This window comes from Leifsonia aquatica H1aii (assembly GCF_000633535.1).
GTDB classification, from domain to species: domain Bacteria; phylum Actinomycetota; class Actinomycetes; order Actinomycetales; family Microbacteriaceae; genus Leifsonia; species Leifsonia aquatica_A.
Window position 1 is genome coordinate 281,291 of the sequence record NZ_AYMR01000009.1, and the last position, 111,051, is coordinate 392,341.

Here is a 111,051-nt window from a genome sequence, read left to right on the forward strand (position 1 = left end):
CGTCGAGCTTGGCCTGCTCCTTGGTGACGTCGATCTGAGCCTGCTGGGCGGCGGCGTAGCTGTCGGTGACCGCCTGGGGAGCGCGAATCTCCTGCAGCGAGATGCTGTCGACCGTGACGCCGGCCTTGGCCCAGCGGGTCTCGAGCGCGTTCTTGATCTTGGCCTCGACGTCGGCACGCTTGGTGAGCAGGTCGATCGTGGAGAAGGCGTTCGGCACCTCGCGGACGACGGCGCGGATGTCCTGCTCGATGAACGACTTCTTGAAGTTGTCCTCGGTCTTGAACTGCTTGTAGATGTCCGTGACGGCGGAGGCGACGACCGAGTAGCGGACGGCCACGTCGATGTTGGAGGTCACGCCGTCCTGGTCCTGGACGGTGATCTGGGGGCCGGCCGCCTGGCCGCCGTTGTTGTCGTTCTGGTTGCCGCTGGCGCCGGCGAAGACGATCTGCTGGGTGCCGGTGCTGAACGAGATGGTGTCGACCCACGGCGCCTTGGTGTGGAGGCCGGATTCGGTGGTGGAGCCGACGAGGTTGCCGGTCCAGTCCTTGAGCTGCACCGACTCGCGCGTCTCCTGCGTGTAGAAGAGCTGCGGGACGCTGGCGCCGAGCCCGCCGATGATGGCTGCGACGGTCAGGCCGAGGGCGACCCACTTGGCGACGGCGCTGGGGCCGTACTGGATGTAGTAGCGCTCCTCCGCCTTCTTCTGCCTGTGGATCGCCAGGGCCTTCTTGTAGGCGCGGGTGAGGGCGATGGTGACGACGATGCCGACCAGGCCCAGGATGAGCAAGATGAGTCCGAAAACGAACACGTATCCTCCAGGTGATTTAGCGGGCTATTTGCCCTCTGGAATCCCACTATGGGGCAAGTGCGGCACTAGTTCAAGAAATTTAGCGGGCAATTTTCGGCGGTCCCCGCGGGGAGCTGGAAGGAGTGGCCGGCGAGGGGTTTCGTCGAAGCGGTGCAACTGGGGCAATCGCACCGCTCGGGCGCCGGCGAGGCGCACACCCGCCCCCGGCCTTTCGCGCGCGTCCCCCTGTCTTAAAATCTGAGGGCTTTCAGGTGGTTCCCAGGTTCGCGTTCGCGGAAAAAAAGATTCGCTGTTTCTGGAGCGTGATCTATACCCCCCTCTGTGCGCGCGCGTGTGTGTTCTCTTTTCGATCATGGGGTGCATCAATCGTAAGTTGTTTCTTGATTCGGCTAGTGGTGTGTTAGTGTCTCTCTTGTCAGCGCGAAAGGCCCCCGGGCCGGAGGTGCTAGCGATCGAATCTTGAGAATTGAATATCGACCTAGCGGGGGAGCGATCCCCATACGCAATAGCTACAGGCGCTAACCAGAATCCGGCATGCGGGGATATGAAAGGGCAATGCGAGCAATCGCAGAGCTGCAAAGAATGCGCTTGAGAATCAGCAGACTGGACAGAGCACGCCCCCGGGCCGCTACTCACGTACTTGCATACTTAGTCGCCACGCTGAATCACTAGCTAAAGTGCAAAACAGATAGCGACCTGCTAGAGTCGGTATCACGCCGAACGGGGCAAACCGGGAAACCGGTCACACCCCGCGAGACGCATCAAGATACGCAAACGCGAAACCAGCAACGTGCGGGCTGCAACCCAATCCGACCTGGTTGAGCACCCGTCCTGGGCCACGGGCCTAGCCGAGACAGGGATTCACGTAGAGCGCCATGCGCACGGTTGTCCGTGCTCAGTCCGGTGGGCTTGACCCACACGGCCATGCTGCTCCACGCCCGAAATAGGCAGGGATGCGGAATCGCAACTTGGGAATTCAATAGTGGACTCTTAGCGCGCTAATGCCATAGCGCTCGCCCCTCGACACTGGGCGGCCTAGGCGCGTAGAGCATCATCCGATCGGCCATAGTGCCGCGCATCGGATCGCGCTTGGTAAGCGCGTGTCGTACTAGCTCGACCTGTGCGAGCAAGTAGCCGAACAACCTCTCAGCTACAGAGGCACCAGTACGAGTGTGCCTAGGCGGAATTGCAGCCCGTCACCCCACAGTGGAACCGACCGAACGCCCTCTCCTGGGCGTGCACACCAGCGGGTCGGGAACCGTGACAGGACCACGGAACGAATTGAGTACCAAGATTTGCACCACCCCTAGCGCTGTCAGCCCGGGTATCCATCCCCGGCATGCGAACCACGCCGCAGGGTCACGCGGCAGCCCCGTGCTCCCACTACAGGTGGGCGCGGTCAGACCGGGCACGGGGCACGCATCATCCACCATCCGCACACACCAGACAGGGGACCACCATGTCCAAATCCGCCACCCTCGACCGGCCCACCATCACCCACGCGATCGACACGGCGGGGCGCGACCTGGGTCCCGTGTCCAAGCGCACGGCCGAGTACCTGTACCTCGCCGACGGATCGCGCATCGCCCTCCACCGTGTGCAGAAGCTCGCGGCCACCCCCATGCCCACCCAGCAGAAGACCGTCCAGCCGGGCGTCACCCTGCACCAGTTCCCGGACGGCCAGTACCACGTGTCCACCACGGACCAGTGGCTCGCCGCCTGGGGTGAGGAGCTGTAGAACCATGCCCAACCGCGACCACAAGCGCACCCCCGAATCCAAGGCCCGCACCCGCCAGCGTCAGCAGGCCCGCGCCCTCAAGTACGGCAAGACCCGCAAGCTGCGCTAGATTAGCCAGCAATTCATCAACCGGAGGCATTCGTGACCGCACCCATCCTCAGCACCAAAGGCACGCCCATCACGTCCCGCGACGCTCTCGCCCAGTCGGCAGAGCGCGCCCGCCGCAGGCTCGCGGCCCACTCCCACGCCCCCGCCGGCGTCCTGTGGGACAGGCTCGCCGACCGCACCGACCTCGACCGAAAGCACGCCAAGAGCGTCGTGCTCTCGCCCGCGTACCACCTCGGCATCGCCCGTGCCTTCAACCGGGTCTCCCGCCACGCAGCGCTGCGCGGCACTCCCGGCGCGACCATCGGCAAGATCCTGCGCCCCTACGGCGAAGACGCCCGCGCCATCAGCCAGCTAATCCCGCAGGCGTACCGCGCCCCGCGCCCTCTGGAGGCCCGCGCATGAGCTGGCTCGACATCATCCGCGCCCTGCTCAACCGCGGCGCCTGCTGGTACGGCCAGCACACCACCCACTCGACGCGCTGCACCCTCAACTGAGAGGCACACCCATGCGCTACTTCGGAGTCCTCAACGGCTCGGCCCTCGCCCCGTCGGGCATCCATGACCGTGAGGCCGTGGTCGTGCTCGATTCGATCCGCCACGCAGAGGACCACCTCTCGTTCGCCCATGTTGGCGCGAACCTCGCCCTGCGCAGCCACGGCGGCAAGACGCTCGACGGCGAGTACCCCGGCGACATTCCCGGCGGAGTGGGAGACGGGTCTCGCATCACGCTCTTTCAGGTGCCCCGCAGCTCTGTCTACGAGACGGACGACATGGACGCGGGGGAGCTGTATGACCTGCTGCTCCGCTGCTACGGCCCGGACCTCCACCCGGACTACGAACTGACCGTCGGCCCCCGTGGGGGCGTCAAGATCGAGAGGCTCTGACCATGAGCACCCACGACAAGAACTGCGCCATGAGCGGGGCCGAACTCCGCCATGCCACCGACTCTGCACTGGAGACCCTCGCCTGGTCCGAGCACACAGGCTGCGACGCCCGCTCCACCTCGCTCGGCGGCGGCTTCATCTGCTACCAGTGTGGCTACCACTGCGAGTGCATCGTCTGCCGCGGTGGCAGCGACGACCGCGAACCCCTGCCCGAGTTCCTCGACGGCCTGGACTTCGACCAGTGGGCACCCGACGCGATCGAGAAGATGAGCGCCGAACTGTCGGACTTCATCGAGTCCAACTCCGCCGACCTCGACGGGCTCGACTACGGGCAGATCGCCCACGACTTCATCCTCACCCGCAACGCCTCCGGCATCGGCTTCTGGGACCGCGGCTTGGGGGAGCGTGGCACCCGCCTCACTGCCGCCACCAAGCCCTACGGCGAGATTCACGCCTGGGCCAACCACGAGACCCGCACCCTCGACTTCGAGTAGGAGACCACCGTGACCACCGAAGACACCACCCCCGACGACGGCCGCAGCGTCGTCGCCTACGACAACCTCGACCGTGCGCTCACCATCTGGGGAGCCACGTTCTACGACCAGACCTGGACCGCCCAGGAGAAGCGTTACCTGCTCGATGAGGCCGAGGCTGGCTTCGACGCCACGAACGAAGACCCCGACGGCTTCCGAGTCTGGGTCTCCACCTTCGGCCTCTACAACGCCGGGAGTCTCGCGGGCTACTGGGTCGCCGCCGAGCACGCCCCGACCACCGTGCCCGAGTTCATCGCTGGCATGGTCATCCGCAACCACAGCGTCGGCAAGAGCTTCCTGCAGAACGTGGGGGAGGAGCTGAACTGCTTCGACATCGAGAACAGCCCCGTCGACGCCGAGATGCACCCGAGCGCCGCGAAGGCATGGGCAGAGGCCATCAACGCGACCATCGCTGACCAGGGCGATCAGGTCACCACCTCGCTCATTGTCACCTTCATCCGCGACCACACCGGGGGCATCTGGCCCGACGACCTCACCAGCACCTTCGACGACCGCTTCCACGGCTTCTGGGAAGACGGCATCGCCTCCTGGTGGGTTGAGAACGTCTGGGAGACCTGGGTCGCCGAGTACAAGCAGCTCGCCGAGCACTCCTACCCGCGAGTCACGCTCCCCGACTGGCTGGAGTACGCCGCATGGGGGATCGCCAAGAGCCAGGCCGAGGACTACCGCCTCTCCGGGTGGGCCGAGATTCACACCAACGACGGTGTGGCGGTGTTCAGCGAGTGACCATCCCCATCACCGCCGATCACCTCCGCCAAGCCGCACTCCGCTCGATCAAGTCCCCGCCCAACCCGCAGAGCGGCAAGCGAGAGGGCGACCCGCTGCCCATCCTCGTCAACGCCAACAACGCGCCGAGCCTCTACGGCATGGTCGAGAGCATCACGGGGGAGCTTCCCCCCGACGCCCCGAGCTACCAGCCCGAACCTCTCGCCGCCTACCTGCGCTCGATGCTGCGCCGGTGGGCCATGAAGCACGAACAGGAGAACCCGTGACCACCATCCCCACCTTCCCCGAGCACGCCATGACCGCGGGGGAGCGCAGGGCTCTGCGCACCCAGGCCGACCTCGAGCGCCAGGCCAACCTCGTCACCCGCATCAGCGCCGCCACGCTCGGCATCACCACCGAGCCCACCCGCAAGCGCAAGCCCGCCGGCGAGTACCGCAAGCGCATCCGCCGGCGCCGCGTGCACGCCGCCCTCTACCTCACCAAGCAGCTCGTCATCGGCTGCATCCAGGGCTTCATCGCCGCCATGTTCGCCATCGGCCTCGCCACCACCGTCGTCGCCATCCTCACCCACTAGGAGACCCCATGACCAACCGCATCGATGACACGGCCACCGCCGAATACACCGTCACCGTCCCCACCACCGTCAGCCGAGCCACCCTGGAGGAAATCCTCGACGGCCTCGGCTTCGACTGGTACTGGGCCTACGAGGTCACCCACCACGACGACCTGACCGACGTCGAGCGCACCGAGGGCCTCGCCTTCAAGGTCGGCTACTGGGACGACGGCGAGCAGTGGCAGCCCAGCAACGCACCCCGCGACGGCGCGATCTTCACCCACAAGTACGGCATCGTCGAGTACCACGAGGTCAAGGTCACCTGGCAGCAGCTCGCAGACGGCCTCGCCCTCATCGCCTCTGGCAAGCTCGCCAACGTCGAGCTGACCAAGGCCGCGTCCACCTACCTCCACGCCCCCAACGAGGCCGACGGCGACTTCTGGCTCGCCGACGTCGTGGTGCAGGCCGCCGCCTTCGGAAAGCTGGTGTTCGGATGACCCTCACCGCACCCGCCGCCACGGCACACCACCCGTCGACCCTCCACAAGGTCCACGCGGCAGGCGACGCCAGCCGCAACCGCGTCGTCATCCGCGACGACGAGACCCACGAGGAGAAGCTCCAGCTCACCCCCTCGGCAGCCGAGAAGCTCATCCGCGACCTGCAAGGCGCGCTCGCCCTGCTCGACGTCTTCGCCCGCGCTCGATCGCAGCACGCCGGAGACCTCTACGAGGCCATGCGCGACGCCAACGAGCACGACCCGGAGCACGACCCGAACGTCCCCTGACTCGAATCTGGGAGGGGTTCGCAGACACCCGTCGCGGACCCCTCCCCGCATTTACCAGCTATCTCACTATGTAGCTAATATATTCATATAGTTAGTTGTATTAAGAGCATAGAGATAGTGTCACTACAACTCCCTGGTCAGGCCCCATTTCGCCCGCCCCGGAAAATCAACAACAACGGTCACATAGCGGGCTAATTCGCACTACATCGTGGACATACGCTATAAAGAAGCTGCACGCATCTTCATCAGGGTGCATAGCGGATCGATATAGCGCATGTCGGCGATATAGCGGGAAATCCGCAGCAATGTGACCGGTATAGCCGATCCTGAACTTAGCTGGCTATTCGAACATCAACCCCTCACGAACACTCGAACATTCATTCGATTGGAGCATCATGACGAACACCGCGGAGAGAGAGACGCACGCCGATGCGAGCGCACCTGTGACCCTTCCGGCGCGGAAGTTCTTCGCGCTCGGCACCGAGGACCTGCTGGGCGGCGAGCACATCGGCCGGGTCATCTACCTCGAGCACTTCATGCGGATCGACCGGTTCGGCAGCCGCAACAGCAAGGAGCTGCGCGTCCGCAGCAAGACCCACATCGGGACCGTCGCGGCGGTCGTCGAGCACCGCGGCACCCGTGAGTACGGCGACATCGAGAGCCTGCGCCAGGCCGACAACTCGGACTTCCCCGACTACCACGTCGAGGTCATCTTCGCCGACGGCACCCACATCTTCATCCACGAGCGGGACACCGCGAACGTCACGGTGGTCGAGGCGTGAGCGTCCTCGAAGTCGGCGACGGCAACCGCGCCGACACCGTGCGCATCGCCGACACCCGATGGGACAGCAACGGCACGCAGTTCGTGACGGTCAGGGAGATGATCGGCGGCTACAACTCCTGGACGGGTGGCCGCAAGGTCGCCCTCCGAGCGATGCGAGCCACCGCCCGTCGCGCCATCCACTACCCGGAGAAGACCCGCAGCGCACGCCTGGTGCGCGAGCACCACGACGGCGCTCAGGTCTACGCCACCTTCGCCGTCAGCCGCCTGGAGCCGACCCGATGAGCGCCGAACCGAAGAGCGCCGACCAGATCGCGAAGGAGCTGGGCGACCAGCGATTCGTCAGCGACGGCACGACGATGTACGGCGGCCTCACCGACAACACCCGCCGCATCGTGCGGGTCGCCGCCCGGTCGGCAGCACGCCGGGCGCTTGAGTCCGCCGCGCTCCTCGCCGAGCAGCGGGGCATGACCGAGTACGGCCTCCCCGAGGCGATCCGTGCGCTCAAGCAGCCCACCGAGGGCGCGGTCGTCGAGGTCTGGTCCGCCCACACGTACGGCGGCTACTCGTGCGCCGTCGTCAGCGGGGACTGGGATACGGCAGAGAAGGCAGCGCGGTCATTCGCGGAGGCTCGCCTCGGCGCACCTGTGACCGTTGAGCGAAGCCACATCGGCCTTTCCGAGGGAATCGCCATCCACTACTTCACGATCAAGGAGACCGCCGGAGCATGACCCAGCACACCATCACCATCGACCGAGACCGAGCCATCGAGCTGATGGAGAGGGCCGTCGCCGAGAAGGGCGCGGACTACGTCTACGACCTCTCCGACGAGTACGGCACCGGCATCGCATGCTTCTACGTCCGCGGCGGCAAGCCCTCGTGCATCGTCGGCCACGCTCTGCACTACGCCGGTGTGGACATCGAGACCCTCGTCGAGCTGGACAGCCCTGCCGGCTACTCGTCCACCAGCATCGAGTCGATCATCGAGAACGACCGAGTGCCCGGCCTCTCCTTCACGGCCGAAGCGCGCGCCGCCCTCCGCACGGCCCAGTCAGCTCAGGATCTCCGAGAGACCTGGGGCCACTCGCTCGACCTGGCGAAGGAGGCGTCGCAGTGAACCCCGACCCGATCGCCATGGACATCTGGGAGTCCATCCACCGCAAGGAGCGGGAGCGCAAGGAGCGCCACCGCCGCGAGCTGCACCAGCGCGCCGTCGCCCGACGCCGCATCGAGAAGAAGAACAGGAGGCACCACCGATGACCACCACTGCAACCGAGCTGCTCGACCACATCCGCTCCGCCGCCAACGGCCTGCTGGAGAACGACAACGACGAGACCTGGGGCGGCTTCACCTGTGGCGAGCTGGACCCGCTGCTCGACCTGCTCCGCTTCGCCGGGATGGAGGGCGAGGCTGCCGCCATCGAGCAGATGCACGCCGCTGGAGACGACGACCCGTGCGACCGGCACCACGGTCTCTACCTGGCGATCACGCAGCAGGGCTGGGGCTGGTACGGCGTCGGCGACTTCGAGGAGCGCCCCGAGCTGCTCGCCGAGATGCGCAAGATCATCGACGACTGGGACCCGGACGCCGACCAGACGACCGACCCCGAGCCGTGGCTCTACACCGCGCCGAACTACCCCGAGGGGCACCGCCTCCACGGCCGCCGCGTCCCCACCCCCACCACCCACGTCGGCCCGCGCTATCACGCCCCGGAGTGGAAGCCCCGCACCGAGGACGAGCTGCGCGCCGAGGGGGTGCTTGCCTGATGGCTACGACTGACGACGCCTACTTCGACCTCCGCCTCCAGGTGCAGGTCACGCTCGACGAGGGCGAGCCCGCCGACCGCGAGAAGCTCTACGAAGCAGTCAAGGAGCTGGTCGTGGACGCGAACCCGCTCAGCCTGGAGACGTACGACCCCGAGGGCGAGGGCTGCGAGTACAGCATCGACGTCTGGGAACTCGAAGAGCGGAAGGTCCCCGAGGAGCAGCTCCGTGAGCTGGCCGATCTGGCCGAGGCCCACGCGAACGCTCTCGACGAGAACTGGGAGCACGGCGACCTCGCCGGGGCCGTCCGCGACGCCATCGGGGACCTCCGGGTGATCGCCGCCACGCTGCGCGGGGAGGACGCATGACCGGCTACACCAGCGGCAAGACGACGCACGACCCGTTCCCCTGGGTCGGAGAGCCGGGCCACGCGAACACCCCCAACCGCTACGGATTCCGCGAGACGGGCGAGGGCGCACCGTTCTGGGATGACGTGCGTTTCGACCCTCGCCCCGAGTACGACAACCACAACCCGATCCTCGTCGCCTTCCGCGAGTACGCCGCGCTCGACAACTTCGGCCACGTCAGCCACCTCATCGTTCATCAGGTGCGCGAGCACCTCATCGTCGGCGTGGCGCGGGCCGGCTTCTACGAGGGATTCCTCGCCGTCGAGCGCGCTCGCCAGAACAGTAGCGCAGAGCAGCTCGAACACGCCCGCCGCGTCATCGACCCGCTCTGGCGGTTCACCTACCCGGACGACGGCTACGAGGAGCCCGCCCCCGAGGAGAACTTCTGGGACGACCGCACCACGCCGCTCGCCTACAGCGAGGGCGACAGCAAGCGGGACACCCTGGCGCGCCGCAAGGACATCGCCGGGCAGCTCCTTCCAGAGCGCTACCGCTTCCACTGGGACACCTGGAACGACGAGCTTGATCTGGTCTGCATCGAGCACGGCAACGTGCGCCACCTCAACACCGGCGGCGAGGAGGACTCCCTGCGGGCGGTCGTCGAGAGCGCGCTCGAGCACGAAGTGCAGGCCCACTGGTGACCGGCTTCACGAGCGGGAAGGGCTCCAAGGACCCCGAGCCGTACGTCGGAATCCCCACCCCCGGCGGCGAGGGCATCCGGCTCGAACGGCCGCCGGTCACCGAGGGCTGGGAGGTCTTCCTGGACCCTCGCCCCGAGTACGACAACCACAACCCGGTGCTCGTCGAGCTGCGCTGGGACATCAGCGTGATCGGCGACCCGCGCTGGGCCGTCAAGAACCAGCTCGACGCACTGGCCTGGGGTGAGTGGAACACGCAGGCCACCTGGGAGCAACGCCAGCACGCCCGCCGCGTGCTGGAGAAGCTCGAAGCCTTCTACGCCGAGACCAAGGAGCAGACGACATGGTGAACGACACCGACACCGACACCGAGCCCGAGACCCCGCTCGACGAGCTGTGGGCGGACATCGAAGACCTCCGCAACATGATCGGCGACAACGAGCACCCTGACGACTACGTGTCGGAGCGCGAGGACCTCGCCGAGCTGGAGAAGGAGTGGGAGCGCCGCACGACTCCCTCCCAGCGCGCCGCCATGGAGGGGGAGGGCGGCATGTTCGTGCCACGCATCGAGGACGGCCACGTTCTCTTCCGCGACGAGGACGGCAACGAAATCGCCATCGAAATCAGCGCCGGATGGTCGAGCCTCACGCCCGGCCTGCCCATCGTCCAGATCGACACCACGACCGACCTCGGGCCGAACGAGCCGGAGGTTCGCATCTTCCTCAACGACAGCACCATCCACCAGCCCAAGGAGAACGCATGAGCGACATGTGGACCAGCATCAACCTCGACGACTTTGAGGTCCGCCCGATCGCCGAGTGGCCCGCGCAGGACGCCCTCAGCATCTTCGACCGCGGGGCGGCGCAGGAGTTCCTCGACGACGGGGACGAGCTGCGCGACTACATCGTGCGGGCCATGTCCGACACGCTGGAGGCCGACGTCGTGTTCTTCGAGTTCAACGACAACGGCGACAATCTGTACGCGGCCGGCGGCAGCAACTACGAGACCGACAGCGGGAAGACGCTCGCCTGCGAGCTGACCGAGGTCACCACTGGGACTGCCCGCATCCGTGAGGAGTGGACGGGCATGGACCCGAACACCACCGAAACCGTCTACCGCGACGGCAAGGAGGTCGAGGAGGAGGGGGTCACGAGCGTCGAAGTGCCGAAGAACCTCCCGGAGCTGGTCGCCGCCGGACGCAAGGCCCTGGCCGACAAGGTGCTCGTGGTCAACGAGACCGGCAAGCCCCACGTCTACCCCGTCAGCGACGCGCTCCAGGCCCTCGTCGACGCGCTCGACCCGCAGGGAGCCCAGTGAAGCTCACCTGCCACCACATCACTCACCGCACCACCCCGCAGGACTAGGAGGTCTGCACCATGACGAACGACAGCCCGACCGTGAAGGCGGTCATCCACCTCGAGCACAACGACCCGCACGACCGCGCGCCGTGGCCCATCGGCATCGACGAGAACAAGCGCGTCACCAGCGGGCTCGGCCCCGACGACGGCGCGAGCCTGATCGGCTTCGGGCCGGCCGGGTCGTACGACGTCACGGTGTTCGCCGAGGCGGCTCTCGCCAACCCCGAGTCCGTCGTCGGCCTCGTCGCGACCTTCGGCAACGGCGGCATGTTCTCCTGGAACGTGCCCGTCGCCCGGCTGGAGGTCCGTTGACATGGCCGGGGAGTCGGTCATGCTGATGGGCCGCGCAGACGTGACCCCCGAGTTCATGCCCCAGTGGGGCGTGCGCTTCGAAGACCCGATCGCCGAGCAGCTCCTGGAGCGCGGAGATGCGACGCCCGTCGCTCCGGTCTGCGTCCACGTCTACCGTCAGACGGACGGCGCCATCGTCGTCCAGATCGACCACGAGCCGCTCGACAACGCCGACGCCCGCATCCGCGTCAACGTCAACGACGGCACCATCTTCGACCAGAACATCGAGACGGGTGAGTACTACGGCACCGACCCTGAATAGCCCGCAGACCGAGCGCATCACCGTCTACTCGTACCGGCCGATCCCCGGCCTCGCCACCATCGGGGGGTTCGAGTTTGCCCGGGAGGGCACGCTTGAAGAGGCCGGGGTCATCACCCAGTACGGGCTTGACACCGACGTCTGGCATCACGACTGGGTGCAGACGCACGACCGCCGACTCCTCAGCATCGACGCACCCGCCGGCATGACCGACGACGCCGTGCGCAGCTACATCCACCACCGCCACCTCGACGACATCGAGGCCGGTGTCCACGACGACACCGACGACTGCATCGGCCACCAGCTCCACACGGCCGCCATCACGGAAGGACACCGCCCATGAGCCTCGACGGCTACTGGAAGAAGTACGACGAGACCCTCGCCCGCGTCAAGGACGAGAAGCCCGACACGTTCGACAAGCTCAAGGTCATCCTGGACGACTTCGAGCCGCCGTCGAGCGGCGAGGCGTTCTTCCCGGGCGGCGCCGACGAGAACCTCGGCGAGGCCCTCGGGGAGTCCGGCTGGGACGTGCGGTGGATCGAGGGCGACTACCTCTGGACCGCGCTGCACCCCGAGACCAAGGAGGAGCTGCACTACGTCGAGGGTGACCTCTATCGCGGGCGCTGGCTGCCCGTCCGATGAGCTACGCCACCAAGGCCCACCCCAAGCTGGTCACACTCGACGAGGAGGTGCGTCGCCGCCACCGCGAGATGGATGGCGACCACTTCCCCGACCGCCCCGCCTACGGCCGCCCCGGCGGCACGAGCGTCGCCAAGTGGGCGTGCGGCAACGAGGAGTGCGACTACTGGACCGGGTACGCGACCCGTGCCAAGGCGAACCGCATGATCCTGCAGCACTGCGACGCCAAGAACACCTCACCGCGAATTTAGCCAGCAAAATCGTGTACGCTGTTCCCATTCCAACACTCAAGGAGACCCCGTGAGGAAGCTCACACCCGAAGCCGAGGCCGCCGTCGAGCTGGCCGGCAAGAAGTGGCTCAAGCACAAGACCGCCCGCGAGACGCTCGAGGCGACGATCGCCAAGCGCGTCAAGACGGAGCTGGAGAGCGAAATGCTGGCTATCCGGCTGGAGTTCGCGACCGCCGCCCAGGCGGCGCTCGACGCCGGCGCGACCAAGATGGCTCTGCGCCGCGTCAGCAGCAAGAACCCCGGCACGCTCGAGGACTACCTCCTGCTGCTCGCCCCAGCCGAGACGCCCGAGACCGAAGCCGAAGCACAGGCCGCCGCGGTCGACGTCCAGATCGAGTGGATCGCTGGTGACCTGCTCATCAAGCTCGACCCGCAGCAGATCGCCGAGACCGACATCGACCGGCTCGATCCCGAGCTGTGGAGCGGCCTCTACGAGACGTTCCACCGAGTCGAAGACGACTCCTGGTTCATCGACCCGACGCCGATGGTCCCCGCCATCCACGGAGTCACCCAGTGGCTCTTCGCGGACACCGCCAACCACGACCGCGTGGTCGCCTGGGTGAAGGCGAACCCGAAGCCGTGAGCATCTTCGAGAGCGAGCACGCCTACAAGAAGCCCGGCCTGACCCTCGCCGAGTCGCTCGGGCTGGACATCCCCGACAACGCACCCGGCGGGCAGCCCCTCCGATCGCCGAATGGCACGGGGCTCAACCGGCTCTCGGAGCGCGCCCGCCGCGCCTCCGCGATCATGGAGAGCGGCTTCTACGACCTGGACGCCTACCAGAGGAGCGCGTAGTGACGGCCGCTCAAGACCGCTGGAGGCTCAAACCCTGGTACTGCGGAATCTGCTGCGTGAAGAGCACGCAGGGCCACCGCAAGCGCCACGAGGCTTCCGCCTCCCACCGCCGACTCGCCGCTCTCGACTACGGCGCGCCGGTGCCCCCGGCGGTGAAGCAGTCGGATCAGGACTTCGCCGACTTCATCGCCCTCTTCCGCCCGCAGCGGCTCACCGGCTACGAGCTGGAGCTGTACCTGCGAGCCAAGACCCCTGACCACTTCGAGATGGAGGCCGCGTAGATGGACTTCGATGACATCGACGACAGCGCGTACGACGCCTGGCTGGACGAGCAGGCTGACAAGTACGGACTCGACCCCGAGCCCGAATACGACCGCAGCGCCGAGATGGCCTGGCGCGAATAGCCCGCAAACGAGAGGGGGATCGCCGTGACGATGGCGACAGTAGAATCTGTCCTCATGGACAAGGAACAGGCGATCGACGAGGCCGGCCGAGTGTGGCGCAACAGCGTGGCGGAGCTGCCGGCCCTCAAGAAGCGCATCCGCGCCGAAGCCGAGGCGCGCATCGCCGAGGAGACCGAGGCCCGCCGCAAGGAGGCCGCCATCGCCATCCAGTTCGCTCTCGACGCTGGGGCCTCCAAGGCCGCACTGCGCCGGGTCACCACCAAGGACTACCGCGACTTCGAGGGCTACGTCGAGCTGGCCCAGCAGGTCACCGCTGAGGGGGCCGTCAGTGAGTGACCCGAAGGGCATGTCCCAGCAGGAGCTGGACGACTACCTCGATGAGCTGGTGAAGCACGGCAAGGAAGACACGCCTGAGTTCGCTCGGGCCTACAACGAATGGGAGAGGCGAGATGCCTGACCTCCTGGAGCGCGCCGACGAGGACACGCGCACCATCGACACCGAGGGCGGCGACCACGACCGCTTCGCGCACTACTACCGCAAGACCGACATCGAGCGGGCCTTCTTCGAGGGCGCGACGATCCAGGCGGCGTGCGGCAAGTGGGACTGCCCGACACGCGACTTCCAGAAGTACCCGGTCTGCCCGGAGTGCAAGGAGCTGTTCGACGCCGCGCCGGACGAGAACCCGGAGGCGTAGGTGGCGAGAGCGAAGAAGCCCACCCCGGTCCCGCGTCGCCTCGAGCCGCGCGAGGACCAGGCGTGGAAGATCGAGCGAGTTCTCAACGAGCCCACACAGGCCGCCCTCATCGCCGACGACATGGGCAAGGGCAAGACGCTCATGGGCACGGAAATCGTGCTGCGCTCGGACTGGAAGCGCACCCTCATCGTCGGCATCCGCGACACCGGCAAGCAGTGGGCCGAGTCCTTCTTCAACCAGTCCGGCGGCGCCGTCGAGGTCAAGCTGATGAACTCGAAGACCGTCGACGGCGAGAAGAACTGGGACGACTTCATGGCCGGGAAGCCGGGCGTGTACTTCGCGGGCATCCAGTGGCTCGTCAGCAAGGACTGGGAGGTCGTCACCGAGCTGGACGAACACGACCAGCCGATCAAGGTGCAGGACAAGAAGACGGGGGAGTGGAAGGACAAGACGTTCTCCCAGCACACCGAGTTCATCGGCCGCCGCCTCAACACGAAGGGCCGCCACATCGACGCGGTGATCTTCGACGAGGTGCACAAGATGCAGAACCGGAAGTCGCAGACCTCACGCACCATCTACTCGATCAAGTCCGACTGGCGCATCGGCCTGTCCGGCACGTTCGCCGGCAACAGCTTCACCGGCGCGTGGCGCGTCTGCAAGTGGCTGTGGCCCAAGCTGATCGACGGCTCCTTCGTGCGCTGGAAGGGCGTGTGGTGCAAGACCGAGCCGATCACTCGCAAGGATGGCTCGATCATCAAGAGCGACAACCCCTACGCCGACAACGAGAAGGTCGTGGGGGAGAAGCAGGAGGGCGCGTTCGTGAAGACGCTGCCCTGCTACATCCGCGACGAGCCGGACCCCGTGCCGGCTCCGCGCATCCTCACGGTCCAGCTCACCGAGCGGCAGCGCGAGCAGTACGAATCGCTGCAGGAGACGTCAATGGCGTGGCTGGACGCCCACACGCCGTTCGGGAAGGAGCCGCTGATCGCGGACCTGCCGATCACTCAGCGGCAGCGCCTCCGCACGGCGACGCTCGGCGAGATGCGCTTCCTCGAGGACGGGCGGATCGGCTTCGATCCGATGTGCGAGAGCGCCAAGCTCAACGTCACCAAGCACATCGTCGACAACATCTGGGCCAACATGCCCATCGTCATCGGCGCGGTCTCGATCGAGTTCGTGATGATGGCCGCCGAGCGCTTCCGCAAGTTCGGGTACGGCGCGGTCGAGTGGCACGGCAAGAAGTCGTCGAACGAGCGCGCGAAGGTCAAGGAGGCGTTCATCGCCCGCGATCCCGCCGCCCGCTACCTCTTCTGCACGATCCCCTCGATCGGCACTGGAACCGACGGCCTGCAGCGGGCCTGCTCCAAGATGATCTGGCTCGAGGAGAGCGAGAACAACCTCGAGAATGCGCAGTTCGTGAAGCGCTGCGCCCGGCCCGGGATGACGCTCGACTATGGGCCGTTCGAACACGTCAAGCTCCTCGCCGACGGCACCATCGACTTCGGCATCATGTACCGCCACGACGCCAACCAGGCGTCGATCAACGCCTCAATGCGCCGGGCTGCTTAGCCCGCTATCTGGAAGGAGAACCATGAGCAGCGCCACCGCAACGCTCACCCCGGTCGTCGCGCCGTCGACCGCCACTGCGTCCCCGACGCCGATCACCCTGGCCCCTGAGCCGACCACGCCGCCGGCGACCCGCCGCGCGGCCAAGAAGAAGCCCGCCCCCGGCCGGACGGCACTCGAGCGAGCCGAGCGCGCCGTGCGCCTCGAGCAGCTCCGACGCGAGCAGGTCGACGAGTCCAAGAAGTTCCGCCGCTTCTCGGCCCAGCACATCTTCGTGCTCGTCACGCTCCTCGTGCTCGCCGCGTTCATGGCGGCCGCGTCGTTCCTCACCAGCTTCACCGGTCTCTACGGTGCCGCCTCGTGGGCGATCGGCGACGAGAACCCTTGGCTCAAGGCCGCCGCGCCGCTGATGTACGACGGCGCGATCATCGCCTTCACCGTGAAGCTCTTCATGGACAAGGAGGAGGGTGAGAAGGTGCTCTGGACCTGGGTCTGGATCGCCGTGCTCGCCTCGATCAGCTCGGTCGTGAACATCTTCCACACGGTCGGCGTCTCGACGGCCACCAACTTCCCTCAGCTCATCGTCGGATGCGTCATCTCGGGCTCCGCGCCGTTCCTGCTCGCGCTCGTCGTCGACGTCGCCGCCAGCAAGGTGTTTCGGAAGCCCGAGGCGAGAACGTGAGCGCCACCGCGCGCCGCGCCCGCCGCCTCGACAAGCGCCTCCTGCGCAGCATCGACCATCGCCTCGCGACGGCGCGAACCAACAAGCTTCGCCACATCGACATGGGGCACTCGCGGTTGAGCGAGAAGGAGCAGACGCGAATCGCCCAGCTCGAGGCCGAGCGTCGAGCCGTGCTGGAGCGACTAAATCCACCGAGAGTGCCGGATTCCACGGCCGACTGGGCGGGGTGAAGTCATCCGCCTGAGACTGTCCTTCGAGCTGCGCATCGAGCGCAGCCCGACCGCAACACCGGAGGAGGCCCCCGACCCACAGGGGGCCGAGTCTGTGACTGAGCGGGCACCGAGCCCGCGATACGTCGGTTTCCAGATTGAAGAGGAAGGCTACCCACTTGACCGACGATGAAGCCATCGACCTGATCGAGGGCTACGAGGACTGGCGGAAGAAGCGCGCCAGCTCCGAGCCTGACCTGTCCGCCCGCGCCTACCTCGAGGAGCGGCAGGCAGGCAGGCGGCTCGAGCGCATCGAGTCGCTCGAGACCACCGTACGATCCGCCGCCGGCTACACCTCGAAGATCGTCGAGGGGTACGCCGACGTGGTTCCGCTGCACCTGGTGCAGACGGTCCACGACGTCCTGACCCGGGAGCCCTGATGGGTGCCGGTACGGGGGTCGCGAGGCGAAAGGCCCGCGACTACGTGAGGAACGAGGCAGACCGGGAGTTCCAGCAGGCACACGAGGAGAGCGTCGACTTGAAGTGCCGGAAGCCCGGAGCTTGGAGGTACTACATCGGCTTCAAGCCGAGCCAGCGGCCCACCGCGGAGGGCGCGAAGCGCCTCTGCGCTGGTGTGGCCGGCGTCTCCGAGTCCTGCCCGCTGCTCGAAGCGTGTCGGGCCTTCGCCCACAATCTGCCGCCCGGAGTGGCGGACGGAGTGTGGGGCGGCCAGGTCTGGATCGACGGCGTTCTGCAGGCTGAATGAAATTAGTGGGCAATTGCCCCTTGCGTTAGCCCGCTAAACGGCATACCTTGATAGTCACAGGCAGTCACACAATGACCGCCCCGACCGGAGAGGAGGACCCGTGTTCTGGCAAAACTCGCGTAGGAGGTGAGTTGCTCCCCAGTGAACCCAATCGAACTGAGGAGCGACCACCATCAGAAGGCGCAGAAGGAATCGGCCGGGCGAGGCAGCTCTCCCTACGAGCTGCCTCCCCGGCCCCACCCATTAGAACAGGAGTTTCACCGCGTGTCACACGACGACATGACCGAAGACGAGATGAGGGACCTGATGGTCCTGGCGCTCAACCCGACCACCGAGCGCGACCTCCAGATCGAGGTCGGCGCATCCAACCTGTCCAACCCGTGCGAGCGGTGCCAGGCATTCGAGCTGGTCGGCGTCGACCGCAGCGACCCGATCCTCGACAACGCCTGGGGCGGCCGAGTGATCGGCACCGCCATCCACAAGCACGCCCAGGGCAACCTCGACAAGGCGGCCGAGACCGCCAACCAGTTCGGCGACGACCTGGCGAAGCTCGGCTGGATGTACCCGGGCATGGCACCCGAGAAGCCGGTGTGCCTCGGTGAGCTTCTGCCCGGCCGCACCATCACCTCGACTACCGACCTCTGGCTCCCCAGCCGTCGCACCGTCGCCGACATCAAGAACACCGACCTGCGCCACCTCGCCTACTTCCGCGACGCGCTCTCGATCATGCGCGGCGATGGCCCCATCTTCGGGCGCGACCACGAGTTCGTCGTGGTCTACGAGCTGACCACCGTCAAGTCCGGCCCGAGCAAGGGTCAGGAGGTCTACCGCAAGGCCAGCAAGGGCGTCTCCGAGCGCGCCTACGCCGAAGGCATCGCCATGGCGCAGTACAAGATCACCCAGTACCTCCGCCAGCTCCACCTCTACGGGTACGCCCTCGAGCTGGGCGGCGAGACGGTCAAGCTGCTCTTCATCAACTTCGTGGCCCGCGACTCCGCCATGACCGTCGACAACATCGGAACAGCCCGCTATTTCGAGGTCAACGCGCCCCGCGGCATCTCCGCCCACCGCTTCGTCTACAGCCGCGACTACGCCGCAGGCATCTGGAAGGAGGCGCAGGCCAAGGCCAAGGCGCTCGACGACGGCAGCAAGGAGCCGCTCGACTACATGGCACACCCGCTGTGCCTCGTCTGCTCCAGCGAGGAGACCCGCCTCTCCCGCGCGTCGGTCACGGTCGAGGCCCCGACCATCACCGCGGTCGATGAGTGGGCTGTCCCGGCGGTGGCCGCGTGATCGAACTCAGGACAATCATCGGGACGGGCTTCGTCACGACTCCGACGTTCGAGGCGATGCGCTTCCCGGCAGGGGAGTCGCACGTCAAGATCGCTAACGAGAACGCCGGCAAGGGGTCGCTCACCGAGGTGGCGCGGCTCTACGGTCACGACCCGGCCGACCTGTTCACCTTGGCGATGTGGGCGGACGCCGTGCACCAGCGTGGTTCTCGCGCCGTCGCCCAGATTCCCTACCTGCCGGGCGCCCGCGCCGACCGCGGGCTCCCGTTCGGAGCCAAGGTCTACGCGAAGTTCCTCAACGAGCTGCAGCTCGACAAGGTGGTCGCCGTCGACGTGCATTCGCCCGTCATGGAGAACCTCGTCGAGCGGCTCGCCGTCGTCGACTCTGCCCCCATCATCCGCCGGCAGGTCGTCGGACGCCCCGACCGCGACGAGCACGCCCAGCGCCACACCGGCATCATCGCCCCCGACAAGGGAGCGCGCCGCCGTGCCGAAGCGGTCGCCGCCATCTGTGGGCTCCCGGTCTATCAAGCCGAGAAGCACCGCGACGAGGCCACCGGCAAGCTCTCCGGCTTCTCATGCGAGCCTCTTCCCGAGGACGGCAAGTTCCTCGTCGTCGACGACATTTGCGACGGCGGCGGGACCTTCATGGGGCTCGCTGCCGCCACCGGGGTGCCCAGAGAGCGACTCGACCTCTGGGTGACGCATGGCGTCTTCACCGGCGCCGCACCCGCCCTGCGCCACCGCTTCGGCCACCTCTGGACCACCGACTCGTTCTCGAGCCCGCTGCTCAAGGAGGACTGGCTGCCGGTCCCCGCCAACTTCCTCACCCGCATCTCCCTCGCCCCCTACATGAACGGAGCCCTTCTGTGAGCGCCATTGCGCCCCTCCTCGAGACCGACGCCTACAAGCTCGACCACCGGCGGCAGTACCCCGCCGGGACCAGCAGGGTGTACTCGAACTTCACCAACCGCGGCAGCCGCATCCCCGGTGTGACGCACGTCGTCCACTTCGGCCTGCAGGCGTTCCTGCAGCGCTACCTCATGGACGGCTTCAAGGCGTTCTTCGCCGCCGACGAGGACGCTGTGGCCCTGGCCTACGAGCGCGCCGTCGCGTCGATCCTCGGCCCGAACGACGTCGGCTCCGACCATATCCGCGCACTCCACCAGCTCGGTCACATCCCGCTCCGCTTCGCCGCGGTGCCCGAGGGCACGCCTGTCCCGCTGCGCGTCCCGTCGTTCACCGTCGAGAACACCCACCCGGACTTCTTCTGGCTCACCAACTACATCGAGACCGTGCTCAGCGCGTCCGTGTGGGGGCCGTCGACGAGCGCCACGATCGCCCGCGAGTACCGCAAGGTGCTCGACGACGCGGCCGAGCGCACGGGTGGCAGCAAGGAGGCGGTGGACTTCCAGCTCCACGACTTCTCCTACCGCGGGATGCCCGGCACCGAGGCGGCAGCCGCATCCGGCGCCGGCCACCTCCTGAGCTTCAAGGGCAGCGACTCCCTCGCCTCCCTCGAGTGGATCGACACCTACTACGGCGACAACCCGTGGCGCACGGACCTCTACCCGTCGCACACCGGCCTGCCGAACGGCCTCATCCTCGGCAGCGTGCCGGCCACTGAGCACAGCGTGATGTGCGCTGGCGGACAGGACGACGAGGAAGAGACGTACGAGCGCCTGCTCGAGCTGTACCCCAGCGGCATCGTCTCGATCGTCTCCGACACCTGGGACCTCTGGCACGTCGTCATGAGTATCCTCCCGCGGCTCCGCCACGACATCATGCAGCGCGACGGCAAGGTTGTGATCCGCCCCGACTCCGGCGATCCCGCGGACATCATCTGCGGCACGCGGCGCACGAAGCGCGGCTACAACGACGCGGCGGGCACCCCAGAAGAGGCCGGCCTGATCGAGCTGCTGTGGGAGATTTTCGGCGGTACGACGGTCAAGGGCCTCAAGGTGCTGGACCCGCACATCGGTGCGATCTACGGCGACAGCATCACCATCGACCGGGCGCGCGACATCATCGAGCGTCTCGAGGCGAAGGGATTCGCGCCGAGCAACATTGTCTTCGGTGTCGGCTCGTACACCTACCAGTACGTCACCCGCGACACCTTCGGGTCCGCGATCAAGGCGACGTACGTCGTGGTGGATGGCGAGGGTCGCAACATCCAGAAGGCGCCCAAGACCGACAACGGCCTCAAGAAGAGCGCCACGGGCCGCCTGGCGGTGGTGCGCTCCAACGGCGAGCTGACGCTTATCCAGGAGGCTTCGCCGGCCCTGGAGGCCGTCTCGGAGCTGCAGCCGGTCTGGGAGGACGGGCAGTTCATCACCTACCAGTCCTTCGCCGACGTGCGGCGCCAGCTCGCGCTCTCGACGGATGGCTAGGAAGCACTACACCGGCGACTGCCCCCGCTGCGGCCAGTCGACCAAGGACCGGACGTGCCCTGTGTGCACAGATTGCCGGCAAACCATGAGCGCACTCGAGTTGGACGCCTGGCGATGACCACTCGAGACGCCCTGCCCCAGCCGGGGGACCCGGAGTACGGATTCCGGTGCCCCCGGGTGTCGGGCAGCCTGCACCATGCCCAACACGCAAGTCATCGAGTGCATCAGTCCCTACTGCGACTGGATCGGCGGCTCGCCCTGAGCTTGACCACAACATCTTGTGGTGCTGTATGGTCGCCAGCAGACCAACTTGAAATTGCTGGCTAAATCGCTATCGTCAAAGACCTGGAGGAAATGTGACTGACACCATGACGACCACCGCCCCCGCCCCGGCTCCCGAGGCTCCCGCCCCGGCCGCCCCGGAGCCCACGCCCGCCGCCGAGGCGCCCGCCGCAGTCATGCAGCGCTCGCTCGGAGACCTGGCCGACCTGATCGGTCTCGAGGTCGAGGACTCGGTGGAGCTGGGCCTGCCCTCCTGCATCGCCATCATCGCCGACGCCGGCGCGGGCAAGACCACGCTCGCCGGCGGCATCATCAAGGTCCCGCTCTTCCGCAACGCGAAGATCGCCTACATCGACGTCGAGAAGGGCACGAGCGTCTGGGCTCAGGACCCGCAGATCATGCACGCCGTGCAGAGCGGACAGATCACGCGGTTCTCGATCGACAAGACAGACCCGATCAAGGCGAAGGGGCAGCTCGACAAGCTCCTCGGCTACAAGGACGACAACGGCCAGAAGCACGTCGGCGCGCTCTTCTCCCCGGCCTTCGGCGTCGACGTCATCATCATCGACACGTTCGACACCCTGCAGGAAATCGGCAAGGACTTCTTCATGGCGACGACCCGCACCCAGGACGGCCGCCAGGACACCCAGGGCGCCTACGGCAAGCTCGCGCCGTGGACCACGGACATCCTGTGGGAGCTGCAGCACGGCAAGCCGTTCGGCCTCGTCCTCTCGCACGGCATGGAGAAGAAGGACAAGAAGACCGGCATCGACAAGCTCTCGATGAAGCTCGCGGGCTCGGCCAAGGAGTCGGTCGCCTCGATCCCGGACCTCGTGGCGTACATGACCTGGCAGGAGAAGGAGGACGAGGAGCCGCGCCAGACCCACCTCGTCGCTCACATGAGCCAGTCGGCCGAGGTCACGGTGAAGAACCGGTACGGCTTCGACGGCCCGATGTGGGACTTCTCGCTCCCCGTGCTCTTCGCCGCGATCGACCAGAAGATCGCCGCCAGCCAGGGCGTCATCGACGCCTTCACCCAGGCCAACACCCCGGCCGTCGCCTAACCACCAACAGCGAAAGAGAGAACACCACCATGGCACTGTCCCAGGCAGTTATGGACGCCTTCAACAAGGGCGGCAACGGAGGAGGGCGTCAGCCGGCGCTCCCCGACAACAGCAGGGTCAACGTCACCATCGTCCCGAGCAAGAAGGACATCGGCTACATCGAGCGCGAGCCGATGACCGAGAAGGACTCCCCGAACGCCCGCATCCGCGTCCTCCGCATGCGCTTCGTGATCCCGGAAGGCGAGCAGCACGCCAACCGGAACTTCTTCGCGAACATCCCCGAGGAGTTCGAGGTCTGGTCGGACAAGAACGGCGGCCTCGTCCCGTCGTACCTGACCATCGGCCTGATGAAGGCCCTCGGCTACTCCCTCGAGCAGCTCGACGACGACACCGTGAAGAAGATCACCGACCGGGAGCTGCTGAACAAGCGCCTGCAGCTCGTGCTCGGCGTCGAGGCGGACACCCGCTTCGACGCGGCGGACGCCGACGAGGCCGCGAAGGCCGCCCAGAACCCGCTCTACGCGATGCGCAACACGGTGAAGTTCATCAACGCGCCGTCCGCGTCGTCGAGCGCGCCGCGGGCGAGCGCTCCGGCCGCCGGTGGCATCCAGGGCGGCGTGCCGCGCGCCACCGCCCCCGCCGCTGGCGCCCCGCAGGCCGCGGTCGACCCGTGGGCCGCCGCCGGCGCGCCGGGTGCCGCCACCGACCCCTGGGCCGCCGCCACCCAGACGGTCTAGCAGTAGCCAGCTAAATCGGGCCGCTGCGCACCGATCATCACTCCCCATGTGGGTAAAGACGATCCGGTCGAGATGCGCAGCGGTCCCATCGTCCTCGTAGCTCAGCAGGCAGAGCACTGAGTCGCCGGCGCCGGCGCGAACGAGACAGAGGCCGCGGGTTCGAACCCCGCCGAGGACGCTCACCAAGCCGCCACACCCCTGCCTGACCCGAACGGGTGGGGGTGTGGCCTCATCGAGAGGAACCCCCAGTAGTGCAGAGGAAGAGCCTCGCGATCGTCGACTATGCAGCCCTGGCAGCAGAGTCGGGGCTCAAGGTCGTACCGCTCACCCCGGTCGGCAAGATTCCCTGGGTCCAGAACTGGACCGAGGCCGCATCCACCGACGTCGACCAGGTGTACGCCTGGTTCCAGCAGAAGCCCCAGTCCAACTACGGCATCTGCACGGGCTACGACGGCCTCTTCGTCATCGACCTCGACGGACCAGAGGCGATCGCCTGGTGGCGCGAGCAAGGCTTCCAGCCCGGCGTCGAAGTGATGACGCCCAACGGCGGCATGCACGTCTACTACCGCGCCCCCGAGGGCTTCGAGGTGCAGACGAACCAGAAGAAGCTCCACCACAAGGTCGACGTGCGCGGCGTCGGCGGACAGGCCGCCGGCCCGGGCTCCGTGCTCGGCACCGGGACGTACCGCGGCGACGTCGAGGCGATCGCCGAGGCCCCCGAGGCTCCGCCAGAACTCATGGCGATCATCCCGGAAAAGCAGAGCTACACGCAGGTCGCCCCGACCCGTGAGGAGAAGGTCGAGGAGGCGCACGAGCGAGAGCGCGCAGGCGTCGCCTACATCATCCAGAAGCTCCAGAGCCTCCCCTCCGTCTGGGCCAGCGGCGCCGGATGGCACGACACCGTGCGCGACCAGGCGATGTGGCTCTCCCGCATGGTCAACTCCAACGACTACGCCATGACCGAGGACGCCGCCCTCACGATCCTGCTCACCCACACGCCGACCTACCCGAGCTGGGGCGAGGACAAGGTCATCCTCTACTGGGAGGACGCCAAGAAGCGCACCATCGGCCAGTTCGCGCCGCCGCCCGGCGAGGAAGACGACATCCCCGGCCTGCTGCCGCTCTTCAAGGCGCAGGAAGGAGTGCCGACGACCGATTCCCGTGGGCGCGACTTCATGGACCTCGTGTGGACGCCGCCGGCAAGCGACACGGACGGCGCCTTCTGGGATCGACGCAGACAGATCATGCTCGAGTCGCTGCGCGCCGGCCTCGACATCCAGCAGGCGTTCTCCCTGACCGCAGGCTCGGTCGCCGCCGAGATGCTGATGCGCGAGCACGATGGTCGCCTCACGCTGTGGAAGGAAGCCAAGAAGCACATCCGCGACTTCCAGAACGAGCAGGTCACGGGGCTCCCGACTCAGGAGCCCGACACGCTCGACGTGCCCGTCGAGCTGGGAGATGTCGACCGCCTCGAACTGCTCACCCGACTCGAGCGCGAGGCGATGTTCGCCGACCCCGACAAGTACCGGTGGATCGGCACCCGCTACCTCGAGTGGGTACGCGACTCCGTGAAGCTCGCCAACATGCCCTACCACCGCCTGCACGTCTGGATGAACCTGTCCGTCGTCTTCGGCATGCTCGCGTACATCCCACGCGAGGGCAAGAAGCTCGGCGTCAACCTCTGGGGCTTCATCATCGGCGACTCGTCGACCGGAAAGACCGAGGCTCTCGAGAAGGCCGAGAGCGTGATCGACGCCTACTTCAAAGACGACGACGTGAACCTCGGCGCAGACGCCACCACAGAGGCCCTGCACGACGCCCTGATCGGCCGCGACGGCAAGCCGAGCTACCAGGTCATCGACGAGGCTCACGGCCTCCTGGGCGACCTCAGCGGCTCCAAGGGATTCCGCGGCGACCTCATCACCCGATGGACCGAGTTCTACGAGGGCAAGGTCCGCGCCTCGCTGCGCAGCACGAAGAAGGAAATCAGCGGCAAGGCCGCCACCACCTCCTTCTCGCTCCTCATGCAGGGCACCTCGGAGAAGATGCGGAAGGCCATGAACACCTCGCTGTGGGAGTCCGGCTTCCTGGTGCGCGCGCTCTTCGTCATCGGCGAGAACATCGAGCCCTCCGAAGAGGACCTCGACGTCCGCCTGATCGAGGGCGACGCCGACGCGGCGTACAACGCCATGCCGCGTCAGTTCGCCGCCGAATGGCAGAACACCCGCAGAAGGCTCCAGGGCCGCTATGGCGACGACCCGATCAAGATGGAGTTCGAGGCGGACGCCCTCGCCCGGCTCAACGCCGCGATGAGGCGCATGCGCGCGGACCTCAAGACCAGGCCGAACCAGGTGGCCCTCAAGCCGTACGCGGCCCGATTCCCGAACCAGGTACTCAAGATGGCGGCGCTCGTAGCGCTCTCCGAAGCCCGTGTCACCGTGAGCGAGAGAGACGTTCTCATCGCCCTGCACGCGAGCGAGGAGTTCCTCACCGCCGCGATCATCATGGCGAAGCTCACCACCGACACCGACTTCGCGCAGAAGGTCGACGCCGTGGAGAAGCTCGTCGCCGAGCGCGGCGGAAAGCTCGAGCTGAACAAGGTCTACAGGCACTTCTCGGAGCCCGTCTTCGAGGTCAACAAGTGGATCGACCAGCTCGTCGCCGAGAGGCGCGTCACCAAGACCAGGCCGATCACCGGCGACTTCACCATCAACCTCATCAGAGACACGGAAAGGATGGCGGCATGACCGCGAAGTACAAGGTCGACGAGGCGGTGCGCCGCACGAGGCTCCGCGCGCTGGAGACCGCGCTGCAGCACGTCCGCGCCGACTACACGGAGCGGGGCGACAAGATCACGGCCGCCGAGGAGCTGCTCGGCTATCGGGTGTTCACCACCGCGCAGGTCGCAGGCTGGCTGGGACTCACAACCTACGCGCTCGAGGGGCGTGCGCAGGAGTTCGAGGACGCCGGCCGCGCCGAAGGCTGGGGATGCCGCCAGCTCGAGGTCGACCAGCTCCCGACGGCAATCCAGCTCGCCAAGGCCGGACTCTCCGAGTCCAAGCCGAAGACGCTGATCTTCGACGCCCACACCAAGCACGGGATGACGTTCGACATGATCGGCGGCCTGCTCTGCCAGCACAAGAACACCGTCCGCCGCATCGTCAGAAGGATCGAAGGCGAGCCCTGGACGTGAGCGCGATGGGCGCCCACCCCGCCGGCGCCGACCTCGTGACCAGGCTCAGCCGAAGATGCCGCGAATACGAAGAGACGATCGCCGATTTGCGAGAGCGGATCGACGAACTCGAGAACAGATAGGAGGCCCCATGTCGAATGCCGTACCCGTCCTCCCGCTCGCCTGCCACCCGTACCCAGTGCCGCCCATCGTCGTCCAGGCGATCAAGGAGGCGAAGGAGTACCTCTGCGCGCGAGACGGGCTCCAGTTCAAGGTCCAGATCAGCGAAGGAGTGCAGGCCAACCCCACGCGAGTCCTCGCACTCAACGGGCCGCCGCCGTTCCTCTGCGACGCGGCGAAGGTGCGCAACTGGCGCGACAAGGAGGAGCTGGCGTTCTGGATCGAGTGGGTGCTCGACGAGGCCCGACCGGTCGAGGAGGGCTTCACACAAGTCGAGTGGCTCGGCCAGTACCTCCCCGGCATCCGGGACATCACCGACGAGGTAAACGGATGGGACCTCATGGTCCAGACCGAGACGTTCCTCGAGAAGGAGAGGGAGAGGGAGCGCCGTGGCGTGGGATTCCGCTGATGAGGTCAATGACCTCGAGCCCATCTTCGACGTTGCCGTCCTCGAAGAGGAAGACGACGAGGAGCCGATCGCCAGGACCGAGCCCGCCGAGGTCCCCGAGAAGCTCCCGCAGTCCCCGAACTGGATGGTCAACGCCGCCCGCTCAATGAGCTGGGACGTGCGGATCGACGCCTACATGCTCTACATCCCGGCCGTCCTGTTCAAGCACGCCAACGACAACCACGCGGCCGGCGACGTCCGCTACGCAGCGAAGGAGCACCTCGTCCTCGAAATCGGGGCTCGCCTGCCTGACCGGCGCGCGCGGCTCGGCTTCAAGGCCGTCTACTACGACGGAAAGTACCAGTGGAGCGAGGTCGCCGATCCCGTCGGCATCTTCCGCGAGCTGCGGTACGACTACACCCCGAGCGCGAACGAGTTGAAGCGCGTGAAGGACGAGCCCGAGTGGGCATGGAAGGCGCGCGTGAAGCGCATGGAAATCATCGCGGGCCAGCAGGAATACGACTACAACGACGGCGCAGAGCAGAGGCTCCATCGAGCAGAGATGAAGAACGCCACCGAACTCAAGACGTGGATGAACCAATGGGTTGCGCAGCTCGCGAAGCCCGTGGAGAAGCCCAAGCGCACCACCAAGAAGAAGGAGAACGAAGCAGCATGATCCAGGCCATCAACATCGAGGCCGCCGACCTCGACGGCGCCGACGACAGAAGGTATCAGGACATCCTCACGAAGGTCGCCTTGCACGACGGCCGCGTGTGGACCCTGATGCTCGAACCCGAGCGCATCGACCGGACCAACGAGCAGCTCCGCGCCCTCAAGTCGTCGCTCGAGCGGCAGCTCGGATACGCGAAGCGATTCCAGAAGGGCGGCGTCCCCGAGTGGCGTAAGAAGGTCACCAACCTGCTCGCGCACGTCGAGACCTACCTGGCCGACATCTCCGGCGAGATGAAGCGGCTGGACCGTGAGGAGCTGCAGGAGTCCGCGGTCGGCGAGCTGGAGGAGTGGAAGGGAATCGCCGAGAAGCTCGCTGAGCTCCTGGTCGACGACCCGATGCTCGAGACCATCCGCCTGCCCCGCGGCCGCATGACCGTGGCCGAGTGGGTCGAGCTGCGCGCAGAGCGGCGGGCGGCATGAGCGAGCGGATGACCACCGTGCGTCTGCGCACCGACCACCCCGCGTCCGGCGCGGGGCTGATGGACTACGGCCGCAAGACACGCGCCGAAATGATCGCCGCCCTTCGCAAGGGCGCTGAGCGCGACAAGGCGCGAGCGGACGCGATCCTCGCCGCCTCGGACGAGGAGTTCGTCGTCGAGACCCACACGGGCGTCCTCGTCCGCCGCAACGTGCAGGAGGTGGTCGACTGATGGCCTGGTGGAGAAGGCGCGCGCTGAACCGCGCCGAGATGGACCTGTACGCCAAGCTGCAGCGCGTGGCGGCCACCGATAGCCCGCTGATCGAGACGGGCGGCCGAGGCGACAAGACCCTGCGCGTCGGCCGCTCCCTCGCCAAGCGACGGCTCGCCCTCGTCGACGGCCACGTGATCCGGCCGACGCCGGCAGCAATCGAGTTCCGCCGCCTTATCGCGGCCCGACAGAAGATGGGAGTGGCCTGATGCCCTACATCGCCTACCAGGACTACAACCCGAAGCCCGAGACGGCAGCGCTGATCCGATGGGCCGACGCGGTGGCGCGCGACTACAAGAGTCGCGGGCTCGACCTCACGCTGCGACAGCTCTACTACCAGGGCGTGTCGCAGAACCTCTTCCCGAACAGCGAACGGTCCTACAAGAACCTCGGCAATGCGATCACCATGGGGCGACTCGGGGGCCGATTCGACTGGGACCTGCTGGAGGACCGTACCCGCAACGCGGGCAACACAGCCTGGTTCGGTCGCGAGATTCCGACGATCCAGTCCCTCATCGAGAAGACCCGCTGGCAGCGGACCCTCGACCCGTGGGCCGGACAGGAACGCCGCATCGAGGTCTGGGTCGAGAAGCAGGCGCTCGAGCAGGTCGCTCAACGCGCCGCGCAGGAGTGGCGCGTCCCCTACCTCGCATGCAAGGGGTATATGAGCGCGTCCGAGATGTGGGACGCGGGCTACAACCGTCTCGGCGACTACATCGCCGAGGGGCACAGCCCGCTCATTCTCCACATCGGCGACCACGACCCGTCCGGCATCGACATGACCCGAGATATCGAGGAGCGCCTCAGCCTCTTCGCGGGCGGCAGCGTCGAGGTGCGTCGCCTCGCGCTGAACTGGGACCAGATCGAGGCTTACAACCCGCCGCCGAACCCCGCGAAGCTCAGCGACTCGCGCGCCAAGGGCTACATCCAGGAGTACGGCAGCAGTTCTTGGGAGCTGGACGCTCTCCGGCCGGAGCTGCTCATTCAGATCCTCCAGGACGAGATTCGGGGCGAGGTCGATCAGGAGATGTGGGACGCGAGGATGGCCGAGGAGGACGCTGCAATCGCCGAGATGAAGCACGTCGCCGATCGCTGGGATGACATCGCCGAGTTCCTCGCCGGAGGTGCCGAATGAAGGACATGAGAGGTGCGGACGTGGAGGTCGGCGACAAGCTCGTCGTTGCGATGCGCGAGGGCAACCTCGCACACCTCCGCATTGCGCGGGTGACGGGCTTCGGTTCGCGCGGATCGTACGGCACGCCGGACCCGACGGTGCTCGTCGACTGGCTGGAGGTCGACGGCTGGCGGCCGGCCGGTGGCAGCGGCTACATTTTCGCGAAGCGCATGGGCTCCGTGCTCATCCTCGAGAAGGGAGGGGCGGTATGAGCCTCGTCGACCGCACCAATGAGACCATCGCGCTCAGCTTGCATCGGCCGATGCTCGATGACTTCCCGCCCTACGCTCCCGTACATCCGGCGTCCCTCGACGTGGACGCCGACAGCGACTCCAGCTTCGACCCGAGTCACTGGGTGCATGTCGCATTGACGGACGAGGATCACGACAGCGACCGGATCAAGCTCACCTACGAGGAGGCCGGCCTGCTTCACGACCGCCTCGGGCTGATCCTTGGGCGGGAGGCCGTATCGTGAGCGCTTGGCACTACGGCCGCTCCTTCGAGGGTCACTGGATGGAGGACGACTGCCCGTGCCCGCAAGAGCCGTGTGGACTCGTCTCGAAGCCCGTGGAGGAGTGCGACCAGCACCCGCTCGGTCGATTCAAGACGATCCGCCAGTCTCACCCCGCGGAGCGCTGCCCCGCGCGCTTCGACGGCGCGATCGAGTCCTTCGTCAGGTCCGTGCTCGAGAACGAGTACGCGCAGATCGAAGCAGACTTGCTCGCGATCCCCGGCGTGCACCGTGAGATGACCCAGGCCGAGGCGCTCGAGTTGGGGCTCGAGGTCTGCTTCCAGCGCTCCAGGGAGCCGTTCCGCTCCGAGTACCGAGGCATCCGCCGGCGCGGCGAGTGGGTCGTCGACCATCACCCCGAGTGGGGGCCGGTGCGCGGATGAGCGGCAGGCTTGAGACCTTCCTCGTGCTCGACCCTGGCGGGACGACGGGCTGGTCCACCTGGCTCCTGCCGGCGGACGGCCCGCTCGAGCCGATCGACCACGGAATGATCCCCGGCGGCCTGCACGGGTTCATCCGGTGGTGGCGAGACATCCACGACTCGGACCCCGGGTTCGACTTCGTGGTGTCGGAGTCGTTCATCCTCGACGGCCGCACAGCGAAGCCGGACATCACCCCGCTGCACATCGAAGGAGCGCTGGCCGTGTTCTGCTCGGAGCTGGGGCTGCCGCTCTACTACCAGCGTAACGTCTACAAGGCCCACGCGCCGGACGAGCTGCTCCGACGGCTCGGTTACTACTGGCCGGGCGCCGGTCATGACCGCGACAGCGCCCGCCACGCCATCGCGTACGCCCTGACCCAGCGGCACATGCCGACCCTCATGGCGATCCACCCGCCGCCTGCGCGATAGCTGGCAAACGAGAAGCCCCCGGCATTGTGCCGGGGGCTTCTTCGTGTTGGTCGGGCGGTCAGGCGGACAGGTGCCTCTTGGCGATGAAGCTGCTGATCGCCAGCAGCAGGGACGCGACGGACGCGACGTACAGCGCCGGCTGGCCGTCGAGGAAGCCGGCGGCGGTCGCGCCGACCGTGCCCACGGCGCCGAGCCACTTGCCGGTCTCGTAGATCGCGGCGCGGGCCTTCGCGGGGAGCTTCGACTCCACGACGTCGGCCACCGCATCGACGGTGCCGTTCTCGCTGGCGCCCTCCACGATGTCCTTGAGCTTGTCGATGCCGTCAGGGGTGATTTCGTGCTTGCCCACGCGCTCTCTTTCTACTGGCAGGAATCGCACTGCAGTGCGTCCATCGGGTCGGTCGGGACGAAGTAACCGCCCGCGGTCTCGTTGCTGTTCTCGTTCATGGCCTCGTAATTCTCTCGCGGTTCTGCCCGCTAATCCAGAAATTCAGCGCTCGCGCGGAACTGCTGGCCCTGGTGGATCGTGAAGCCGTCGATGATCTGCGGCAGCTCGAAGTGGAACTCGCCCGACTCCTTGAAGCGGATCACGGCGACGCCCTGCTGCCAGTTCTCGAAGACCTCGGCCGAGCGCCCGTCGGCACCGATCGCACCGTTGACGCTGGGGACCGCGCCGTCGACACGGCAGAGGCAGCCGGGGTTGATCGCCACCGAGCGAATCGGGCCGAGACGGTCGTAGGTCGTCTTGGACTGCGCCTCGAGGCGGTGAGTGTGGCCGAACGCACGCGAGAAGTGCGGCGTCTCGTTCGTGTACTTCTCGGCCGTCGACCCGGAACTGCGGACCTTCGTGCCGTGCTCACAGCGGAGCTGGTCGTTGACCCACCAGTGCGACGTCGGGTAGGCGTCCTTGTAGATGACGTCGAACTCATCCAGGCGCAGCAGGTTCGGCAGACTCATCACCGGCCAGGACTCCGGCATGTTGCCCTTGCGGAGGCCGAACGCGGAGACGGCGTTGGTTTCGACGAAGTTCTGCATCCGCTTGTCGTGGTTGCCCTCGATCCAGACGACCTTGCCGGGGGTGGCGGAGCGCAGTTCGGCGGCAAGGAGGGTGGTGCGGTCGATGGCCGGCTGCGTGGTGAGAGCGAATCCGGCCTCCTGTGCCCAGCGTGACTGCGAGGCAAGGTCGATGATGTCGCCCATGACGACAGTCTGTGCCGGCCGCTCGGCAGCGACGATCTGCAGGAAGATGTCGATGGCCGCCTCGTCGTGGAACGGCTCCAGGGAGCCGTCGTCGAGCCGACGGAAGCCGATCTGCGTGTCGGCCGCGAGCACCGCGGTCTTCCACTGTCCCCCGAGCGCCGTCGACCGCGGCTTGGGTGCCTTCACCTTGAGCGCAGGACCGCGGTCGATCGGCTGCCAGGCAGGGCCTGCCGTGGCCTCCGGCTTGCGGGTGGCCGAGAAGCGATTGGCGTACAGCGTCTTGGTCACCTGGTTCTTGGTGTGCTGATTCCACACCGAGTGCCCGAACGAGTAGGTGAACTGCTCCGGGTCGTGGCCGTCCTTGCGGAGCTTGTCGAGCCACCAGCTCAGCGGCAGGATGCGGTTGTAGACGACCTCGTAGGTGAGGTTGCCCTTCTCGTCCTGCCCGAACACGTCGCGCACCGGCTGGTCGTCGGCAGCTTCGGCGGCCTCCGCTTCCTGCGCCCGGAGCCGGTTGCGGTACTTCGAGATGGTGGCCTGGGCCACGTCCCACTTGAGTGCGAGGGCGGCCTGGGGGGCGTCTCCGCGCAGGTCGTCCAGGAACTCCTGGTTGTTGAGCAGGTCGATGGCCCTGGGGTCGTGCAAGCTGGTCCTCCTGAGTTAGCCGGCTACTTGGCGATCGCGGATGCGAGCTGCGACAGCGTGACGAACAGGCCGACGCCGGTTCCGCACGCGGCGAGGATCGCGGCGATGCCGCCTACGACGACGTACCAGGGAGCGCGTGGGCGCTCCCTGGACTCGATGACGGTGAGGCGCGTCTTCACGCCCTCGATTTCGGTGCGGTTGGTGACGTTCTCGGCGCGCACGTCGTCGACGGCCTTGACCTGCTCGGCCTTGAAGTCGGTGAACGCCTGCAAGATGTTGCGCTGCCCTTCCTGAACCACGCCGATTGCGACGGCGAGGCCGGTGAAGTCCTTGGGAGTCTCGTCGCCCACGTCAGAGACCGAGGGCCTTCCAGGTCTTGTCGCCCACGATCCCGTCGACGTAGAGGCCGGCGCGACGCTGGAACTCCCGCACCGCGGCGTCCGTGTTCGAGCCGAAGTCACCGTCGAGCACGAGGTTGCCAGCGTAGAGCGGGTAGACGGTCTTGAGTCGGGTCTGCAGGTCCTTGACGTCCTGACCCTTCGAGCCCTTCTTGATCTGCGGGCGACCAGAGGCGGTGGGCGCGGGGTTCGCGACCGCCGGTGCACCGCCGAGGGCGGCCTCGGACTTCGGGCCAAAGAGGCCGTCGACCGTGAGGCCGTTCTTGCTCTGGAAGTCGCGTAGGGCGGCAACCGTGGTGGCGCCGATCTTGTCGTCGACGGCGAGCTTGTAGCCCTTGGCGTTGAGCTTGGTCTGCACCCCGGCGCCGTAGCCGGGCGTGATGGTGGAGCCAACGATGACCGTGCGGACCCAGTGCCAGCTCTCGCCGGACGACTTGCCCTGCACGTTGTCGAAGCCGAAGCGGGCGGCGTTCTTGTCGAGCCACGCTTTGACGCCGGCGCCCATGTAGACGTCGACGGCGCAGCCGAGGCCGTGGTTGGAGAAGCCGGGGGTCGCGGCGACGGGGCCGCCCGCCTTCGCGCGACGGTCGGCCTCCCGCTGTCCGGCGAGGTCGCGGTAGCAGGACGGTACGCCGTCGTCTGCCGCGGGGCGGAGCGTGATGCCGTCCGAGGCTGCAGCCGCCACCATCGCGGCCCACTGGGCAGCCGTCTGCCGCTCGAGCACCTGCCCGGGTGCGCCGTTAGCCGCCTGCACCAGTTCGGATGCGGGAATCTGTCCGTTCGCGTACGTCACGAGTATCCTTCCGTCACCAGGGAGTCTACAGCGCACTCCCAGGAAACGCCCAGAATCAGAGCTTGACGATGTACGAGACGGTCGCGTAGGGCGGCATGTTGTTGTGTGCCTTGCCGCCGCCGGCCGCATCCGTGGAGATGCCCTGTGGGTAGGCACTGGAGCCGCCGTCGCTCGAGTAGTCCCGCCGGATGCCGGGGGAGCCGTTGTTGGCGGACACGTTCTGCTTGTGTGCGTGGGAGGGCATCTCGTCGACAGTGAGGACGTGACTCTCCTCGCCGCCCGTGAGCCCGGGCTTGTTGTAGGTGAGGTTGTTGACGTCGATGCCGAGCGGGAAGCGCTTGACGAGGTTCGGTACCCGGAAGGAGGCGCCGGAGCCGCCGTGCGCGTATCCGATCGCGGCGAAAAGCTTCGGGTAGTCGGCGGTGGCGTACTGCTTCCCGTCGCAGAGGAGGTAGCCGACAGGCGCGGTCGCGCCACCGTACGCCAGGACGGAGCCGGAGGGGACGGCGGCCGAATCGATGGCGGCCTGGACAGACTGCGCGAAGACCGAGAAGAGGTCCTTGAGCTTGCCGATGCGACCGGAGGTGGGTACTGCGATGCCCATTTAGCGGGCTCCTTTCGTGGCGTTGATTACTGTTCGGCTGCGTACACGCCGCCGTCGAGGGAGAACCACACGCCTGCTGCGGCGTTGCGGCTAATGACATTGCCGTCAGGGCCGACATCGACGCGCGCGATCGTCCCATTCGAGAATCGCGGGAGAATGGGGCCGCCGGCGCCTCCAGACAGGGCACCCTTGGGCCGATTGCCGACCTTCGCGGTGTAGAGCGCCGTGGCGGCTGTGCCGACCTTGAGCAGGCCGCGCGTGTGCACTCGGCCGTTGACGTTGACGTACGCGCCCTGAGTGAAGAGCGTGCCGTAGTTGGATGCGCCATTGAGGAATGCCACCGTGTTCCACGGGAGCGAGTCAGTCGCGGCCGTCGCGACGACGAGCCCGCCCAGTGAGTAGACGATTCCAGCGGCGCGGCCACCGATCGACGTGATCTTCCAGTTGAGCTGGTTGTTCGACGCCGGCGCGATGCCCCACCCCGCGATACCGCCACCAGAGCTGGTAGCGAGGTGGTGGATTTGCAAGCTCGGCTTCAATGGGGCGGAGCCAAGGTCGATTACTGGAGTGTTGTCGGCGGAGACGGCAGGACCCACGACGGCGCCGCGCCACCAGGCGAAGCCGTACGGGTCGATCCAGTACGCGGCGGTGGCATCCTGTCCCTCGGTGCCCGCATTCGACGGGTTACTCCACCCGGTCATGAACTTGGCGCCAGTGCCGGTCGATCCCGCGGGGAGAATTTCTGTCCAGGTGGCGACACCGGCGGCGGGAAACGCGATTCCGCTGAGGCTGACGTATTGACCAGCGGTGATACTTCCCGAGCTGATCCACCACACCTCGCCGTTCGGGTAGACCTTGATCCGACCTAGCGCGTCGTTCCATGCAATAGGAGCGGTAAGGGTGAAGTCCGGCCGGAAGCCGTCTGGCAGCGTGAAAATGCGGTAGTCGCCGGCGGTGCTCGTGGCAAAACCAACCAACCCCTCGAGGATTACGATGCCGTCGGGGGTCTTGGTGAAGCACGCCTCCTTCCATGTGTTGCCGTAAGAGCCGAACTGGCTGCTGAGAAGACCCATCGCAGACAGCGTGATCTGCGTGGAGGTTGACTGGATGAGCATGCCTTGAATGAGAAGGTCACCGCCGCTGGTGCGTGCAACGACCACGCGGTCGCCGGGCTGTGGCGAGTAGGGGAACATCCAGGGGATGCCGTAGCTGGTGAAGGTACTGGTGCCATCGAACTTCACGCGCGGCAGTCCGGCAGTGTAAAAGGGGTCGATGGTGGCGAACCGGAGGTCGGCGAAGTCGTGCACGCTCACCTCGTCGAGCACCTTCTTGCCGTCGTTCTGGAACATCTGTCCCTTGACGTCGACCATGCCCTGCTCGCGGTACTTGCCGATGCCGAGGCCGAGGGAGGCGTCCCAGTGCATGAAGATGGCCCCGGTGGCGACGGTCGACGAGAGCGCCGTCGTGGCGAAGATGTCGATGACCTCGATCAGCACGTCCCACGAGTGGGTGATGTCGTACGTGCCGACGATCTTCGTGACGGCGAGGGCGATACCCGTGCCGGAGCCGGATGCGACCTGAGTCCAGACGCTCGTCCCGTGCTGCCGGGTCGAGAGTCGGTAGGTGACGGAGTTCTTCTCCGTGCTCGAAGGCTTGAGCGATGTGGCGCTCGCCTTGAGGATGGCCTTGATGTACGTGCCGTCATCGTTTGGGGTGCCGTCGACCAAGACCCGGGTGAGGCTGAGCGCGGTTGTGTCGATGGAGGGAGGGGCGTATGGCAGCACCGTGACGGTCGTCGAGGTGCTGCCGGTGCGACCGCGGGAGTCGGTGACGGTTGCGATGACGGTGACGGTGCCTGAGCTGTTGATGATGCCGGTGGTGCCGGTGGCGGCGTTGATGGTCTGTCCATCGACGGTGATCTTGTAGGCGGTGATCGTCGATCCGTATGCGCCGGCCGCCCCCTGGATGCCCAGGTTGAGCCTGGAGGCGCCCTGAACGTATCCGCCGACCGCGTTTGCTACGGCCGCGACCGCTTCTGAGGCGCTCACTGACCCGATCGTGGGTGCGACAGTGGCGGGAGCAGTGAGGGTGAAGTTGATCGCCGTGGTGCCGATCAAGGTGCCGCCGTTGTAGGTGTAGGTGGTGATGGTGCCGACACCGCTGGTGGCGTTGGGGATGGCGGTCAAGAGGTCGAGCGGGGGAGTCCAGGACACCGACGCACCCACCCCACCGGCGATGGTGCCCGACTTGCTGCCGAAGGCGTAGTTGATCGTGTGGGTGAAGGAGGCGCTGGCCCGGTTGGTGTTGATCGTGACCGCGGAGCCCGCCGCGATCGGATTCGCCGAGAGCGTTGAGTTCGAGGCGCGCGGGATCGTGGGGATGCCGAGCCCCTGTGAGATATCGACCGGGCCGCCGTAGGTGCTGGTGCCGGTCGCATTGGTGTGCGCGCTCACGTTCAGGGTCCCGTAGGACCCGTCCGCGTTGTGGTAGACGTTGAGCGTCTGGTTCAGGATGTCGATGCTCGTCCCGTTGAACGAGAACGAGCCGGAGCCGTAGGTGCTGACAGAGAAGCCGATGCCGGAGGCGTTGCCGCTCCAGCCGCTGTCCGAGTAGGCGTACAGGTGCACGTTGACGGTCGAGAAGTTGCCCGAGACGTTCTGCGAGATGAGCGAGACGTCGAGCTGGTATGTCGCGTGCGCGGTCTTGATGATCGCCATTAGAGGGCCTTCACCACCGTTCCAGTGCCGTATCGCTCAAGCTTGTGGTTGCCCAGGATGACCTCCTCGCCGACGAACGACCGCACGAACATCTGCCCGGAGTTCCAGTACGAGACGGCGGAGCCGTTCTCGAGCATCTCGATGCGGTCGTTGCGGAGCGCGAGCTGGAAGCGGGAGTTGGGATTGCTGATGACGGCGCCCTGGGGGCCGAAGGCGTAGACCGTCTGCATGTCTGCGAGCGTGCCGGCGGTGGCGTTCGCGTCGTCGGCGACGTCCTGCACGCGGCCGGCGATGATGGTCACGGTGTCGTTTGCGGAGATGTCGAGGTCGTTGCCGATGGTCGGCGACAGCTCGTTGACGGTGATAGTGCCCGCGATGAGCTGGTCGGCTCCGAGAGTGTGGGCCGTGATGAGGCCGCCGTCGAGAGTTCCGACCGTCGCCTTGCCGAGGTCGATCGACGCGATGACCTCATGGGAGACGGTCTGCGGAACCCATGTGGCGCCGTCCCACTGCCACTGTCCGATGATCGCCAGGGTCGAGTCGCGCTGGAACCAGAGGTCGCCCTCGTTCGTGCCATCTCGGTCGGGGGAGGTGATGGCGGTGGTCAGATGGTTCCCGCCCAGCGTGATGACGTCGGGCGCCAGGTCGGCGGCGGTGACGCCCATGACCGTGACGATGCCCGGCGCGCTCGGTGCCGTCTCGGTTCCGAGGCTGTCGACGGCGATGAAGCGGACCTCATAGTCCTCGCCGACGGTGAGGCCGCCGATCTGGATGCTGCCGCCCCCGCGCATGAGCACGCCGCCCATGCGCGTCCAGTCGTCGGCGCCGCGGGGCGAGACCTCGGCGTAGATGTAGCGGAACTGCGAGGGGGGCAGCACACCGTTGAATGAGCCGTACCATCCTGCGACCACGACGCCGGCCGCCGAACTCAGCACGGGGCCGGGCGGAGTCGCCATGTCCTCGAGGGTGGCCGGAATTGTGACGCGCCAGTCCGTGCTCAGCGCGCTCGAGACGCCGTAGGCCGAGATGGAGGCGACCTTGACCTGGTAGTCGACACCCGGCTGCAGGCCGTTGACCTGAATCTGTCCGTTCGGAGAGTTCCCCAGCATGAGGTACGACGGGCCGGGGTCGACCGTGGTGCCGTCGCCGGGGTCCACGACGTCCTGGTGGTACACGCGCACCCACGCCTGGTAGTTCGTCGGGATGAGCGGGTTGCCGTCGACGTCGAGGTCGTTCGGCATGATCGAGACGTCGAGGCGACCGTGGGGCGCGCCCTGCTGGTCGAAGTACGTCGACGGGGCGGCGACGAAGCTGTCATGGTCGATCGCCAGCGGGATGCGGTTCTTCTCGTACTCCGCGGCGAGCTGCGCTGCCGCCGAGTTGGCGGCGGCGGTGATGGCGTTTCCCGACGAGCGGAGCGCGGTCTGCGAGTTGTTCGCGAGCTGCTGCCGGTACGTGTCCTCGTCGCGCATGAAGCGCTCGACCCTGCGCACCCACGGCTGCGCGGAAACCGGCAGGCCGTTGTCTGTGAGCACCTCGGAGGACATGCTCAACATTCTGTCAGGGAATTCCCAGAAACCTAATGGGTACGCAGCGGCGAGGAGGCGAACTGCACGTCGGTGCGCGCCTCCCACACAGCATCGAAGGCTTCGAATGTGAGGTCTTGCCACACGGCGTCGAAGTCGTCCATGGTCGTGTCGCCGGTTGCCGTGACCTGGACGCCACCCTGCGAGCTGGCTGCGCTGGTGATCCGGTAGAAGGCGTCGCCGTGTCGGAATCGGGCACCGGCGAGTTCGCCGATGGGCAGGCCGGGGTCGGCGAAGTTCCCGCTGAGGGTGACGACCGGCTCGGCGATGGTGGGGATCGTCTCGCTGGCGACACGATCGGCAGTTGCGCGACTCTGGACGTGCTTCGAGTCGATCGAGACCGTCTCATTGGGGGCGTCACCCTCCGCGAGCCCGGTGTCGTAGGTCAGCTTCGACGGGTGATCGATGATGCCGCTCGCGCGGATGCGCAGGCTTGAGTAGAAGGTGTTGTCGCCAGACTGCATCGAGATGGCGAACGGGGCGAGGCTCTTCTCGTTCTGGCCGGAGGTGATGGTGATGATGAGTGTGTCGGCGTTCTCGCCGATCGCCACCGTCACCGAGCCGCCGAGGCGTTCCCAGGCTGCGGGGTCAAGGGTCTCGACGCTGCCCGTGTTCTGCGTGGTGGTGGTGTCGTTCGTCCCCTGCCCGACGACGGTGTAGACCGAGCCGTTCGCGCCGTCGCGCGGGCCAACCTCCTTCATGCACTTGGGCTGCTCGACAGACGTGAGGGAGCCGAGGATGGGGACCTCGATCTTGGTGATGGCGTTGGCGTCGACCGTCAGAATCGGAGCATCCTCGTTCCATCCGGCAGGGGTGAGAATGTCGAGCGTGTCGTCGTACGAGGCGGGAGGGTAGACGAGCGCGTTGGTCTCGTGAGTGGAGCCGTAGTTGCGGACCTCGAGGGTCTCGGCGAGCTGAGACTCGTCGCTGGTGATGCTGGGGCGCTCCAGGTTGTCGCTGTCGATGAAGCGCTCGCGCGGCGGCCGAAGGAACACTGCGTCGCCTCGATCGCTCATCTCGACGCCCTGGACGGCGAGGAACTCCTTGAGCACGGTGAGCAGGTTGTCCTTGAAGCCGTGGACGAGGACGGGTCGCTCGGCGATCGAGAGGTCGACATTCAGTGGCCGGGACACTCCAACGGCGGCGAAGAGCATGGCGACGAAGCCGTCGAGGCTTCCGGTGAAGGGGTCGACGCGGCGCACTACGTTCAGTCGGGCAGCGACCGAGTAGCTCGTGATCGAGACGGTGGTGCCGTCGCTCGAGGGGCTGTCGATGCGTCCCTGGACAACCGGAGCACCCGCGTCGAACACGGTCAGCTCTCCGCCGCCGAGCAGCATGGATTCGTCGAATTCGGCCACGCCGACCTGGACCGTGGTCGCGCCACCCGAGGTGTCGTTGGGGGTGAGTGGGGTCACGTTCTCCGTGATGGCGTAGGTGGTGAGGTTCTCCACCGTGTAGTACGGGCCGGGCTCGTTCGTGAGCGTGCGATTGGTGCGGATGGAGCGGGAGGCGTTCGTGGCACCCTCCCAGTAGTAGAACGCGCCCTCGGTCGCGGCTGAGGGGCTGTCTCCGTAGAACGGTGGCATCCCTGCGCCCATGATCGAGCCGAGCTTGACGTCGATCTTGTCGTCGACGGCACCTCCGTCAACGCGGAGCAGGAGGCCGTAGTTCGGCGCCGCGCCGATCGTCAGGGTGGAGACGCGCTCGACCCAGCCGCCGCTCGCCGTCGCGAACGAGGCGCCGGTGGGATTGTCGGCCGCGAGTTGGCTGGTGCCCTTGCGGAGGCCAAGCGTGCAGCCGGCCTGCGGGGCACTGGTACGCACCCAGAGGCGGATGTCGAAGGTCCCAGCGGGGAGGTCAACTCCCGTGAGGTTCACACCGATGAGGGCGGGGCCGGCGGCTGCCCGGATGAAGCGCAGGTAACGCTCTTCTTCGTCTTGCGCGAGCGACGGCGCGCCGAGTGTGGAGCTGAGTGTCACCCAGAGTCCTGCTCGGTCGGTGGCGTGAGGTGTGGGGAGGTAGTTGAGGGCAAGGGGCGCGCTAAGTGCGTAGAGCGGCAGGGGCGGCTGCTGAATGCCGAGAGTGACGGTCATGTCCAGAATTCTCCCATGAAACTCACAGCTTCAACCAGGCGCCGACCTCGACCAGCTTGGCGGCGACGGACACCTCGGCGCGCTCGTTCACGCTGGAGAGCGCGGTGACCGTGGGTTCGTCTGCGAACGCGCAGCCAGAGTGTCCGCGCCCAGAGATGTACTCGCCGCCCTGGGGGGCGCGGTCGCTCCGGACGATCTGGAGGATCAGGGCCGACAGGGTGAGAGTGTCGCCCGGGGAGCCGTCGAGCTGGATGTCGACGCCGGTGGCGCCCTGGAACGACTCCTTGACGCGCTGCCCCGTGAGCCCGAGGGGCGTGAGGTATCGACCGGCGCTGCCGACGGGGGAGACCTTCACTCCGGCGTCGCCCGTAGCGCTCCCGTGGAATCCGGCCCAGAGGGTGTGCCCGGGCGGGATCGGCAGGTAGAAGGAGCGGGGGACCGACGTGTCCGTCAGCGTGTAGCGAGCCGAGAACGTGGGGTAACGCATGGTGTTCGCCGACGTTCGCACGGCTTCGGGCCGCGGTGCTGCGACCCCTGAGCGGACGTCGTTCAGGAGGGAGGGGGCGTCGCTGCAGGCGAGCACCGGGTTGCCCCAGTTGATCGGAGCGAGGTTGAGGTCCATCTCCATCGGGTCGATGAAGTAGACGAGGTTCTCGGGGACGACGAACTTCGCCAGGGGGTCGTTGTCGTAGATGCCGGCGGCGAAGTCCAGCACCGGTCGCATCTCGAGTCGGCCGGCGACGGGCCAGCTCATGTTGTACTCGGCGTGCGACGTGCGCGATCCGAGCACGGCGGAGCCGCCGTTCACGAAGCTGAGCTGGGTGGGCAGCTTCTTCCGAGAGAAGTCGGCGCTGCTCGCCGGTGCCTTCACCCACGTCTCATTGCCGCGGGTGCCCATCCACATCACCTGTGCCACTACCTGACTCCTGCCTTGACGAGACGGGCGTTCGCGCCGGACGCTGCGGTCGCGAGCACGCCGTCGTTGATGGTGAGCGAGTCCGCGAATTCCTGGAAGAGTCCGCGGAGGAACATGCGGTCGGCGGCCGACCACTGCGAGACGGTCGCCTGGGCACCGAGGTTCGGCATGGATCGGCCGACGGGACCGCCCGAGGCGTAGCCGCGGAGCGCGCGCTGGTGCATGTACGCGAGGTTCTCGACGCCGTAGTAGCGCACCGCTTCCTTCGGGAAGACGTACTCGTCGCGGTGGACGTATCCCGCGATGTCGTACTTCGCGCCGGACCCGGTGTAGCCACCGACGTCGTAGAAGTTCATGCCGCCCGAGGAATAGGTGATGCCGCCGGGGCCGGAGACCTTCGCAGTGATCGGGTGGCCGTTGAAGTAGCCCACGATGCCTGAGCGCATGCCGGCGGCCATCATGGCACCGATGCTCGTCACCTGGCCGTAGCTGTAGGTGGCGTTGACGTTCACTGCGGCGCTCGAGGCGTTGATCGTCTGCAGCACGCTGGTGAGGGTCGATCGCGCCGGATAGTCCTGGCCGCCGATGGTGACGTTCTGCTTGCCCTGGGCGATGGCCGCCAGGGTGGCGCTGAGCACCTGCTGGGCGGGGATGTTCTGGCCGCCGATGGTCACCGTCGCGTTCGACGTGTTGACGTCCTCGAGGATGGTGCGCAGCGCGTTGCCCGCGGGGACGTTGTTGCCGTTGACTTCGACGTAGCCGACCGACTTGTTGATCGAGTTCACGATCTGGTCGAGGGCGGTCTGCGCCTTGACCTGGTGGCCGTTGATTTCGACGTAGGCGGCGCCCTTGTTGATGTCGTCGAGGACGTTCTGCAGCGCCGTGTACGCCGGCATGTCTTCGCCGTAGATGTTCACGGTCGGAGTCGAGTTGTCGATGAGCTGGAAGAGGCTCTCGAGCGCGTCGCCGACGGGCTTCGTGTCGCCCTGGAAGTGGATGGTCTTGGTGGTGCTGTCGGAGCCTGCGTCGTCGCCGAGCAGCCCGTCGAGCAGGCTGTCCCAGTCGAGGCCGCCGCCACCTCCGCCGCCGCCGCCGCCACCTCCGCCGCCCGAGGAGTTCGCGGCATCGAGCTTCGCCTGGAACTCGGCCAGGGCGATGTTGGCGGCGTCGAGGCCGTCGACCGAGATGGTGATGTTGCGGGGGATGCGACTGATCGCAAGGCCCATGTCGTCGAAGGAGCTGGCGTAGCCCATGATGGCGTCGCTGGAGTAGCCGGCCTGGGTTGCCTGCTGGATGAACTCGGCCTTGAGCTGCGCAGTCTTGGCGCGAAGCTGGTCGGCGGGCATGCCGCTCGAGGCGAGGGCCGTGATGTAGTCCTGGTACTTCGACACGAGGTCGGTGAGCGCCTTGCGGTTCTCGATCGCCGCCGAGCTGTTCCCGACGAGGGTCTTCGAGGCGGAATCCTGCGCGTCGTTGAGGTCCTTCTGCGCGTCGGCGGCGTCCTTGTTGGCCTCGTTGAGGTCACCCTGGGCGTCGGCGGTGTCGGCCGCGTTCTTGGCGAGTTCCGCCTGAATCTTCTTGACGCGCTCGGCATCGCCGTACATCTGAGCGACGCGGAGCCAATACTCCAGGTTGCTCTTGTCGGCCGCCAGCTCCATCAGGGTCGCGTTGGCGTCCTTCGCCTTCTGATTGGCGTCGTCGATCGCCTTGGCGGCGTCCTCGATCTTGCCCTGAGCATCGTCGGCCTTCTGGGCGATGTCGTTCCACGCCGAGGAGATGTTGTCGAGCGCGGTCTGTGGGCCGAACTTGATGTCGGCGATCCGCTTGAAAACGCCGGAGAGGTCGTTGCCGTAGTCCACGAGAGTGCGAACCTGCTTGGCTGCGCCGCCGGCAGCGCCGCCGAGTCCGCCTCCGCCGCCACCGACGCTCTTGGCGGCGCTGGCCGCACCGTTCTTGAGCTTGGCGAGCATGGTCGTGACGGCGTTGCCGGTCTTGTTCGTGGTGACTGCGGCGCCGGTGAGCGAGCTGAGCACGCCAAGGAGCGGGGTGAGCTGGGCGACCGAGGCGTAGCCACCGGCGACGAGCGCCGAGAACAGCACCGACATCGCGCCGGCCGCCTGAGGACCGCTGCTCGAGCTGGCAGCGATGTCGTTGAGCACTGCGGACATGGCCGATCCGCTGAGTGCCGCGGTGGCGCCGTTGGTCTGGAACGCGCCGCCGAGGGTGTTCAGGTCGCCCGCGAGGCGCTCGGCGTTGAGGCCGCCGGCGAGGGCCTGGTTGAGGCCCTGGGTGAGCGAGTCGGCGAAGGTGATGGTGCTGTCGCCGGCGCCGTCTGCGGCGTCCCCGAGGGCGGCCACGCCGTCGGCGGCGCCCGCGGCCGAGGTGCCGAGCGCGGAGTTCGCGGAGGAGGCTGCTGCGGCCTGCTGAGCGCTCTTGCTGACGGCGGTGGAGCTGGCGTCAATCGCCGCGTTCACCTTGTCGTAGATCGGTGCAATCTCGTTGAGTACGCGCGCCTGCTCCGCGGTGGTCTGCGTGAAGCCCTGGGCGGCGAGCTGGGACTGCAGCATCTTGCTGGAGTCGATGCCCTTGGCCTTGTTGCCCGAGATGAGGTCCATGGCGTGCTCGAGCTGGTTCGTCGAGATTCCGATTCCAGTGGCGACGTTCTCGGCGAGCTGCTTGCCGTACTCGCGGCCACCGTTCACGGGGTCGCCGAGGATGGCCTTGGCGAGGTCGTTCTGGTTGAAGCCGAAGCCCTGGAGCTTCTGGAGGCCCGCGCTGTCCTTGAAAAGGCTCTGGAATGACTTGCTGTTGGCGAGTGCGGTCGCGAGGGCCTGCTTGGCGTTCTCGCCGTATGCCACGGTCTGCTTCTTGATCGAGTCGGTGGCCGTGGTCGTGTCGTTGCTGAGCTTGACCTGGGCGCCCGTGGCCGTCTCGAGCGAGGAGACCCAGGAGTCAGCCGAGCGGCTGTTGTCTTGGATGTTCGTCGAGATGGTGTTGATCGCGTCACCGGTCTGCTTGTAGGTCGCGGTGTCCTTCTGCATGGCCGCGGAGAGGTCCGCACCCTGGTCGCCGAAGAAGTTCTTGGCTCGCGTGGAGGCGGACGCCTGCGCGTCGTTGTACTCCATGAGGGCGGCGACGATCGATCCGATAGCGACGGCGGCGATCCCAAGGCCAGTGGAGGCGAGTGCGATCTTCCACAGGCGGGCACCGCGGGCGGCCGTGGCCTCGGCGGCGGCGACCGCCTCGACGCCGCCAGCGTAGGTCGCTGCTGCCGCGCGGGCCTCGATGAGCATGGTCTTGGTGGCGAGCAGCGAACCGGTGAAGCGTGCGCCGGCCGCGGTCGCGAGAGCAATGGCCCCGGTGACCGCCACGACGCCGAGCGTGATGGCAATGAACGCCTGGCCGGTATCGGTGCTGGCGACGTCGGTGAGGGTCTGGACGAAGTCGGTTAGCCCGCTAACGATGTCTCGGATGGGGCCGCTGGCGGCGTCCCCCATCGAGGCGAAGAGCGCGGCGGTCGAGTTGCCGAGGACCTGGAGCTTGGCGGCGAGGGTCTCGCTGGTGATGCCGTACTGGGCGCTCAGCTCGGACGCCTGGCTCATGCCGGTCGAGGCGTTGGCGAAGGAGTCGCCGAGCAGCTCGGTGTTCTGGGAGAGCTTGAGCAGCGAGGGGATGTCGCGGACGCTCTGCAGGCCAAGTGCCTGCAGGGTGGCGATGGCGTTGTCGCCCTGGGCGTGGACCCCCTCGAAGAGGTCGACGAGGGTGGACGCGGCGTCGGCCTTGAAGGCGGCGCGGAACTGGTCGCCGGTCTCGCCCGCCAGGGCTCCGAACTTGGCGAGCGCGTCGCTGTCGCCGTTGATGGCCTGCTGGATGAGCGTGAACAGGCGCGTCACCGAGGCTCGGGCGGCCTCCGGGGCGATGCCGATGGAGGCGAGCGCCCCAGAGAGGCCGACCACCTGGTCGGAGGTGAGCCCGACGGTGGAGGCGATGCCGGCGATGTTCTGGGAGATGGCGATGATCTGCGACTCGGTGGCGACCGAGTTGACGCCGACCTTGAGGATCGACGAAGCGAGTCCCTCGTAGTTGCCCTGGACGTCGGGGAGCAGCTCGTTGAGACGGCCGAGCGCCGTGCCGGACGCCTCGATGCCGACGTTGGTGGTGGCCGAGAACTCGGCGGTGACGCGGGTGAAGTCCGTGAGGTCGGTCGCTGCGATGTTGAGCTGACCACCGAGGGCACCGATGTCGGAGAGGTCCTGGAAAGAGACGGGGATCGACGTGGAGAGGTCTACGAAGCTCTGCTTGAGGTTGGCTGCCGCCTGACCGGTGACGTCGGCGGTGCGCTCGACCTGCGCGAAGCTGCTCTCGAACGACATGGATGCACCCGCGGCAGCGCCGAAGGCGGCGACGAATCCTGCGCCCATGGTCGCTGCTGCGAGCGAGACGTCGAAGAGCGCGTACCGGACGCGGGGGAGGTGGCTCTCGGTGATCCCGAGGAAGGTCTTGTCGTTGCTGGCGCTGGCTGCGCTGGCAGCAGCCTGCTTCTGGGCGGACGCGAGCTGTTGTGAGGCGGCGCGGTCCTTCTCCTTGGCGTCCGCGACCTTGCTGAGCGCTGCAGCCTGGGCCGAAAGGTCGGCGGGCGCCGTGGACACGACCGCCTGCAGGTTGCGCTCGGCGGCGGCGAGAGCTGTGGCAGCGCTGCGCGCACGGTCCTGGGCGGCGGCGACCGCGCCGACCTTCGCGACCTGCGCGTCGTAGGCGTTCGCGTCATCGACCTTGGTGATGCGCCCCTTGGCGCCGGTGATGGCGGACGCGATGCGAGCCTGGTTCGCTGCAGCGCGAGCGGCCTCCGCATCCGCCTGCGCCTGCGCCTGGGCGAGCGCCTTGACTGCCGCCTTCTGCTCGTCGTACGCGGCGGCGAGGTTCTGGCGGGCGCGCGCCTGAGCCGGGAGGGAGGCGTCCTGGTTGACGAGCCTGGTGTTCGCGCCCTTCGCGACCGTGAGCGCCTTGGTGGCGGCGGCGAGGCGCATCTCGGCGGCGGCGACGCCTCCGATCTTGGCGACCTGGGCCTCGTAGTCGGCGCTCTTGAGCGAGGCGTTGATGCGAGCCTGGGCGGCCTCGATCTGTGCGGCGGCGCCCTTGATTTCGGCGGCGTAGCTCGCCTCTCGCGCGGCGATCGTGCGGAGCTGGTCGTACTGGCCCGAGCCGCTGGCCTGCGCGCCGTTAAGCGGGTCGGCGGTGGCCTTCTCGCCCTCGGTGCCGGTCAGTTCGTTCTTGCGGAACGCGGCGTAGGCGCGCTGGGCCTCGTTGATGGCAGTGACGCGCTCCTGCCAAGCGGTCGACCCCCGCGAAACGACGTTGCTCTCGTCGCCGAGCGCGGTGGCGGCGTCCGAGATGGCAGAGCGAAGCTGCTCGTGCGCGCCCTGGACGTCGAGAAGCGCGCGGGCGTGCTTCTCGGTGGAGCCCTGGAGGACGTGGAACTTCTCCTCGAGCGCGGCGAGTCCGGTGACCGTGCCGTCGATCTTCTTCTCAGCGCCGTCGAGTGCCTTGAGGGCGTCGGACAGGCCGCTGATGATGAAGTCGAGCCGCGCTTCAAGGCTGAAATCCTCGGCCACCGGCCACCGTCCTCTCTCGTTTGGGGTTTACAGGAAGCGTACAGGTTACATTCAGGAAACCCTCAGAGACTCGAGAACCTCGCGTCGGCGCACGTCCTCGGAGACGTAGTAGCTGTCCCGATAGCTGGCAAAGTCGCTGCCATCAGTGGTGTAGGGCACGGGCCGCAGTGCAACGCCATGGGGCTTCTTCCAGTTCTCGCCGGCGCGCTTCTGCTCGCGCTCTTCGAAGATGTCGACAGCCTTCTGCGCCTCGCACTCGTCCTCTTCGACGCGGAAGCGAATGCGGGGGTCGTCGGAGTGGCAGATGTAGACGGGCAGGCCGCAGCGGCAGCGCTCAGCCTCGAGGGACTGCACCGCCTCCACCAGGAGGTAGTCCCACTCGGACCATGCGGCCTTGTGCGGGTGCTTCTTGCGGAAGAGGAACGCCGTGGGCGCCACGTTCACCGACGCAGCAGCCTTGATGACTGAGACGTACCTGGCCCCGGCGCCGGAGGCCAGGTAGCCGGCTAGAAATCCGCCTGTGCGATCGCCGACTCGGAGACGGCGTTGCGGAACTGCAGGTCGTTCACCGTGGTGAACAGCTTGCTCATCTGGCTGATGGGGAGGAAGTCACGCAGCGCTTCCAGCTCCTCGACCGAGAGCTTGACGCCCTCCTCGCCGGTGGAGTTGTCGCGGTAGCGCACCACCTGGTCATAGGCCAGCTCGAGCAGGTTGCGCTCCTGGAACGCCTCCTCCTGATCCGCGGGGATGCCCTTCTCGGTGATGCCGAGCGCCTTGCGCGCGCGCCGGGATGCGCCGCGAGCGATGGCGAAGGGGAGCGCTCGCAACTCGATCGAGAGGCTGTTGGACCGAACCTCGTCGCGAATCGCGGCGGCGGCTGCATCCAGCTCCGCGAGCTTCGCCTCCTGCGGCTTGATGAACTCGAGCAGCTCCTTGCGCTGACTGATCTGCTCCTCAACTTCCGCGATGTCGACCTCGAGGGCGGCGGCGTCGTCGCCCTCCGCCTTCTTGAGGTCGCGCTTGAGCTTGGCGCGGAGCTTTGTCAGCTCGTCGATTCCGGCAGCGTTGAGCTTGGCGCTCTCGATGGCGTTACGAAGGCGTGCGAGCGCCTGCTCAGCTACGGCCAGGCGCTCGCTGTTCACCTCGTCGTACCCGAGGTCGAGCTTCGCCGTTCTCATGTCGCGGTTCTTGATCCGGTCGATGAGCGAGAAGCCGGACTTGGCCTCCTCGACGATTTCGGTCACGTCGGCGATGTCGGTTTCCAGGGCGTCGGTCACGCTGCTCCTCCAGGCTGATATTCGGCTGCCTCCCAGCCAAGACTCAGGTTAGCGCGATTCGTTTAGCGAGCAAAAGAAAAGCCCCGCCGCGAGTGCGACGGGGCTCTTCTTGGTCTGTTAGGCCGTGACGGTGATCGCCGTCTCGTCCGACGGGAGGGCGCCGGGGAAGGAGGCGGTGATCTTCGCCTCGCCGATCTTGAGGCGCTCGACGATGCCGTGCTCGGTGACGGTGGCGATCGACGGGTCGCTCGTGCTCCACTTCGCGCCGATGGTGACGATCTTGCCCTGGTAGACCGCCTTGAGCCGCGTGACCGACCCGACCTTCCCGCTCGCGTCGCCCGCGGCGACCGTGACGGCGACCTTGACCGGCGCGGCGGGCGCGATGATGCCACGCACGCCCATGTCGGACTGCGGGAGCAGCGCGTCCGCCCACGAGTACGAGGTGTCGCCGCGGACGTCCTTCGGAGCGTCGGACAGCACGTGCCAGGCGTTGTACTCGTCGCCGGCAACGAGCGGCTTGGAGGCCGCCTCCACCGGGCGCGCGAGGAGGATGACGTCCGAGCCATACGGCTTGAGCATCGTCTCGGCGATGAAGTAGCTCGAGGCGGTGTCGTCGGGCTGGGCCTTGAAGCCGGAGAAGTTGCCTCCGAAGTCGCCGTTGCCGGCGCTCTTGGCGCCCGCGGCGTCCGCGAAGGAGCGGTCGTCGCTGGACTGGCTCGACTTGGTGTTGAAGTCGGTGCCGTCGAACTTCACCGCGTCGGTGATGTTCTTGAGCGTCGCCGCCTCGGTCTCGGTGATGGCCGTGACGTCGGCGACCGCGGAGGCCGGACCCACGAACCAGGCGTAGTGCTTGTTGGTGAGGATGCGCTTGTTGGTCACTGTTGCTCGTCCTTACACGAGAGTCGCGTCGACCACGGACACGGACTTCGTGACCCAGGTGACGTCGATGGTCTGGTTGGCGCCGTCGCCGTAGGCGTCGACGGGGTGGTCGTTCTCCACGTAGAACGCGCTGTACTTCTGGCCGGCGACGCCGAGTGCGTCGTGAGCGAGACCGATGCGGCGGACGGCGATGAACTTGGCGCCGCGCGCGCGAACCTGGTCGTTCGCCACGTTGTAGGTCGAGTCCACCGCGGCGCTGTTCGCATCCCGGAAGATCGTCGCCTTCGCGTCGTAGTTCTCGGAGGTCGGGACCACCGAGTTCCCCGACGCATTCACGGGCTTGTCGCTGTCGGTCTCGGAGTCGCTCGCCTCGAGCTTCGAGTCGTCCTTGACGGCCTCGGTGATGTTGGCGCCGGCGCCCGAGTAGCCGGCGGCGGCGCGCGTCGTGAGGGCCGCGTACTCGTTGTAGAGGTCGGCGCTGATGGCGCTGATCGGGTCCTTGCCGGCGACCCCGATTCCGTACGGCTCGCCGAGAACCTCGGTCGCGGGGATGAGTACCCACGCCTCGGTGTCGGCGGAGAGAACCTTGTCGGCCATTAGGCGGCCACCTTCTTCCTGTTCGAGGCGGCGTGCTTGCCGCCGTTCGGTTCCGTCTCGGTGGCGTTGGGCTCGGGGGTCTCCTCCGCGATCGGCTCGGCGGCCGGTGCGTCGATCGGCTCCAGCTCCGGGAACAGCGCTGCCACGGCGTCGCTGAACTCGCCCACCTTGCCGGTGATGCTGTGCTTGTAGGTCTTGGTCTGACTCACACAGCTCAGTGTAAGGAAACTCCCAGCTTACTTCCAGAAACGGGGATTCTACAGGTTGATGGTGGTCTTCATTGCGGCGATCTTCGAGAAGAGCGCGGGCCGGGTCTTCGTCTGCTGGGAAGAGCCGTTGTAGGCGTACGGGATGCTGACCGGAGTGTCGTTGCCGGGCACGGGGGTCCAGTCAACCATCAGCTCGACGACCGCCTTCCAGAGCGCATTGAGGGAGTTGCGGTCACCGGCGTAGCAGCCGACGACGAAGGTCAGGGTGTACGCGATGTCGGCCTCGCCGTCTGACATCGCTCGACCGGCGGAGGGGTTGGCGAACGGTACGCCCATGGACAGGACGATGTAGGGCATGGCCTTGCCCTGGCCGTCCGGGTACACCGGCACCATCGTGTCGTCGGGTTCCATGTCCATGATCCGGCCGCCGGCGAGGGTGCCGAGTCGCTCTCGGATCGCCGTCTCTTCTGCGCCTCCGTCGAAGCTCATCCCTTGCTTCCCACCCATGCCTTTAGCTGGCTCTTGAACTCGCTCTTGGCTACCTCGGAGGCGTCAAGGAGTGCGTGGACGCCGGCCACTGGAACGACCTGCGAGCCGTTCTCCTGGACCTCGTAGTAGATGGGCGTGCCATCGTCGCCGATCCAGCCGAAGCGACCCTGCATTCGGTTCTCATCGAGCTGGTACGAGTCGTGCTGGAAGTCGTCGCGGAAGTCACCAGTGACGATGCGACCGGGGTGGCCGCCGTTGTCGCGCGCGCGGCGGTCGCCGGTCGGCGTGGTGCTCATCTCGATCTTCTGGTGGGCGACGTCCTCGCCCTTCGTGAGGGACTCATCCATGGCGGCGGCGGCCACGGCGTTCGCCTCGTCGCGGAGGCCAAGGAGCTGCTGGCGGACCCCGGCGATGAATGCGGTGCCGACACCGGCAAGCGCGGTGCTCACGGCATGCTCCAGGGATCGAGCAGAGCGCCGTTGGTGCGACAGCGCACCTTGGTCAGCGCTGCGATCGACCCATTCTCGACGCCGAGGACCTGGAACCCGAAACGCGCGAGGGCGGGGTTGTCGCCACCGGGGAGCGCGCGGATGACCATGCCCTGCTGCAACACGGGGTCGCCGGGCTCAGGGATGAACTGGATGCGAAAGTCCACGATCCCCTGCAGCAGGCCCGCCTCGGTGAGGGCGGCAGCCTGGAGGGCCTTGAAGTAGGCGGGCCGGGGGCCGAGCACGAGCGTGGCTGCGCTCAGCCCCCCGGTGTCGGCATGAGGGTCGTAGTCGTCCGTCGGTGTCCTGGTGTTCGGGTCCAAGACGACGAGCTGGTCCTTGAGCATGCCTGCATCCAACAGCGCATCGCGAATCGCGCCGATGAAGTCGGTGGAGGCAGGGGCAAGGGCCATGCCTTCCAGGGTAGCGTTTGCTGGCTAAATTCCAGCAGGAATGTGCTGGTGGCAATACCAGCCGTTCGGCCACTCGTACGGCGTCGTCCACTTCTGGCGCGGGCATCGCTCGCCAGTCGCAGTTGTTCCGCAGCACTGGTGCTTCCAGATCGTCGACTCGGAGGGCCAGTCGTAAGTCACGAGTGCTCCTCAAGGTAGCGGCGGCCGGCGTCGGTGATCTTGAATAGCGCCTGGTTCACCGAGTTGGAGCGGTGGTGAACAAGGCCGAGGCGTGACAGCTCCCAGGCGACACGCGCCCCCTTCATGGGCATGGTGCCGCCCATGGCTCCGGGATCGTTCGTGCCATGCTTGCGCGTGCGCTTCTCCCAGGCGGGGGAGTCGGGCCAGAGCTTCGCAGCGATCGCGCGCCCGGGGGTGCCGAGAGACCCCTCGTAATCGTCATCGTTGAGGTCTCGGATCGCGGCCAGAGCCCGGAGCTTGGCCGGAGTGAGGTCGGCCATCAGTAGCAGAACCACCCTTCGCAACTGCTGCAGCGAATACCGCCGCCATGTCCCGCGACGATCTTGTGCTTGCAGCCTACTGCCGCGCCCCACAGGATCGTTCGACCCTCTTCGCTTACCCAGGTTTCGCGTAGCGTTCCGGTCGGGCTGTTGGTCTTGCTCATGCCGCCGCCTTCGTGTCCATCTCCTGCTTCGCCAACCAGGCGTCGACGGTGGACTGGCGCCAGCGGAGTCGGTTGCCGATCTTGATGGGCTCGGGCAGGTCGTCGCCGTCGCTCCTCTTGCGGTAGATGGTCTGCTTTGCGAGCCCGAGTTGCTCGCCCAGGTCGTCGACGGTCAAGAGCCGGTCGCCCATGTTTCCTCCAGGTTCCAGTGGTTGCCATTTAGCGAGCTAAAGCTATCTCATTTTGCCAGCTAATGCTATTCTTCTTCCTATTCATACCGAACAGGAGGTCTGGTGGCCCGGTCACGTACACCCGTCGGCGCGCACGGCGACATCAATCTCAAGCAGATCGCCCCGGGCAAATGGCGGGCGCGCACGCTCTACCGCTTCGAGGATGGCACCCGTCGTCAGGTCGAGCGCGCCGGCAGCACGAAGGGCAAGGCCCAGAACGCGCTCCTCGAGGCACTCACCACGATCGGCGTGCCGGACTCCCGCACGGGAAAGATGAAGGCGACCATGACCGTTGCCGACCTGGCCGAGGTCTACCTTGAGACGAAGCGCAAGGAGAAGCTCGCGCCCAACAGCATCCGCACCTACACCCAGTGGGCACGCTCGAACATCGTGCCGCAGCTCGGCGCTCTGCGCGCCACCGAGGTGCGCCCGATGGTCGTGCAAGAGTTCTGTGACCGGGTGACCGACGAGAACGGCGCCGGAACGGCCTACAACTGCCGGAAGGTGCTGCGAGGCATGTTCGCCCTTGCGCTTCTGAATGACGTCGTGAAGGTGAATCCGGTTGTCGGCGTGAAGGTGTTCGGAGTGGGTGACGTCGGCAAGGCGGCGAAGGCCCTTCCGCTCGATGGCGTCGACAGCTTCCTCGACGTCGTGCGCAACGACCCCGCGATGCGCTCCGCCGGCATCCCGGATATCTGGGAGTTCATGGCCTTCACGGGCTGTCGCATCGGCGAGGCGCTCGCGCTTCGGTGGTCCCACGTCGACTTCGAGGCGGGCGCCATCACGCTCGGTCCTTCCATCGCAGAGTACGAGGGGCCGGTGCGCATCTGGGAGCCCGCGAAGACGGACAAGTCCTTGCGCACCATCATCGTGCCAGCGCGGACGATGGCCCTGTTGCGGGGCATCAAGGAGCGGGTGCCGCATACCGACGAGGGCCTCGTCTTCCCGCACCCGACGGGCAAGATTTACCGGCCGACACGCCTCGAGCAAATCTGGGAGCGCAACCGGGAACGGCTCGGCTACCCCGAGTTCACCTCGCACGGCTTCCGAAAGACCGTCGCGACTATGCTGGATGCGGCGGGGCTCACCGCTCGAGAGATTGCGGAATACCTCGGACACAAGCGCCCCTCCTTCACCCAGGACGTCTACATGTCGCGCGAGGTGGGAAGCAACAAGGTGGCGAAGTTCTTCGACTCAAAGTTCGGGGAAAGTTCGGGATCGGAGGGGGAGCGGGATGCGAAATCCGCGTAATCACGGGGGAGACGGGTGCTAGGTCAGTTTCTCGGACTGAAGCTCCGGCTGATGGCCAACGCCTTCCGGCGCAGCCCCTGGCAGGTGTTCGGACTGGTGCTCGGCGTCGTCTACGGCGGTGTCATCACCGTGCTGGCCGTTGCGGCGCTGGTCGCTGCGCGGCTGGTGCCGGACGTCGGCGCCGTCCACGACGTGCTCGTGGTGCTGGGTGCGATCGTGGTGGTCGGCTTCCTCGTGCTCCCGCTGATGTTCGGCGTCGACGACTCGCTCGACCCGCGCAAGTTCGCCCTCTTCGGCATCCCGAACCGCGTTCTCTCGACGGGGCTGCTGCTGGCCGGGTTGATCGGCATCCCTTCGTTCGTCCTCATCGCCTGCAGCGCGGCCACGGTCGTGACCTGGTCGCGGGACGCGGGCACGGCGCTCCTCGCGGTGGTCTGCGCGGTGCTCGTCGTGCTGACCTGCGTGCTCGCGTCGCGGGTGTCGACCGCGCTGGCCTCGTACCTGCTCGGGACGCGGCGGTCGCGCGAGGCCGGCGGTGTGATCGCCGCCTTGCTGCTCGTGCTGCTGGCGCCGGCGATCCTGCTCCTCGTCACGGTGGACTGGGGGCGCGACGGTCTGGCCGCCCTCTCCGGCACCGCGTCGTGGCTCGCCTGGACGCCGCTCGGCGCCGTCTGGAGCGCACCGGGCGCCGCCGCGGCGGGCGACTGGTCGACCGCGCTGCTGCAACTGCTCGTTGCCGCGGTCACCGTGGCCGTCCTCTGGCTGGTCTGGGACGTCCTCGTCCGTACGGTCCTGGTGAGTGCACCGCGTGAGTCGCGCGCGAAGTCGTACCACGGCATCGGCTGGTTCGGCCGCCTGCACGGCGGTCCGACCGCGGCGATCGCCGCACGGTCGATGACCTACTGGGGCCGCGATCCGCGCTATTGGGTGTCGCTGGTGATGATCCCGGTCATCCCGGTCTTCGTGCTCGTCGCCCTCCTGCTGGCGGGTCTTCCCGCCCACTACGTCTCGCTCGTCCCGCTGCCGCTGGTGTGCCTCTTCCTCGGCTGGAGCGTGCACAACGACATCGCGTTCGACGGCACGGCCATCTGGTTGCACGTGGTGTCGGGCACCCGCGGCATCGCCGACCGGGTCGGGCGGATGTTCCCGCCGATCGTGGTGGGGATCCCGGTGATCGTCGTCGGTTCGCTCGCGACCACGATCGCGTACGGCGACTGGGCGATCCTGCCGACGGTCGCGGCACTGAGCGGTGCCATCCTGGTGATCGGCCTCGGCCTCTCCTCGATCTCGTCCGTGCTCTTCCCGTATCCGGCGACGAAGCCGGGGGACAGCGCCTTCACACAGCCGCAGACCTCGGGGGCGTCGGCCGCTCTGGTGCAGTCGCTCAGCTTCTTCGCCATCCTGCTGCTCGCGTCCCCGGTCATCGTCTTCCTCGTCCTCGGGCTGACGATCAGCCCGTTCTGGCTGGGCGTCGCCCCGGTGGTCGCCGTGGTGATCGGATTCGCATCCCTCTTCGGCGGCCTCTGGGCCGGTGCGCGCCTGTTCGACCGTCGCGGCCCCGAGCTGATGGCGTTCGCCACGCGCAACGGCTGAGCGCCGCGTCTACACTGGAGGGATGAACGAGGCGAGCATCTCCGAACCGGGCGGCATGCCCTCCGGTGGCGGCGCGACGACGCTGGACCGCGAGCTCGAGGAGCTCCTGCAGAACGTCGAGCCGGGGGACCACGAGCGGTTCTCGCACTACGTCAAGAAGGAGCAGATCCTCGAGTCGGCGATCACCGGCAAGCCGGTGAAGGCGCTCTGCGGCAAGATGTGGACCCCGGGTCGCGATCCGGAGAAGTTCCCGGTGTGCCCGTCGTGCAAGGAGATCTACGAGAAGCTCCGCGACGAGTAGGCGCCGGCCTTTTCAGGCGAAGATCGTCGGCAGCACCGGGTCGCCACGGCCCACGCGGAAGGCGTGCTCGGGCAGTTCCCGCATCGCCAGAGCGTGGTGCTCCCGCGCACGGAGGGTGCCCTCGGGGCCCAGATGCTCGCGGTGCACCTCCCCGTCGGTGACCAGCGGCACCAGCAGATCGCGTCCGGTGTCGTCCGGGCGGTCGCCGTCCTCCACGATGTGCACCACCTCGGCCACGGCGATGCCGCGGTGGTCGACCCGGCGGACGGGGTGCTTGCGTCCGCCGACGCTGGCCTTGCCCTCCGACTTCTTGGCGACGGGGACCCAGTCGCCGGTTCCGTCGGCGGTGCGGTGCGCGACGAGCTTGTAGACCATCCCGGACGCGGGGGAGCCCGACCCGGTCACGACGGAGGTGCCGACCCCGTACGAGTCGACGGGGGAGGCCGCGAGGGCGGCGATGGTGAACTCGTCGAGGTCGTTCGTGACGGTGATCCGCGTCTTCGTCGCCCCCAGCCGGTCCAGCTTCTCGCGCACGCGGCGGACGAGCGTCGGCAGGTCGCCGGAGTCGAGCCGCACCGCGCCGAGCCCGGGCCCGGCGACCCGGACGGCGGTCTCGATCGCGCGGTCGACGTCGTAGGTGTCGATGAGCAGTGTGGTGCCGGGGCCGAGAGCGTCCACCTGTGCTCGGAAGGCGTCCTCCTCGCTGTCGTGCAGCAGCGTGAACGCGTGTGCGGCCGTGCCCATCGTCGGGACGCCCCAGGTGCGTCCGGCTTCCAGGTTCGAGGTGGCGCCGAAGCCCGCGATGTACGCTGCGCGGGCGGCCGCGACGGCGCTGCGCTCGTTGGCGCGCCGGGAGCCCATCTCGGCCAGAGGCCGGCCCGCTGCGGCGGAGACCATGCGTGCCGCGGCGGAGGCCACGGCCGAGTCGTAGTTGAATACGCTGAGGATGAGCGTCTCGAGCACCACTCCCTCGGCGAACGGAGCATCCACGATCAGGAAGGGTGAGCCGGGGAAGAAGAGCTCACCCTCGCGGTATCCACGGATCGACCCGGAGAACCGGAATCCCGCGAGCCAATCGAGGGTCTGCGGGCGCACGACGGCGTTCTCTCGAAGGTACTCGAGCTCCTCGTCGTGGAACCGGAATCGCTGCAGCAGCTCCAGCAGGCGCCCCGTCCCGGCCAGGACGCCGTACCTCCGCCCTTCCGGAAGCCGGCGCGTGAACGCCTCGAACACGCATTCGCGATCGTGCGTGCCCCGCAGGAGCGCGGCATCGATCATGGTGAGCTCGTAGCGGTCGGTCAGGAGCGCGGATGACTCGGTCACGCGATCAGCCTAGCGGCGAGGCCACGGCTGCGGCGGGGTAGGCTGGTCCGCTGTGACGGATGCGCCGATTGGGATCTTCGACTCGGGGGTCGGCGGGTTGACGGTCGCGCGCGCCATCCGCGACCAGCTGCCCAACGAATCGGTCCTCTACATCGGTGACACGGCGCATTCGCCGTACGGCCCGAAGCCCATCGCCGATGTGCGCCGCTACTCGCTGGAGGTCCTCGACCTGCTCGTCGAGCAGGGCGTGAAGCTGCTCGTCATCGCCTGCAACACCGCGTCGTCCGCGATGCTCCGGGACGCCAGGGAGCGCTACTCGGTGCCGGTGATCGAGGTCATCCAGCCGGCCGTGCGCCGTGCCGTCGCCGCGACCCGGACCGGCCGCGTCGGCGTGATCGGCACGGTCGGCACCATCGCCTCCCGCGCGTACGAGGACGCCTTCGCCGCGGCGCCGACCCTCGAGCTGTTCACCCAGGCCTGCCCCCGATTCGTCGAGTTCGTCGAGGCGGGCATCACCAGCGGCGCCGAGGTGCTGCAGGTCACCGCGGAGTACCTGGAGCCGCTGCGCGCGGCCGAGGTGGACACGCTCGTCCTCGGCTGCACCCATTACCCGTTCCTGAAGGGGGCCATCTCCTACGTCATGGGGGAGGGCGTCTCCCTCGTCTCCAGCGACACCGAGACCGCCACGGACGTCTACCGCACGCTGGTCGGGAGCGGGCTCGAACGCCGTTCGCCCGAGCCGCCGACCGTCCACTACGAGGCCACCGGGCTCGACGCCGACACCTTCCTGCGCCTGGCGCACCGTTTCATCGGCCCGGAGGTATCCCGCGTCGACCTGGTGCAGACCGGCGTGATCGACCTTCCGCTCTGATCCACCACCATCACCACACGAGGAGAGCCACGTGACCGACATCATCCGCGCCGACGGGCGCACCGCCGACCAGCTCCGCCCGGTCACGATCGAGCGCGGCTGGAGCAAGCAGGCGGAGGGATCGGCCCTGATCTCGTTCGGCGAGACGCGCGTGCTCTGCACCGCGTCGTTCACGAACGGCGTCCCGCGCTGGATGGCGGGCAAGGGCCGCGGCTGGGTCACCGCCGAGTACGCGATGCTCCCGCGCTCCACCAACGACCGGATGGACCGGGAGGCCGTCAAGGGCAAGATCGGCGGACGCACCCATGAGATCAGCCGGCTGATCGGCCGCAGCCTCCGCGCCGTCGTCGACATGAAGGCGCTGGGCGAGAACACGATCGTTCTCGACTGCGACGTGCTGCAGGCCGACGGCGGCACCCGCACGGCGGCGATCACCGGCGCCTACGTCGCGCTCGCCGACGCGCTCGAGTGGGGGCGAGAGCACCGTTTCATCGGGCAGCGCGCGACTCCGCTGATCGATTCGGTGTCGGCCGTCTCCGTCGGCATCATCGACGGCGCCCCGATGCTCGATCTCGCGTACGTCGAGGACGTGCGGGCCGAGACCGACATGAACGTCGTCGTCACCGGTCGCGGCCTGTTCGTCGAGGTGCAGGGCACGGCGGAGGGGGCCCCGTTCGACCGGAACGAACTGAACTCGCTGCTCGACCTCGCCCTGCTCGGCACCACAGAGCTCGCCGGCGTCCAGTCCGCGTCGCTCACCGCGGGAGCGTGACCGGATGGTCCGCGTCGTCCTCGCCACCCACAACGTCCACAAGGCGCTGGAGTTCCAGCAGATCCTGGGCGACGCCGTCCCCGGTCTCGAGATCGTCCGCTACGACGGGCCCGAGCCCGTCGAGGACGGCTCGACCTTCGCCGAGAACGCCCTGATCAAAGCGCGAGCGGCGGCGGCGCACACCGGGCTGCCGGCTCTCGCCGACGACTCGGGCATCTGTGTCGACGTGATGGGTGGCTCGCCGGGGATCTTCTCGGCGCGCTGGGCCGGCCACCACGGCGATGCGCAGGCGAACCTGCAGCTGCTGCTCGACCAGCTCTCGGATGTGCCGGAGCACTCCCGGGCGGCGCACTTCACCGCGACACTGGCGCTCGTCGTGCCGGGGGAGGAATCGACCCTGGTCGAGGGCGTCTGGCCGGGACGCATCGCCCGGCACGCGGCGGGAGGGCACGGGCACGGCTACGACCCGATCTTCCTCCCCGAGGGTCACGACGCCACGGCGGCCGAGCTCGGCCCGGACGTGAAGAACCGGGAGAGTCATCGAGCGCGGGCGTTCGCGGCGATCGTGCCCGCGCTGCGGGCGCTCGCCGCGCGCTGACGGCGCCTGCTGAGAACGGCACTCATTCCTATCTAGCGCGATCGCTGGCGGTTCGGCCTGTGCCGTGTCTACCGTAGAAGCGATGAGTCACGACCACGGGCATTCAGCCAACCGCAACCGCCTCCTGATCGCGATCGGCATCGTCTCGGCGGTGCTGGTCGTGGAGATCGTCGGCGCCTGGCTGAGCGGGTCGCTCGCGCTGCTGGCGGACGCCGGGCACATGCTGAGCGACCTGACGGGCCTCATCGTGGCCCTGGTGGCGACGATCATCGCCGCCCGTCCCGCGACCGACCGGCAGACCTTCGGCTATCGTCGGGCCGAGGTGTTCGGGGCCCTGATCAACGGCCTGATCCTGGTGGTCGTCGCCGTCGGCGTGGCGATCGGGGCGATCGGCCGCCTGGTGACGGGCGAATCGGAGGTCCAGAGCGGGCCGATGCTCGTCGTCGCCGTCATCGGCCTGGTGGCCAACGTCGTCGCGCTACTGCTCCTGCGCCCGGCCGCCGGTCACTCGATCAACATGCGTGGCGCCTACCTGGAGGTCTTCGGAGACCTGGTCGGCTCGATCACGGTCATCGTCGCGGCCGTCGTGATCATGGTCACCGGTTGGGGCCCGGCCGACGCCGTCGCATCGCTGCTCATCGCCGTGTTCATCGTGCCGCGCGCGTACCTGTTGCTGCGCGACGTCGTGCACGTGCTGAGCGAGGCGGCGCCCGCCGACACGGACGTGGCGCAGATCCGAGACCACATCGTCCGGGCGAAGGGCGTGGTCGCAGTGCACGACGTGCACGTCTGGGCGATCACGTCGGGTGCGCCGGTCTTCACCGCGCACGTCGTGGTCGAGCAGGAGGTGTTCCGTTCAGGACGCACCGGGGACCTGCTGGACGAGCTCTCCGGGTGCCTGGCCGAGCACTTCGACGTCGAGCACTCGACCTTCCAGCTGGAGCCGGCCGAGCACGCCGAGCACGAGGACGAGTTCCACCGGTAGGCGGACGGCGTCCGGTCGTCAGACCTCCGGGGTCGGCGCCGGGTGCGCGGCGGCGTCCGCTTCGGCGGCGAGGCGCTTCTTCTTCGCCTTGCGCAGCGACTGGAAGTAGTGGAACAGCGTCGGGATCAGTGTGATCACCACGGCGCTGATGAGGATGATGTCGATGTAGCTCGACACGAAGTGCGCGACCGGCGGGATGTAGCCGATGAGGTAGCCGAACAGCGTGAGCCCCGCACCCCAGATCAGGGCGCCGATGGCGTTGTAGAGCGAGTACTTCTTGTAGTTCATGTGGCCGACGCCGGCGGCGACCGGGGCGAAGGTGCGCACGATCGGCACGAAGCGCGCCAGGATGATCGCCAGCGCACCGAAGCGGTCGAAGAACGCGTTGGTGCGCCGCACGTTCTCCATGCTGAAGAGGCCGCTCTCCTTGCGTTCGAACACCCTCGGACCTGCTTTGTGCCCGATCAGATAGCCGACCTCGCCACCGAGGAAGGCGGCGAACGCGATCGCCAGGCACACCCACCAGATGTCCACGCCGAACACGAGCGACGTGTGGGTCAGGAGCCCCGAGATGACGAGCAGTGTGTCGCCCGGCAGCAGGAATCCGACGAGGAGTCCGGTCTCGGCGAACACGATTCCGCACACGACGACGAGCGCCCACGGCCCGGCGGCCGTGATGATGGTGTTCGGGTCGAGCCAAGGGATGAGACCGGCGTGATGGATCAAGGGGCTCCAGACGGGTTCGGGGTACGGAGCCGAGTTTAGTGGCCGGAAGCTGCACGGAACGTGCGAATTGTCACGATGGCGGCGAAGATCATCCTGTGGTCTGACTATGCCCCCTCTGTGTCGTACGAGGGGGCCGCCGGGCCGGACGAGGGATCAGCGCGAGACCAGTGCCGAAGTGCGGGAGAAGGGACTCGAACCCTCACGCCGTGAAGCACAGGAACCTAAATCCTGCGTGTCTGCCAGTTTCACCACTCCCGCGGCGCGCGCTAGGCGCGGCTACGACAATAGCTCATGCACGCGCGGCGCGACCTCGGTGCCGTACAGCTCGATCGCGCGCATCAGGTGGTCGTGGCCGAGCGTCCCGTTGCTGATCTTGAGGTCGAACCGCTCGATCCCGAGTCCACGCGCGGTGTAGGCGATCTTCTGCGCGACGGTCTCCGGCGAGCCGACGACGAGGGCGCCGTCCTCGCCGGCCTCGTGCTCGAATCGTGCGCGCGAGGCCGGCGGCCAGCCCCGCTCACGGCCGATCCGGTTGGTCATCGCCTCGTAGTGCGGCCAGAGGATCTCCTTCGCCTCGTCGTCGGTCGCGGCGACGAAGCCGGGGGAGTGCACCCCGATCGGGAGGGTGGTGTCCTGGTCGAACTGGTCGAGGGCCTTGCGGTAGAGCTCGGCGAGCGGCTGGAAGCGCATCGGGCCGCCGCCGATGATCGCGAGCATCAGCGGGAGGCCGTAGTGCGCGGCGCGGACGACCGACTCGGGGCTGCCTCCGACGCCGATCCATGTCTTCAGCGGGCCGTTCTCCAGGTGCGGGTACACCGACTGGCCGGTCAGAGCCGGGCGGAGGGAGCCCTCCCAGGTCACCGGCTGCTGCTTCCGCAGCTCGGCGAACAGGTCCAGCTTCTCCTCGAAGAGCTCTTCGTACTGCCCGAGGTCGAGCCCGAAGAGGGGGAACGATTCGATGAAGGAGCCGCGGCCGAGGATGACCTCCGCGCGGCCGCCGGACACACCGTCGAGGGTCGCGAACCGCTGGAACACGCGCACCGGGTCGTCCGAGCTCAGCACGGTGACGGCCGACCCGAGATGGATGCGCTCGGTGCGCCCCGCGATCGCCGCCAGCACCACCTCGGGGGCGGAGACCGCGAAGTCCTCGCGGTGGTGCTCGCCGATGCCGATGAAGTCGAGGCCGACCTGATCGGCCAGCACCCCCTCCTCGACGACGTTGCGCAGGACCTGCGCGTGGGTCAGCGGTGCGCCGTCGGCGTCGCGGGTGACGTCTCCGAAGGTGTCGATGCCGAGTTCGAGTCTCGTCGCCATGTCAGTCCTCACATTCATGCGTTTGCATGAAGCCGAACGGCCTCCGGGTCGAGCCTATTCCCGGGTCGGGCGCGGAGGTCAGGCGGCCCGTGTCGTGCGGGGGACGTAGCGCGGGATGTAGCGGCCGAGCATCGCGGCCCCCAGCAGCCCGAGGACGCCCATCACGCCCCCGGCGAACGAGATCGAGACGACCGCGGTCAGCAGGGAGACGACCAGCGGGGCGACGGCCTGCCCGGCGTCGCTCGAGAACCGCCAGGCGCCGAGGAACGCCGCCGGGGCGTCGCGGGGCGCGAGGTCGGCGCCCAGTGTCATCACGATTCCGGAGCCGATGCCGTTGGCGACGGACAGGAAGAGCGAGACGCCGATGTACCAGGCGACGCGCGCATCCAGCTCGTGCGTGAACGAGAGGGCGAGGAAGCCGGCGCCGAGGCCGATCATCGACGGGATGGCGCTCCACATCCGCCCGAACCGGTCCATGATCTGGCCGCTCGCGTAGAAGAGGGCGAAGTCCACCGCTCCCGCCAGGCCGATGATCAGAGCCGTGTTCGCCTCGCTGAGCCCGATCGAGACCGCCCAGAGCGGCATCAGGACGGTGCGGGCGGAGCGCACCGCGCTGACGAGCGCCACACCGGACCCCATGCGCACCAGCACGGCGCGGAAGGCCCAGATCGTGCGGAACAGGCCGTGCGTGCGCTCCTCGGCCTCCTCCTCGCCGGCCGTCACCCGCTCACCGGCCGCATCGGTCGTGCGCGCACTCGGGCCGAACATCTTCTCCGGGTCGGGCAGCGCGACCAGCACCACGACGGCTCCCACGCAGCCGACGACGAAGATCCAGAACACCGACTGCGTCGAGCCGGTCAGGGCGATGACGGCGGAGGCGATCAGCGGCCCGACGAACCAACCGCAACGGAAGATACCCCCGAGGGTGGAGAGCGCTCGCGCCCGGTAGCGCTGCGGGACGTAGGTGGTCATGAACGCGTGCCGTGCGAGCGCGAACACCGCCGTGGCCAGACCGACCACGAAGATCCCGACCATCAGCACCCAGTAGTTCGGAGCGAGCAGGCAGACCGCGATCCCGGCGATCGCGACCACGGCCGCGGCGATCATCGATCGGCGCTCGCCGAACCGGGAGACCACCCACCCGCTCGGGATGTCGCCTGCCAGTTCGCCGAGCATCACCATCGACGCGATGAACCCGGCCATCGCCAGCGACGCCCCCAGGTTGCCGGCTGCGATGGGGATGATCGGGATGATCGCGCCCTCGCCGATGGAGAACAGCAGCGTTGGAAGGAAGGCTGCGAGTGCGACGGAGCGGAATCGGAAGGGGCGCTCGTCGGAAGTCATCTCGTTAACACCGTACAACTTCTCCGCGCCGCCCCCGCGCGGGCGACCGGCCGGTAGGCTGGACGCCGACATGATTGAACTGGACCTCACCCCGCAGATCGCCGAGTTGCGCTCGACCCTGGGCGACATCACCGCCGTCGTCAACCCGGACAAGCTCCGTGCCGACATCGCCGCTCTCAGCGAGCAGGCCGGTGCCCCCGACCTCTGGGACGACACGGCGAACGCGCAGAAGGTGACCAGCGCCCTCAGTCACCGCCAGGCGGAGCTCGGCCGGATCACCGCGATCGAGCAGCGCCTCGACGACCTCGAGGTGCTCGTCGAGCTCGCCGTCGAGGGCGACGACGAGGAGTCGGCCGCCGAGGCCCGCGCCGAGCTCGACTCGCTGCAGAAGGCACTCGGCTCCCTCGAGGTGCAGACCCTCCTGAACGGCGAGTACGACGAGCGCGCCGCGATCGTGACCATCCGCTCCGGCGCCGGCGGCGACGACGCCACCGACTTCGCTGAGATGCTGCTGCGCATGTACCTGCGCTGGGCCGAGCGCCACAAGTACCCGGTCAAGGTGATGGACACCTCGTACGCCGAGGGAGCGGGTATCAAGTCCGCGACCTTCGAGGTCGACGTGCCCTACGCCTTCGGCACGCTTTCCGTGGAGGCGGGCACCCACCGCCTCGCGCGCATCAGCCCGTTCGGATCCGCCGACAAGCGCCAGACCTCGTTCGCCGCCGTCGAGGTGATCCCGCTCATGGAGGAGGCCGTGCAGGTCGACATCCCCGAGGGCGACATCCGCATCGACGTCTTCCGGTCGTCCGGTCCCGGGGGCCAGTCGGTCAACACGACCGACTCCGCGGTGCGGATCACCCACCTCCCGACCGGCATCGTCGTCTCGATGCAGAACGAGAAGTCGCAGATCCAGAACCGCGCCGCCGCGATGCGCGTGCTCCAGACCCGACTGCTGCTGCTGCAGAAGGAGGAGGAGGCCGCGAAGAAGAAGGAACTCGCCGGCACCATCACGGCGAGCTGGGGCGACCAGATGCGCTCCTACTTCCTCTACGGCCAGCAGCTGGTCAAGGACCTGCGCACCGGGTACGAGTCCGGCAACCCCAGTTCGGTGTTCGACGGCGACCTCGACGGCTTCATCGCCGCGGGCATCCGCTGGCGCGCCGGAGCCAAAGCGGAAGCCCAGGCCTAGCCCGTCTAGCACCGACCGAGCTCGGACCGCGCGTACGGCGTGCTGTCAGGCTCGCGCCACGCCCACGCCGATACGGCGGATGCGCCGGAAGATGCATAGTCTCTACACGTCATGATCCGGTTCGAACACGTATCCAAGCAGTACTCGGGCACGACCCGCCCGGCGCTGAACGGCATCAACCTCGAGGTGCTGCGCGGTGAGTTCGTCTTCCTCGTCGGCGCGTCCGGCTCGGGCAAGTCGAGCTGCCTGCGCCTCATCCTGAAAGAAGAGAAGCCCACCAAGGGCAACATCCACGTGCTGGGGCAGGACCTCGGCTCGATCTCCTCCCGCAAGGTGCCGTACTTCCGTCGCAACCTCGGTGTCGTCTTCCAGGACTTCCGTCTCCTTCCCAACAAGAACGTCTTCCAGAACGTCGCCTTCACCCTGCAGGTCATCGGCAAGTCCCGTGCCTTCATCCAGGAGGCCGTCCCGGACGTCCTCACGATGGTCGGTCTCGACGGCAAGGCGCAGCGCCTGCCGCACGAGCTGTCCGGAGGTGAGCAGCAGCGCGTCGCCATCGCACGCGCCGTCGTCAACAAGCCGCAGATCCTCCTGGCGGACGAGCCGACGGGCAACCTGGATCCGGCCACCAGCGCCGGGATCATGGGCGTGCTCGAGCGCATCAACGCCGGGGGCACCACCGTCCTGATGGCGACCCACGAGGCGGCCATCGTCGACCAGATGAAGCGACGGGTGATCGAGCTCGTCAGCGGGCAGATCGTGCGCGACGAGCGTCATGGCGGTTACGGCGTGACCGCTGCGGTGCCGATCCAGCGCGAGCAGCTCACGGTGCCCGCGCAGGCTCCCGCGGCCGTCCCGGTCGGGGTGCCCGCGAACGCAGCGTTCGGCTCGGAGCCGATGACGCGTCCGCACGCACCCGTCGGCAACCCGACGGGGCCGGTCTCGGTGCCGCAGCAGACCGGACCGCAGCCGTCCGTGCCCCCGCTGCCGCCGCAGCCGATCACGTATCCGCCGGCCGCCCAGCAGCCGATGGTCCAGCAGCCGGTCGCCCAGCAGTCGGCCACCCAGCACCAGCAGCCGGTCGTGTCGCAGCCGCAGCCCGTCGTGCAACCGCAGGCCGCCGCCGCGCCGCAGCCACCGGTCGACCAGCCCGTCGGTCCGCCGGCCGGCGACTCCCTGCCTGACCACCTCAACTTCACCGCCAACCTCGACCTCCGGGGACTGCGCGAGACCACCGACCGCGACGGCGAGCAGAATGTGGGGCCGACCAAATGAGATTCGGCCTGATCTGGTCGGAGGTCGGCAACGGCCTGCGCCGCAACCTCTCGATGGTGATCTCGGTCATCCTCGTCACGTTCATCTCCCTGACCTTCGTCGGCACGGCCGTGCTGCTGCAGGTGCAGATCGGGCAGATGAAGACCTACTGGTACGACCGCGCGCAGGTCGCTGTCTACATGTGCACCGAGGCGGACAACTGCCAGGGCGGTGCCGCGACCGACCAGACGGTCGAAGCGGTCAAGAAGCAGCTGGAGTCGCCCGAGCTGTCGCCGTACATCCAGAAGTTCTACTTCCAGGACCAGCAGCAGGCGTACAACGAGTTCAAGCAGCAGTTCAAGGGCAACCAGATCGCCGACTTCGTGACGCCGGACATGATCCCGCAGACGTTCTGGGTCAACCTCAAGGACCCGAACCAGTCGGCCGTGCTCACGGAGACCCTCGCCGGGTCGGCCGGGGTGCAGAGCGTCGTCGACCAGCGCAGCTACCTCGATCAGATCTTCAACATCCTCGGCGCCGCCAGTGCCACGGCGCTCGTCGTCGCGGTGGTGATGCTCGTGGCGGCCGTGCTGCTCATCGCCACCACCATCCGGCTCTCCGCGTTCTCCCGTAGGCGCGAGATCGGGATCATGCGGCTCGTCGGCGCGTCCAACCGGTTCATCCAGACACCGTTCATCATCGAGGGTGTGCTCGCCGCGCTGATCGGTGCGCTGCTGGCGGCGACCGTGCTGGTGCTGATCGTGCAACTGTTCGTACGCGGACCGCTGCAGAACAGCATCCAATCGATCAACTTCGTCTCGATGTCCCAGGCCTGGCCGGTGATCCCGTTGATCGTGCTGGTCGGGGTGCTCCTCGCCGCCGCCTCGGCCAACTTCGCGATCAAGCGCTACCTGAAGGTCTGACGCACGATAGACTGGTCTGCTGCCCGGCGACGCGCCGGGCAGCGCCACCATCGAACGTCAGGAGTGAGCCGTGCCCAGGGAACAGGGACAGAAGGTCGTCGCGACCAACCGTCGCGCCCGCCACGACTACATCCTCGAGGACACCTTCGAGGCCGGTCTCGTCCTGACCGGCACCGAGGTGAAGTCGCTGCGGCTGGGCCGGGCGTCGCTTGTCGACGGCTACGCCTTCGTCGACAAGGGGGAGGCCTGGCTCGACGCCGTGCACATCCCGGAATACGCGGACGGGACCTGGAACAACCACGCCCCGCGCCGCAAGCGCAAGCTGCTGCTGCACAAGGCGCAGATCCTGAAGATCGAGAATAAGGTCAAGCAGGGCGGCTACACGATCATCCCGCTGCAGATCTACTTCAACGACGGCCGGGCCAAGGTCGAGATCGCGGTCGCCAAGGGCAAGAAGGACTACGACAAGCGCCAGGCGCTGCGCGAGCGGCAGGACAACCGTGAGGCGCAGCGGGCGATGTCGAGCCGCCGGCACCTCGGCGAGTAAGGCGATCCCGCATGGCGCCGGGGCCGGCGCCCACCTGGCAGACTGAGGCCATGAGCACCTCCCCGCAGCGCATCCCGGTCCACGGCACGTACAACTTCCGCGATGTCGGCGGGTACGCGGTGGAGGGCGGGGTCACCCGTTCCGGCAAGCTGTTCCGGGCCGATGCGCTGGCCGATCTCGGCGACGAGGGGAAGGCTGCCTTGCGTGAGCTCGGGGCGCGGATCGTCATCGACCTGCGCGACGACTTCGAGGTGGAGTCCCGGCCCGACGATCTGAGCGGGCTCGACGTCACCGTGCTGCGCCTGCCGGTCTTCGAAGGCTCCGGAGCATCGCAGGCCACGGTCGGAGCCACCCTGGTCGATCTCTACGAGAAGATCATCCTCCAGCATCGGGACGTGGTCATCCGCGCCCTTCGCGAGATCGCCGACACCGGAACGGAGCCGGTGATCGTCCACTGCACCGCGGGCAAGGACCGCACTGGCGTGGTCATCGCGCTGGCCCTGCTCGCCGCGGGCGTGGATCGTGAGACCGTGCTCGACGACTACGCGGCCACGCAGGCCAACCTGGCCGGCGAATGGCTCGACCGGATGCTCGCACTCGTCCGCGGCTACGGCGTCGAGATGACCCCGAACCTCCAGGTGATCATGGGCGGCAGTCCGCGGGAGGCGCTGGCCGCGGGACTCGACCTGATCGAGCGCGACTTCGGAAGCGTCCGCGCCTACCTGCTGGACGCGGGACTGGACGAGCTGGAACTCGCGAAGCTGCGCTCGGTGCTCGTGCAGCCCGCCTGACGGCAGCGGCGAGGCGCCGCCGGGCCCGGATTCACAGCGGAGTCATCAGGGGCTCGCAGCCCCAACGCGGGCTGCGCATGCTTTCCTGTGATCATGGATGAGAACCAGCCGACGGAACCGCTGCCGCCGGCGCCCGGTGCGGCGCCGACGGCTGCGGCATCCCAGCCGTCCGCCCCGCCCCCTGCAGCGGCCGCTCCGGGGGGAGTCCCGCCCACGGCACCGGCACCGGCCGTCGAACCGTTCTACAAGCGGCACGGACTCGCCTTCGCCATCTCCACCCTCGTGCTCGGGATCGTGGTCGTCCTCGGCCTGATCGGGGTCGGTACGGCCGTCGCGGTGAACGTGGCCGCCCACTCCCTCTCGGCCTTCGAGCACACTTCGCCCCGCGACCGCGGCGCACCGGGGGACGGCCGGCAGAACCTCGGGCCGGGCGGCTCCGGCAACGGGGGATCCGGTCAGGGCGACTCCGGTCAGGGCGGCTCCGGCACCGGAGGCCGGAATGGCGGCACGCAACGCGAGCTCGTCCGGGGCACGCTCGAGTCGACCTCCAGCTCCGACTGGACGGTGAAGACGACCTCCGGCTCGACCGTCACGGTGAAGATCACCTCGTCCACCGCCTTCGGGCTGCCGAACCAGTCGGCGTCCGCCTCCGACTTCGCCACCGGCGACGAGGTGGTCGTGGTCGGCACCGGGCGCAGCGGCGACACCATCACCGCGACACGCATCCTCGAGCTGACCGACGTCCCGCGACCGGGATCCACGCCGGGGCCGACCCCGGGTTCGGGCGCGCCGTGATCGCGGCCGGCGGCGGACGCGCGCTCTGATCAGGACGCGGCGAAGCGGGCGTGCACCCGGACCGTCACGCGGATCAGGTCCGGCTTCAGGGCGAGCGGCGCGCCGCTGACGTCCGCCGAGGCCATCCGCGCCGCGAACGGGGCTCCGGGCTGCGGGGAAGCGCCGGCGTCGCCGAGCATCCCCGGATCGCTCAGCGCCACCGGGCGCAGGTCGGTCAGACCGAGGGCGGCGGCGTAGCGGCGAGCTTTCGCCACGGCCTCCTCGACGGCGCGGCGGGACACCTCCTCGGTGAGTTGCTGTCGCGTCTCGGGGGAGAGGCTCCAGCTCACCCCCTCGACAGTCACGCCGTCGCGCAGCGACACCGCGCCGACCCAGTCCGAGAGAGCGGACGGGTCCGCGAACTCCGCTTCCAGCGATGCCTGCGCGTGATGGACGACCGGGAGCTGCTCTCCGGTCTGGCTCCACGGCCGATCGCCCCACACCCGCAGCTGCTCGGACGACCAGCGCAGGAGCGGGGCCCCCGGCGCCTCGTGGAGCTCGCGGAGGCCCGCCACGAGCTCGGTGTGGCGCTCCGTGGCGAGCTCGAGGGCCTCGTGCCGCGACGCGCCGTCATAGGTGACCAGCACCCGGACCGTGCCGCGTTCGGCGGCGCGCCCCTCCTCGTACTCGCCCTGGACCGTGATGATCGTCTCCGACATGGACCGATCGTGGCATAGAACGACCCGCGCCGCTGTTGTAGTATGAGAAGCTCGCCGGTCACGGCGGACACGCACCTGCACAATTCAACAGCGCGCGACAGCGACCCAGCCATTTCGGCTGCGCACGGGGATGATCGGTTTCGACATTGTCTGCGTGACTGTGAGAAGCGGGTCGAGGATGCATGCTTATCTCGTAAACGATGCATGCAAAACTATAAGTGCCAATTCCAAGAGCACTGTCTCGGCCAAGGCCGACTTCGCCCTCGCGGCGTAAGTTCTCCTCCGCCATTTAAGAGACCGTCAGACCGGGAACCGTCTTCTACCCGGATCCTGGCGTCAGCTAGAGGACTAGCTTCTGTGTTGAGTATCAGGGCACAGAGGGACTTCAACTGATGCTGGGCCCGTCGGATCAGGTGCCAGTGGCAAGATCCGGGGCCGAGAACACGCCTTCACTGGCTACACCCGTAGAAGGCACATGACCACAGCAGTGGACGGGGGTTCAATTCCCCCCATCTCCACCATCGGCCGCTGTCGCGCGTTGTTCGGATCGGCGCAGAGCCACGAAAGGCCGCCCCTCGCCGGGGCGGCCTTTCGTGTTCGGTGGCGGGTCAGTCGTCGTCGCGCGTGATCGCCTTGTTGAAGCCGGTCACGGGCTGCGCCTCGTCGAAGGCGGCCGCCTTGCGGCGGAAGCCGCGCGTGAGCACCAGCAGGTACACGAAGCCGATGGCGGCCCAGATGGAGCCGCCGATGAGGGCGTCGATGTGCAGGTTCGCCCAGAGGACTCCCGTCATCAGCATGCCGATCCCCGGCAGGACGATGAACGTGAAGATGTCCTTCGCCTTCTTGCGGCGGCCCTTGCGGATGGCGAACCAGGCGATCACGGACACGTTCACGAACGTGAACGCGATGAGGGCGCCGAAGTTGATGAACGCGGCGATCAGCTCTAGGGTGAACGCCGCCGCCAGCAGGCTGATGACGCCGACGAGGACGACGTTGAACGTCGGGGTGTGCGTCTTCGGGCTGATGTAGCCGAAGAGGCGCTTCGGGAGCACGTTGTTGCGGCCCATCACCAGCAGCATCCGCGAGACGGAGGCGTGGGAGGCGAGGCCAGAGGCGAGCGTCGCGGCGAAACCTGCAGCGGTCAGCACGGCCTGCAGCACCGGGCCGCCGACCTGGAGGCCGATCTCGGGGAGCGTGCTGTCCTCGATCGCATCCGAGGGGAACACCGAGGACGACGGGAAGCGCAACTGTGTGAAATACGCCGCGATCAGGAAGATGGCGCCGCCGATGATGACGGTGAACAAGATCGCCTTCGGCATGATCCGCGGGTGCTTCGCCTCCTCCGCGTACATCGTGACCGCGTCGAAGCCGATGAACGAGAAGCAGACGATCGTGGCGCCCATCAGCACGGCGCCGAGGGTCACGCCGTCGTGGAAGAACGGCTGCACGGAGGCGACGGTGCCGGTGCCCGCGCCCTGTGCGAGCTGGGCGATGACCATGATCACGAAGACCGCCATGACGACGATCGAGAAGACCAGGAGCAGCATGTTCATGTTCGACGTGCCGCGCATCGTCAGGTAGATGACCGAGGTGACGACGGCGCAGTAGATCACGACCCAGATCCAGCCGGGGACGCTCGGGAAGATCGCCTCCAGGTAGCTCCGGATGATCAGGCAGTTCACCATCGGCAGCAGCACGTAGTCGATGAGCGACGTCCAGCCGACCATGAACCCGACGTTCGGGTGGACCGACTCGCGTACGTAGGTGTACGCGGAACCGGCGCTCGGGATGGCGCCCGCCATCTTGCCGTAGCTGATGGCGGTGAACATCATCACGATCAGGGCGACCAGGTACGCGGACGGGACGACGTTGTCCGTGTCGCGCGCGACCATGCCGAACGTGTCGAACACGACGGTCGGCGTCATGTAGCCCAGACCCAGACCGACGATGGCCCACAGACCGAGGTTCCGTTTGAGGGTCCCGGACTTCGGGATCGCGGGGGCGGATGTACTCGTCAAGGCGTCTCCTTACCGACAGGGCGCGGACGCAGCGAGTCACCGCTCGTCCGCGAGCAGTGACAGCCATCATGGCAGAGCCGGAGACGGCCCCGCACCACACACTCCGACCGGATGACGGGTGAAACCCGGATGAACTGACCGTTCTCGCCCGGTCCTTGCGGTGTGCGACGGGGCCGGGCCACCATGGCAGGATGAAGAACCGCCTCGCCGGTGCTCTCGCCGCCTCCCTCGTCGTCCTGCTCGCCGCGGCAGGATGCGCCGCCCGGCCCGAGGAGGCGCCCACGCCGGCGGACGCCTGGCAGACGGCGGCGCAGACCGCCCTGGAAAACGCCCTGCGCACGACGGGGATCCCCGGCGGAGCGATCACCGTCACGCACGACGACGTGACGTGGACGGGCGTCGCCGGACTCGCCGACGTCGCCACCGGGCGCACGGTCACCTCCGACGATCGGTTCGCCTTCCGCAGCATCACCAAGTCGTACACGGTCACGGCCATCCTGCAGCTGGTCGACGAGGGGAGGCTGTCGCTCGACGACCCCGTGTCGAAATACGTGGACGGCGTGCCGGACGGCGACCGGATCACACTGCGCGAGCTCGCCCGGATGCGATCCGGCCTGCCCAACTACTCGGCGACCCCCGCCTTCCAGGAGGCGCTGAAGATCGACCTGACCCGCGACTGGACCGATGCGGAGATCTTGCAGGCGGCCTTCTCCGAGCCGAACGACTTCGCCCCGGACGCGCGCTACGAGTACTCGAACACCAACACGGTCCTGCTCGGCGAGGTGCTGCAGAAGGTCACCGGCGAGCCCTGGTACCAGGTGGTGCAGCAGTCCATCCTGGAGCCGCGAGGCTTGAGCACCACCACCTACCCCGACTCGTCGCCCATCCCGAAGCCGTTCGCCGAGCCGTACCAGGGCGGCGGCGAGGGCCAGGAGCCGGAACTCCTGCCGGCCATACCTGCGAACTCCCTCTCGGCGGCCGGCGGCTTCGCCGGGACGATCCGCGACCTGGGCCGGTGGGCACGCCTGCTCGGAACCGGCGAGCTGCTCACGGAGTCGACGGCGGAGCAGCGCACCTCCGAGGCCGCGCTCTCCCCGACGAGCGACGACCCGAACAGCCCGTTCTACGACGCCTACGGCATGGGGATGGGGGAGATCGACGGGTGGATCGGCCACACCGGCAACGGTCTCGGCTACCAGGCGCTCGCGATGTACGACCCGGCGACGGGCGACAGCGTCGCGATCCTGATCAACGGTACGGGCGACGATCACGACGCCCCGGCCCACCTGTTCCAGAAACTGCTCCCCGCACTGGGCTGAGCCGCGGACGGGCGGGATCAGCCGAGGTCGTCGCCGCTCACCGGCCGGCGGCCCAGCCGAGGGCCACGCCGAGCGCCGTCAGCACGGAGACGTGCCCCTCGCGTGGCCGCAGCCAGAGCTCGCCGCGACGCAGCCGCTCCAGCTGCAGGGCGGCGTGCCCGGGCGGCACGACCCGGTCGGCTCCGCCCTGGACCAGCAGGACCGGGCAGCGGACGGCGGCGAGGTCGACTCCCCACGGGGTGACGTAGGCGATGTCGTCGTCCACCTCGCCGTCCGGTCCTTCGGCGGATCCCGCCCCGGCGTCGACGCCGAGCGGTTGCCACTCGGCGTTCAGGGCGTCCCAGTCGCGGGTGGTGAAGACCTCCGGGTCGAACGTGGCGGTCTGCGCGTGGGCCAGGCGCTCCGCGCGGCCGCCGAGAGCGGCGCCGAGCCCGGACGGGTCCGCCATACCGGTGAACCAGTCCGGCGATCCGGTGTAGGGAGCGATGCCCGCCAGCACGACCGCCGCGCGCACCCGCTCGGGTGCGCGGGCGGCGATCGCGAGGGCGTGCGGGCCGCCGCCGGAGGCGCCTGCCGTGACCACCTGGTCGACGGCGAGGTGGTCGAGCACCGCGAGCACATCGCCCGCCGCGTCGGCGACGGTGCGGCCCGGCAACGGATCCGAGCCCGGGTATCCGGGGCGGGCGCAGGAGATCACGCGCAACCCGTGCGCAGCGGCCGCCGCCGCCACGGGCTCGATGACGGCGCCCGTCTGCGGTGTGCCGTGCTGCCAGACCACGGCGGGGCCGTCCGTCGCCCCGGTGTCGAAGAGGCGGACCCGTCGGCCGTCGGGGAGCGTCAGGGAGTGCGGCTGCGAGGCGTTCATCCGCGCCACGCCTCCAGCTCCTGCAGCAGTTCGGCTTTGCGCTTCTCCGGCGCGAAGGACGCTTCGATCGCGTTGCGGGCGAAGCGGGAGGCCTGGTCGGCGCTCAGGCCGAGGGCGTCGCGCACGGCGACGAAGTTGTCCCCGATGTAGCCGCCGAAGTACGACGGATCGTCCGAGTTGATGGTGACGGCCACGCCGGCCTCGTCGAGTCGGTGCAGCGGGTGGTCGGCGAGGTCCGGGACCGCCCGCAGCCGCAGGTTGGAGAGCGGGCAGACGGTGAGGGCGATCCGCTCGTGCGCCAGGCGGGCGACCAGTTCCGGGTCCTCGATCGAGCGGATGCCGTGATCGATCCGCTCCGCGCCGAGGAGGTCGAGGGCCTCGCGCACATAGCCCGCCGGTCCCTCCTCGCCCGCGTGGGCGACCACGTGGAGGCCGGCCTCTCGGGCGCGACGGTAGACGGCCTCGAAGAGCGCAGGCGGATAGCCGACCTCGGCGGAGTCCAGGCCGACGCCGATGACGCGGTCGGTGCGGGTGAGCCCGGCGCTCAGGATCCGGTCGGCCGACTCGACCGGTTCGTCGCGGAGGAAGCAGAGGATCATCCCGCTGGTGATGCCGAGGTCGCGCTCCGCTTCGTCGAGCGCGGCGCCGATCCCGTCGACGACCTCCTCGATCCGCACACCGCGGGCGACGTGCGCCTGCGGGTCGAAGAAGAGCTCGACGTGACGGACGCCCTGTTCGGAGGCGCGCGCGAGGTAGCGACGCGTCAGCTCGGCGAAGTCGTCGCCGGTGCGCAGCACGTCCATCGTCGCGTAGTAGAGGTCGAGGAAGGACTGCAGGTCGTAGAAACGGTACTGGGCGGCCAGCTCCTCCACGGAGCCGTAGGGCAGGGAGACCCCGTTGCGGCCCGCCAGTTCGAAGGCGAGATCGGGTTCGAGCGTCCCCTCGATGTGCAGGTGCAGCTCGGCCTTCGGCAGCGCCATCAACGCGGCGTCGGAGGGGCCGGAGGGTTCGGGCGAGGAAGCGGGCGAAGGGGTGCTGCTGGTGGCGGGGACGGCATCGATCATGCATCGATCCTCCCACCTGCGGCGGTCCCGGATCATCCGTGCGACCGATGTTAGGCCCGGAGCCCGTCGGTAGCGTCGGAGGGTGCGCCGTCTCGTCCTGCTCCTCTCCGCCGCCCTGGTGATCGGTCTCGGACTCGCCGTGCACGTCGGCGTGCCGGGAGAGGGCGGCGGATTCGCCGGCGACGCCCTCTACGCCGTGCTGATCTTCCTCCTGGTGGCGTTCATCGTGCCGCGCGCCCCCTCACCGACCGTCGCCGGGACGGCGCTCGCCGTGTGCTGGGCGATCGAGTTCCTGCAGCTGACCGGTCTGCCCGCGGCGCTCGCGCGCGCGGTTCCGCCGGCGTCACTGGTGGTCGGCAGCACGTTCCAGTGGCTCGACCTTCTGGCCTACGCCGTCGGGGTCGGCGCGGCGGCCGGGGCCGACGCATTCAGCCGACGCGCAGCAGGATCTTCCCGAGGTGCGCCGACGACTCCATCCGGCGGTGCGCCTGGGCGGCGTCCGCCAGCGGGAAGACGGCGTCCACGACCGGACGCAGACGGCGGTCGCTGAGCAGCGGCCAGACCCGCCGCTCGACGTCTGCGACGATCTCACGACGCTCGGCCAGCGGACGGGCACGCAGCGTCGTGCCGTGCAGGGATGCCCGCTTGCGCATCAGCAGTCCGACGTCGAGCGCGGCGGGTGCTCCGTCGCGGACCGCGATCGAGAGGATGCGTCCGCCGACCGCCAGGGCGTCGAGGTCGCGGGCGATGTAGGAGCCGCCGACGATGTCGAGCACGACGTCGGCGCCGCGGCCGTCGGTGAACGCGAGGACTGCTTCGACGAAGTCCTGGCGGCGGTAGTCGACGGCCGCGTCCGCTCCGAGCTCGCGGCAGAACGCCGTCTTCACCGGACTGCCCGCCGTCGCGACGACGGTCGCATCGAACGCGCGCGCGAGCTGGATGGCGGTGGTGCCGATGCCGCTGGATCCGCCGTGCACCAACAGGGTCTCGCCGGCGGCCAGCCGACCGATCCGGAACACGTTCGACCAGACGGTGGCGACGGCCTCGGGCAGGCCGGCGGCCTCCACGAGGTCCACCGCGTCCGGAACGGGGAGCGCGAGCCCGGCGTCGACCGCGACCAGCTCGGCGTAGCCGCCTCCGGGGAGGAGGGCGCAGACCCGGTCGCCGACCCGCCAGCGATCGACATCGCGTCCGACGGCGGCGACCGTGCCGGAGACCTCGAGCCCCGGCCATGCGGGCGCGCCCGGAGGCGGGGGATAGAACCCGCGGCGCTGGCTGAGATCGGCCCCGTTGAGTCCGGCGGCGGCGACGCGGATCAGCACCTCGCCGTCGGTCGGCACCGGATCCGCGACCTCGCCGAGCCGAAGGGCCTCGGGGCCGCCCGGCTCCGCGATGGTCACGGCCAGCATCAGCGGGCCACGCGCTCCGCGTCGCTGCGTGCCCCGAGCACGTCGCGGATCTTGACCTTGCTCGTGTACTGGATCGAGCCGTAGCGGAACAGTCGGACCGCCAGGCGCAGCACGATCGCAGCGAGCACGAAGAGCTCGGCGATGATGATGATCGCCTGCCACAGCGGAAGCGATCCGAACGCGTTCAGGATCAGCGTCGTGATCGGTGCGGTGTACGGGAAGTAGGCGAGGATCTGCACGATCGGCGAGTCGGGCGCGCTGACCGCGTAGCTCGATGCATAGAGCGGGATGACGATGGCGAAGATGACGACGGAGAAGACCGGCGCCGCGTCCTTCGCCGTCGGCATGACGGCCCCGACGGCCACCAGCGTGCCGGTGAACAGCGCGAATCCGCCGATCAGGATGAGCGAGCCGACGATCATCTTCTGCGGGTCGAAGACCAGTCCGCTGAGGTCGAGGTTCGGGATGTTCAGCTGGTCGCGGAAGAACAGGTACCCGATGAGCACCGGCAGCGCGAACACCGCGATCTGTATCAATCCCACGGCGAACAGCGAGATCACCTTGCCGATGAGGAGGTTCGTCGGGTTGATCGTCGTCAGGATCATCTCCGTGACGCGGTTCTCCTTCTCCTCCAGCGTCGAGTTCAGCATCTGATTGCCGAGGAAGACGATCACGATGAAGAACGCGGCCAGGAACACGAGAGCCGGCAGGATCGCTTCGAACCCGGGAGCGACCGCGCCGTCCTTGAAGGTGGTGGTCGCAGTGGTGACCTCGCCGCGGAGGATGGCGACGTCGACCGGCGCGTCGAGCTTCTGCTCCACGCTGGCGGAGAGCAGCGATTGCGCGACGGAGGAGTACTTGTTGTTACCGAACACGCCGGCGTCGGCGCCGTAGACCTTGATGGTCTGCGTCTTCGGGTCGGCGGGGTAGTCGAAGTACGCCGCCGTGCCGCCGATCTGGACCTCCTCGACCCCCTCGGCGTCGCTCTCGATCAGCTTGCCGCCGTACTCGCGTGCGATCGTGGGGCTCACCAGCCCGGAGGCGTCGCTGTAGAGGAAGTCGAAGCGCGCGTTCTTCTGCGCGTCGGCGGTGTTGGCGGACGACACGTTGGCCGAGATGAGCAGTGCGCCCAGGCCGAACACCAGCAGCGGGAGGATGAGCGTCACGACCCAGAACGACCGTTTGGTGACGGTGCGCTTGAACTCGAACGAGATGACGGTGGAGAGGTTGTGGCGGGCCATGTCAGTCCTCCTCGCGGCTGGCGGTGCCGTAGACCTCGACGAAGATGTCGTCGAGCGACTTGCGGGTGGGTGCGAACCGGGTGATGTTCAGGCCGGCGTCGAGCAGACCGCGCAGGATCGCGGCGTCGTCCGCATCGTTGGCGACCTCCAGCTCGGCGTGGCCGGCGGCATCGGTCTGGATCGTGTAGGCGGGGGAGGCGGGCACGACGCCGTCGTGGTCCACGTGGATGACCGTGCCGCCGAACTGCTCCTGCACCTCCGGCACGGTGCCGTAGGCCCGCGAGACGCCGTCCTTCAACAGGATGACCCGGTCGCAGAGCCGCTCGACCTCCTCCATCTGGTGCGTCACCATCATGACGGTGGAGCCGGCGCGCTTCTGGTCGGCGATGATGTCCATGAGCAGACGGCGATTGACCGGGTCGAAGCCCTTGGTCGGCTCGTCCAGGATGAGCAGCTCGGGCTCGTTCATGATCGTGACGCCGAGCTGCACCTTCTGCTGCTGCCCGCCGGAGAGCTTGTCCAGCCGGGTCTTCTCCTTGTCGCCGATCCCGACCCGCTCCAGGTACTCCCGCGACCAGCGGCGCGCCTGTTCGGCGCCGAGGCCCTTCAGCCGGCCGAAGTAGACCATCACGTCGATCACGGACTCCTTCTTGTAGAGTCCGCGCTCCTCGGGCAGGTAGCCCAGGCGCTCGCCCGTCTCGGGCGAGAACGGCTTGCCGTCGATGTGCAGCACGCCGGCGGTCGCCTGGTAGATGCCGAGCAAGGCTCGGATGGTCGTGGTCTTGCCGGATCCGTTGCTGCCGAGGAAGCCGAACGTCTCGCCGCGGACGATGTCGAACGAGAGGTCGCGGATCACCGTCGTGCGGCCGAAGTCCATCCGGAAACCCTGGATGTGGACGAGGGGTTCGAGTGTCGATGCGCTCACACGTCCACCCTAGGGGCGGGCGGCGCGTCCCCGGCCGGGCCACGCCCGATTCGGCGGGAGGGGCGACGTCGTCGCCGGCCGGCGGTCAGGCGAGCGCGGCCAGCAGGGCCGGGTGCAGGTGTCCGTTGCTGGCGAGCGAGGAGCCGTTGCCCGGTCCCGGGGTTCCGTCCACCGCCGTGAAGACGCCGCCGGCCTCCTGCACGATCGGGATGAGCGCCGCGAGGTCGTACGTCTTCACGTCGAACTCGCCCACCGCGTCGAGCACGCCCTCGGCGAGCAGCATGTACGACCACATGTCGCCGTAGGCGCGGTCGCGCCAGACCTGGCGGGTGAGCGCGATCAGCTTGTCCAGGTATCCCGCGTCGTCCCACTGGGCGATGCTCTGGAAGCTGAGGGAGGCGTGCTCCAGCTCGGAGACCCCGGAGACCTGGAGCCGACGCGGCTCGCCGGTCCCCTCGTCGGCGGTCCACGCGCCGTCGCCGGTCGACGCCCACCAGCGGCGGCCGAGGGCGGGGGAGCTCACCACGCCGACCACCGGCACACCGTCCACCGCGAGCGCGATCAGGGTTCCCCAGACCGGCACGCCGCGCAGGTAGTTCGCGGTGCCGTCGATCGGGTCGAGGATCCACTGCCGGGCGGAGTCGCCCTCGGTGCCGTACTCCTCGCCCAGGATGCCGTCGTCCGGGCGCTCGGAGGCGATCAGTTCGCGCAGCGCGCGCTCGACGGCGAGATCGGCCTCGGTCACGAACGACCGATCGGGCTTGGTGTCGATGCGGAGGTCGCGGGCACGGAAGTGCTCGGACGAGATCCGGTCGGCGGTGTCGGCGAGGCGCAGGGCGAGGGCGAGATCGTCGCGGTGGGTCACGCCACGAGCCTATCGTCCGCCGGGGCATCCGGCCCCCTGGTGTCCCGGTCCTGCGGAGGTACAGTGCACAACGTGACGACGACGATCGCCCTGGTGACCGGGGCCAACAAGGGAATCGGCTACGAGACGGCACGGCGGCTCGGCGAGCTCGGGATGACGGTGCTGGTCGGCGCGCGGGACGAGGAGCGCGGCCGGGCCGCCGAGGCGGCGCTGCGCGGCGGGGGAGCGGATGCGCGTTTCGTGTGGCTGGATGTGACGGATCCGGATTCGATCGCGGCGGCGGCCCGCTGGATCGATGCGGAGTTCGGCCACCTCGACGTCCTGGTGAACAACGCCGGCAGCGCGACGATCTCGCGGCAGCGGGCGCTCGCCAGCGAGACCTCGCTCGAGGACATGCGGGCGGTCTACGAGATCAACGTCTTCGGGCTGGTCGCGGTCACCAACGCGATGCTTCCGCTGCTGCGCCGCGCCGCGGCCGCCCGGATCGTGAACGTCTCCAGCGAGGTCGGTTCGATCGCGTCGCAGTCCGATCCGGCGAGCCCGCTCTACGCGATGCCGGCCTCGGCGCAGTACCCGTCCTCCAAGGCGGCGGTGAACATGCTCACCGCGATGTACGCCCGGGAGCTGAAGGACACCCCGATCACGGTGAACGCGGCCAATCCGGGCTTCACCGACACCGACTTCAACGATCACCGCGGCATCCGGTCGGTCGAGGAGGGCGCGGAACCGAGCGTGCACCTCGCGACCCTTCCCGCCGACGGCCCGTCGGGCATCCTCTGGGGTCATCTGTGGCTCGCCGACCGGGAGGGCGGCTACGGCGTGCTGCCCTGGTGAGCGGTCCGGCCTCGCAGGTTCGCTAGGCCTGCCGCGCGCGCGTCCGTCCTCCGGCTCCCGCGCCGCTGCGATCGCGACGTCGTGCGGAGCACCAGCGAGCCACTCGGAGATCGTCGAGAGCGAACCGGCCGTCGGGGAGGGCGGCACGGATCCGTTCGTCGTCGAAGGGGCGTGACGGGCGCAGTTCCAGCGGCAGCTCGGGGGCATGCGGCGCCGAAGCGCTGACCCCTTCGTCGAGCATCCGGGCCTGCGCCTTCGCGACCAGCGGCACGACCATGGTCCACTCGGTCAGCCGGGCCAGGAGGCGGATCGTCCAGACGGGAGCCGGGAAGAAGACCGGCCGCCGTCCGGCGACGCGGGCGATCCGGCGCACGGCTTCGCCGAGCGTGATCTCGTCGACGCCCATGACCGCCACGGTCGGTTCCGGAATGCGACCCTCCAGAGCGGCGATCAGCACATCGACGGCGTCGTCGACCGGCACCGGGCGGACCGTCCGCTCGCGGAAGCCGACCGTCGCGAAGGCGGGGAGGGTCCGCACCGCCCGGGTCACGTGGTCCACCATGTGGTCGCCGGGCCCGTAGATCATGCCCGACTTGAGGATGGTGTGATCGATCTCCGACGCGCGCACCAGCTCCTCCGCCGCCCACTTGCTCTCGTGGTACGGCGACCCGCAGTCCGGACGCGCCCGCAGGAAGCTGACCAGCACGATCCGCTTCACGCCCGCCCGCCGTGCCGCCTCGATCACGGCCCGGGTGCCGTCGACGTGGACGCGCTGGAACGTCTGGTCGCCGAGCTCGCGGTTGATCCCGGCGCAGTGCGCCACCGCGTCGCAGCCGGCGAAGGCCGCGGTCAGCGCGTCGACGTCGTCGATCGCGGTCCCAGTGCGCCGGGAGACGATGACCGTCTGGCCGGGATCCAGGCGTTCGGCGAGGTGGCGGCCGACGAAACCGGTGCCTCCGGTGATGGCGATGCGCATTGGGGTGCTCCTTCGCTTCGTAGCAATGAAGCTAAACCGTATCTAGCAATGGTGCTATATTGCAACCATGACGGACAGCGCGACCGAGGTGTTCGCCGCCCTCGCCCACCCGACGCGGCGGCAGATCCTCCAGGACCTCAAAGACGGCGAGCTCGCCGCGGGGGAGGTCGCTGCGCGCTTCAACGCGACGGGTCCGACGATCTCCCGGCACCTGAGTGTGCTGCGCCAGGCCGGCCTCGTCTCCGAGCGCCGCGACGCCAACCGCATCCTGTACTCGCTCGTGGGCGACCGTCTGGCCCTGTCGGTCGGCGACTTCCTCTCCACCGTCTGCCCCGAGCAGATCGTGCTGCGCGAGGTGCGCAAGCGCGGCCCGCGCGCGAGCGGAGGCCGGACGGCGGAGGCGTAGTCGCGCGGAGTCAGCGATCCGTCGGCCGAGCGCTTTCGCGCCCGGACATGGGGCGGCGTTCGGCCCGGAGACCGCGGAGGACCAGGGCACAGCTTGTCGCGCTCGCCAGCCACGCTGCGGCCAGAAGGGCGAAGATGGCCCACTGCTGAACGCTCTGCACGGCGATCGCGGATGTGAGCCCGATCACCGCGACCGCGGTGACGAGACCGAAGACGACCAGGCGCATCGTCACGAGGCGTGCCCTCCGTCGGCCCGGTAGTGGGCGCGGCTCGGCTCCGGAGACAGGGTCTCGCCGGCGTTCCGCGGTCATGCGGCAGACCATAGCAGGGAGGGTGCACGGGCGGCGTCCGGACCGCCCGGTGCGGATGAGGGCGGCGCCGTCCGCGGGTGCGGCAGACGCTCGTGTATGAACGGCGAACTCGCGGCGCTCGTCGCGCTCTGCCTGCACGGCAACGACTGGCTCGCGTCGGGGGTCGGGCCCGCGCCCGCGCCCGCGCTCGACAGGGAGAACTCGGCCTTCCGGTATGTCGAGCGGGTGCGGGTGCTCTGCCCACGGCGTCGGCTCCTGCGCACACGCGTCTGTGAGGCGGAGGGCGTCGCCGCGTGGCGGCAGTTCGTGAAAGACACGGGAGGGCGTCGTCTGACGCTGGCCGTCGGAGGCCCGCCCACCTCGGAGCTTCCGGAATCGGTCGCGGCGTCCTTCGCGAACGGAGGGCGGGCGTGACTCGCTACCACCACAGGGTCCGTAGGCACCAGGCGATCTCGGCGAGCGTGTCGATCGGTCGCCCGGCCGAGGAGAGGTATGCAGCGGCTGCTGCTATCGACGACGGACGGCGAAGAGCACTGTGGCTGTCGCTGTCATCGCGCTGACGAGCAGGATGCCCCAGACGGCGTAGGGCGCGACCGCGTGCGAGATCGACGTTGCGACGCACACCCCTGCGCCCGACCCGTTCGGGCCGATGTCGCACACGACGTCGGACTGCGAGAGCGTCCAGCTGCAGGCCGTGATCACCACCGCGGCAATGAGCCACAGCTTCACCAGATCACCACCGGTGGCCTTTCCCCGTCTCCCCATTGCGGTGAATCTAGGGGAACTCGCGTGCAGCAGGCCATCCCCAATCGGAGGGCGTGCTCTGCACGCGATGCATCGGGGTGAGACGTGCCCGGAGATTCGGGAAACCTCTCTCCGGGCTACTCCGCAGGCGGAGAGATGCCGAGTTCGCATGCCTCGCAGGACGGCACCGGCTCATCGGGCCCGAAAGCAGGTTCTCCGAAGCGGTCGACGCCCATGAAGCGCCGACCGATTCCTCGGTCGCGTCCACACTCGGGGCACGGGTTCTCTGCCATACCGCGAATGTACGCCGACAGTGGTCTCGGTGTCGCTGGGGAAGCGCCTGGCTCTGGGGCTTCCCGGGGGCCATCTGCGCTTCGGCTACACGAGGGCTGTTCGCTCGGACCGGCGTCGGGGTCGTGGAGCGACGGCACCTCCTCGTCGACTACTCCGTCTGCTCGTAGTCCTCTGCGACGGAGGCGGCCTTCGTCGCGGCCTCGCGCGCATCCCAGAGGAACGCCGGGGAATCAGGCAACAGAGAGATCTTCCGCACTGCCGAAGGCCGACCGCGCGAAATACGGATTTCGCACCGCCCCGGCATCGACCAGATCGACCCCGCGCTCCACGATCCGCTCCAGGTCTTCCTTCAGGTCGAAGTAGTCGTGGAATAGTCCGCCGCGGCCCGGCAAGAAGTCGACGAGGAAGTCGACATCACTCGTCTCACCATCGAACGAGTCGCCGAGCACCGACCCGAAAATACGGAGGCGCATGACACCGTGTTTTTCGCACGCGCGAGGGATCGCCTTCATGTCGACGGGCACCGCGGTGATCATCGCAGGAATTTATCCCATGCCGACTGGCCAGGTCGCTGGGTGGCGCGGTTCTCGCGCGAGAGCGGAATCGTGACCGTCGCGTTTCCGCCGCCCGTCTGCATCCGAGCACAGGCACCCCGTTCGACATGGAGCGGTCACGTGCACACGAAGAAGCCCCCGACCCCACTGTTTCCAGGGGATCGGGGGCTTCTCGGTTGGTGCGCCCCCAGGGACTTGAACCCTGAACCCATTGATTAAGAGTCAATTGCTCTGCCGATTGAGCTAGAGGCGCATTCGATCCGGTAACCCGAACCGAGGCTCAACATTAGCATCGGTTTCAGCCGCTCCGCCAATCGAGTGATCCTCGGGTGTGTCGGGGGTCAGCGCAGCTCCTTGCGCGGCATCACGATCTCTTTGATGATCAGGATGATGCCGGCGGAGATCGGGATGGCGACCAGCGCTCCGGGAAGGCCGAAGAGGGTGGAGCCGGCCAGCGCGGAGATCAGCACGACGGATCCGGGCACCTGCACGGCCTTGCCCATCACCTTCGGGGTGAGGATGTAGGCCTCGACCTGCATGTAGACGAGCATGAAGATCAGTACGATGATCGCGCTCACGGGGGAGTGGATGAGGGCGAGGACGGTCATGACCGCCGTCGTCAGCACGGTTCCGATCAGCGGGATGAGCGTGATGAAGAAGGCGGCGAGACCGATGAGGAACGCGCCGGGCACGCCGGTGACCAGCAGGAGGACGGTGCTGTAGACGGCGTTGAAGAACGCCAGCACGACCATCCCGCTCAGGTACTTGCCGAAGTTCTGCAGGATCCGTTCCGTGTACTTGGTGAAGCTGTCCCGGTGCGAACGGGACACCAGCCGGTACAGCGAGGCCTTGGTCGCATCGTAGGAGGCGATGAAGTAGAGGGTCAGGATGGCGATGAAGAACCCGGTGGTGAGGCCGTTGACGACCGAGAGGCCGAACCCGACGAGGCCGGACCCGACGTTCGCCCAGAGCTGCGGGTTCTGCACCTCCGTGGCGATCCAGTTGAGGACGGCGGAGAGGGTGCCGTTGCTGGTCTCGTTCGCAGGGTCGAACCAGCCCTGCGCCTTCAGGGCCGCGATCTGCTTGGGGATCGAGACCGCGAGCGACTGGATCTGCTCGATAACCAGGGGGAGCACGACCCAGATGATCGCGACGATGACGCCGATGAGCAGCAGGCTGACGGTGACGATCGCCCAGCCGCGCTTCATGCCGCGACGCTGGAACCAGCGGATCAGAGGGTCCAGGCCGACGGTCGCGAACGCGGCGAGGAACACCGAGAAGATGATCGACCGGAGGCCGTAGAGCATGAGGCCGGTGAGCACGGCTCCGACCGCGCCGAGGGTGATCAGGTAGCCGAACAGCAGAGGGCTGCGGTTGAGGAGCGGCTCGGTGCGGCGCTCCTCGATCGCGCGGGTGGCCGGGGTCGCCGGCGGACGGGTGAAGCGCATCGCGCCCTCCTTCAGGTTCGGCACTGAGCGTATGGGTCGCGCGTCGTGCGCGACAACTCCGACACGCTCGCCGGACGAGCGGGGTCAGGCGGTGTCGCGCCCACCCATCATGACCCCGCCGCGTCGGTCCGCGACAGGCGGGCGACGCCGATCTTGGAGTCGGCCATGCCGTAGAACACCCAGTCGACGCCGTCGATGCGCTCGATGGCGGTCGGGAACACGACGTTGGGGACGATGCCGCTGCGTTCGTCGTCGGTCTCGGCGGCGAGCAACGGTTCCGCGGTGCGCTGCAGCACCCGCCACGGCTCGTCCGCGTCGAGGATCATCGCGCCGGCGGCGTAGTTCACGTTCTGCTGCTGGGCGACGCCGGTCTCCAGACGGCCGGTGACACCGTGGTGCAGCAGCAACCAGCCCTCCGGCACCCGGATGGGCGCCGGTCCCGCGCCGATCTTGAGCTCTTCGAACGGGTGCTCGGGTCCGGCGAGGAAGCGGTTCTGCCGCCACCGGACCAGCTCGCCCACGTCCGCCAGCACGGCCTCCAGCGGCAGGAACGCGATCCAGATGCTCGGCCGGGACTCGCCCAGGGCCGCCGGGGGGTGCGCGCCTTCGCCCGCCCGGATCTCCTCGAGATCCCACACCGGGCGGTGCAGCACCGCGAGACTCGGCGTCCCGTCGGGCGCGGTCACCGGCTCCGGGAAGAAGACGGTGTCCTTGTTCGGAAAGAGGGCGAGGTCGGTCCCGAGTGCGTCGTCGTACTCGTAGCTGACCGGCCCGAGGCGTCGCCACGCGCGCAGGTCCTCCGAGACGGCGATCGCGGTGCGCGGACCGAGCGGACCGTAGGCGACATACGTCATCACGTGCAGGCCGAGCCGCGGGATGAACGTGACGCGCGGATCCTCGACCCCGGCGTTGCTCGTCCCGCGCTCGAAGTCGCGGTCCGGCTCGAGAACGACTCCGGCCCGCTCCACCCCGACCGGCACGTCGCCGTCGACGACCACGCGGGCCAGCCCGACGCGGGAGACGTTGCCCGCGGCGACCAGCCGCGGCAGCAGGTAGAGCTCGCCGTCGGGGCCGCGCCCCGACGCGGGGTTGAGGACCCCCTCCGCCTCGAGCGGGTCGCCGGGCGCCGGGGTCATCACCACTCCGGAGCGGTGGAGGCGGTAGGGGAACGGTGCATGCGTCATCGGACGGCCTCCCGGTAGAAGAAGAGTTCGCGCTCGCCGGGGGCGGCATCCCACCCCTGGGCGAACGACCAGCGGCCGTCGAGCTTCTGGAGGCCGCCCCACGCCAGCGAGCCGCCGCGGTTCAGGGCGAGCTGGGTGAACGGGTCGTCGAGCGCGTAGAGCGCCTGCGCGGCGGCGAAGTCGCCGTCCGCGTCGGCGTAGAAGAAGTCGAGCACCATCCGGTCGCCCTCGACGGCGGCGCACGCGACCTCGTACAGCGTTCCCGGCAGCGGCGAGAGATCGAGGTACGGCTGCTCCTCGAAGCGCCAGGACAGCAGGTCGTCCGAGCGGCCGGCCATGGGGCGGCCGCCGCACCCCTCGGAGAGGAACATTAGGTAGTCGCCCCCGATCCGCACGGCGCTGCCGTTCGCGTCCCGGGGCACCACCGCGCCCTTCGCCCAGCGCTGCGACACCGTGTAGGGAACGGCGAGGCCGAGGCGATGCCAGGTCGTCAGGTCGTCGGAGACGGCGGACATGATGTCGCAGGCGACCTCGCCGCCGTCGGTGCGCCAGATCGCGTTGTAGAACAGCACGTAGCGCCCGTCGGCCTCGTAGATCTTCGGGTCCTCGCAGCCGAGCGCCTCGTTGGCCGTCATCGGGCGTACCACCGGGTTCGCCGGATCGTCGTGCCAGGTCCCGTCGCGGTGCACGGCGTGCCCGATCCGGCTCGCCGTCGACTCCTTGCGCGGGGAGGCGCGGTAGAAGAGGTGCAGTTCGCCGCCGGCCTCGATGACGGTCGGATTGAAGATGGAATCGCTGGTCCAGCCGACTCCGGTCGGGTCCTCCCACTGCCCTTCCGGGCGGAAGGTGAGGCGGTCGTCCCGCTCGAACGGGCCGATCGCCCACGCGGGCCGCTCGGCGTAGTGCGCGGAGAACTGGTCGGTCGAGATGCGGTCGGTCAGGGCGTTCGAGTGCCCCAGCGCCTCCCGGTAGCTGGCACGCAGGGCGTCGATGGTGACGGGGACGGTGTCGACGGTGTCCACGGATCTCCTTGCAGTGGTCGGCTCAGCCCTTGACGGACGAGCCGATGTCGGTCGAGGTGAAGTAGCGCTGGAAGACGATGAACAGCACGACGACGGGCGCGGCGAGCACGACCGCACCGGCCAGGATCGCGCCGTACGGGTTGCTCGTCGACGCGGCGACGGTGCTGATGTAGTTCGCCAGCGACACGGCGAGCGGCTGCATGCTCGCCTCCTTCGTGATCAGGAACGGCCAGAGGAACTCGTTCCACGGGCCGATGAACGTGAGCAGCACCACGGTGACCAGTGCGGGACGCACCAGCGGCAGGGCCACCCGCCACAGCACGGTGAACTCGCCCGCTCCGTCGATGCGTGCCGCGTCGAAGAGCTCCCGCGGCAGCTGCAGGAAGTACTGGCGGAAGATCAGCACCGCCGCGGAGTTGATCGCGAACGGCAGGATCATCCCGAGGTAGTTGTCCGCAAGCCCGTAGTTTCGGGCGATGAGCACGTACAACGGGATCATCAGCAGCTGGAACGGGATGGTCTGCACCAGCAGCGCGAGCGCGAACGTCGTCCCACGTCCCCGCCAGCGCAGCACGGAGAGCGAGTAGCCGGCGAGCACGCCGAACACGACGGTGCACAGCAGCACCCCACCGGTGAAGATCCCCGAGTTCGCAAGCCCCGACCACAGGTTGATCCGGGAGTCGATGGCGCTGTAGTTGTGCAGCGTGAGGTTCGCCGGGTTCGGGAACGCCCCGGCGATCGAGGTGTCGGGCGTCGCCTGCAGCGAGCCGACGAGCATGTAGTAGAACGGGAAGAGGAAGGCGATCGCGCCGATCGTCAGCACGACGCCCTGCAGGATCGCCTGCGTGCGGCTGAGCCGTCGGGGTGTCGCCAGGTCCGTGCGTGCCATCAGTCTCGTCCTCCCGCGAATCGGTTCTGCAGCCAGCCGATGATCAGCACCAGCACCACGAGGACGACACCGATCGCCGCCGCGTAGCCGGGGTGGCCCTGCTGGATGCCCTGCTGGTAGATCAGCAGCACGGGCGAGGTGGAGTGGCCGTCCGGACCGCCTCCACCCGTCAGCAGGTACGGCTCGGTGAAGAGGTTCGCGCCCGTGATGGTGGAGAGCAGCAGGACCAGCACGGTCGCCGGCCGGACGCCGGGCACGGTGACGGAGAAGAACTGACGCACCCGGCCGGCGCCGTCCGTGGCGGCGGACTCGTAGAGCTCCTGCGGGACGTTCTGCAGGGCGGCGAGGTACAGCAGGATGTACAGCCCCAGTTGCTTCCAGGTGACGTAGATCGCGATGGTCGGCATCGCCAGCCACGGGTTGACGAACCAGGACGGGTTCGGCGCCAGCGGCCCGAGCACGTGGTTGACGAGCCCGTCGCCGCTGAACAGGAACAGCCAGACGCCGATGATCGCGACGCTCGCCGTGACGTAGGGGACGTAGTAGCTGACCCGCAGGAAGGTGCGGAAGCGTGTGATGCTGTTGAGCCCGCTCGCCAGGACGAGCGACAGGATGACCGTCAGCGGCACGTTGATGATCAGGAAGATGCCGACGTTCAGGAACGACTGCAGCACCGCCGGGTCGGTGAAGACCTGGATGTAGTTGTCGAGACCGACGAAGGGCTGGGTGACGTTCGCGCCCGGAGCCGCGAAGAAGTAGTCGAAGAACGAGATGTAGATCGCGTAGCACAGCGGGTACGCGAAGATCACCAGGACGAAGATCAGGTACGGCGCCCCGAACAGCCAGCCGAGCGGGTTCGCGCCCAGGATGCGCTGCACGAGCGGGCGCCGCCGCCGGGGCGTGCCGGCGGCGGGCGCGGTGCCCGCCGCCGGGCGATCAGTGACGGTGCTCATGGCCTACTTCTGCGCCTGGAGCTTGTCGATCTTGTCGGAGGCGGCCGTGAAGGCGTCCTCGACCGAACCGCTGCCGTTGATCACGGCCTTGCTGTACGCGTCGCGCAACGCTTGCATCTGGGCGATGGTGTTGGTCCCGGTCGGGTCGTCCACCGTCCGCGCACTCTGGTCGCCGAACTCCTTGTAGTCCGGGTGCGAGCTGAAGTACGACGCGTACGTGCTGGCGAGGTCGGTGCGGATCGGCATCTGGCCGGTCACGTCGAGCAGCTTGCCGTCCTGCTCCTGGCTGGTGGCGAACTTCAGCACGTCCCACGCGGTGCCCTGGTTCTTGCAGGAGGAGTACATGCCGATGTTCTTGGCGTCCGGGAAGGTGTAGGTCTGATCGGCCGGGATGCCGTCCTTGGTCGGCACCGGGACCGAGCCCCACTGGACCTTGTCGCCGTAGTAGGCGATGGCCCACGGGCCGACGATTGCCATGGCCGCCTTGCCGTCGGCGAACGCGTCGCCCTGGTACTGCTCCTTGCCGGCCAGCCCGTCGCTGTAGATGGTCTTCCAGAAGTTCGCGACGTCGAGGGCGTCCTGGTTCGTGATGGCGGCCTTGCCGTCCTGGATGAACGTCTTGCCGCCGGTCTGGGCCGCCAGCAGCGGGAGGTAGTCGAAGTTCACCTGGAAGAACTCGCTGGTCGCCGCCGGATAGATGGCGTAGGGAGCGGCTCCCGAGGCCTTGATCTTCTGGGCGGCGGCGAGGAACGCGTCGTAGGTGGCCAGATCCGGGTTGTTCGGGTCCAGGCCGGCCTTCGCGAAGATCGCCTTGTTGTAGAAGATCATCACCGGGTTCTGCTTCCACGGCATCTGGTAGTAGTCGCCGTCGGAGGACTTGTACTGGTCGGCGGCCTTCCCGCTGCGCGCTTCGATGTACTTCGCGCCGTCCGAGAACTTCGACAGGTCGACGAGTCCGCCCTGCTTCTGCCACTGGCCGGTGGCGGCCGGGAGGTTGTTGAAGACCAGGCACGGGGTGGTCCCGGCGGTGATGGCGGCGCCGATGACCTCCTCCGTGCTCTTGCCGGCGGGGACCTCCTGCGCCTTGATCTGCTCCTTGGGGTGCGCGGAGTTCCAGGCCGCGACCATCGACTTGCCCCACTGCACCTCCTGCTCGTTGTTCGAGTACCAGATGGTGATGGGGCCGTGCGCCTTCATGGCGTCGGACGAGCCGCCGCCGCTGGAGCCGCACGCGGCGAGGGTTCCGGCGACGATGCCGGCGGTGACGGCCGCGAGGGCGACCCGGGTCAGCGCTTTACTGCGTGTTCGCATCAGGGTTCTCTTTCGTGTGGTGTTCGAGGGTTCGGTGTTCGGCCGGTGGGGCGGTGGAGGCCCGCACCACCAGTCGTGCCGGGGGGAGGGCGACATCGGCGGCTTCGTCGTGCTCCACCAGCCGCAGCAATGCGGTGGCGGCGGCGACGCCCCAGCCGGCCGGGTCGTTGTCGAGGGTCGTGAGGGTGGGGTAGATGTAGGTGCCGATCTGCGAGCCGTCCAGGCCCGTGATCGACAGGTCGTGCGGCAGACGCAGACCGCGCTCCTGCGCCACGCTCATCCCCGCGATCGCCATCGGGTCGTTGCCGTAGACGATGGCGGTCGGCGGGGTGGCGGAGTCGAGGAGGGAGGTGGTGGCCGCGGCGCCCTGCTCGGGGGAGAAGTCGGTCGCCACCACGACGGGGTCCAGTCCCGCCGCGCGCATCGCGCGCTCGAACCGCTCGCGGCGGCGCAGCCCGTGCAGCATCCGCTCGTCGCCGGAGACGTGCGCGATGCTCCGATGACCCAGCGAGAGCAGGTGCGCGACCAGCTCGTCGATGCCGGCGTCGTAGTCGCGGGTGATGACCGGGAACGCGCTGCCGCCGACCGGCTCGCCGAGCGAGACCGCGTGTGAGCCGAGCTGTTCGATCAGGCCGATCCGCTCATCGACGGCGAGGAGGTCGGTGAGGAGGAACCCGTCGACCCGCTTGTCGGCGGCCAGCCGCGTGTACGCGCGGACTTCGGCCTCGCGATCCGGGACGACGGTCAGCACCAGCACCTGCCCGCGCTCGGCCAGCACGGTCTCGACTCCGGCGATGAACGCGGCGAAGAACGGGTCGACCTCGATGGTCCGCGCGGGGCGCCGGAGGATGAGGCCGAGCGCGTAGGACCGCCGGGTGGTGAGGCCACGTGCGCTCGGGTTCGGGGTCCAGCCCAGTTCCTGAGCGGCCGCGAGAATGCGCGCCCGTGTGTCGGCGGCCACCCCGGGGCGCTCGTTCAGTGCCAGGGAGACGAGACCCTTGCTCACGCCGGCCGCGCGGGCGACATCGTTGATCGTGACGCCGGCCGGGGTCATCGGGCCACCACCGTGGTGAACCCGCCGGGCTCGACCGTGATCAGACCGTGCGCGCCGATGCTCTGCGCACCGCCGACCTGGCGGCCGGAGCTGTCGTAGCGGACGACCGTTGCGGGGCCGCTCGCGCTGGACCGTTGCGGGACGGGCAGTGTCGTGGCGTTGACGTAGACGTCGAGGGTGGACGATCCGGCGAGGGCGAGATGCGAGACGACCGGCTGCACGAGCACCGCGTCCAGCTTGACCGAACCCGACACCCGTGCCGTCACGGAGGTCGCCCCCGCGGTCACGGGGAGTGTCAGCGTCTGCGGGAGCAGGAGGACCGGACTCGCGCCGCTTCCCTGCACCGCGCCGGCGCGCACGTTGGCGGTCGAGCCGAGCGGGACGGAGATACGGCCGAGCTGCGTGGTCCACCGGGTGGTCCCCGAACCGGCCGGGAGGCCCGTGGCCGGGTCGCCCGGGCCTAGGTCGGCGATCGGCAGGAGGCGTGCCGCCGGGTGCCCGGCCGGAAGCGCGAGGGTCACGGTCCCGCCGGAGGAGGCGGCGACGTAGGCGCCTCCCGACCAGTTCGCCGATCCCGTCCAGGCCGAGTCGGGCTTCACGACGGCGGCGCCGCCGCCCAGGGTGCCGGACTCCGCTTCCACGACCCGGATGCCGTCGGTCGCGGTGGTGCGGGTCAGCGAGGTCGCCGCTCGCGCGATCGCGGGATGCGCGTCGAGGGCCAGCATGGTCAGCTGGGTGTGGATGGCCGACTCGGCTCCGCAGTTGCGATTGACCGTGCCGTCGCCGGCGATGCCGTCGACGCAGACGCCGGTGGCGGGGTCGTAGGCCGGCACACCGGCCGGGTTGGCGCCGAAGAACCATGCCGCCTGCGCCCCGGCCAGTGCGGCGAGGCCGCCCGCCTTCGTCGCGTCGGACGCGGCTACCAGGCCTTGCACACGGGAGTCGACGCCGTAGGCGATCTGGGTCGTGTCGGCCGGAGTGGGGGTCCAGCCGTTGTCCGGGCCTCCGCTGGCCAGGAGCTGGGCGGTGAACTGCGCGAGATCCGTCGTCGCGGCCCGCTGCAGGGCGCCGTCGCCGAGCACGGCGGCGGCGGCGGTGAGGGCGGCCGGCTGCATCGCGCCCCACGCGTGCCAGAAGGTGGGGGAGTTCGCCTCTGGGAGAAGAGCGCCGAACGGCCACTGGCCGATGCCGCCGCTCGCGAGCGCCGCGATCCCTTCGGAGTACCGCGCGAGGTCCGTCCTCGCCCGGCTGTCGGCGGGAGCGGCGGCGGTGTACGCGCTCAGACCCAGGACGGCTTCCGCCGTCGGACTGGCGCTGCCCGAGATGAGCCAGGCGGGGACGGTCACACCGTTGGCCCGGGTCGTGCTGCCGTACTTCGCGAGCGATTGGCGTTCGAGGGCGCTGAGCGCGAGCCCGAGGCGGTCGGCCAGGAATCCGGCGAACTGCGGGTCGGCCTGGCGGAATCCCGCGTAGCCTTCGCCGAGTGCCCACACCGTGCGGGCGAGCCAGAACGATTCGGCGGAGTCGCTCGGGTCAGGCAGCTCGACGGGGATGGCCGACGGGTTCAGTGTGCCGTCTGACTGCTGCCAGAGCACCACGTTCCCCGCGTCCGGGCCCGAGTCGGTCTGCAGGTAGGTGAGCGATCGGAGCAGCTCGTAGGCGGTCGCGCGGCTCGATGCCGTGCCGTTCTGCTTCCAGTCGCGCAGATAGACCACCGCAGCGCGGGAGATGTCGTCGGCGTCGAATGCGCCCTGCGCGTACCAGCCGCGCGCGGCGTCGGTGATCGGTCCGCCTCCCACCCGGGAGAACGAGCCGTCCGGTTGCCGGTCGGCGTACACCCACGGCGCGCGGGCAGTGGGCTCGGCGTCCTGGCGGTAGGTGCTGTGCCCGGCGACCCCGGCGAGCAGGGGGACGTCGTCGAGCAGGAAGTCGAGATGCGCGAGATTGGTCAGATGGGTGGGCGCCGGGGCGGCGGGACCGCCGGCCGGGGAGCCGGCCGGCGTGGTCGCGACGGCGGCCGCCGGGAGGGCGAAGGCCGTCGTCAGCAGTGCCGCGGTGGCGGCGGCGAGCAAGGTGATCCGCTTCATTGCGTGTCCTTCGTGCGAGGGGACCGGCCGCAGCGGGAGCTGTCTCTAAACCGGTTTAAAGAACCGTAGGCGCGTTCAGCGGATCTGTCAACGGGCGGTCGTGGACGCATCCGGGGACTGCGGGGGTTGTGACTCCCAGGAGGGCAGGCGAGACTGAACGGACCGGTCGCGGAGGACCGCGACCGGCGACGACCGAGGAGGAACCGTGGAATACAAGGACATTCCCACCAAGGCCGACATCGAGCGGATCGCCGCACTGCGCGAACCGGGCTGCGTCAGCATCTACCTGCCCACCGGGACGACGCCGCCGGAGGCGGATCGCGCGCGCATCGAGCTCAAGAACCACCTCAGCCAGGCGGTCCGCGCTCTCGAAGCGCTCGGGGTCGCCAAGGCGCGCATCGCGGCGGTGCAGGCCGAAGGAGAAGTGATCCTGGGGGATCGCGACTTCTGGCGGTATCAGTCGCGTTCCCTCGCCGTGTTCCTGGACGGGGAGGTGGCCGAGACCTTCCGGCTGCCGAACCGGTTGACCAGCGTCTGCGAGGTCGCCGACCGCTTCTACGTCAAGCCGCTGCTGCGCGCGGTGACCTTCCCGCAGTCCGCCCTGATCCTGGCACTCGCGCAGAACTCGGTGCGGTTGATCCGGGTCGACCCGGAGGCGCCGCCCACACCGGTCGAGGTGCCCGGGATGCCGCAGGACGTCGCGGCGGCGGCCGGCCTGGAGTCTGTCAGCGGCCGCTCCCCGGACGGCCGTATCCAGGGGTCGGAGGGTCAGAAGGTGCGCATGCTGGAGTACGTGCAGGCCATCGACCGTGCGCTGCACCCCCTGCTCGCGAACAGCACGGAGCCGCTCATCCTTGCGGCGGCCGAGCCGCTCACCGGGATCTTCCGCGGCGCGTCCACGTATCCGCATCTCCTCGAGGAGACGATCGGCGGCAACCCGGAGGAGAAGACCGACGAGGAGCTCTCTGCGGCCGCCCGCGGCGTGCTCGACGCGCTGTACGCACGCAAGACCGCCGCGCTCAAGGACGACTACGAGGCGCGGATCGCGGCCGGGACGGCGCTCGTCGACCTCAGCGACATCGCCAGGGCCGCGACCTTCGGAGCGGTCGAGTCGCTGGTCTTCGACATCGACCGGCGCGTGCCGGGGACGGTCGACGACGAGAGCGGTGCGATCGCCCTCGCGCCCGAGGACTCGGAGGGCCACTACGGCGTGGTGGACGAGATCATCCGCCGGTCGCTCGCCTCCAAGGCCAAGATCTATGCGGTGCGCACAGAGGATGTCCCCGGGGGCGGAGCGGTGGCTGCGGCGGTGCGCTTCCCGGTCTGACCGCCGGCCTCGCTGAGCCGGCCTAGCGCCGGCTCAGCGACAGCACCAGGGACTCCTGCACGACGGCGAGCCAGTCGAAGACCGTCCTGCGGATCTGCGCATCGTCGTCGTGCAGGTCTCCCTCGTCGCCGTCCTGGACGATCCCGAGCCGCGCCGCGAGCACCAGCCGGATGTCGGTGAGGCAGCGCAGCCACGCGGTGGCCTGCGCCTCGTCCAGGGTGACGTCGACCCGACCCGCCTCCGAGCGCGCGAGACACTCCACGACGATCCGCGCGTTCAGCGCCTTGCGCTCGGCGATGCCGTCCGCGGTGAAGCGGCGGAACTCCGCGGATGCCGCCGGGTCGCCGGGGTACGCGTCCGGCATCAGGCGGACCAGCGCCGGATCGGTGCGCACGCCGTCGTCCTCGATCGCGGCGGCGGAGGCCAGCTCGGCGGCATCGGTCGCCAGCCGCAGGAGCAGCTCCGCCTCCTCCGGTTCGAACCGCGCGGTAACGCGCCCATGGGCGAGGGGATGGAAGAGTCTCATGCGTCGGCCTTCGTCAGGGTGGCCCAGAGGCCGTAGTCGTGCATGGCCTCCACGTGCCGTTCCATCTCCTCGCGGGTCCCGGTGGCGACCACGGCACGCCCCTCCGTGTGCACCAGCATCATCAACCGTTCCGCCTCCCGTCTCGGGAAGCCGAAGTAGGTGCGGAACACGTGGGTGACGTACGACATCAGGTTCACCGGATCGTTCCAGACGATCGTGACCCACGGGGCGCCGAGCTCGAGATGCTCCTCGATCCCGACGGCGCTGTCCGCGCGCTCGAGCGGTCGTGCGTCCGTCACCGGCTCGCCTCCGCGATCGCGTCGGCCGCGCGCACGAGGGTCAGATGGGTCAGGGCCTGGGGCGTGTTGCCCGCCTGCGACCGGCCCTCGACGTCGTATTCCTCGGAGAGCATGCCCACGTCGTTGGCGAGCGAGACGAGGCGGTCCATCAGACGGCGGGCGTCGTCGAGGCGGTGCGAGCGCGCGTACTGCTCAACCAGCCAGAAGGAGCAGGCGAGGAAGGGATGCTCGCCCGGCGGCAGTCCATCGACCCCCTTCTCGGTGCGGTAGCGCAGCACCAGCCCGTCGCGCAGGAGGTCCTCCTCGATCGCCCGGACGGTGCCGAGCATGCGCGGGTCCTCCCAATCGCAGTAGCCGACCTGGGCGAGCTGCAGCAGGGAGGCGTCCACCTCACGCGCGCCGTAGTGCTGGACGTACGTGCGGCGCTCGGGATCGAATCCGTTCGCCTCGATATCGGCGCGCACCTCGTCGCGCAGGGTGCGCCAGCGCACCACCGGGCCGTCCAGGCCGTCGCGCTCCACGGCTCGGACCGCGCAGTCGAACGCCGCCCAGACCAGGGCACGGGAGTGGGTGAAGACCTGCGGCTCCCCGCGGATCTCCCAGATCCCGTGATCGGGCTCGCGCCAGTGCTCCTCCAGGTAGCCCATCAGGGCGCGCTGCAGCGCCCAGGAGAACCGGGTCTCGTCGTCGCCGTTGCGTCGGCCGTGGTCGAGGGCGAGCATCACTTCGCCGATGACGTCCGCCTGGAACTGCGTCGAGGCGCCGTTGCCCACCCGCACGGGATGCGCGCCCTGATAGCCGGGGAGGCTGGTGAGCTCCCGCTCGCCCAGGTCGCGCTCGCCCGAGAGGCCGTACATGATCTGCACGTCCGCCGGATCTCCGGCGATGGCGCGCAGCAGCCAGTCGCGCCAGTGGTCGACGTAGTCGTCGTAGCCGTGGGCCAGCAGCACCGCGATCGTGAGCGACGCGTCGCGGAGCCAGACGTAGCGGTAGTCCCAGTTGCGCTCGCCGCCGAACGACTCCGGCAGCGACGTCGTCGCGGCCGCGACGATCCCACCGGTCTCCAGATGGGTCAGGGCGCGCAGCAGGAGGAGCGAGCGCACCACCTCGTCGCGATACGGGCCGTCGTGGCTGCACCCCTCCGCCCACGTCGTCCACCAGTCGCGGGTCTGCTGGAGGGCGCGATCGACGTCGGGCGGCTCGGGGGTTGAACGGTGGGAGGGGAACCAGGTGAGGCTCAGATCGACGATCTCGCCCGCTTTCACCGTGAACTCGCCGTGGTGCGAGTGGTCGGCGGCGTGCAGCACGGGACCGCGGACGACGATCGCGTCCGGCCCGGCGACCGCGACGAGGGCGGACGGGTGCTCCGCGGTGTCCTTGCGCACCCAGGGCACCGCCGAGGCGTAGCCGAAGCGGATCCGCAGATCCTGCTGCATGCGCACGGAGCCGCGCACTCCGCGCACCCGGCGCACCACGTCGGCGCGGTGGTCGCCCATCGGCAGGGCGTCGGTGACCTCCACCTCGCCGTCGTCGGTCCGCCACCGCGTGACCAGGATCATGGTGTCGCCCTCGTAGTGCCGCGTGCTCTTCGCGGTGGCGTCGGCCGGGGCGACCAGCCAGCGGCCGTGGTCCTCCGTCCCCAGCAGTGCCCCGAACATCGAGGCGGAGTCGTAGCGGGGCAGGCACAGCCAGTCGATGCTGCCGTCCTTGCCGACGAGCGCTCCGGTGAAGCAGTCACTGATCAGGGCGTATTCCTCGATGGGGAGCGACATATCCCCAGTATGGCCGTACTGTGAAGTCCATGACGCAGACCGTCGACACTCTCGCGATTCTCGGAGCGAGCGGCGACCTGTCCGCCCGCCTGCTCCTGCCGGCCATCGGTCAGCTGCTGTCGGACCACCCGGACCGCAGTTTCCGGCTGGTCGGCTCCGGGTTCGAGGACTGGACCGACGCGCACTGGCGCTCGGTGGTGCGCTCCTCGTTCCGGACCATGAAGGCGTCCGGTCCCGCGGTGGAGGCGGTGCTCGCCCAGACGGTGTACGTGCAGGCCGACGTCACGCGCGCCGAGGACCTCGAACGCGTCCTCGCCGCCTGTGAGGGTGCGCCGGCCCTCTACTTCGCCCTGCCGCCCGCGATCACCGCGCGGGCGTGCGCCGCCCTCGGCACGATCGAGCTGCCCCGCGGGCTGTCGCTCGCCCTGGAGAAGCCGTTCGGCACCGACAAGCGCAGCGCGATCGCGCTCAACGCCCAGCTCGCCCGGCTCGTCCCCGAGGAGCGCATCCACCGGGTCGACCACTTCCTCGGCCGCTCGACCGTCTTCAACCTGATCGGTCTGCGGTTCGCGAACAGCATCCTGGAGCCGCTGTGGAACAGCGACCACATCGAGCGCGTCGACATCGTGTACGACGAGTCCCTCGCGCTGGAGGGGCGGGCCCGCTACTACGACAACGCCGGTGCGCTCGTCGACATGATCCAGAGCCACCTCCTGCAGGTGCTTGCCGTGGTCGCGATGGAGCCGCCGTCGACGCTCGACGCGGTGGACCTGCGCGATGCCAAGGCGACGGTGCTGCGGGCCACCCGGGTGTGGAACGACAGTCCGGCCGAGTCGAGCAGGCGCGCGCGGTACACCGCCGGCCAGGTCGACGGCGAGAAGGTGCCGTCCTACGTCAAGGAGCCCGGCGTCGACCCGGACCGCGGCACCGAGACGCTCGCGGAGCTGACGCTGCAGATCGACACCTGGCGCTGGGCCGGCGTGCCGTTCACGCTGCGCTCCGGCAAGGCGCTGGGGGAGCGGCGGCGAGAGGTCGTGGTGACGTTCAAACCGGCCCGGCACATCCCGAAGGGCTTGAAGGGCACGAAGGAGCCGACCCGGCTGCGGATGATGCTGGCGCCGGACGAGATGTCGCTGGAGATCAACATCAACGGTCCCGGCGACCCGTTCGAGATCGAGCGCGCGGCGCTGAGCGTCGCGTTCGGTCCCGGCCAGCTGCTGGCCTACGGCGAAGTGCTCGAGGGCATCCTCGACGGAGACCCCGCCCTGTCGGTGCGCGCGGACACGGCCGTCGACTGCTGGCGGATCGTGGCGCCTGTGCTGACGGAGTGGCGCAAGGACGACGTCCCGCTGCAGAACTACCGCGCCGGTTCGGCGGGGCCGGCGTCCTGGAAGCGGATCGGCTGAGGCGGCGGGGGCGAACGCCTCGTCCGGCAGAGCCGGGAGGGTCAGGCGGCGTTGCGCTCCGCGATGGCGGGGATCTCGCCGGTGACGGGCTTGCGGAGGTCGGTCCAGACGGTGATGGGCGCAGGCTCCCAGCTGAAGGCGACGGGCTCCGCGACCGCGGTGTCGACGTCGCTCGTGTCGGCGGTCTCGGCGACGGGTGCGTCCTCGGCGGCGAGGTGCTGGGGTTCGGTGACCGCGCCGATCTCACCCGACTCCAGGCGACGGCGCGCGTCCACCAGCGCCGCGGCGATGCCGACGGAGACCGACTGCGCGAGCACGGAGTGGAAGATGGTGTCGGTGTCGTCGGCGGACCGGCGCGAGACCGTCCACTCGCCGTCTTCGCCGATCAGCTCGGCGATCTTGCCGTGCACGATCTCGAGGATCTGCGCATCCGTCAGCTGAGGGACCGGCGCTGCCGGAACCTCTGCGGCGGCGTGCCGCCTACGTCCAAACATCGCGATACCCCTTCCCTGGCTCTCCGTCAGTACCAGTGTCGGGGAGGAACGGGTCGTCCCCGGCGCGGACACGCCGGGTGATCAGCGGAAATCCGCGGTCAGGAGCCTTTTCGGGCGCCTAGGGGCTTCGCGTCGCGCTCGGCGGCCTCCTGCGACTCCTCGATGACCGTGCCGATGGCGATCGCGAGGGAGATCGCCGCTCCGATCCAGAGCAGGGGCACGCGCCAGTCGCGCACGCCGTTCCGGGTGGACTGGATCGTCGTCCAGAGTCCGAGGACGGCCGAGATCACGGCACCGTTGAAGACGTACTTGCGCATCCGCATCCTTTCGCTCTCCCCGTAGCGTACGCTGCCTACGGCGCGGGAGGGACCCGGCCCGGCAGGAGGACGAGGGATGCGCACTGCGGTCGTCGGTGCGGTGCTGCTCGTGCTCGGCGTGATCGCCGTCGCGGTCGGCATTCTTCCGCTGCCCGAAGTGGCGGCGCTGTGGGACCGCGTCTGGCCGATCCTGCTCTTCGTGGTCGCCGTCACGGTCGTCACCGAACTGGCGGCCGAGGCCGGACTGTTCGGCTGGGTGGCGAGGCGGACGGCGCGCTGGGGTCGCGGCCGGGCGTGGCTGCTCTGGCTGCTGGTCGTGCTGGTGGCCGCCCTGTGCACGGTCTTCCTCTCCCTGGACACGACGGCCGTGCTGCTGACGCCGGTGGTGATCGTGCTCGCCCGCCACGCAGGGCTGAACCCGCTGCCCTTCGCCCTGACCACGGTGTGGATGGCCAACGCGGGTTCGCTGCTGCTGCCGGTCTCCAATCTGACGAACCTGCTGGCCCAGCATGCGATGGGCGATCCGTCCCCGGGGGCCTTCGCGGCGCTGATGTGGGCGCCGGCCGTCGTGGCGATGATCGTGCCGATGGTCGTGGTGCTCCTGGTGTCCCGGCGCTCGTTGTTCGTGCGCTACGAGCCGGGCGCAGAGGAGCCGGTCGACGACCGGGTGCTCTTCGCCACGAGCGCGGTCGTGGTGGTCGCCCTGGTCCCGCTGCTGGTCTCCGGCCTCCCGGTGTGGCTTCCGACCTCGGTCGCCGCGGTCGTGCTCGGCGCGGTGTTCCTGGTGCGACGACGCACCGTGCTCCGGTTCGGGCTGTTCCCGTGGCAGCTGGTCGTGCTCGCCTCCGGGCTGTTCCTGTTCATCGAGGCGCTGCACGCGCTCGGCCTCGGACAGCTGCTGGCCCTGGTGTCGGGGACGGGGGAGTCGCCGCTGGCGCTGCTACGGCTGTCGTTGACCGGGATGGTCGGGGCCAACGCGATCGACAACCTGCCGGCCTACCTGGCGCTGGAGCCGGTCGCCGGGTCCCCGATCCGGCTGGCCGCCCTGCTCATCGGCGTCAATGCGGGCCCGCTCATCACCCCGTGGGCCTCGCTGGCGACGCTCCTCTGGCACCAGCGGCTGACGTCGTTCGACGTGGAGCTGCGCTGGAAGCGCTACATGCTGCTCGGTCTGCTGGTCGCGCCCCTGACCGTCGTGCTCGCGACCCTCGCACTCGCGGTCACCGGCTGAGCGGGACCGCGAGCCGGGACCGCTACTCCGCCGGGAGCAGCTGAGCCGCCCGGACGACGCGCCGTCGTGCGATGGCGATGAGGGCCAGCCCGAAGCCGAAGGCGGCCCAGAGCAGCAGGCCGCCGAGGCCGCGCCAGACGTCCGAGCTGCCCGCCACCACTCCCTGCAGCGCCGTGATCGCCGGGGACGTCGGCAGCCACGGCATGGCGCCGTCGAAGAAGGCGGGGGCGGTGGAGACGATCCCGGAGGCCAGCGTGATCACCACGACCAGCATCGACAGGAACCGGCCGATGCCTCCCAGCAGCGCCACCAGCCCGTGGTTGACGGCGGCGAAGGCGACGCCCACGCCGACGGCGACGGCGGCGAAGCCGATCCAGCGCCCGGGATCGAGGGAGAGCGCCGGCTGCATGATCGCGGCCACCAGCACACCCTGCACCGCGCCGAGCACCGCCGCGGGGACGAACCCGTCGAGCGCGATGAGGCCGGCGGCGCGCGAGGTCAGCAGCGCTCGCCGCGAGACCGCCTGCAGCACGAGGAACGACGCGAGGGCGCCCAGCCACAGCGCAACGGAGGCGAACAGCGGGATGCTGGTCGCGCCGAAGGCCGCGGTCCCGGACGCCTTCTGCGTCACCGGTTCGGAGGCGACGGACGCCAGGTTGGTGCGCTCCCCGCTGTCGTAACTCGGCAGCTGGGCCACCGCCGACTTCAGCCCGGAGGCGAGGGAGGCCGCGCCCGACGCGGACTGATCGGCGCCGGTGGCGAGCGGGGTGATCCCCGCGGCGAGTTGTGCGACGCCGTCGGAGAGCTGTGCGGCCCCCGAGGCGCTCTGCGATGCACCCGAGGCGAGCTGGGCGGCGCCGGAAGCCGACTGCTGGGTGCCCGCGGCGAGCTGCTGTGCGGCGGACGCCGACTGCGCGACCCCGCCACTGAGCGTGCCGGCGTTGGCCGCGAGCTGCGAGCTCCCGGTGGCGACCTGCTTCGCGATGTCCTCGATCGATTGCCCGTTCGAGACGGGTGCGGTCAGCGTGCCGACGGTGGTCATGAGTTCGACGCAGGTGGCGTCGGTGCTCCCGTGGGCGGCGATGCAGGATGCGAGAGCCTTCTGCGCCGAGGCGGCAGCGGCGCTGACCCCCTTCGAGACGCCTCCTGCTCCGGCTGCCAGTTGCGACGTCTGCGCCGGCAGGTCCGCGGTGCCGTCCGCGAGCGTGGTGAGACCGTTCGCGAGTTGGGAGGTCCCGCCCGAGAGCGTCCCGAGCCCGCTCGACAGTCCGCTCGCGCCGGTCGAGAGCTGCGCGATGCCCCCCGACAGCGACGACGCCCCGGTCGCGAGCCGGCCCGCGGCGTCGTCCAGCTGGTGGGCCCCGCTCGCGAGCTGGGTGAGCCCGCTCGACAGCTGCTCGGCGCCGGTCGCGGCCTGGCCGATCTGGTCGTGCAGGGTGTTGAAGCCCACGTAGACGTTCTCGAGGTACGTCGACGTCAGCTGCTTGTTGAGCACCGTCGTCGCCGTGGAGGTCACCACCTGGCTGATGGCCGGGTCCACGAGCTTCGACTTGTCGCTGGTGCGCACGTCGATGGTGGCCTGGGTCGCGTCGGCCGCCGCCCCGGACGGCGAGGTGGCCGCCCTCGAGAACGACTTCGGGATAGTGACCACGGCGACGTAGCGGCCGTCGGCGACACCCGCGTCGGCGTCCTTCTGGTCGGTCAGCACCCAGCTGAAGTTGTCCTTCGAGCTGTCCAGCAGGCCGGCCGAGAGCTGTCGGCCCAGGGGGACCGTCTGGTCGCCGATCTTCACGGGCTGGTCGAGGTTGACGACCGCGGCCTGCACCTCGCCGAGCCGCTGGGTGGGGTTCCAGAGCGCCCACACGAGCAGGCCGCCGATGGCGAGCGGGACGAGCACGATGCCCACGATGGTGAGCCAGGTGACGCGCTTGTCGGAGCGCATCCGCTCCAGCGAGAACGGCGAACGGGGTCGGCGGAGGGGGGACGGGGTGGTCATCAGGCGTTCGCCTTCTCGAGGTGGGACGGCAGGTGGGCCGTGCGGTCGGGGGAAGCGGGGTCGTCGGGCAGGAGCACCGTGCCGGTCTCGATGCCGTCGGGGAGCAGATCGTCGAGACCCGCCGGATCGACGCAGCTGACGACGAGGGCGAAGGGCCGCTGCTCGACGTGCGCGCGGCTGTAGGCCGCGGAGAGCTCCGAGCGGATGCGCCTGCGCTCGACCGGGTCGGTCACCGCGTCGGCGGCGTCGAGGGCGAGCAGCTGCGGCCGGCTGGCGAGCGCCCGCCGCACATCCTCCACCGGGGTCTCCGACGTCCCGAGGCGCACGACCGACGTGCGCGAGCGCACACCCGAGCCCCGTGTCGGGAGCACGAGACCGGCGACCTTCATCGTTCCGGCGTCGGGCTTGGTGCGCCCGGTCACCGCCATCAGCAGGGCGAGTGCGGCCACCCGGTCGCCACCGTGCACGACCAGGACCTCGCGGTCGTCGAGCCGGAACGAAACGTCCCGCAGCACCGACCGGCCGCGCACCGCCAGCGAGAGGCCGTCGGCGGCCGCGACGACGCGGGAGCCCGGCTCCGGCCAGTCGGCCAGCTCCAGCTCCTTCTGCAGCCCGTCGCCCTCCACGTCGAAGGAGGGGAGGATGCGGTCGAGCCAGCGCGGCATCCACCACGCCTTGTCGCCCAGCAGCTGCAGGATCGCCGGCACCAGCGTCATGCGGACGATGAACGCGTCGACGAACACGCCGACGGCGAGCCCGAGCGCGATGGGCTTGATGGAGGTGTCGCCCTCGGGCACGAACGCGGCGAACACCGAGATCATGATGACGGCGGCCGCGGTCACCACCTTGGCCGAGCCCACGAACCCGCTCTGGATCGCGCGCCGGGCGTTGCCGCCGTGCACGTAGTCCTCGCGGATGCGACTCACCAGGAAGACCTCGTAGTCCATCGCGAGGCCGAACAGCACGCCCATCAGGATGATCGGCATGAAGCTGATCACCGGCCCGGTCTTGTCGACGTGGAGGGCGTCGGACAGCCAGCCCCACTCGAAGACGGCGGTCACGGCGCCGAACGCCGCACCGACGGAGAGCAGGTAGCCGAGCGCCGCCTTGATCGGCACGGCGATCGAGCGGAAGACCATCGTGAGCAGCACGAGGGAGAGGCCGACGACCAGGATGCCGAACGGCAGCAGTGCGCCGGCGAGCCGGTTCGACACGTCGATCTGTGCGGCCGTCGTGCCGGTGACTTTGAGGTCGACCTTGTACTCGTCGAGGAAGTGCTGGTGCTTGGCACGCAGCTCGGCGACCAGATCGGCCGTGCGCTGGTCGTCGGGTCCCGTCGTCGGGATCACCTGCACGATGCCCGTGTCGGCCGTCGCGTTCGGCGTGGAGAGCGGCACGGCCGCGACGCCCGGCATCGCCGCGATCTCCGCGCCGATCGTGTCCATCAGCCCGACGGGGTCGGTGCTGGAGATGATCGAGCCGGTGACGATCAGCGGACCGTTGTAGCCGGGACCGAAGTGCTCCGAGATGAGGTCGTAGGTGACGCGGGCGGGGTCGTCCGGCGCGTGGGATCCGGCGTCGGGCAGGGCGAGCCGCAGCTGCAGCGCCGGGATCGCGGCCACGCCGAGCGCGACGATGACCGCGACGACGGTGACGATCGGGAACCGGGTGACCGCGCGCACCCAGCCGCGGAAGAACCCCTTCGGGATCTCGGCGGTGGCCGCGTGCGCGAGACTGGGCGCGGCGGGGGAGCCGGCCGTCGGAGCCGCGGGCGCCCCGGTCGCCGTCGGGTCCGTCGCCGAGGCGGCCGGACGCGCGCTCGTCGCCCGGGCCGCACGCCTCTCCGCGCGGCGCGCCGCGCGGCGGCCGGGAGTGATGCGCGCACCGGCGAAACCGAGCAGGGCGGGGGTGAGCGTCAGCGCGACGAGCACGGCGACGGCGACGGCGGCCGACGCGGCGAAGCCCATCGTGGTCAGGAAGGGGATGTTCGCGACGGCCAGACCGGCGAGCGCGATGATCACCGTGATGCCGGCGAAGAGCACGGCGGAGCCGGCGGTGGCGACCGAGCGCGCGGTCGACTCCTCCGGATCCACCCCGGCCTTCAACTGGCTCTGATGCCGGGAGATGATGAAGAGCGAGTAGTCGATCCCCACCGCGAGCCCGAGCATCAGGGCCAGCAGGGGAGTGGTCGACGAGATCGGACCGAACACGGTCGCGATGAAGATGAGGGCCATCGAGAGGCCGACTCCGAGCAGCGCCGTCAGCAGGGGCATCCCGGCCGCGATGAAGGAGCCGAAGGTCAGGATGAGGACGACGAGCGCGATGCCCACGCCGACCAGCTCGGTGACGGACAGCGTCGGCAGGCTCTGCGAGAACAGCTGACCGCCGACGGCGACCTGCGACCCGCTCGGCAGCTCCTTCTGCAGGTCGGCGCCCGCGTCCTTCAGAGCCGTCTTCGTCTCCTCGGGGACCGTCGTCTGCTGCCCCTTCAGCTGCACGGTGACGATCGCGGCGGTGCGGTCGTCGGAGATCAGGTTCTTGACGGTCGTGCTGTAGGGGGAGGTGGCGCCCGAGACGCCGTCGACCGTCGCGAGGTGGTCCACCGTGCTCTCGACAGGCTTCCGGATGCCGGACTGGTCGACGGTCTCGCCCTTCGGGGCGACGACCACGATCTGCGCGCTGGTGCCGCTCACCTGCGGGAACGTGCGGCTCAGCGTGTCGAGGGCCTCCTGCGACTCGGTGCCCGGGATGCTGAACGTGTTGTCCGTGCCCTGGTTGAAGGCGATGGCGCCACCGGCGAGCAGCACGAGCAGCAGGAGCCACAGGGAGACGACCAGCTTGCGGGCGCGGAAGGCCCAGCGACCGATCGAATACAGGAGTGAGGACACGCGTTCTCCAGTGGTGAAGTGACCAGCAGCGTCACGGATTCGGGGGTTTCGATACACTGTTGTATCCGATGCTCGACTGTATCGGATACACTGGTGTATCTGGAACTCGACTCAGGAAGGTTTCAGCTTGGACAGCACAGCTCTCAGAGACGGGCGCGAGGACGCTCCCGCCGAGTCCGCGCGACGCCGGCGCACGCGTGCGCGACTGCTCGACGCCGCGTTCGATGTCTTCGCCGAGCAGGGCGTCCGTGCGGCCAGCGTGGAGACGATCGCGGAGGCCGCGGGCTTCACCCGTGGCGCGTTCTACTCCAACTTCTCCACCAAGGAGGAGCTGTTCTTCGCGCTGATGGAGCGCGAGAAGACCATGCGTCTGGAACAGCTCGACCGCGGACTCGCCCAGCACCTCGCCCCGCTCGTCGAATCCGGCGTCACCGAGATCGACGACGCCCAGGTGATCGACATCGTGATCAAGATCCTCGAGCTGCAGTCGGACGACCGCCGCTGGTGGCTGGTGCAGTCGGAGTTCCAGCTCCTGGCCCTGCGCGATCGCACGATCGCCGACGGCTACCTCGCCTTCCAGGACGGCTTCTACAGCGACCTGACCGAGATCGTGATCGCCGCCCTCGCCAGCGCCCACCGGCGGTTCACCATCGAACCCGCCGAGGCCGTGCGGGTGATCGCCGACCTCTGCGCGAGCGGGGAGGCGCACGCCCTGCTGGCCGGGGACGAGCGCAAGTTCGCGGAGCGCCTGTCCGAAAGCGTCCCCGCCGTGCTGCTCGCCCTCACCGAGCGGATCTGATCGAACCCCAAGGCGGTTTCGGTACGCTCGGTCAGATGCGACGCAGAGCCCTACCGACCGCGCTCGCCGGCGTGCTGGCCGCCGCCGTGCTGGCGCTCGTGGCCGCGTGTGCCGGTCCCGCCCCCACGGCGCCGGCGGCGACGCCGCGCGCGGAGTCGTCCGCGACGCCGTCGGCGACCCCGGATCCCTTCCCGCGGCAGCCGCTGCGCCCGACCACCCGCTACGTCGCCCTGGGCGACTCCTTCGCCGCGGGGATGGGCGGCGGTGGGGAGACCGGGAAATGCCGGTCGAGTGAGGCGAGCTACCCCGACGTCTTCACCCGCGAATCGGGCGTCGACCTCGTCGTCAACGCGGCCTGCTCCGGCGCCACCACCTCCGACCTGCTGCGCAAGCAGCTGATCTCGCTCGACGACCGCACCGACCTCGTCACCGTCAGCATCGGCGGCAACGACCTCGGCGTCGTGGCCATCGCCGCGGACTGCGCGGCCGGCAAGGCGGCCTCGTGCCGCAGCCAGCTGACCTCCGCGCTGTCGCTGCTCAACGTGCTCCCGCAGCGCTTGGGCACCGTCTACGACGCCATCCTCCAGGCCGCCCCGAACGCGCGCGTGGTCGTGACGGGGTACGCCCTGCTCTACGACGCGTCCAACCCCGGCGCGAAGGACTTCGGGATGGCCGCGGCGATCAACGCCGCGACGATCGGCCTCAACCAGGTGATCGACGACGCGGTCGACGCCGAGCGCGCAAAGGGCGCCCCGATGACGTATGTCGGCGTCGACTTCGCCGGCCACGCCATCGGCGACTCCGAGCCCTGGGTGCACACGAGCGGGGTTGACGCGTTCCATCCCACGGCCGACGGCTACGCCGAGTACGCTCGCCAGCTCGTCCGCCGCCTCGGCACCGCCGACTGAAGCGCACCGTCCGCCGCCGCCGCGCGCCGCGCGCCGCTCGGGACGAGCGCGCCGGTGCGGGACGAGCGCGCCGGTGCGGGACGAGCGCGGGTCGGCGCGCGGGCGCGCTCGTCCCGAACTGCGGCGGTCGCGGCGCGGACGGCGCGGGCGCGGCGGAGGTCAGGAGGCGGCGGCGCGGCTGTGCTCGCGCGCGAACTGCAGGGTCTCGCGCAGCAGGTCGAGGCGCTCCTCGCGGCTGCGCGCCTTGCGGGTGTTCACCTCGGCGACGACGGAGCCGTCCCAGCCCGTCCCGGCCAGCAGCCGCAGCACCTCGGCCACGGGCTGCGTCCCGCGCCCCGGCACCAGGTGCTCGTCGAAGACCCGCGAATCGTCGAGCGCGCCCGAACCGTCGCAGAGGTGCACGTGGTTCAGCCGGCCGCCGAGCTCCTGGGCCAGCCGCAGGCCGTCCAGGCCGCTCAGTGCGGCGTGCGAGAAGTCCAGCGTCACCGCATCGCAGTCCCAGGGGAGCGGATTCCAGCCGGGGGAGTAGGCGGCCATCGACCGGCCGGCGACCTTCCACGGGAACATGTTCTCGACCGCGATCGTCACCCGGGACGCCGCTGCGGTCGACCGCACGATGTCGAGGAAGTCGTCGGCGTAGCCCGACTGCCAGCGGAACGGGGGATGCACGACCACGGTCCCGGCGCCGAGCGCCGCCGCCAGGTCGGCCGAGCGCTCCAGCTTCACCTGAGGGTCGCGTCCCCAGACGAAATGGGTGAGCAGCAGCACGGGCGCGTGGATGCTCAGCACGGGCATCCCGTAGCGCTCGGACAGCGCCTGCAGCGGCGCGGCCGACTGGGTGGTCTCGTCGCGCGTGACCATCACCTCGACCCCGTCGAAGCCCAGCTCGGCGGCGGTGCGGAAGGCCTCTTCGATGCCGAGCGGATACACGCAGGTCGTGCCCATGCCGATGCGGATCACAGCCGAACTCTAACCCGGGGCACTGAACGAGGCGTGACCGCCCGCCGAACGTCGTCCCCGCTCCCGCGCCCGGAACGTCCGCCGAGGACGCTGGTACTGTGGCGAGAAGCCACCCCCACCGACGCAGAGGGAGAGGATCCACCATCTCAGCGAAACCCGACACCGCAGCAGGGACCGACTCGTACGAGCTGGTCATCGTCTCGAACCGCCTCCCGGTCGACCGGGTGATCGACGACGCGGGGGAGGCGGACTGGCGTCCGTCGCCCGGGGGCCTGGTGGCGGCGCTGGAGCCGGTGATGCGGTCGCAGGACGGCGTCTGGATCGGATGGGCCGGCGTCTCCGGCGAGGAGATCGAACCCTTCCGCGCCGACGGGATCAACATCATCCCCGTCCCGCTGAGCGAGCAGGAGCTCCAGGAGTACTACGAGGGCTTCTCGAACGACACCCTGTGGCCGCTCTACCACGACGTGATCGCGCAGCCGACGTTCCATCGCGAGTGGTGGGACAGCTATGTGAAGGTCAACCGCCGGTTCGCCGACGCCGCGGCCGCCGCCTCCTCCCACGGAGCGGTCGTGTGGGTGCACGACTATCAGTTGCAGCTCGTCCCCGCCATGCTGCGCGAGACGCGCCCCGACCTGGTGATCGGCTTCTTCAACCACATCCCCTTCCCTCCCTACGGCATCTACTCCCAGCTGCCGTGGCGCCGCCAGATCATCGACGGGCTGCTCGGCGCCGACGTCATCGGGTTCCAGCGCGTCGCCGACGCGGGCAACTTCTCGCGCGCCGTCCGCCGCCTCAAGGGCTACGAGACCCGCGGCCCCATCATCGAGGTGCCGATCGACACCGACGATCCCGAGGCCGGGTCGCACCGGCACGTGACGACGAACCGGCACGGCGGTCTGGCCCGGACGGTCCTCGCCCGCGCGTTCCCGATCTCCATCGACACCGAGCGGTACCAGGAGCTCGCCCGTCGCCCCGACATCCAGGCCCGTGCGCGGGAGATCCGGGAAGAGCTCGGCAACCCCGAGACGATCATGCTCGGCGTCGACCGCCTCGACTACACGAAGGGCATCGGCCACCGCCTGAAGGCCTTCGGCGAGCTGCTGCGCGACGGAGCCCTCTCGGCGGAGGACGTCACCCTGGTGCAGGTCGCCAGCCCCAGCCGCGAGCGCGTCGAGACCTATCGCCAGCTGCGCGACGAGATCGAGCTGACGGTCGGCCGCATCAACGGCGACTACTCGACCCTCGGCCACAGCGCCATCGCCTACCTGCACCACGGATATCCGCGGGAGGAGATGGTCGCCCTCTACCTCGCGGCGGACGTCATGCTCGTCACGGCCCTGCGCGACGGGATGAACCTGGTCGCCAAGGAGTACGTGGCCTCCCGCGTCGACGACGACGGCGTGCTCGTGCTGAGCGAGTTCGCCGGAGCCTCGGACGAGCTGCGCCAGGCCCTGCTGATCAACCCGCACGACATCGAGGGCCTCAAGGAGACCATCCTGCAGGCCGTCGCGATGCCCAAGCGCGATCGCACCCGCCGCATGCGCGCGCTGCGCAAGAAGGTGCTGACCAACGACGTCGCGCGCTGGTCCGCCTCGTTCCTCGACGCCCTCACCCGTGCCGCCCACGGCGACCACCCGCTCCAGAACCCGATGGTGAACCGCCGCTGACCCGGCCCGCCCCCACGCCGTCCGCCCCGCCGCCCGCTCCGACCCGGAAAGCCGCATGACCGACACCACGCCGTCCTTCCCGCCCGACTCCGCCATCGCCCTCGCCGGCGCGATCCGCCGCCTCGCCGAGACCGAGCGACTGCTCGTCGCGCTCGACTTCGACGGCACGCTGGCGCCGTTCGTGGACGTGCCCCGCGGTGCGCGTGCGCTCCCGGAGGCCAAGGCCGCCCTCGACCGGCTCGAGAAGCTGCCGGACACCTGGGTCGCGTACGTGTCCGGCCGCCCGCTGGAGAGCCTGGAAGCGGTGACGGAGGCCGACGAGGACGCGCTCCTCATCGGCTCCCACGGTGTCGAGATCCGGTTCGGCCGCGACGGCGTCTCGC

132 protein-coding genes, 3 tRNA genes, 1 other RNA gene and 1 pseudogene (2 of these 137 only partly in view) are annotated in these 111,051 nt (G+C 68.7%); 81 read left to right on the plus strand and 56 right to left on the minus strand.

Going from position 1 to position 111,051, the window contains the following annotated elements; translation table 11 throughout:
- A protein-coding gene (locus tag U870_RS0109780) for an SPFH domain-containing protein (protein WP_025157213.1) crosses the window boundary here: on the minus strand, positions 1–808 show its 5' portion. It extends 185 nt beyond the left edge of the window; only the first 808 of its 993 coding nucleotides appear in the window; the start codon lies at positions 806–808; the stop codon falls past the left edge of the window.
- Positions 809–2,267: 1,459 nt separating this feature from the next.
- Between U870_RS0109780 and U870_RS0109785 the strand changes: the two genes are divergently transcribed.
- The 55 genes from U870_RS0109785 to U870_RS0110070 all read left to right on the plus strand — a co-directional run bounded on the left by U870_RS0109785 (position 2,268) and on the right by U870_RS0110070 (position 31,218).
- Complete coding sequence (locus U870_RS0109785; protein ID WP_025157214.1) at positions 2,268–2,546, plus strand: hypothetical protein; 279 nt, start codon at positions 2,268–2,270, stop codon at positions 2,544–2,546.
- A gap of 141 nt (positions 2,547–2,687) precedes the next feature.
- Positions 2,688–3,056 (plus strand): hypothetical protein, encoded by a 369-nt coding sequence (locus U870_RS0109795; protein WP_025157215.1) that lies wholly within the window; start codon positions 2,688–2,690, stop codon positions 3,054–3,056.
- Positions 3,057–3,159: 103 nt separating this feature from the next.
- Positions 3,160–3,537, plus strand: a complete 378-nt coding sequence (locus U870_RS0109805) for a hypothetical protein (protein ID WP_025157216.1) — start codon at positions 3,160–3,162, stop codon at positions 3,535–3,537.
- Between the two features lie 2 nt (positions 3,538–3,539).
- Positions 3,540–4,031: a hypothetical protein gene (locus U870_RS0109810; protein WP_025157217.1), complete on the plus strand. Its 492-nt coding sequence runs from the start codon at positions 3,540–3,542 to the stop codon at positions 4,029–4,031.
- Positions 4,032–4,040: 9 nt separating this feature from the next.
- Positions 4,041–4,817 carry an antirestriction protein ArdA gene (locus U870_RS0109815; protein ID WP_025157218.1) on the plus strand — a complete coding sequence of 259 codons (777 nt, stop codon included), beginning with the start codon at positions 4,041–4,043 and terminating at the stop codon, positions 4,815–4,817.
- On the plus strand, positions 4,814–5,083 hold the full coding sequence (locus tag U870_RS0109820; protein ID WP_025157219.1) for a hypothetical protein: 270 nt from the start codon (positions 4,814–4,816) through the stop codon (positions 5,081–5,083). Before U870_RS0109815 ends, U870_RS0109820 begins: the two co-directional genes overlap by 4 nt.
- A complete protein-coding gene (locus tag U870_RS0109825) occupies positions 5,080–5,391 on the plus strand; it encodes a hypothetical protein (protein WP_025157220.1) in 312 nt (103 codons plus the stop codon). The genes U870_RS0109820 and U870_RS0109825 overlap by 4 nt, the downstream gene beginning before the upstream one ends.
- An 8-nt stretch (positions 5,392–5,399) precedes the next feature.
- Positions 5,400–5,867 carry a hypothetical protein gene (locus tag U870_RS0109830; protein WP_025157221.1) on the plus strand — a complete coding sequence of 156 codons (468 nt, stop codon included), beginning with the start codon at positions 5,400–5,402 and terminating at the stop codon, positions 5,865–5,867.
- Positions 5,864–6,154 carry a hypothetical protein gene (locus U870_RS0109835; RefSeq protein ID WP_025157222.1) on the plus strand — a complete coding sequence of 97 codons (291 nt, stop codon included), beginning with the start codon at positions 5,864–5,866 and terminating at the stop codon, positions 6,152–6,154. Before U870_RS0109830 ends, U870_RS0109835 begins: the two co-directional genes overlap by 4 nt.
- A 395-nt stretch (positions 6,155–6,549) precedes the next feature.
- Entirely contained in the window at positions 6,550–6,936 is a 387-nt protein-coding gene (locus U870_RS0109840) for a hypothetical protein (protein ID WP_025157223.1), read from the plus strand.
- On the plus strand, positions 6,933–7,220 hold the full coding sequence (locus U870_RS0109845) for a hypothetical protein (RefSeq protein WP_025157224.1): 288 nt from the start codon (positions 6,933–6,935) through the stop codon (positions 7,218–7,220). The genes U870_RS0109840 and U870_RS0109845 overlap by 4 nt, the downstream gene beginning before the upstream one ends.
- Positions 7,217–7,666: a hypothetical protein gene (locus tag U870_RS0109850; protein WP_025157225.1), complete on the plus strand. Its 450-nt coding sequence runs from the start codon at positions 7,217–7,219 to the stop codon at positions 7,664–7,666. Before U870_RS0109845 ends, U870_RS0109850 begins: the two co-directional genes overlap by 4 nt.
- Positions 7,663–8,052: a hypothetical protein gene (locus U870_RS23125; RefSeq protein WP_025157226.1), complete on the plus strand. Its 390-nt coding sequence runs from the start codon at positions 7,663–7,665 to the stop codon at positions 8,050–8,052. The genes U870_RS0109850 and U870_RS23125 overlap by 4 nt, the downstream gene beginning before the upstream one ends.
- Positions 8,049–8,195: a hypothetical protein gene (locus U870_RS24355; protein ID WP_162819125.1), complete on the plus strand. Its 147-nt coding sequence runs from the start codon at positions 8,049–8,051 to the stop codon at positions 8,193–8,195. The genes U870_RS23125 and U870_RS24355 overlap by 4 nt, the downstream gene beginning before the upstream one ends.
- Positions 8,192–8,701 (plus strand): hypothetical protein, encoded by a 510-nt coding sequence (locus U870_RS0109865; protein WP_025157227.1) that lies wholly within the window; start codon positions 8,192–8,194, stop codon positions 8,699–8,701. Before U870_RS24355 ends, U870_RS0109865 begins: the two co-directional genes overlap by 4 nt.
- The gene (locus tag U870_RS0109870; protein WP_025157228.1) at positions 8,701–9,066 is read left to right on the plus strand and encodes a hypothetical protein; all 366 of its coding nucleotides are present in this window, start codon (positions 8,701–8,703) and stop codon (positions 9,064–9,066) included. The genes U870_RS0109865 and U870_RS0109870 overlap by 1 nt, the downstream gene beginning before the upstream one ends.
- Positions 9,063–9,746 (plus strand): hypothetical protein, encoded by a 684-nt coding sequence (locus tag U870_RS0109875; RefSeq protein ID WP_025157229.1) that lies wholly within the window; start codon positions 9,063–9,065, stop codon positions 9,744–9,746. Before U870_RS0109870 ends, U870_RS0109875 begins: the two co-directional genes overlap by 4 nt.
- Complete coding sequence (locus U870_RS0109880) at positions 9,743–10,093, plus strand: hypothetical protein (protein ID WP_025157230.1); 351 nt, start codon at positions 9,743–9,745, stop codon at positions 10,091–10,093. The genes U870_RS0109875 and U870_RS0109880 overlap by 4 nt, the downstream gene beginning before the upstream one ends.
- Positions 10,087–10,506 (plus strand): hypothetical protein, encoded by a 420-nt coding sequence (locus U870_RS0109885; protein WP_025157231.1) that lies wholly within the window; start codon positions 10,087–10,089, stop codon positions 10,504–10,506. The genes U870_RS0109880 and U870_RS0109885 overlap by 7 nt, the downstream gene beginning before the upstream one ends.
- Entirely contained in the window at positions 10,503–11,060 is a 558-nt protein-coding gene (locus U870_RS0109890) for a hypothetical protein (protein WP_025157232.1), read from the plus strand. Before U870_RS0109885 ends, U870_RS0109890 begins: the two co-directional genes overlap by 4 nt.
- A gap of 59 nt (positions 11,061–11,119) precedes the next feature.
- Positions 11,120–11,413: a hypothetical protein gene (locus U870_RS0109895; RefSeq protein ID WP_025157233.1), complete on the plus strand. Its 294-nt coding sequence runs from the start codon at positions 11,120–11,122 to the stop codon at positions 11,411–11,413.
- A gap of 1 nt (position 11,414) precedes the next feature.
- Positions 11,415–11,714 (plus strand): hypothetical protein, encoded by a 300-nt coding sequence (locus U870_RS0109900; protein WP_025157234.1) that lies wholly within the window; start codon positions 11,415–11,417, stop codon positions 11,712–11,714.
- A complete protein-coding gene (locus U870_RS0109905; protein WP_025157235.1) occupies positions 11,686–12,054 on the plus strand; it encodes a hypothetical protein in 369 nt (122 codons plus the stop codon). Before U870_RS0109900 ends, U870_RS0109905 begins: the two co-directional genes overlap by 29 nt.
- Entirely contained in the window at positions 12,051–12,353 is a 303-nt protein-coding gene (locus tag U870_RS0109910) for a hypothetical protein (protein WP_025157236.1), read from the plus strand. Before U870_RS0109905 ends, U870_RS0109910 begins: the two co-directional genes overlap by 4 nt.
- Positions 12,350–12,601, plus strand: coding sequence for a hypothetical protein (locus U870_RS0109915; RefSeq protein WP_025157237.1), 252 nt, complete (start codon positions 12,350–12,352; stop codon positions 12,599–12,601). Before U870_RS0109910 ends, U870_RS0109915 begins: the two co-directional genes overlap by 4 nt.
- 49 nt (positions 12,602–12,650) lie before the next feature.
- Positions 12,651–13,223 (plus strand): hypothetical protein, encoded by a 573-nt coding sequence (locus U870_RS0109920; protein WP_025157238.1) that lies wholly within the window; start codon positions 12,651–12,653, stop codon positions 13,221–13,223.
- Positions 13,220–13,435, plus strand: a complete 216-nt coding sequence (locus U870_RS0109925; RefSeq protein WP_025157239.1) for a hypothetical protein — start codon at positions 13,220–13,222, stop codon at positions 13,433–13,435. Before U870_RS0109920 ends, U870_RS0109925 begins: the two co-directional genes overlap by 4 nt.
- Positions 13,436–13,491: 56 nt before the next feature.
- Positions 13,492–13,716: a hypothetical protein gene (locus U870_RS0109930; RefSeq protein ID WP_025157240.1), complete on the plus strand. Its 225-nt coding sequence runs from the start codon at positions 13,492–13,494 to the stop codon at positions 13,714–13,716.
- Entirely contained in the window at positions 13,717–13,839 is a 123-nt protein-coding gene (locus U870_RS25040; protein ID WP_275886601.1) for a hypothetical protein, read from the plus strand.
- Positions 13,840–13,893: 54 nt separating this feature from the next.
- Positions 13,894–14,175 carry a hypothetical protein gene (locus tag U870_RS0109940; RefSeq protein WP_025157241.1) on the plus strand — a complete coding sequence of 94 codons (282 nt, stop codon included), beginning with the start codon at positions 13,894–13,896 and terminating at the stop codon, positions 14,173–14,175.
- Entirely contained in the window at positions 14,168–14,296 is a 129-nt protein-coding gene (locus U870_RS25045) for a hypothetical protein (protein WP_275886602.1), read from the plus strand. Before U870_RS0109940 ends, U870_RS25045 begins: the two co-directional genes overlap by 8 nt.
- Positions 14,289–14,534, plus strand: coding sequence for a DUF3039 domain-containing protein (locus U870_RS0109950; protein WP_025157242.1), 246 nt, complete (start codon positions 14,289–14,291; stop codon positions 14,532–14,534). Before U870_RS25045 ends, U870_RS0109950 begins: the two co-directional genes overlap by 8 nt.
- On the plus strand, positions 14,535–16,103 hold the full coding sequence (locus U870_RS0109955; protein WP_025157243.1) for an SNF2-related protein: 1,569 nt from the start codon (positions 14,535–14,537) through the stop codon (positions 16,101–16,103). It abuts the gene before it with no gap.
- Between the two features lie 22 nt (positions 16,104–16,125).
- Complete coding sequence (locus tag U870_RS0109960) at positions 16,126–16,782, plus strand: DUF2637 domain-containing protein (protein WP_025157244.1); 657 nt, start codon at positions 16,126–16,128, stop codon at positions 16,780–16,782.
- Positions 16,779–17,012 (plus strand): hypothetical protein, encoded by a 234-nt coding sequence (locus tag U870_RS0109965; RefSeq protein WP_025157245.1) that lies wholly within the window; start codon positions 16,779–16,781, stop codon positions 17,010–17,012. Before U870_RS0109960 ends, U870_RS0109965 begins: the two co-directional genes overlap by 4 nt.
- Positions 17,013–17,170: 158 nt before the next feature.
- The gene (locus U870_RS0109970) at positions 17,171–17,431 is read left to right on the plus strand and encodes a hypothetical protein (RefSeq protein WP_025157246.1); all 261 of its coding nucleotides are present in this window, start codon (positions 17,171–17,173) and stop codon (positions 17,429–17,431) included.
- Positions 17,432–17,475: 44 nt separating this feature from the next.
- Positions 17,476–17,757 carry a hypothetical protein gene (locus U870_RS0109975; protein WP_162819126.1) on the plus strand — a complete coding sequence of 94 codons (282 nt, stop codon included), beginning with the start codon at positions 17,476–17,478 and terminating at the stop codon, positions 17,755–17,757.
- Positions 17,758–18,021: 264 nt separating this feature from the next.
- Positions 18,022–19,050, plus strand: coding sequence for a hypothetical protein (locus U870_RS0109980; RefSeq protein ID WP_162819127.1), 1,029 nt, complete (start codon positions 18,022–18,024; stop codon positions 19,048–19,050).
- The gene (locus U870_RS0109985) at positions 19,047–19,922 is read left to right on the plus strand and encodes a phosphoribosyltransferase family protein (RefSeq protein WP_162819128.1); all 876 of its coding nucleotides are present in this window, start codon (positions 19,047–19,049) and stop codon (positions 19,920–19,922) included. Before U870_RS0109980 ends, U870_RS0109985 begins: the two co-directional genes overlap by 4 nt.
- Positions 19,919–21,439 carry a nicotinate phosphoribosyltransferase gene (locus U870_RS0109990; protein WP_240183669.1) on the plus strand — a complete coding sequence of 507 codons (1,521 nt, stop codon included), beginning with the start codon at positions 19,919–19,921 and terminating at the stop codon, positions 21,437–21,439. The genes U870_RS0109985 and U870_RS0109990 overlap by 4 nt, the downstream gene beginning before the upstream one ends.
- 368 nt (positions 21,440–21,807) lie before the next feature.
- On the plus strand, positions 21,808–22,785 hold the full coding sequence (locus U870_RS0109995; RefSeq protein ID WP_025157251.1) for an AAA family ATPase: 978 nt from the start codon (positions 21,808–21,810) through the stop codon (positions 22,783–22,785).
- Positions 22,786–22,814: 29 nt separating this feature from the next.
- Complete coding sequence (locus U870_RS0110000) at positions 22,815–23,522, plus strand: hypothetical protein (protein WP_162819129.1); 708 nt, start codon at positions 22,815–22,817, stop codon at positions 23,520–23,522.
- 90 nt (positions 23,523–23,612) lie between these two features.
- Positions 23,613–23,700: transfer RNA gene (locus U870_RS0110005), tRNA-OTHER, on the plus strand.
- Between the two features lie 73 nt (positions 23,701–23,773).
- Positions 23,774–26,269, plus strand: coding sequence for a bifunctional DNA primase/polymerase (locus U870_RS23130; RefSeq protein ID WP_025157253.1), 2,496 nt, complete (start codon positions 23,774–23,776; stop codon positions 26,267–26,269).
- Positions 26,266–26,715 carry a hypothetical protein gene (locus tag U870_RS0110015; RefSeq protein ID WP_025157254.1) on the plus strand — a complete coding sequence of 150 codons (450 nt, stop codon included), beginning with the start codon at positions 26,266–26,268 and terminating at the stop codon, positions 26,713–26,715. The genes U870_RS23130 and U870_RS0110015 overlap by 4 nt, the downstream gene beginning before the upstream one ends.
- A gap of 130 nt (positions 26,716–26,845) precedes the next feature.
- Positions 26,846–27,283 (plus strand): hypothetical protein, encoded by a 438-nt coding sequence (locus U870_RS0110025; RefSeq protein ID WP_025157255.1) that lies wholly within the window; start codon positions 26,846–26,848, stop codon positions 27,281–27,283.
- Entirely contained in the window at positions 27,264–27,938 is a 675-nt protein-coding gene (locus tag U870_RS0110030) for a hypothetical protein (RefSeq protein ID WP_025157256.1), read from the plus strand. Before U870_RS0110025 ends, U870_RS0110030 begins: the two co-directional genes overlap by 20 nt.
- Entirely contained in the window at positions 27,935–28,414 is a 480-nt protein-coding gene (locus U870_RS0110035; protein WP_025157257.1) for a hypothetical protein, read from the plus strand. Before U870_RS0110030 ends, U870_RS0110035 begins: the two co-directional genes overlap by 4 nt.
- An 8-nt stretch (positions 28,415–28,422) precedes the next feature.
- Positions 28,423–28,644, plus strand: a complete 222-nt coding sequence (locus tag U870_RS0110040; protein ID WP_025157258.1) for a hypothetical protein — start codon at positions 28,423–28,425, stop codon at positions 28,642–28,644.
- A complete protein-coding gene (locus tag U870_RS0110045; RefSeq protein ID WP_025157259.1) occupies positions 28,644–28,892 on the plus strand; it encodes a hypothetical protein in 249 nt (82 codons plus the stop codon). Before U870_RS0110040 ends, U870_RS0110045 begins: the two co-directional genes overlap by 1 nt.
- Entirely contained in the window at positions 28,892–29,818 is a 927-nt protein-coding gene (locus U870_RS0110050; RefSeq protein WP_025157260.1) for a hypothetical protein, read from the plus strand. The genes U870_RS0110045 and U870_RS0110050 overlap by 1 nt, the downstream gene beginning before the upstream one ends.
- Positions 29,815–30,069 carry a hypothetical protein gene (locus U870_RS0110055; RefSeq protein ID WP_025157261.1) on the plus strand — a complete coding sequence of 85 codons (255 nt, stop codon included), beginning with the start codon at positions 29,815–29,817 and terminating at the stop codon, positions 30,067–30,069. The genes U870_RS0110050 and U870_RS0110055 overlap by 4 nt, the downstream gene beginning before the upstream one ends.
- Positions 30,066–30,332, plus strand: a complete 267-nt coding sequence (locus U870_RS0110060) for a hypothetical protein (protein WP_025157262.1) — start codon at positions 30,066–30,068, stop codon at positions 30,330–30,332. The genes U870_RS0110055 and U870_RS0110060 overlap by 4 nt, the downstream gene beginning before the upstream one ends.
- Positions 30,329–30,751, plus strand: a complete 423-nt coding sequence (locus U870_RS22515; protein WP_043709852.1) for a hypothetical protein — start codon at positions 30,329–30,331, stop codon at positions 30,749–30,751. The genes U870_RS0110060 and U870_RS22515 overlap by 4 nt, the downstream gene beginning before the upstream one ends.
- The gene (locus tag U870_RS0110070; protein ID WP_162819130.1) at positions 30,748–31,218 is read left to right on the plus strand and encodes a hypothetical protein; all 471 of its coding nucleotides are present in this window, start codon (positions 30,748–30,750) and stop codon (positions 31,216–31,218) included. Before U870_RS22515 ends, U870_RS0110070 begins: the two co-directional genes overlap by 4 nt.
- A 58-nt stretch (positions 31,219–31,276) precedes the next feature.
- Here U870_RS0110070 and U870_RS0110075 read toward each other — a convergent pair whose 3' ends face one another.
- The 21 genes from U870_RS0110075 to U870_RS22540 form a co-directional block, all read right to left on the minus strand.
- Complete coding sequence (locus U870_RS0110075; protein ID WP_025157265.1) at positions 31,277–31,567, minus strand: hypothetical protein; 291 nt, start codon at positions 31,565–31,567, stop codon at positions 31,277–31,279.
- Positions 31,568–31,695: 128 nt separating this feature from the next.
- Entirely contained in the window at positions 31,696–33,063 is a 1,368-nt protein-coding gene (locus U870_RS0110085; protein WP_025157266.1) for a metallophosphoesterase, read from the minus strand.
- 23 nt (positions 33,064–33,086) lie between these two features.
- The gene (locus tag U870_RS22525; protein ID WP_025157267.1) at positions 33,087–33,413 is read right to left on the minus strand and encodes a hypothetical protein; all 327 of its coding nucleotides are present in this window, start codon (positions 33,411–33,413) and stop codon (positions 33,087–33,089) included.
- Position 33,414: 1 nt separating this feature from the next.
- Entirely contained in the window at positions 33,415–34,254 is an 840-nt protein-coding gene (locus tag U870_RS23135; protein ID WP_025157268.1) for a peptidoglycan-binding protein, read from the minus strand.
- Positions 34,255–34,309: 55 nt separating this feature from the next.
- The gene (locus tag U870_RS0110105; RefSeq protein WP_025157269.1) at positions 34,310–34,858 is read right to left on the minus strand and encodes a phage tail protein; all 549 of its coding nucleotides are present in this window, start codon (positions 34,856–34,858) and stop codon (positions 34,310–34,312) included.
- 26 nt (positions 34,859–34,884) lie between these two features.
- Positions 34,885–37,575, minus strand: a complete 2,691-nt coding sequence (locus U870_RS23140) for a DUF859 family phage minor structural protein (RefSeq protein WP_025157270.1) — start codon at positions 37,573–37,575, stop codon at positions 34,885–34,887.
- On the minus strand, positions 37,575–39,122 hold the full coding sequence (locus U870_RS0110115; RefSeq protein WP_025157271.1) for a hypothetical protein: 1,548 nt from the start codon (positions 39,120–39,122) through the stop codon (positions 37,575–37,577). The genes U870_RS23140 and U870_RS0110115 overlap by 1 nt, the downstream gene beginning before the upstream one ends.
- A 32-nt stretch (positions 39,123–39,154) precedes the next feature.
- Positions 39,155–41,254, minus strand: coding sequence for a hypothetical protein (locus U870_RS0110120; RefSeq protein ID WP_162819131.1), 2,100 nt, complete (start codon positions 41,252–41,254; stop codon positions 39,155–39,157).
- Between the two features lie 22 nt (positions 41,255–41,276).
- The gene (locus U870_RS0110125; RefSeq protein ID WP_025157273.1) at positions 41,277–42,170 is read right to left on the minus strand and encodes a hypothetical protein; all 894 of its coding nucleotides are present in this window, start codon (positions 42,168–42,170) and stop codon (positions 41,277–41,279) included.
- Positions 42,170–47,782 carry a phage tail tape measure protein gene (locus U870_RS25165; protein ID WP_025157274.1) on the minus strand — a complete coding sequence of 1,871 codons (5,613 nt, stop codon included), beginning with the start codon at positions 47,780–47,782 and terminating at the stop codon, positions 42,170–42,172. Before U870_RS25165 ends, U870_RS0110125 begins: the two co-directional genes overlap by 1 nt.
- Before the next feature lie 51 nt (positions 47,783–47,833).
- The gene (locus U870_RS0110135) at positions 47,834–48,226 is read right to left on the minus strand and encodes a hypothetical protein (RefSeq protein WP_025157275.1); all 393 of its coding nucleotides are present in this window, start codon (positions 48,224–48,226) and stop codon (positions 47,834–47,836) included.
- Positions 48,227–48,288: 62 nt separating this feature from the next.
- Positions 48,289–49,059 carry a hypothetical protein gene (locus tag U870_RS0110140; RefSeq protein ID WP_025157276.1) on the minus strand — a complete coding sequence of 257 codons (771 nt, stop codon included), beginning with the start codon at positions 49,057–49,059 and terminating at the stop codon, positions 48,289–48,291.
- Positions 49,060–49,176: 117 nt separating this feature from the next.
- Positions 49,177–49,938: a hypothetical protein gene (locus tag U870_RS22535; protein ID WP_025157277.1), complete on the minus strand. Its 762-nt coding sequence runs from the start codon at positions 49,936–49,938 to the stop codon at positions 49,177–49,179.
- Positions 49,939–49,950: 12 nt separating this feature from the next.
- Positions 49,951–50,535 (minus strand): hypothetical protein, encoded by a 585-nt coding sequence (locus tag U870_RS0110150; protein ID WP_025157278.1) that lies wholly within the window; start codon positions 50,533–50,535, stop codon positions 49,951–49,953.
- Positions 50,535–50,744, minus strand: a complete 210-nt coding sequence (locus tag U870_RS0110155; RefSeq protein WP_025157279.1) for a hypothetical protein — start codon at positions 50,742–50,744, stop codon at positions 50,535–50,537. The genes U870_RS0110150 and U870_RS0110155 overlap by 1 nt, the downstream gene beginning before the upstream one ends.
- 48 nt (positions 50,745–50,792) lie before the next feature.
- Entirely contained in the window at positions 50,793–51,233 is a 441-nt protein-coding gene (locus U870_RS0110160) for a hypothetical protein (RefSeq protein WP_025157280.1), read from the minus strand.
- A complete protein-coding gene (locus U870_RS0110165) occupies positions 51,230–51,682 on the minus strand; it encodes a hypothetical protein (protein ID WP_025157281.1) in 453 nt (150 codons plus the stop codon). The genes U870_RS0110160 and U870_RS0110165 overlap by 4 nt, the downstream gene beginning before the upstream one ends.
- Positions 51,679–52,134, minus strand: a complete 456-nt coding sequence (locus U870_RS0110170) for a hypothetical protein (protein ID WP_025157282.1) — start codon at positions 52,132–52,134, stop codon at positions 51,679–51,681. The genes U870_RS0110165 and U870_RS0110170 overlap by 4 nt, the downstream gene beginning before the upstream one ends.
- A gap of 176 nt (positions 52,135–52,310) precedes the next feature.
- On the minus strand, positions 52,311–52,634 hold the full coding sequence (locus U870_RS0110180) for a hypothetical protein (protein WP_025157283.1): 324 nt from the start codon (positions 52,632–52,634) through the stop codon (positions 52,311–52,313).
- A complete protein-coding gene (locus tag U870_RS24360; RefSeq protein ID WP_162819132.1) occupies positions 52,634–52,798 on the minus strand; it encodes a hypothetical protein in 165 nt (54 codons plus the stop codon). The genes U870_RS0110180 and U870_RS24360 overlap by 1 nt, the downstream gene beginning before the upstream one ends.
- Positions 52,795–52,989 carry a helix-turn-helix transcriptional regulator gene (locus tag U870_RS22540; protein WP_025157284.1) on the minus strand — a complete coding sequence of 65 codons (195 nt, stop codon included), beginning with the start codon at positions 52,987–52,989 and terminating at the stop codon, positions 52,795–52,797. Before U870_RS22540 ends, U870_RS24360 begins: the two co-directional genes overlap by 4 nt.
- Before the next feature lie 102 nt (positions 52,990–53,091).
- Between U870_RS22540 and U870_RS0110190 the strand changes: the two genes are divergently transcribed.
- From U870_RS0110190 to U870_RS0110200, 3 genes are read left to right on the plus strand one after another with little or no spacing between them, the layout of a single operon-like run.
- Positions 53,092–54,279, plus strand: coding sequence for a tyrosine-type recombinase/integrase (locus tag U870_RS0110190; protein WP_025157285.1), 1,188 nt, complete (start codon positions 53,092–53,094; stop codon positions 54,277–54,279).
- A 51-nt stretch (positions 54,280–54,330) separates the two neighbouring features.
- A complete protein-coding gene (locus U870_RS0110195) occupies positions 54,331–55,872 on the plus strand; it encodes a hypothetical protein (RefSeq protein WP_029947450.1) in 1,542 nt (513 codons plus the stop codon).
- 22 nt (positions 55,873–55,894) lie between these two features.
- Entirely contained in the window at positions 55,895–56,173 is a 279-nt protein-coding gene (locus U870_RS0110200) for a DUF3039 domain-containing protein (protein ID WP_029947451.1), read from the plus strand.
- Between the two features lie 12 nt (positions 56,174–56,185).
- Here U870_RS0110200 and U870_RS0110205 read toward each other — a convergent pair whose 3' ends face one another.
- Positions 56,186–57,496 carry a nicotinate phosphoribosyltransferase gene (locus U870_RS0110205; protein WP_025157288.1) on the minus strand — a complete coding sequence of 437 codons (1,311 nt, stop codon included), beginning with the start codon at positions 57,494–57,496 and terminating at the stop codon, positions 56,186–56,188.
- A 52-nt stretch (positions 57,497–57,548) separates the two neighbouring features.
- Between U870_RS0110205 and murI the strand changes: the two genes are divergently transcribed.
- The 4 genes from murI (at position 57,549) to U870_RS0110225 (ending at position 60,722) form a co-directional block, all read left to right on the plus strand.
- Positions 57,549–58,367: a glutamate racemase gene (murI, locus tag U870_RS0110210; RefSeq protein WP_025157289.1), complete on the plus strand. Its 819-nt coding sequence runs from the start codon at positions 57,549–57,551 to the stop codon at positions 58,365–58,367.
- 31 nt (positions 58,368–58,398) lie between these two features.
- Positions 58,399–59,139, plus strand: a complete 741-nt coding sequence (rph, locus tag U870_RS0110215) for a ribonuclease PH (protein WP_025157290.1) — start codon at positions 58,399–58,401, stop codon at positions 59,137–59,139.
- Between the two features lie 4 nt (positions 59,140–59,143).
- Positions 59,144–59,737 (plus strand): RdgB/HAM1 family non-canonical purine NTP pyrophosphatase, encoded by a 594-nt coding sequence (gene rdgB, locus U870_RS0110220; protein ID WP_025157291.1) that lies wholly within the window; start codon positions 59,144–59,146, stop codon positions 59,735–59,737.
- Positions 59,738–59,819: 82 nt separating this feature from the next.
- Entirely contained in the window at positions 59,820–60,722 is a 903-nt protein-coding gene (locus U870_RS0110225; RefSeq protein WP_025157292.1) for a cation diffusion facilitator family transporter, read from the plus strand.
- 18 nt (positions 60,723–60,740) lie between these two features.
- Here the strand turns inward: U870_RS0110225 and U870_RS0110230 are convergent, their stop codons facing one another.
- The 4 genes from U870_RS0110230 to U870_RS0110245 form a co-directional block, all read right to left on the minus strand.
- A complete protein-coding gene (locus U870_RS0110230; protein ID WP_043709858.1) occupies positions 60,741–61,448 on the minus strand; it encodes a DedA family protein in 708 nt (235 codons plus the stop codon).
- Positions 61,449–61,624: 176 nt separating this feature from the next.
- A tRNA-Leu gene (locus tag U870_RS0110235) sits at positions 61,625–61,706 on the minus strand.
- A gap of 18 nt (positions 61,707–61,724) precedes the next feature.
- Positions 61,725–62,762 carry an LLM class flavin-dependent oxidoreductase gene (locus U870_RS0110240; RefSeq protein ID WP_025157294.1) on the minus strand — a complete coding sequence of 346 codons (1,038 nt, stop codon included), beginning with the start codon at positions 62,760–62,762 and terminating at the stop codon, positions 61,725–61,727.
- 78 nt (positions 62,763–62,840) lie between these two features.
- On the minus strand, positions 62,841–64,106 hold the full coding sequence (locus U870_RS0110245) for an MFS transporter (protein ID WP_025157295.1): 1,266 nt from the start codon (positions 64,104–64,106) through the stop codon (positions 62,841–62,843).
- A 70-nt stretch (positions 64,107–64,176) separates the two neighbouring features.
- Here U870_RS0110245 and prfB point away from each other — a divergent pair, with 70 nt between their 5' ends.
- The 6 genes from prfB (at position 64,177) to U870_RS0110275 (ending at position 69,605) form a co-directional block, all read left to right on the plus strand.
- Positions 64,177–65,295 carry a peptide chain release factor 2 gene (gene prfB / locus U870_RS0110250; protein ID WP_025157296.1) on the plus strand — a complete coding sequence of 373 codons (1,119 nt, stop codon included), beginning with the start codon at positions 64,177–64,179 and terminating at the stop codon, positions 65,293–65,295.
- 111 nt (positions 65,296–65,406) lie between these two features.
- Positions 65,407–66,570 (plus strand): cell division ATP-binding protein FtsE, encoded by a 1,164-nt coding sequence (gene ftsE, locus U870_RS0110255; RefSeq protein ID WP_025157297.1) that lies wholly within the window; start codon positions 65,407–65,409, stop codon positions 66,568–66,570.
- Entirely contained in the window at positions 66,567–67,472 is a 906-nt protein-coding gene (gene ftsX / locus U870_RS0110260; RefSeq protein WP_025157298.1) for a permease-like cell division protein FtsX, read from the plus strand. Before ftsE ends, ftsX begins: the two co-directional genes overlap by 4 nt.
- A gap of 70 nt (positions 67,473–67,542) precedes the next feature.
- The gene (smpB, locus tag U870_RS0110265) at positions 67,543–68,019 is read left to right on the plus strand and encodes an SsrA-binding protein SmpB (RefSeq protein WP_025157299.1); all 477 of its coding nucleotides are present in this window, start codon (positions 67,543–67,545) and stop codon (positions 68,017–68,019) included.
- A 50-nt stretch (positions 68,020–68,069) separates the two neighbouring features.
- Positions 68,070–68,810, plus strand: coding sequence for a tyrosine-protein phosphatase (locus U870_RS0110270; protein WP_025157300.1), 741 nt, complete (start codon positions 68,070–68,072; stop codon positions 68,808–68,810).
- Positions 68,811–68,903: 93 nt separating this feature from the next.
- Positions 68,904–69,605, plus strand: a complete 702-nt coding sequence (locus tag U870_RS0110275; RefSeq protein ID WP_025157301.1) for a DUF5666 domain-containing protein — start codon at positions 68,904–68,906, stop codon at positions 69,603–69,605.
- 29 nt (positions 69,606–69,634) lie between these two features.
- Here U870_RS0110275 and U870_RS0110280 read toward each other — a convergent pair whose 3' ends face one another.
- The gene (locus tag U870_RS0110280) at positions 69,635–70,303 is read right to left on the minus strand and encodes an SIMPL domain-containing protein (RefSeq protein WP_025157302.1); all 669 of its coding nucleotides are present in this window, start codon (positions 70,301–70,303) and stop codon (positions 69,635–69,637) included.
- Positions 70,304–70,429: 126 nt separating this feature from the next.
- On the opposite strand from U870_RS0110280, the gene ssrA reads away from it, so the two are divergent.
- Positions 70,430–70,824, plus strand: a transfer-messenger RNA (tmRNA) gene (gene ssrA / locus U870_RS23675).
- Positions 70,825–70,911: 87 nt separating this feature from the next.
- Here the strand turns inward: ssrA and U870_RS0110285 are convergent.
- The gene (locus U870_RS0110285; protein WP_029947452.1) at positions 70,912–72,261 is read right to left on the minus strand and encodes an APC family permease; all 1,350 of its coding nucleotides are present in this window, start codon (positions 72,259–72,261) and stop codon (positions 70,912–70,914) included.
- Positions 72,262–72,512: 251 nt separating this feature from the next.
- Here U870_RS0110285 and U870_RS0110290 point away from each other — a divergent pair, with 251 nt between their 5' ends.
- Positions 72,513–73,640, plus strand: coding sequence for a serine hydrolase domain-containing protein (locus tag U870_RS0110290; protein ID WP_025157304.1), 1,128 nt, complete (start codon positions 72,513–72,515; stop codon positions 73,638–73,640).
- A 37-nt stretch (positions 73,641–73,677) separates the two neighbouring features.
- Here U870_RS0110290 and U870_RS0110295 read toward each other — a convergent pair whose 3' ends face one another.
- Positions 73,678–74,505, minus strand: coding sequence for an alpha/beta fold hydrolase (locus U870_RS0110295; RefSeq protein ID WP_025157305.1), 828 nt, complete (start codon positions 74,503–74,505; stop codon positions 73,678–73,680).
- Entirely contained in the window at positions 74,502–75,485 is a 984-nt protein-coding gene (locus tag U870_RS0110300; protein ID WP_029947455.1) for an adenosine deaminase, read from the minus strand. The genes U870_RS0110295 and U870_RS0110300 overlap by 4 nt, the downstream gene beginning before the upstream one ends.
- A 235-nt stretch (positions 75,486–75,720) precedes the next feature.
- On the opposite strand from U870_RS0110300, the pseudogene U870_RS25050 reads away from it, so the two are divergent.
- Positions 75,721–75,960, plus strand: a pseudogene (locus tag U870_RS25050) (DUF2809 domain-containing protein); the annotation flags it as partial.
- A 37-nt stretch (positions 75,961–75,997) separates the two neighbouring features.
- On the opposite strand, the gene U870_RS0110310 reads toward U870_RS25050, so the two are convergent.
- The 4 genes from U870_RS0110310 to U870_RS0110325 form a co-directional block, all read right to left on the minus strand.
- A complete protein-coding gene (locus U870_RS0110310; RefSeq protein WP_025157308.1) occupies positions 75,998–76,978 on the minus strand; it encodes an NAD(P)H-quinone oxidoreductase in 981 nt (326 codons plus the stop codon).
- Positions 76,978–78,219: an ABC transporter permease gene (locus tag U870_RS0110315; RefSeq protein ID WP_025157309.1), complete on the minus strand. Its 1,242-nt coding sequence runs from the start codon at positions 78,217–78,219 to the stop codon at positions 76,978–76,980. Before U870_RS0110315 ends, U870_RS0110310 begins: the two co-directional genes overlap by 1 nt.
- A gap of 1 nt (position 78,220) precedes the next feature.
- Complete coding sequence (locus tag U870_RS0110320) at positions 78,221–79,096, minus strand: ABC transporter ATP-binding protein (RefSeq protein WP_205288758.1); 876 nt, start codon at positions 79,094–79,096, stop codon at positions 78,221–78,223.
- A gap of 133 nt (positions 79,097–79,229) precedes the next feature.
- Positions 79,230–80,009: an inositol monophosphatase family protein gene (locus U870_RS0110325; protein WP_025157311.1), complete on the minus strand. Its 780-nt coding sequence runs from the start codon at positions 80,007–80,009 to the stop codon at positions 79,230–79,232.
- 72 nt (positions 80,010–80,081) lie between these two features.
- On the opposite strand from U870_RS0110325, the gene U870_RS0110330 reads away from it, so the two are divergent.
- The gene (locus U870_RS0110330) at positions 80,082–80,843 is read left to right on the plus strand and encodes an SDR family oxidoreductase (protein WP_025157312.1); all 762 of its coding nucleotides are present in this window, start codon (positions 80,082–80,084) and stop codon (positions 80,841–80,843) included.
- A gap of 22 nt (positions 80,844–80,865) precedes the next feature.
- On the opposite strand, the gene U870_RS0110335 is transcribed toward U870_RS0110330, so the two are convergent.
- A complete protein-coding gene (locus U870_RS0110335) occupies positions 80,866–81,819 on the minus strand; it encodes an NAD-dependent epimerase/dehydratase family protein (protein ID WP_025157313.1) in 954 nt (317 codons plus the stop codon).
- A 67-nt stretch (positions 81,820–81,886) separates the two neighbouring features.
- Here U870_RS0110335 and U870_RS0110340 point away from each other — a divergent pair, with 67 nt between their 5' ends.
- Positions 81,887–82,225 carry a metalloregulator ArsR/SmtB family transcription factor gene (locus U870_RS0110340; RefSeq protein WP_025157314.1) on the plus strand — a complete coding sequence of 113 codons (339 nt, stop codon included), beginning with the start codon at positions 81,887–81,889 and terminating at the stop codon, positions 82,223–82,225.
- Between the two features lie 10 nt (positions 82,226–82,235).
- On the opposite strand, the gene U870_RS0110345 is transcribed toward U870_RS0110340, so the two are convergent.
- Positions 82,236–82,457 carry a hypothetical protein gene (locus U870_RS0110345; protein ID WP_025157315.1) on the minus strand — a complete coding sequence of 74 codons (222 nt, stop codon included), beginning with the start codon at positions 82,455–82,457 and terminating at the stop codon, positions 82,236–82,238.
- A 174-nt stretch (positions 82,458–82,631) separates the two neighbouring features.
- Here U870_RS0110345 and U870_RS0110350 point away from each other — a divergent pair, with 174 nt between their 5' ends.
- On the plus strand, positions 82,632–82,949 hold the full coding sequence (locus tag U870_RS0110350) for a hypothetical protein (protein ID WP_025157316.1): 318 nt from the start codon (positions 82,632–82,634) through the stop codon (positions 82,947–82,949).
- A gap of 93 nt (positions 82,950–83,042) precedes the next feature.
- Here the strand turns inward: U870_RS0110350 and U870_RS0110355 are convergent, their stop codons facing one another.
- From U870_RS0110355 to U870_RS0110410, 11 genes are all read right to left on the minus strand, one after another.
- Positions 83,043–83,300 (minus strand): hypothetical protein, encoded by a 258-nt coding sequence (locus U870_RS0110355; protein ID WP_162819133.1) that lies wholly within the window; start codon positions 83,298–83,300, stop codon positions 83,043–83,045.
- A 503-nt stretch (positions 83,301–83,803) separates the two neighbouring features.
- Positions 83,804–84,109, minus strand: coding sequence for a nucleotidyltransferase family protein (locus U870_RS0110365; RefSeq protein WP_025157318.1), 306 nt, complete (start codon positions 84,107–84,109; stop codon positions 83,804–83,806).
- A gap of 195 nt (positions 84,110–84,304) precedes the next feature.
- A tRNA-Lys gene (locus U870_RS0110370) sits at positions 84,305–84,380 on the minus strand.
- Between the two features lie 88 nt (positions 84,381–84,468).
- Positions 84,469–85,575, minus strand: coding sequence for an AI-2E family transporter (locus U870_RS0110375; protein ID WP_025157319.1), 1,107 nt, complete (start codon positions 85,573–85,575; stop codon positions 84,469–84,471).
- A gap of 107 nt (positions 85,576–85,682) precedes the next feature.
- Complete coding sequence (locus U870_RS0110380) at positions 85,683–86,759, minus strand: glycoside hydrolase family 130 protein (RefSeq protein ID WP_025157320.1); 1,077 nt, start codon at positions 86,757–86,759, stop codon at positions 85,683–85,685.
- On the minus strand, positions 86,756–87,781 hold the full coding sequence (locus U870_RS0110385; protein WP_025157321.1) for a hypothetical protein: 1,026 nt from the start codon (positions 87,779–87,781) through the stop codon (positions 86,756–86,758). Before U870_RS0110385 ends, U870_RS0110380 begins: the two co-directional genes overlap by 4 nt.
- 22 nt (positions 87,782–87,803) lie before the next feature.
- Complete coding sequence (locus U870_RS0110390) at positions 87,804–88,670, minus strand: carbohydrate ABC transporter permease (RefSeq protein WP_025157322.1); 867 nt, start codon at positions 88,668–88,670, stop codon at positions 87,804–87,806.
- Positions 88,670–89,623 carry a carbohydrate ABC transporter permease gene (locus tag U870_RS0110395; protein ID WP_025157323.1) on the minus strand — a complete coding sequence of 318 codons (954 nt, stop codon included), beginning with the start codon at positions 89,621–89,623 and terminating at the stop codon, positions 88,670–88,672. Before U870_RS0110395 ends, U870_RS0110390 begins: the two co-directional genes overlap by 1 nt.
- Positions 89,624–89,626: 3 nt before the next feature.
- Complete coding sequence (locus tag U870_RS0110400; protein WP_025157324.1) at positions 89,627–90,934, minus strand: extracellular solute-binding protein; 1,308 nt, start codon at positions 90,932–90,934, stop codon at positions 89,627–89,629.
- Positions 90,918–91,988 carry a LacI family DNA-binding transcriptional regulator gene (locus U870_RS0110405; RefSeq protein ID WP_025157325.1) on the minus strand — a complete coding sequence of 357 codons (1,071 nt, stop codon included), beginning with the start codon at positions 91,986–91,988 and terminating at the stop codon, positions 90,918–90,920. Before U870_RS0110405 ends, U870_RS0110400 begins: the two co-directional genes overlap by 17 nt.
- Positions 91,985–94,075 carry a hypothetical protein gene (locus U870_RS0110410; RefSeq protein ID WP_025157326.1) on the minus strand — a complete coding sequence of 697 codons (2,091 nt, stop codon included), beginning with the start codon at positions 94,073–94,075 and terminating at the stop codon, positions 91,985–91,987. Before U870_RS0110410 ends, U870_RS0110405 begins: the two co-directional genes overlap by 4 nt.
- 205 nt (positions 94,076–94,280) lie before the next feature.
- On the opposite strand from U870_RS0110410, the gene U870_RS0110415 reads away from it, so the two are divergent.
- Positions 94,281–95,402, plus strand: a complete 1,122-nt coding sequence (locus U870_RS0110415) for a hypothetical protein (RefSeq protein WP_025157327.1) — start codon at positions 94,281–94,283, stop codon at positions 95,400–95,402.
- A gap of 22 nt (positions 95,403–95,424) precedes the next feature.
- Here U870_RS0110415 and U870_RS0110420 read toward each other — a convergent pair whose 3' ends face one another.
- Genes U870_RS0110420 through U870_RS0110430 form a run of 3 tightly spaced genes read right to left on the minus strand, consistent with a single transcriptional unit; the run spans position 95,425 to position 97,999 of the window.
- Positions 95,425–95,928 (minus strand): DUF2017 family protein, encoded by a 504-nt coding sequence (locus tag U870_RS0110420; RefSeq protein ID WP_025157328.1) that lies wholly within the window; start codon positions 95,926–95,928, stop codon positions 95,425–95,427.
- Positions 95,925–96,182: an ATP-dependent Clp protease adapter ClpS gene (gene clpS, locus U870_RS0110425; RefSeq protein WP_240183683.1), complete on the minus strand. Its 258-nt coding sequence runs from the start codon at positions 96,180–96,182 to the stop codon at positions 95,925–95,927. The genes U870_RS0110420 and clpS overlap by 4 nt, the downstream gene beginning before the upstream one ends.
- A 41-nt stretch (positions 96,183–96,223) precedes the next feature.
- Entirely contained in the window at positions 96,224–97,999 is a 1,776-nt protein-coding gene (locus U870_RS0110430; RefSeq protein ID WP_025157330.1) for a glycoside hydrolase family 15 protein, read from the minus strand.
- Positions 98,000–98,028: 29 nt separating this feature from the next.
- Here U870_RS0110430 and U870_RS0110435 point away from each other — a divergent pair, with 29 nt between their 5' ends.
- Entirely contained in the window at positions 98,029–99,405 is a 1,377-nt protein-coding gene (locus U870_RS0110435; RefSeq protein ID WP_025157331.1) for a glucose-6-phosphate dehydrogenase, read from the plus strand.
- Positions 99,406–99,446: 41 nt separating this feature from the next.
- Here U870_RS0110435 and U870_RS0110440 read toward each other — a convergent pair whose 3' ends face one another.
- A complete protein-coding gene (locus tag U870_RS0110440) occupies positions 99,447–99,899 on the minus strand; it encodes a hypothetical protein (RefSeq protein WP_025157332.1) in 453 nt (150 codons plus the stop codon).
- A gap of 98 nt (positions 99,900–99,997) precedes the next feature.
- On the minus strand, positions 99,998–100,216 hold the full coding sequence (locus U870_RS0110445) for a hypothetical protein (protein ID WP_025157333.1): 219 nt from the start codon (positions 100,214–100,216) through the stop codon (positions 99,998–100,000).
- Between the two features lie 76 nt (positions 100,217–100,292).
- Here U870_RS0110445 and U870_RS0110450 point away from each other — a divergent pair, with 76 nt between their 5' ends.
- Positions 100,293–101,447, plus strand: a complete 1,155-nt coding sequence (locus U870_RS0110450) for an SLC13 family permease (RefSeq protein WP_025157334.1) — start codon at positions 100,293–100,295, stop codon at positions 101,445–101,447.
- Positions 101,448–101,469: 22 nt separating this feature from the next.
- Here the strand turns inward: U870_RS0110450 and U870_RS0110455 are convergent, their stop codons facing one another.
- Positions 101,470–103,443, minus strand: coding sequence for a YhgE/Pip domain-containing protein (locus tag U870_RS0110455; RefSeq protein WP_025157335.1), 1,974 nt, complete (start codon positions 103,441–103,443; stop codon positions 101,470–101,472).
- Positions 103,443–106,331: an MMPL family transporter gene (locus tag U870_RS0110460; RefSeq protein ID WP_025157336.1), complete on the minus strand. Its 2,889-nt coding sequence runs from the start codon at positions 106,329–106,331 to the stop codon at positions 103,443–103,445. Before U870_RS0110460 ends, U870_RS0110455 begins: the two co-directional genes overlap by 1 nt.
- Before the next feature lie 127 nt (positions 106,332–106,458).
- Between U870_RS0110460 and U870_RS0110465 the strand changes: the two genes are divergently transcribed.
- On the plus strand, positions 106,459–107,130 hold the full coding sequence (locus tag U870_RS0110465; protein WP_025157337.1) for a TetR/AcrR family transcriptional regulator: 672 nt from the start codon (positions 106,459–106,461) through the stop codon (positions 107,128–107,130).
- A 35-nt stretch (positions 107,131–107,165) separates the two neighbouring features.
- Positions 107,166–108,038 (plus strand): SGNH/GDSL hydrolase family protein, encoded by an 873-nt coding sequence (locus U870_RS0110470; RefSeq protein ID WP_025157338.1) that lies wholly within the window; start codon positions 107,166–107,168, stop codon positions 108,036–108,038.
- 159 nt (positions 108,039–108,197) lie between these two features.
- Here the strand turns inward: U870_RS0110470 and U870_RS0110475 are convergent, their stop codons facing one another.
- The gene (locus U870_RS0110475) at positions 108,198–108,998 is read right to left on the minus strand and encodes a sugar phosphate isomerase/epimerase family protein (RefSeq protein WP_025157339.1); all 801 of its coding nucleotides are present in this window, start codon (positions 108,996–108,998) and stop codon (positions 108,198–108,200) included.
- A 143-nt stretch (positions 108,999–109,141) separates the two neighbouring features.
- Between U870_RS0110475 and otsA the strand changes: the two genes are divergently transcribed.
- Both otsA and otsB read left to right on the plus strand, forming a co-directional pair.
- The gene (gene otsA / locus U870_RS0110480; RefSeq protein ID WP_052357687.1) at positions 109,142–110,668 is read left to right on the plus strand and encodes an alpha,alpha-trehalose-phosphate synthase (UDP-forming); all 1,527 of its coding nucleotides are present in this window, start codon (positions 109,142–109,144) and stop codon (positions 110,666–110,668) included.
- Between the two features lie 55 nt (positions 110,669–110,723).
- Positions 110,724–111,051, plus strand: partial view of a trehalose-phosphatase gene (gene otsB, locus U870_RS0110485; protein ID WP_025157341.1) — the beginning only. The gene runs 485 nt beyond the window's last position; the window shows 328 of its 813 coding nt (coding positions 1–328); it begins with the start codon at positions 110,724–110,726; the stop codon falls past the right edge of the window.

Coding starts and splice junctions, on each gene's coding strand:
- U870_RS0110435 (WP_025157331.1), top strand. CDS start 98,029: ATGACGCAGACCGTCGACACTCTCGCGATTCTCGGAGCGAGCGGCGAC.
- U870_RS0110200 (WP_029947451.1), top strand. CDS start 55,895: ATGAACGAGGCGAGCATCTCCGAACCGGGCGGCATGCCCTCCGGTGGC.
- U870_RS0110335 (WP_025157313.1), bottom strand. CDS start 81,819: ATGCGCATCGCCATCACCGGAGGCACCGGTTTCGTCGGCCGCCACCTC.
- U870_RS22540 (WP_025157284.1), bottom strand. CDS start 52,989: ATGGGCGACCGGCTCTTGACCGTCGACGACCTGGGCGAGCAACTCGGG.
- U870_RS0109900 (WP_025157234.1), top strand. CDS start 11,415: ATGGCCGGGGAGTCGGTCATGCTGATGGGCCGCGCAGACGTGACCCCC.
- U870_RS0110180 (WP_025157283.1), bottom strand. CDS start 52,634: ATGGCCGACCTCACTCCGGCCAAGCTCCGGGCTCTGGCCGCGATCCGA.
- U870_RS0110310 (WP_025157308.1), bottom strand. CDS start 76,978: ATGCTGGCCGTGACCATCGCGGAGCCGGGCGGCCCCGAGGCCCTTCGG.
- U870_RS0110390 (WP_025157322.1), bottom strand. CDS start 88,670: ATGGCACGCACGGACCTGGCGACACCCCGACGGCTCAGCCGCACGCAG.
- U870_RS0110420 (WP_025157328.1), bottom strand. CDS start 95,928: ATGAGACTCTTCCATCCCCTCGCCCATGGGCGCGTTACCGCGCGGTTC.
- U870_RS0109870 (WP_025157228.1), top strand. CDS start 8,701: ATGGCTACGACTGACGACGCCTACTTCGACCTCCGCCTCCAGGTGCAG.
- U870_RS0110430 (WP_025157330.1), bottom strand. CDS start 97,999: ATGTCGCTCCCCATCGAGGAATACGCCCTGATCAGTGACTGCTTCACC.
- U870_RS0110195 (WP_029947450.1), top strand. CDS start 54,331: ATGGCCAACGCCTTCCGGCGCAGCCCCTGGCAGGTGTTCGGACTGGTG.
- U870_RS0110225 (WP_025157292.1), top strand. CDS start 59,820: ATGAGTCACGACCACGGGCATTCAGCCAACCGCAACCGCCTCCTGATC.
- U870_RS0109950 (WP_025157242.1), top strand. CDS start 14,289: ATGCCTGACCTCCTGGAGCGCGCCGACGAGGACACGCGCACCATCGAC.
- U870_RS0110455 (WP_025157335.1), bottom strand. CDS start 103,443: ATGACCACCCCGTCCCCCCTCCGCCGACCCCGTTCGCCGTTCTCGCTG.
- U870_RS0109840 (WP_025157223.1), top strand. CDS start 6,550: ATGACGAACACCGCGGAGAGAGAGACGCACGCCGATGCGAGCGCACCT.
- U870_RS0110000 (WP_162819129.1), top strand. CDS start 22,815: ATGGCACTGTCCCAGGCAGTTATGGACGCCTTCAACAAGGGCGGCAAC.
- ftsX (WP_025157298.1), top strand. CDS start 66,567: ATGAGATTCGGCCTGATCTGGTCGGAGGTCGGCAACGGCCTGCGCCGC.
- U870_RS0110470 (WP_025157338.1), top strand. CDS start 107,166: ATGCGACGCAGAGCCCTACCGACCGCGCTCGCCGGCGTGCTGGCCGCC.
- U870_RS0110150 (WP_025157278.1), bottom strand. CDS start 50,535: ATGGCCGACAAGGTTCTCTCCGCCGACACCGAGGCGTGGGTACTCATC.
- U870_RS0109895 (WP_025157233.1), top strand. CDS start 11,120: ATGACGAACGACAGCCCGACCGTGAAGGCGGTCATCCACCTCGAGCAC.
- U870_RS23140 (WP_025157270.1), bottom strand. CDS start 37,575: ATGGCGATCATCAAGACCGCGCACGCGACATACCAGCTCGACGTCTCG.
- U870_RS0110405 (WP_025157325.1), bottom strand. CDS start 91,988: ATGACCCCGGCCGGCGTCACGATCAACGATGTCGCCCGCGCGGCCGGC.
- U870_RS0110245 (WP_025157295.1), bottom strand. CDS start 64,106: ATGACTTCCGACGAGCGCCCCTTCCGATTCCGCTCCGTCGCACTCGCA.
- U870_RS0109835 (WP_025157222.1), top strand. CDS start 5,864: ATGACCCTCACCGCACCCGCCGCCACGGCACACCACCCGTCGACCCTC.
- U870_RS0109850 (WP_025157225.1), top strand. CDS start 7,217: ATGAGCGCCGAACCGAAGAGCGCCGACCAGATCGCGAAGGAGCTGGGC.
- U870_RS0110040 (WP_025157258.1), top strand. CDS start 28,423: ATGACCACCGTGCGTCTGCGCACCGACCACCCCGCGTCCGGCGCGGGG.
- U870_RS0110045 (WP_025157259.1), top strand. CDS start 28,644: ATGGCCTGGTGGAGAAGGCGCGCGCTGAACCGCGCCGAGATGGACCTG.
- U870_RS0110105 (WP_025157269.1), bottom strand. CDS start 34,858: ATGGGCATCGCAGTACCCACCTCCGGTCGCATCGGCAAGCTCAAGGAC.
- U870_RS0110440 (WP_025157332.1), bottom strand. CDS start 99,899: ATGTTTGGACGTAGGCGGCACGCCGCCGCAGAGGTTCCGGCAGCGCCG.
- U870_RS0109890 (WP_025157232.1), top strand. CDS start 10,503: ATGAGCGACATGTGGACCAGCATCAACCTCGACGACTTTGAGGTCCGC.
- U870_RS0110295 (WP_025157305.1), bottom strand. CDS start 74,505: ATGAACGCCTCGCAGCCGCACTCCCTGACGCTCCCCGACGGCCGACGG.
- rdgB (WP_025157291.1), top strand. CDS start 59,144: ATGGTCCGCGTCGTCCTCGCCACCCACAACGTCCACAAGGCGCTGGAG.
- U870_RS0109885 (WP_025157231.1), top strand. CDS start 10,087: ATGGTGAACGACACCGACACCGACACCGAGCCCGAGACCCCGCTCGAC.
- U870_RS0110355 (WP_162819133.1), bottom strand. CDS start 83,300: ATGGGGAGACGGGGAAAGGCCACCGGTGGTGATCTGGTGAAGCTGTGG.
- U870_RS0110450 (WP_025157334.1), top strand. CDS start 100,293: ATGCGCACTGCGGTCGTCGGTGCGGTGCTGCTCGTGCTCGGCGTGATC.
- U870_RS0109830 (WP_025157221.1), top strand. CDS start 5,400: ATGACCAACCGCATCGATGACACGGCCACCGCCGAATACACCGTCACC.
- U870_RS0109915 (WP_025157237.1), top strand. CDS start 12,350: ATGAGCTACGCCACCAAGGCCCACCCCAAGCTGGTCACACTCGACGAG.
- U870_RS0110055 (WP_025157261.1), top strand. CDS start 29,815: ATGAAGGACATGAGAGGTGCGGACGTGGAGGTCGGCGACAAGCTCGTC.
- U870_RS0110160 (WP_025157280.1), bottom strand. CDS start 51,233: ATGAGCTTCGACGGAGGCGCAGAAGAGACGGCGATCCGAGAGCGACTC.
- U870_RS0110300 (WP_029947455.1), bottom strand. CDS start 75,485: ATGGCGCTGCCGAAGGCCGAGCTGCACCTGCACATCGAGGGGACGCTC.
- U870_RS0110320 (WP_205288758.1), bottom strand. CDS start 79,096: ATGGACTTCGGCCGCACGACGGTGATCCGCGACCTCTCGTTCGACATC.
- U870_RS0109785 (WP_025157214.1), top strand. CDS start 2,268: ATGTCCAAATCCGCCACCCTCGACCGGCCCACCATCACCCACGCGATC.
- U870_RS0110410 (WP_025157326.1), bottom strand. CDS start 94,075: ATGAAGCGGATCACCTTGCTCGCCGCCGCCACCGCGGCACTGCTGACG.
- U870_RS0109910 (WP_025157236.1), top strand. CDS start 12,051: ATGAGCCTCGACGGCTACTGGAAGAAGTACGACGAGACCCTCGCCCGC.
- U870_RS0110270 (WP_025157300.1), top strand. CDS start 68,070: ATGAGCACCTCCCCGCAGCGCATCCCGGTCCACGGCACGTACAACTTC.
- U870_RS23125 (WP_025157226.1), top strand. CDS start 7,663: ATGACCCAGCACACCATCACCATCGACCGAGACCGAGCCATCGAGCTG.
- U870_RS0110170 (WP_025157282.1), bottom strand. CDS start 52,134: ATGGCCCTTGCCCCTGCCTCCACCGACTTCATCGGCGCGATTCGCGAT.
- U870_RS0109805 (WP_025157216.1), top strand. CDS start 3,160: ATGCGCTACTTCGGAGTCCTCAACGGCTCGGCCCTCGCCCCGTCGGGC.
- U870_RS0110275 (WP_025157301.1), top strand. CDS start 68,904: ATGGATGAGAACCAGCCGACGGAACCGCTGCCGCCGGCGCCCGGTGCG.
- U870_RS0110290 (WP_025157304.1), top strand. CDS start 72,513: ATGAAGAACCGCCTCGCCGGTGCTCTCGCCGCCTCCCTCGTCGTCCTG.
- prfB (WP_025157296.1), top strand. CDS start 64,177: ATGATTGAACTGGACCTCACCCCGCAGATCGCCGAGTTGCGCTCGACC.
- U870_RS0109865 (WP_025157227.1), top strand. CDS start 8,192: ATGACCACCACTGCAACCGAGCTGCTCGACCACATCCGCTCCGCCGCC.
- U870_RS0109995 (WP_025157251.1), top strand. CDS start 21,808: ATGACGACCACCGCCCCCGCCCCGGCTCCCGAGGCTCCCGCCCCGGCC.
- U870_RS0110350 (WP_025157316.1), top strand. CDS start 82,632: ATGAACGGCGAACTCGCGGCGCTCGTCGCGCTCTGCCTGCACGGCAAC.
- U870_RS0109960 (WP_025157244.1), top strand. CDS start 16,126: ATGAGCAGCGCCACCGCAACGCTCACCCCGGTCGTCGCGCCGTCGACC.
- U870_RS0110400 (WP_025157324.1), bottom strand. CDS start 90,934: ATGCGAACACGCAGTAAAGCGCTGACCCGGGTCGCCCTCGCGGCCGTC.
- U870_RS0110340 (WP_025157314.1), top strand. CDS start 81,887: ATGACGGACAGCGCGACCGAGGTGTTCGCCGCCCTCGCCCACCCGACG.
- U870_RS0110315 (WP_025157309.1), bottom strand. CDS start 78,219: ATGGCCCGCCACAACCTCTCCACCGTCATCTCGTTCGAGTTCAAGCGC.
- U870_RS0110395 (WP_025157323.1), bottom strand. CDS start 89,623: ATGAGCACCGTCACTGATCGCCCGGCGGCGGGCACCGCGCCCGCCGCC.
- U870_RS0110070 (WP_162819130.1), top strand. CDS start 30,748: ATGAGCGGCAGGCTTGAGACCTTCCTCGTGCTCGACCCTGGCGGGACG.
- U870_RS0110380 (WP_025157320.1), bottom strand. CDS start 86,759: ATGACGCATGCACCGTTCCCCTACCGCCTCCACCGCTCCGGAGTGGTG.
- ftsE (WP_025157297.1), top strand. CDS start 65,407: ATGATCCGGTTCGAACACGTATCCAAGCAGTACTCGGGCACGACCCGC.
- U870_RS0109810 (WP_025157217.1), top strand. CDS start 3,540: ATGAGCACCCACGACAAGAACTGCGCCATGAGCGGGGCCGAACTCCGC.
- U870_RS0110280 (WP_025157302.1), bottom strand. CDS start 70,303: ATGTCGGAGACGATCATCACGGTCCAGGGCGAGTACGAGGAGGGGCGC.
- U870_RS0110365 (WP_025157318.1), bottom strand. CDS start 84,109: ATGATCACCGCGGTGCCCGTCGACATGAAGGCGATCCCTCGCGCGTGC.
- U870_RS0110050 (WP_025157260.1), top strand. CDS start 28,892: ATGCCCTACATCGCCTACCAGGACTACAACCCGAAGCCCGAGACGGCA.
- U870_RS0110375 (WP_025157319.1), bottom strand. CDS start 85,575: ATGCGCTTCACCCGTCCGCCGGCGACCCCGGCCACCCGCGCGATCGAG.
- U870_RS0110120 (WP_162819131.1), bottom strand. CDS start 41,254: ATGACCGTCACTCTCGGCATTCAGCAGCCGCCCCTGCCGCTCTACGCA.
- U870_RS0110015 (WP_025157254.1), top strand. CDS start 26,266: ATGACCGCGAAGTACAAGGTCGACGAGGCGGTGCGCCGCACGAGGCTC.
- U870_RS0110025 (WP_025157255.1), top strand. CDS start 26,846: ATGTCGAATGCCGTACCCGTCCTCCCGCTCGCCTGCCACCCGTACCCA.
- U870_RS0110240 (WP_025157294.1), bottom strand. CDS start 62,762: ATGGCGACGAGACTCGAACTCGGCATCGACACCTTCGGAGACGTCACC.
- U870_RS0110115 (WP_025157271.1), bottom strand. CDS start 39,122: ATGTCCTCCGAGGTGCTCACAGACAACGGCCTGCCGGTTTCCGCGCAG.
- U870_RS0109940 (WP_025157241.1), top strand. CDS start 13,894: ATGGACAAGGAACAGGCGATCGACGAGGCCGGCCGAGTGTGGCGCAAC.
- U870_RS0109875 (WP_025157229.1), top strand. CDS start 9,063: ATGACCGGCTACACCAGCGGCAAGACGACGCACGACCCGTTCCCCTGG.
- U870_RS0110035 (WP_025157257.1), top strand. CDS start 27,935: ATGATCCAGGCCATCAACATCGAGGCCGCCGACCTCGACGGCGCCGAC.
- U870_RS0110060 (WP_025157262.1), top strand. CDS start 30,066: ATGAGCCTCGTCGACCGCACCAATGAGACCATCGCGCTCAGCTTGCAT.
- U870_RS24360 (WP_162819132.1), bottom strand. CDS start 52,798: ATGAGCAAGACCAACAGCCCGACCGGAACGCTACGCGAAACCTGGGTA.
- U870_RS0110445 (WP_025157333.1), bottom strand. CDS start 100,216: ATGCGCAAGTACGTCTTCAACGGTGCCGTGATCTCGGCCGTCCTCGGA.
- U870_RS25040 (WP_275886601.1), top strand. CDS start 13,717: ATGGACTTCGATGACATCGACGACAGCGCGTACGACGCCTGGCTGGAC.